Raw genomic sequence first — 115,343 nt, 5'->3', positions numbered from 1 at the left:
TCCGCCAGCGATGAAGCCGCCTTTGTTAAAGCAGGCTTCAACGGCTGGCTCCTGAAGCCTTTCCGGGAGAAGGACATTTATAAAGCGATCATGGAGCACCTACCTGTTTAACACCAGTACATCATCCACGCCTACTTCTGCTATGAAGCCGGCATCGTGGGAAATGACCAGCAGCGTGCCTTTGTACTCCCTGAAGATCTGCGTGAGTATATTGATATTCTGCAGGTCCAGGTTATTGGTAGGCTCATCCAGCAGTATCACATCGGGGGCTTTGTCCTGCAGGGTCATGCTGCAAAGCGCGAGCCGCAGCATTTCACCGCCGCTTAAAACGGCGCAGGACTTATCCCAGTTATCCGGGCCGAAAAGGAAATTCACCAGCACCGTTTTTACCATCGATATTTCCAGCCGGTTATTGTTATAAGACAATGCCTGCTGCAATACTGTTTTTTCGCGGTCGATCAACGTGTAGTCCTGGTCCAGCAACAGGCTGCGGCTGATGGCAGTATGCATCTCACCGGTGGCTGGCTGTAATTGACCAAGTATCAGTTGCAGCAGGGTAGACTTGCCGCTGCCGTTTGGGCCTGTAATGGCTATCCGTTGCCCGCTGCGGATGGTAAAGGTAAGTGGTGTTTGCCAGAGCATGTTCCCGGGAGATGTGAACTGTGCCGGTTCACCCGTTGCTGCGGGATCCGGCGCCGTTGCGTCAGGTGACTGTGTTGTCCACCCGAAATTTATGCCCGTGGCCTGTACCAGTACTTTTCCTGTATGCAGCGATGATTGTTCGAAGTATCCTTTCATCATGCGCTGGATCTGTGTCATAGCCGAAAGTTCCTGCCAGCCAGCACGGAGCTCCTCTACTTTTTCGTTGTGCACCTGTTTCAGTTTTGCGGTAGATACTTCTGCATTATTCTTTCTTCCGTTCAGCAGTATCTTGGGTATCCCTCCGTTCTTGGCGTTTTTCCTTGCCTGTGCATCGGCATGTTGCTTGCGCTCCATAGCCTCCTGCCGTTGTTTTTTAGCTTCTTTCAAAGCTTTCTCCTGGTGGGCAACACGCTGTTGCAGAGCATCTGTTTCTATGCTTTTTTGTTCGGCATAGAAATCATAATTGCCTCCATAGGTTTTAATGCCGTTGGCCTGCAATTCCCAGATGGGCTCGCAGAGGCGCAGCAGCTGCCGGTCGTGGCTTACGATCAGCAACGAGCAGGAAGTGCCGGCCATCCATTCGTATAATTGTTCCCGTGCGTGGTGGTCGAGATGATTGGTAGGCTCGTCCAGCAGCACGATGGATGGTTCGAAGATATCGGTGCCGGCAAGGAACAGCCGTGTTTTTTCGCCACCGCTGAGAGACGACAGTGGCTGATCCGGCTGTAATGCCCGCAGCCCCCATTTTTCAAATGCGGCTTCACTGCGAACGGCAATATCCCAATCGTCGCCAAGTATATCGTATAAATGCGGACGGGTATCGCCCTGCAGTATTAGTTCCAACGCATCCAGTTTCTGTGCAGTGCCTGCAGCCTGTGCTACCGTGAGCGTATTAAAATGGCCGAAATGCTGCGGCACATAGTAACAGGGCTCCGTTATCCGCACGGTGCCGGACGACGGCTTTTCCAGGCCGGCAATGATCTTCAGCAATGTAGATTTGCCTGCGCCGTTATGGCCTGCAATGGCGGCCTTGTATCCCTTATGAAGCGTGAAACTGATATCCCTGAATAAATCCTGGCCTGATGGAAGCTGGTAACTGAGCTGTTGTACGCTGATAAGCATGTGTAATCGTTTTGAAATGAACAATGGCGGCGAAAGGTATCGCCGGGTTAGCGGGACGGGAAACGAGGATACTCATTTTCATGGCAGTAAAATTTAATTGAATAGATCAGCGTATGCAGCGGCATCACTGTATGATTGTAAAAAAAAGTTATGGAAACGGGAGATAAAACACGCCGGAGCGGCATGTATAAGGGCTTCAGCCCGCTATTGTATGTAGGATATTGATCACATTGTGAGGCAAAGGTAAAAAAAAATCTTAAATTTTAGGTGATATCCAGTTGGTTTCTGACACTAGTATATAAAAACCAGGCTCATATGCGTACTCAGGAAGATCAATGGCTGGAGGAAATATACCGGAATACCCTGCCTCGTGTGGCAGCAGCCATATACCGGATGGGCGGCAACCTGGAGATGGCCAAAGATATATTCCAGGATGCTGTTATCATCTATCTCGAAAAAAAACAGCAAAACAAACTGCCTCCCGAAGTACCGGCAGCGGCTTATATCGGCGGTATTGCCAGGATACTGGGCATCCGCAAACTGAAACGATCAGGCCCTCATATTCCGCTGGACGACATGGACGGCGATATTGGGGTGCCGGCAGATTATTATGCGCCGCCACCGGTGGCCAAACCGGTGCTGGAGTATGTGAAGGCCGCCGGCAAACGGTGCTTGCAGCTGCTGCGCGCATTTTATTACGATCATCTTTCCATACAGGAAATAGCGGAAGACTTTAATTTCAAAACACAGCATTCTGCCAGTGTGCAGAAATATAAATGCCTGGAAAAAGTAAGGGAACAGATTAAACAGTCGGATTATGCGGAAACAGTTAGCTGAAGCGCAGCAAATAGAACAGTACCTGCTGCGGGAAATGCCCGCTGCCTCCCGGCTGGTATTCCAGGCCCGGATGCTGGCGGCGCCGGCATTGCGTGAAAAGGTACGCTACCAGCGGAAAACGTTACAGCTGGTACGCTGGCTTGCGCGGGAAGAAAAGCGCCGCGAACTGGACCAGCTTTTCCAGCGCCTTATGCAGGATACTTCTTTCAACAATTCCATCACTTCTATTTTTACATAACATGGCCTTTCTTGTTCCTACGGTTATCGACGGTGAAAGCCGCGGTGCGTTTGATATATACAGCCTGCTCCTGAAGGAGCGGATTATTTTTCTGGGCACAGCCATCGACGACCAGGTGGCTAATCTCATAGTGGCGCAGCTGCTGTACCTCGACAGCGAAAACCACCGGCCCATCAATATGTATATCAACAGCCCGGGTGGCGTGATTTACGCCGGCATGGCAATTTATGATACCATGAAAATGCTGAAGTCGCCCGTATCTACAACGGCTATGGGCTTCACCGGCAGCATGGGCACTGTTATCCTCACGGCCGGCGCCAGCGGGCAACGTTATGCGCTGCCTAACACCACTATTCACATGCATCCCGCCAGCGGCGGCGCCAAAGGTTATACAGAAGATGTGCGGATCGCTTTTAATGAACAGGGCCGGCTGCAGGACAAGCTTTCCCAGCTGATCGCCTTACAGTCTGGCCGTTCAGTAGAAGAAGTGGCGTATGCATTCAGGAACGATCATTTCATGGATGCAGCCGAAGCCCGCGATTTCGGGCTGGTAGACGAGGTGCTGAACAGCACGGCCACCATACCTGCCATCGCCTTCCGGCAGGAGTTACTGCCAGCCGCCGCCCAGCGCCCTGTATAGGAACACCACTGCCTGCAATTGCTGCAAGTGATCGTTGATCCTGCTCAGCTGCGCCGATAATAGGTTTTGCTGCGCATTCAATACCTCCGTATAGTTGGCAAATCCATATCTCACCAGTTCCTGTGTATATTCTACTGATAGTTGCAGGTTTTGCAGCTGTAAGCGCCGCGAGTTGCCTTTTTCCACTGCCGTCTGGTAAGAGTATAACGCGTTGGATACTTCCTGCCCGGCTGTTAATACCGAAGTGCGGAAATCCAGTGCGGCCTGTTCCTGTTGTTCCTTTGCTACTTTCAGGCGTGTTTTATTAATGCCCTGGTTAAAGATAGGCTGTGTTAAACCCGCCGTGAGATTGCTGATCCAGGAGCCTGGCCCGGTGAGAGACAGGTAACTGGCGTAACCTCCCGAGGCTGAAATAGTAAGCGCGGGATAAAAATAAGCGCGGGCTACATTTGTTAATTCGTAGTAATAGCGCAGGTTGTATTCAGCGGCCTGCACATCAGGGCGATTGGCCAGCAATTGCGCCGGCACGCCTGTTTTCAGCAGCATCAGCGGTTGCTGGTCGTCAAGCCCGCTGCGGGCAATAGGCCCGGGGGGCTGTCCCAGCAACAGGTTCAGCTGGTTCTCTGTTTCACGGATCGATTGTTTCAGATCAGGAATTGTTACTTCAGCGGCATACCTGCTGGCCTCACTTTGTACTACTGCTGCACCGGTTACCACATCGCCTTTTTTCAGTTCCTTCATTACCTCCACGGTAGCTTGCCAGTTCACCACGGTTTGCTGTGTAATTTTCAGTTGCTGATCCAGCGCCATAAGGTTGTAGTAGTTAGTGGCAATGCTGGCAATAAGCCCTGTTTGTACCGCCCGGGCATTGGCAGTAGCCTGCAGGAGAGCGGCCAGGCCTGCGCGTTTGTTGCTGCGCAGCCTGCCCCATATGTCTGCTTCCCAGGTAGCGGTCAGCCCGGCGTTGTATTGCTGGGGTATAACGGTTCTGCCTGTACGTTGTTGATTGGAGGCGCCTGCATAAGCAGCGCTTACGTTCCCGCTTACCGCAGGATACAGCGCCTGCCTGCTTTGGGCGTAACTGGCTTCCGCCTGCCGCATGCGTGACCATGCCACCTGCAGGTCCAAATTGTTACGGATACCGGTAGCGATCAGCTGTTGTAAAAGCGTATCCGTAAAAATTTCCTTCCAGTGAACCCTGGCAATACTGTTGGTGTCTGTTGTATTCACATCCCGGTACAGGTTATTCTCTGTGATGGCGGGAGGCTGGTAGGGCTTTGTGATACGGCAGGCAGTAATGCATCCTGCCAGGATGAAAGAAAGTAGAATATATATGCTGTTTCGACCGTTCATATTACCTGTTTTGATAACTGCCTGCGGCAGATTTTTTTTAAGATACCGGTGATAGATTTTCTTCCTCCTCTTCTTCCTGCTCCGGTGCGCGTTTAACCTTTTCCTGTAAGGTTTGGAAGATGATAAACAAGGTGGGCGTGATGAATACGCCGAATACGGTGCCCACAAGCATTCCTCCAACAGCGCCGGTACCTATGGAGCGGTTGCCGTTGGCTCCTGCGCCGGTGGCCAGCATCAGGGGGATCAGCCCGAGGATGAAGGCGAAGGAGGTCATCAGGATAGGCCGTAACCTGGCCTGCGCGCCGCTTACTGCGGCTTCCGCAATGCTCATCCCTGCCCGTCTTCTTTCTGCGGCGTATTCTACTATCAGGATCGCATTTTTAGCAAGCAATCCTATCAGCATGATCAGGGTGATCTGTACATAAATGTTGTTGCTGATACCAAAGATCTGTGCAAAGAGGAAGGCCCCGAAAATGCCCACTGGTATGGCCAGCAGGATAGCGAAAGGCAGCAGGTAACTTTCGTACTGGGCGCTGAGCAGCAGGTACACGAAAATGAGGCATAGCAGGAAAATGAAGATCGTTTGGCTGCCGCCTGCTAGCTCTTCACGGCTAAGCCCCGAAAACTCAAAGCCAAAGCCGGTGGGCAATGTTTCTGCGGCCGACTGCTGGATGGCTTTGATGGCTTCCCCTGAGCTGACACCGGCGTTTGGCGTACCGTTGATACTGATGGAGTTGAACAGGTTAAACCTTGTAATAGCCTGCGGGCCGTAGGTTTGCGACAGGCTTACAAACTCTGTGATGGGTACCATTACGCCCTCGGAAGTGCGCACAAACACGGCATTAAGGCTTTCCTGCGTTACCCTGAACTCAGGTGATGCCTGTACCATTACACGGTATTGCTGTCCAAACTGGTTGAAATTGGAGGCGTAGATGCCGCCAAAATATCCCTGCATGGCATTGGTGATATCTGTTACATTCAGCCCCGCATCCTTGATCTTCGGCACATTTACGTTCATCTGGTATTGGGGGAAGTTCGGGTTAAAAGAGGTGGTGGCAAACTGGATCTCCGGTCTTTCGCCCAGCACGGAGAGGAAGTCTTTGCTTACCTTAAAGAAGTGCGCAATATCGCCGCCGGTCTTATCCTGCAGCTGGAAGGCGAAGCCGTTGGAAGCGCCGAAACCCTGGATGGTACCTGGCGCAAAGAATTTAATCTCCGCTTCCGTCATATCCGCTGTTTTCTTATTCAGCTCCCTGATAATCTGCTGGATGTCGCGTTTGCGCTGGCTCCAGGGGATCAGCCGCATTACCACCATGGCATAGTTACTGCCGGTGCCGGATAATTGTCCGCGGCCGGTAACCGCCAGTACGTTGTTGATTTCGGGCACGGTAGCCGCGATCTTTTCAATTTTACGTGTCACTATATCAGTGCGTTCCAGGGAGGCATCCGGTGGTAAACTGATATTACAGTTAATGGTGCCGAGATCTTCTTCCGGCACGAAAGCGGTAGGCGTTGTTTTGGAGAGGATGAAAAGACCCACACAGAAAACGCCCAGTATGGTAAGCGGTATCCATTTCCGTTTGCTGAAGAACCGCAGGGAACTGGTATAACGCCTGGTCATTTTCTCAAAGGCCGCGTTGAATGCCTTATAAAAACGTTGCAGGAAGCCCATTTTCGTATGTTCCTTCCCGTGAGGCCGGAGGAAAATAGCACAAAGTGCAGGACTTAGTGTAAGTGCGTTGATAGCAGAAAGCACAATGGCAATGGCCAGTGTAAGGCCGAACTGCTTATAGAAAATACCGGAGGAGCCGCCTATAAAACTAACCGGGATAAACACTGCCGACATAACCAGGGTAATAGAAACAATAGCGCCGGATATTTCGTCCAGTGCATCAATACTTGCCTTGCGGGCCGATTTATAACCGGTATCCAAACGGGCATGTACAGCTTCCACAATTACAATAGCATCATCTACTACTATACCAATGGCCAGGATCAGGGCAAAAAGGGTAAGCAGGTTAATGGTAAAGCCAAACAGCTTAAGGAAGAAGAAAGTGCCTATAATAGCCACCGGAACGGATATGGCGGGTATCAGCGTGGAGCGGAAATCCTGCAGGAAAATAAATACCACCAAAAATACCAGTATAAATGCTTCTACCAGCGTATGCAATACTTTATCGATAGAGGCCGTGAGGAAGTCGTCTACATTTTGCAGTACCACGTATTTCACGCCTTTGGGAAAAGTTTTGGAAGCGTCTTCCATTACCTTCAGCGTTTGCGTGATCACATCGCGGGCGTTGGAACCTGCTACCTGTGCCACGCTCACCGAAACTGCGGGATAGCCGTTGGTACGGGTGCTGTTGAAATAGCTGAGGGCGCCCAGCTCTATGCGGGCCACATCCTTCAGGCGCAGCAGGCGGCTGCGCAGGTTGGAGCGCAGTACGATGTTACCAAACTGGGTGGTATCAATGAGGGTGCCGGGGTACCTGATCACATACTGAAAGGATTGCCCGCCGCTTTCCCCGAACTGGCCGGGTGCGGCCTGGATATTCTGTTCTGCCAGTGCGGCGGTAATATCGGCCGGCACCAGTCCGTATGAGGCCATCGCCTGGGTGTTGAGCCAGATCCGCATGGAATAGTCCATGTTACCTGAGGCGGAGGCATCGCCCACACCGGGGATACGCTTGATCACCGGTGTGATATTTATATCAGTATAATTTTGCAGGAAGGTTTGATCAAAAGAGGGGTTGGTACTGTAAATGGAAAAGATGAGCAGGTTACTGGTCTGTTTCTTTTGCACGGTAACGCCGGAGCGGGTTACTTCCTGCGGCAGCAGCGGCGTGGCGCGGGCTACGGCGTTTTGTACATTTACCGCGGCCATATTCGGATCGCTGCCTATTTTGAAACTAACGGTAATATTTGCTGATCCGTCGTTACCGGCGGTGGAGGTGATATAGTCCATGTTCTCTACGCCATTGATCTGCTGTTCCAGCGGTACTACCACGCTTTTCAGTACCACATCGGCATTGGCGCCGCTGTAGGAAGTTTGCACCTGTATGGTGGGAGGAGCTATATCAGGATACTGGGAAATGGGCAGTGATACCAGTCCCAATATACCCAGTGTAACAATAATTATCGACACTACTGTTGACAATACCGGCCGCTCTATAAATCTTTTTAGCATGATGTTGTTTTAAATGGATCAGAGACTGTTGTAAACACTGTCGGCGTTTACAGGGCGGGGGTTGATCACCTGGTCTTCCCGCAGGTTACTGATCCCGTCTACTACTATTTTATCGCCCTTTTTCACGCCATGCTGTACTACAAACGACTGCCCGGCGGCGCTGGCATTGGAGCCTATGTCTACTGATCTTACTTTATTATCTGCATCCACTACATACACAAACAGTTTACCCTGGATCTGGAAGGTTGCCTTTTGTGGCACCAGCAAGGCCGTATCTATCGGCTGGGGTATCCTTACAATAGCGCTGCTGCCGCTGCGTACCAGTCCATCCGGATTGGAGAAGGTGGCCCGCATATTAAGGGCGCCCGTGGAAGGGTTGATCAAACCACTGGCAGTTTCCACGCGGCCCTGCCTGGGCAATACAATGCCATTGGCCAGCACCAGTGTTACCGGTGGCAGCGTAGCCAGTTTTTCCTGCATGGTAGCTCCTTTGGAAGCCAGGAAGAAATCGAGCCCCTGTCTTTCGTTGATAGAAAAGTAGGCGTAGATCTGCGTAATATTGGAAACGGTGGTGAGTGGGTTAGTAGTAGTACTGTTCACCAGGCTGCCGATCTTGTATGGCAATATGCCTACTACGCCATCAGCAGGACTGTAAATAGTAGTATAGCTAAGATTGGTTTTGGCATTGTTAAGCGCAGCCTGTGCCTGGGCCAGCGCGGCCTGTTTGGATTGCAGGTTATATGCCGCGGCTTCCAGTTCGTAAGCGCTGATGATATCTTTTTCTACCAGCGGTTTTACTTTGTTCAGCTGCATCTGCGCTGCATTTACATCTGCCACGGCAATTTTGATATTGGCCTGTGCAGTGTTTACGTTTTGCTCATACTGGGGGGCGCTGATCCGGAACAGCAGCTGTCCTTTTTTTACGGTGGCGCCTTCATCAATGTAAATGGCGTCCACATATCCATCTATCTTGGGGCGGATCTCGATGTTCTGGATACCCTGGATAGTAGCGGGATAATCAGCGTTGATGATGGCATTTTTGGGTTGCAGTACAATAACAGGGTAGGGCTTTACGGTGTTTTTTGTACTGCCTTGCTTGTTGTTCCTGCAGGCACAGCATACCAGCAGCAAAAGTGCAATTGTAGATCGGCTCATAGCGTTTTTACGGTTCATTAAATAATACAGACAGCAATCAGGTACTATGAGTAACTATCCGTTTAATTGTATTGTTCAGAAACGGGCGATAATTATCCGGTAGCTGGCTACGGGTTATTGGACGGTAATAATGCTAATTAGTTTATTATGACAATGTTAACTACTGTTAAATCCCATGCAGGCCCGGCGGGCAGCAGAAAAAAAAAGCGGGATAACGCTAAGATCCGGGCGACTTTCTGCTTTATCTGTCATAAACCAACGTTATACAGTTAATTTATGAAGACAGGGATACTATTGGCAGCGCTTGTGTTGCCGGCTATGGCCTTTGCACAGCAGGCCTATACACTGAAAGGCAAGGTGGGGCAAACTGCTCCGGGTGCCAAAGCCTATCTGGACCGCCGGGTGAACGGGGAAACCTTCCTCGATTCTGCCGTCATTAAAGATGGCAGTTTCGAATTCAAAGGCACCTTGAAATCGCCATACCTGGTAATGCTTACGGTAGACCATAACGGCGCCGGGCTTGCCGGTCACGGGATGGATATGGACCGGCGCCTGTTGTACCTGGACAATGCCACGTTTACAGTAGCCAGCAATGGCAATATCAGTGATGCGGTGATCACCGGGTCGCCGGTAAACAAGGAATTTGACCGGTATAAACTGTTTATTTCAGCGTACGATTCAGCGATGGCGGGCATCAACAAAGACTATGGCGGCGCTACGGATGCGCAGCGGAGCGATACAGCCTTTACCAACCAGCTGAATACCCGTTTCCATGCAGCAATTGATGAAAAGAAAGCGCTGCAGCGCAGGTTTATCAGCGAAAACCCTAACTCTTTTTTCAGCATTGTAGCCCTGAAAGAGCTGGCAGTGATGAATAATATGAACCTGAAAGAGCTTACTCCAATGTATAACAGCCTTACGGCAGCATTGAAGAAAAGCCCTGCCGGACAAGAGTTTTACCAGTCGATGGAAACAGAAAAGGCATTAGGCATCGGGGCTCCTGCACCGGATTTTACACAAAACGATATCAACGATAAGCCGGTGAAATTGTCGGATTTCAGGGGCAAGTATGTATTGCTGGATTTCTGGGCTTCCTGGTGTGGTCCCTGCCGCGCTGAGAACCCCAATGTAGTGGCGGCTTACAAGAAATTTCATGATAAGAACTTCATGGTGTTAAGTGTATCGCTGGATCAGCCCGGGAAAAAAGCGGCCTGGCTGGGCGCTATTGAAAAAGACGGGTTACAGGATTTTGTGCATGTATCCGATCTTAAATACTGGGACAATGCCGTGGCGCGCAGGTATGGCGTTCGTGGGGTGCCTACCAATTACCTGATTTCGCCGGATGGAAAAATTATTGCCAAGAACCTGAGAGGGGAGCAACTGGATAAACAACTCACCACTTTAATAACCAATCCATAAAAGTGAATGCCGCCCCTTAACTGTCACACTAAATAAAACAGCCGGTTCAGTGGAGTGAACCGGCTGCCTGTTTCTTCAGGAGTTATCAGCTTTGCTGACCGTAGTCGTAGTTGATCAGCCAGGTTACGCCGTACTGATCGGTTAACATACCGAAGTAAGCATTCCAGGGCGCCTTGTTCATGGGCATGGTAGGCTGGCCGTCCTTTGAAAGACCATTGAACAGTTTATCGGCTTCGGCTTCACTTTCTGCAGCAATGGCAACACTGAAAAGATTGCCTGCTGTGCCGGGACCATAATAAGCCGGGCGGTCGCTGCCAAAAAGAAAAGAACCATTCGCCAGTGGTAAAGCCACATGCATCACTTTATTTTCTTCTCCTTCGGCGCAATGTTCCATATCGCCAAAACGCGAAAATGTCTGGAATTCTTTTCCAAAAACAGATTTGTAAAAGTTGAAGGCTTCTTCACAGTTGCCGTTGAAATTCAGGTAAGGATTCACTGCTGCCATGATGTAATTTTTTTATGTTTAGGAAGATGATGTAAAGTTAGGTTACTTCCCGGAGAGAAAAGGTGGCCGTATAAGACAACAAAAGGGGCAGGCGCGACAACCTGCTATTCCCATTTGAATGACCTGATGGATAGTGCTGCAATCAGCGCTCCCCATACAATCAGCCCTCCCGGTTGCCAGGGGATCTGCCAGATGTGTAAACCCTCGAAGGCAATTTTCCGTAGTCCATCTACAAAAAAAGTAAGCGGCAGCAGCTCGCAAAAACTGCGTAACCATACGGGGTAATTATCTATAGGAAAAAATAAACCGCAAAGCAATATCTGGGGCATAGTAAGCGTGTTGGTCACCGGTGCAATAGAGCTTTCATTGCGGATCATACCGCTGATGATAAAACCGATGCCCGTAAAAATAACCAGCCCGAATACAGACAGTAACAGCATTTTCATAAAAGTGAGCAGCCCGTTCACCAGTGTAAAACTGAAGGCAAAGTATCCAAGCGCGGTGATGATCATAAAGCAGATCACCTGGAATAATAACCGGCTGATCAGTTCGCCGGACAATATCGCCGCACGGCTCACCGGGGTTACGTATATGCGTTTGAGTACGAGGGTGTGCCGCAAATTAAAAAGGAGGAAGGTGGAGCTGAATACGCCTGCCATGAGCAGGGAAAATGCCAGCTGACCCGGTAAAATAAAATCTATCTGGCGGTATACCCTGCCGGGAATTGTTATTTCGCGGATCGCAGCAGGGGAGGGCTGGCCGGGCAGTATGCAGGGCGGTGCGGAAGTAGTAGCTGATACTTTGGAGGTGATAAAGCTGCTGCGTACCAGGATCAAAAGAGTGGAAAAATTGATGTTGGAACTGATTAATAGTGACCCACAAACAGAGCAATGCTTTAAACTCGTCCTTTCTGTGCCAGGACTTGGAATTATCACAGGAACATACCTGTTAGTAGTCACTGAATGCTTTACCTTATTCAGTAAAAGCCGTCAAATGGCTTGTTACAGTGGGGGCGCTCCCTTTGAGCATAGTAGTGGCAGCAGTATCAAAGGGGGAACCAGAGTATCGTCAAAGGCTGATAAAAAGCTTAAGTCTTTACTTAGTAGTGGTGTCAGTACCTTATTACTCCACCACCGCCATACCCAGCAATACTTCGAGCGTAAAACGGCTGCAGGAAAACATCCCAACCTGGCCAGAAACAATATTCGCAATAAAATACTGCACACCGTGTTTGCAGTAGTACGTCGTGCTACCCCTTATGATCCTGATTATGATACCCAACCCTTAAAAGTGCCTGCATAGACCCTGTCCTCAATATTAAATTTAGAAAAAGTACTGATTTCAAAGGGTAAAAAATAGTAGTGGTTGTATCATTTCATTGTAGCTGTATCACTATGAAGATGTTTGTTGTCGTCAACCAATATTAAGAAACCCTTAAAGTATATATGAAAAAACCAACACTACTGCCCCTCCTTCTGATTTCAGTAGGTATCTTGCTTTATGCCTGCAAAAAGGATTACCTGTTAGAGGAAATCAAAGAGCCAACTGCCAGCATCCAATCCAAAGACTCGCTTAAAACTACTGTTGAAATTATTACAATAACAGATGTAAAGGATGATCCGGCATTACTAAAATCTGTTAGCAAACAAAACCAACATCTCTTGTCCATTCAGACCAATACTGCTCCACAATGAACCAACGTCATTTCCGGATCCTCTGTTTGTTGAGCGTTATGTTGAATGCCTGTAACAAACAACCTCCAATACAGTTACCCAGCGATAAATTCAACATTGACTCCATTCGTCCTCTCTTTGTCAAGGAAGGACAATCCTTTACTGTTTACGGAAAAAATTTCAGTCCTGACCCGGAAAAAAATGTTATTACCATCAACGGTATCCCCGTTCAAGGAAACGTCATGGGAAACAGAATACAACTAAAATTGCCTACTGGGGTTTTTCCAGATTCGGATAAATTACTAGCACAGCTTGTACTTAAGAAAGAAGGGGGGCCATATGTAGACACCGCTTATTTCTATTCAAGCCTTACCCCCAGGATCTATTCAGTTGTACCAACTACCGTACGTATTGGAGATACCATCACTATCACAGGGGAGGGATTCGTCAAAGGCAGAGATGAAAAAAGAATTAGATTCTTTCCTCCGGAAAATGAATGGGATAGTCTTAGTAACGAAAAAATTTTACGTTGTGAGACATTCATTATATCCAATGAAATAATTAAGGTCATAATTCCTCCCAAAGCAAGAACTGGCATTATTGGACTATCAAGTACTCTGCCTTTGCTTATACCGAATAGCTTTCAAAACGAACAGGCGGTAACAATTTTACCATAGTACTATTTCCATAAATGAAATTTTTTATTCAAGAAAAACAAATATGAAAAATGTTTATATAAAAATATATAATATTATTACAATTAGCATTTCAATAAATGTTTTTATTGTGCCATACATTTACGGGTAGTCTGTTAAAGTAACTACAAATGGGGCGAACTTAGGTATTAAGGATTGCACGAAAAGGGAATTGATAACTTACGCTTCTGGTGGCTCAGGGGAATATGAATATCAGTATGGTACTATTACACCTGGCACAGTAATAAAATCAGAAAATAAACCGCGTATCACAATAGATCCTCAACCACAAATTGTTACAACATATAGGGTTACCGTTTTTGATAAAAACACAGGAGATTACATAGGATCACAGAAAATCATTGTTTCTCCTGTATTGGAGCAAAATTTGGATGACCTATTTATTCCCAACGCTTTTAGCCCGGAACCATAGAATGCAATAAGGCTTGTTTTTGCCATTACCAATGCTGCTTTGAACTGACTGTATTTTTTTGCCATATGCCGTAGGTTACCAGGTGAAAGGGAGTAATACTTTTCTGCTGGCCGGGTATTCCGCGAACTGTTGCTGGTACCAGCGGTGGTTAGCCATTGCACGGGGCACCAGGTTGGCGCAGGTCCAGATAAAGAAGGCCAGCGCCGGCAGGCTCCAGGTAAGCAATGCGTAACCGCCCCATTCCATTATCTCTCCTGTAAGGTTGGGAGAGGAGAGATATTTGAAAAGCCCTTTTTGTGGGATCTTATAACCGGTTTCATGTTTTTTTCTCAGTTGTATCAGGTGATAGTCTGATTGCAGGTTGATGTACATACCTGTTGCGAAAAGTAATAGTCCTGCTATAAACGCCGGCGAGAAGAACCAGCTATCCGGGTAATGTGCAAATGCAGCGAACCAGATGCCCAGCAACGAGCCATTCACGGAATTGAACAGCATCGCCGACAGCATGATCACTACCGGCATTTTTTTCCCTTTGGTACGTATCATGAACGGGTATACGAAACTGCGGTGTATATAGTGCAGGAGGAAAAAGCCAGCCATAACGCCGGAGGGGGAACGCCATTGAAAAGTGCGCAGCGGCAGCCATACCAGGAATGTGATGAGCACCGTGGTTTCCATCAGCAGCCAGCCGGTTTTGTTGGAGATCATGGGGCCCCAGTTGTTGCTGCTGTACCGCCCGTAAGGCGCTTCGCGGCGTAACAGATAGATACCGGCGCCAATCCCCGTGGCTATCCAGCAGCAGATAAAAACAACATAACCGCGTAGTGGTAAATAGTCAATCATTTGATAGTGCCTGTTTGTCTGAACCAATCAATAGTATCCCGTAGGGTTTCTGTAAAAGGCCGTGGCTGGAAACCCAGTTCCGTAGCCGCCTTTGAATGATCAATTTTTTTATTGCTGTAAACCAGGTTGTACACCGACTGCCGCGTGTAAAAAGGGGGGCCGCCGCTGATAACCGCCAGCATCCTTACCAATGGCAGCATACTGAATACAAGCCACAAAGGCAGCACCGGCAGGGTTTGCGGGCTTCCTTTTATCCGGCGGATTTCACGGTGCAGGGTTACCAGGGAGATCCATTCTCCGCTTAAAAGATAAGCTGTGCCCGGGGTTCCGTTGGTTAAAGCGCTGACGATGGCCCCGGCCAAATCCCTTACATCCGTAAAATCAACACCACCCGGAAAGAGGGCGGGTATTCTGCCTTTGTACATATTGATCACCGCTTTACCTATCAGCGACGGCTGCCGGTCGAACGGCCCCATGACCGCTGTGGGCGCCAGCACAATCACTTCCATACCGTTGCCATTACAGGATAATGCAATGGCCTGGGATACCGCTTTGGAGTAGTCGTAACCATATCGCGTGGTGGTTGCCGGGCCGCGGTTTTCATCCATCCGTTCATTGTAGGGCGCCTGGTTATAGGCGGTAACAGAACTGAGGTGGATAAGCCTTTTAACGCCGGCCTGTTGCGATGCCCCCACCAGGAGCCTGGTGCCGCCGGTATTGGTATCAAAAAGGGTTTTATCGGGCCGGTCATCTACCGAAATCACAGCTGCCAGGTGTATCACGGCATCAGCGCCGGCTACCAGCCTGTTGATGGATGCTTCATTCAGCAGGTGGCCCTGTACAAAAGTAATGCGCTCCGGAGCGGCTTCTGGCGGCGATTTACGGGTAAGCAAACGCAGGCTATGGCCTTCAGACAGCAACAGCGGAACCAGCACACCGCCTATGTAACCCGAAGCGCCCGTTATCGCAATTTTCATGTTTAAATATAAAATTACCCCGTAAAAGATAACGCTTCCCGGTAGCATTGGTTGACTTTTTTATTTATTACCTATCTTTGGCAGGAAGAAGGCAGTACTGAGCACCTATAGCCGGAATACATCCATGAAATCAGAAATTTATAAGCCGCATCCTGCGTTGCAGGATCTGGTGAACTGCATTAGTATTTATGAGGTTGACTTTACCAAAACCCAGGGATTGTCAAACATCTATCGTTTTGTGCCCGCCTATCAGCGATACATTATCTTTTACCTGGAAGATCCCATTAAAGTATTAAAGCCCGGTAACGGTGATTTTATTACCAAATCAGTTTGCGTAACCATTGGTCCGCAGGATCAGGCCGTGACCCTGGATATGGGCCGCCGGCACCTGGCGCTGTGCATCGCCTTTCAGCCCAGTGGCTTGCACCGGTTGCTGAAGATCCCTATGTCTGAAATATATGAGCAGGATTTTGATACCCGGTTATTGTTGGGGAATGAGATCGATGAAATTTCAGAGCGACTGAAAGGTGCAGATAACTGGGCGCACATGGTAAGTATTATTGAGTTTTACCTGCTGAAGAAAGTGTCGCTGCTGAAGCCGGTATTGCCGGTAGATAAGGCGATGGCGGCGCTGGTAAGCACCGGTGGCAATATTACCATGGAAGAACTGGCCTCCCTGGCCTGCCTGAGCCTGCGGCAGTTTGAACGCAAATGTACCGAACGGCTGGGAATGCCCCCCAAACAATATGCGCGGCTCATCCGCTTTTGTAAAGCTTACCAGCTGAAAGAACTGTTCCCCCGGAAAACCTGGACTGAGATTGCCTATAACAGCGGCTACTATGATCAGATGCATTTTATCCGCGACTTCAAGAAGTTTGCCGGGATAACCCCTTCCTTTATCCACGAAGATGAGCTCCGGAATACCATCCGCCTGCGTAAAATAATGGTATAAATACCAAAGATGTCGTTTTTGTACTATGATGAGGCTGTTAATCAGGATAATTTTGCCCTTGTGATTTCATCCATAACATATAACGTCCCAACAGATTAGGAACGCCATTCTAAAATCGGGGGAAATGTCATCCAGCGTTGGTTACCCCAAAAAATTTATATCATGTTTTAACCTGCAGGCTGGCTATTTATATAGCTGGCGCAATATAGCCGCCTGCTGCCTTTATTCCTCCTTATCATTCTTGTCAGCCATCTTCCGATATTTTTAGAAAAAATTCTCCGCAGGATTGATTACAATTGCAGAAACTGACGGAACAATATGCAATTGAAATTTTATTCCACGTTACTATTAGGCGCCTTAAGCACCGGCGTTACCGCACAGGATACCATTCCACCCACAGTGGCTGAAAATGCCCGTTTGGAGCTGGTTTCAAAACAATTTGATTTTACCGAGGGGCCAGCGGCCGATAAAAAAGGGAATATCTATTTTACAGATCAGCCCAATAATAAGATCTGGAAATATGATACAAAGGGGAAGCTGTCTGTTTTTTCAGATAAGGCTGGCCGGGCCAACGGGATGTATTTCGACAGTAAAGGCAACCTGGTAGTGTGCGCGGATGAGAAATACGAGTTGTGGTCTATCTCTCCCAAAGGAAAAATAAAAGTGCTCCTGAATAATTTCGGGGGGCATCAGTTCAACGGCCCCAATGATGTGTGGATAGCGCCCGGCGGTGGTATGTACTTCACTGATCCTTATTACCAGCGCGATTACTGGGAACGCAAACAACCCGATCTGAAAGAAGAAAATGTATACTACCTGGCGCCCGGCGCCAAAGAGGCAGTAGTGGCTGCAGCAGATATAAAAAAGCCTAATGGTATTATCGGCACCCGCGACGGGAAGCTGGTGTATGTAGCGGATATTGCCGCTGGTAAAATATACCGCTACAATGTGCATGCGAACGGCAGCCTGGGCGACCGTTATCTTATGACGGAAAAAACAACCGATGGTCTTGCGCTCGATGAGCAGGGTAATCTTTATCTCTGTGGAAATGGCATCACTGTTATTAATAAAGACGGCCGGAAGATAGGCCAGATCGCTGTTCCCGAAGGATGGACTGCCAATGCCTGCTTTGGCGGGAAAAACAATGATCTTCTTTTCATCACTGCGGGTAAGGGCATTTATACGTTGCAGATGAAGGTAAAAGGCGGTGAGTAAAAGATGACCGGAATAAAAAATGCCTCCACTGGTTTTTCCCGGTGGAGGCATATGGAAAATACAAGGTCCTGCATCTCACATGCATGATACGTTTTAAAGCATCAGTCGGCTGGCTGCTGCCGTTGATCGGCCGTTGTTGTTATGGGTTTACCGCTGATGCTTCTGTGATATAGAGGTCGTAATACCGTTTCACCAGCAGGTTGATAAATCTTTTAAGATAACTTTCATTTAAAAAAGAGTTAGACCAGTTATAGAAGCGGTCGCATTGAACACCCAGGTAAAAGAAATACATGCATACTCCCAGGGCAGGCAGCAATCTTTTCTCTTCTGCCGTGAGCGGCATTACGGAGTTATAGCCTTCCAGGAAGCGGTTTGTTTTCGCCTGGTATTCAGGCATATCACGGATAAGGCTGTGCAGCTGAAGAATATAGTAAGCTACATCCAGGCATTGCCAGCCATTACCGCAGAAATCGAAGTCAAAGAGTGTAATTTCCTGGTCGGCACGAATGTTCATGTTATCGAACCATATATCCATATGTACTACCCCTTGCGGGAGTGCAGTGAGATCAGCTTCCTGCAGGATTTGTAAAAGATGCGCCTGTACTGCTGTCATGAAAGCCATTTCCGGTGAATCTGCGGGCAGGAACTTTTTGATAGATATCAATGGATCTTCCAGTAGATTTTTGGCGGTATAGGTAACCCGGTTCAGGGGCATCGAGCGGGTGAGCTGGTGCATACGGGCCATGATCACACCGGCTTTTGCGTGCAGTTCTTCATCATAATGCAATAGCTTTTCCCCTTCCGCAAAAGTGAACAATACCCCATACCGTTCACCCTCCGGCGCGTTCAGGGTTTGTATAAAGTTGCCTTGTTTATCGGCCAGCGGCCATGACACCGGGATGTTGTTCTCTTTCAGTAACAACAGTAACCTGAGCTCTTCGGAAATTTCCGAAATGGCGCGTCAGTGCAGGCTATACACACGGAACATGTATTTCCCGGAGGAAGCATTCACCTGGTAGGTATCGTTGATGCCTGATTTGACCAGGTGGCAACCGGCGCCGTTTGCCTCATTATATTGTGATTGCAGGAACAGCGCCAGGTGCGGCGCGGAAAGGTGTGAACTGGATACCGGGAAATGATTCATAGCCGCGCTATTTAAAAAGGGGCGCTAAAGTAATGAAATAAATTTATTGCAGCTTATGCAACGGCAGGTTTAGCCGCATTACAAGATCTGTTTGCTTTTCACTGCCCAGCTGAAATGCGTGGGTGGCAAACTCCTCAAAACCATTCTTCCTGTAAAAGCCGATCGCTTTGGCGTTGTGTTCCCATACGCCCAGCCACAGGAAAGGTGCGCGGGCTTCCATAGCAAGGGTTACCGCATGATTGAACAGCTGCTGCCCGATTTTTTTACCCTGGTGTGATTGCAATACGTATATGCGTTCCAGTTCTATTGCCCGGCTGTTGTACATTTCTGTTTGCGCGCCCCGGTAATTTATTTTCATATAACCTAAGGGCTGATTCTTCTGCATGGCGAAATAGAACTCACAATCCTGGTCGCTCAGCTGGGCAGATAATCTGGCAATACTGAAATTCTCCTGCATGTATTGTTTCATATTTTCCGGGGTATTGACGGCTGCATAGCTTTCCTGGAAGGTTTCACGGGCTATTTGCTGCAACAGTTCCGCTTCAGCCGTTATGGCCGGCACGATAAGTATCTCGTTCATTTTTTATGGCTTATCTGATTATTGAATCTATCTTTAAATTAAATCCGGGTTTATGTCAGGTCTCAGAAAAATAATGCTAACAATACTAACGCTTCTTATGTTAACAGGCACCCTGCTGGCCGGGCGTTATATTTTCACGGGCAAACATCTTTCCAAAAAATCCATAGCAGCTGTTCCTGCTGTGCAGGAAGGCGATATTATATTCCAGGTATCCCAATCGGACCTGAGCACTGCTATCCAGCTGGCTACGCATTCCAAATATAGTCATTGTGGAATAATTTTTAAGAGAGATGATCAATGGTATGTGTATGAAGCTTTACAACCAGTAAGATATACCCCCCTGATGCAATGGATTAACAGGGGAAAGGAGCAGCATTTTGTAATAAAAAGGCTGAAAAATGCGGGAACGGTGTTAACGCCGGAGGTGATCAGTAAAATGAAAACGGCAGGGGAGCGGTTCAACGGCAGGGACTACGACTTTTATTTCGGCTGGTCTGATGAGCGGATCTATTGCTCTGAACTGGTATGGAAAATTTATAATGAGGTTACCGGTCTTGAAATAGGGAAGTTGCAGCAGCTGAAAGATTTTGACCTGGAAAGCCCTGCAGTAAAGCAGCAAATGAAGGAGATCTATGGTAACAGCATCCCGTTAACGGAGAAAATTATTTCACCGGTGAGCATGTTTGAATCGCCCTTGCTTGCTACGGTGGCGGAATAAGGCACATATGGCAGATGATAGTTCTGCCATGCGTTTTTACTTAACCGGATACCTTTTCTTTTGCCAGGAATCCCGGTAAAGAAGTACCGAGAATATAAGTCCATCCTTCGTTGAAGTTGCTGACATCGAAGGCAGGATCTTTTGCTTCCGCAAAGGTATGAATGCCGGTGTGCGTGAGCTTCAGTTTTGTTTTATCTCCTTCCGGAAACAGCTCCCAGGTTACTTCTGAGTCGCCCGGCTCGTTTTGATATTTCCAGGTATAGCTCAGCTTTTTGCCTGTTATTACCTCTGTGATTTTGCAGAGATGAATGTATTGTTTGTTATCCTTTTCTACCATAAAGCTGAACTCAAATCCTTTCTGCGGTTTAAATTCTTTAAGATCAAAATACCAGTGCTTCATTTTGTTTTTGTCTGTAATAGCTTCCCATACAGCACTTACCGGTGTATCCAGGGTGCGTTCAAATACCAGTGGCTTGTTACTCATGGTGATTTTTTTTATTGATGAACGATTAGCATGACTACTGTTTTTTCCTGCGGGGCTTTGGGGTTTTACCAAGATAGTTTTCCAGTGCGTCCAGTTTTTGTGTCCAGAACTGCTGGTACTGTATGGTCCAGTCGGCCACCGTTTTCAGCCTGCTGAGATCGGCGCTGCATACGCGCTCGCGGCCATCCTGCCGTATGGTGACCAGCCCGCATTCCGTAAGGATGCGGATATGTTTGGACACTGCCGGGCGGCTGATATCAAAATTGTCTGCAATAGCGTTGAGGTTCAGCGAGCTGCCGGCCAGTAACCCGATGATCTGTCGCCGGGTAGGATCCGCTATTGCCTGAAATACATCTCTTCTCACGGTAATTATTTTATATTATGAAACCTTTCGGTTACAAATATACGTAACCATTTGGTTACGTAAAATATTTTTTCCCCGGGGAAAGTGTTTTATGAAAAATGCCCTTTTATGCGGCGAAGATGTTATTTTACAAGTTTGAAAGTTTTCTATGATGATGAAGAAACTACCCATTGCCCTTTATTTCCTGCTGGCCGGCCTTTGTGCGGCAGCACAGCCAAAGAAACTGGATATTGTATTTATCGGTAACAGTATTACACAGGGTGGCGGCCTGCAGCACCCGTTACAGGAAGCGCCGCCTGTAAAAGCCTGGGAATGGCTGAAACGCGCTATGCCCGGCACTGATATACAATACAGCAACCAGGGCGTAAGCGGTTCTACCACAGTAGATTTCCTTCCTGCCACCAATAAATTGTTCAACAACGTGGTAAAGGCTGCAGATGCCTTTAAAGCCGATAAAGACGCCACGCTGGTGTTTTCCATGGTGCTTGGCACCAACGACAGCGCCATTGAAGGCCCTAACGGATCGCCGGTATCGCCGGAGCAGTACCGGTTAAATGTAAAAGCCATCCTGGATCGGCTGCTCAGCAGTTATCCCGGCTGCGTTATTATCCTGCATCATCCTACCTGGTATAGCCCCAATACGTATAACAGCTCCCGTTACCTTGCAGAAGGGCTGGCCCGCCTGCAAGCTTATTTCCCGGTGCTGGATGCTATTGTTGCCGGTTACCGCAGCACACATCCCGGACAGGTATACACGGGGTATACAGGTGGGTTCAGCTATTTTAAAAAGCATCCTGAACTGTTTATCCAGGAAAATGGGAGGGAAGGCGTTTTCCAGCTACATCCCAATGCAAAGGGAGCAGAAGAGCTGGGCACTTTCTGGGCGCAGGCCATTAAAAAAGTGGTGGGCCGTTTAAAATAAACACTTCATGAAAGCAGTGATCACACTCATATGCACCTTATTGCTGCCTGATTTCCCTTCGGCTTCAGCGGTGGAATTTCACGGGGACAGGCTATATCTTATTGGCGACGACGCTGCCTGTATCCAGGTGCTGGACAAGGATTACCATATTGTAAGAAATATCCGGATTTCCGGCGCCACAGAAAAAAGGATTGCCAAAGCGCTGAAAGCGGATTATGAGGCAGCTGTACTTATCAGGTTGCATGGCCGTACTTACCTGATGGCCTCAGGATCGCTGGCAACGGAAAAACGCCGGCAGCTGCTACTGCTGCCGCTGCCCGACGGAGACAGCGCCGATATACAGTTTATTCCATACCCGCCCGCTTTTACCGCGCAGTTACTGGCCAGCGGGATCAATGAGCTGAATATAGAAGGCGCTGCTGTAGTGAATAATACCTTACTGTTAAGCAACCGCGGAAATAATACCTGGCCACAGAACCAGCTGGTGCTTACGGCGCCAGGTTTCTGGGAGCAGGCGGCGCCGGCCCTTAGCGTAGTACCGTTAACGTTACTAACGCCAACGCCTGTATTTGCAGGAGTGTCTGAGCTTTGCTATGTGCCGGAAAAAGACCTGCTCCTGTGTACTTTCTCTTCCGAGGCCACAGCCAATGCGTATGACGACGGCGCTATCGGCGACAGCTATATAGGATGGATCAATAACATCTCCCTTAAATTATCACAAACTACCATTACACCGGATGGCATGCTCAATTTAACAAACGCACACCCTGCATTTAAAGGTGAAAAGATAGAAGGCATTTGCGTGGAAAGCATACAAGGCAATACCCTGACGCTTCACCTCGTATCTGATAATGATGCCGGAGCCAGTCGTTTATTTAAAGTAAGTTTTACCTTTAACGGGGAGTAAATCATCCAGAAATCAATACATTCGAAATATGGATATACAATTTGACGAACGCACGCTTTACGTGAAATATGATGAAGATATTGATAACACCATCTACTGGGAAGACGTAACGCATATTGCAGGTTATAAAGTGTATGCGTACCCGGGAGAAGCCACTTTCCTGGTATTCAAAACCATGGAGGGCGAAACGTTGGAGGTGTCTGACGAAATGAGCGGCTGGCTGGAGCTCCTGGGCGGATTGCATAATATCTTTAAACTGCCTGCAGGCTGGGAAGAACAGCTGGCAGACAGTGAACCGGATGCAGATGATATTGTTTTTTATACGAAGTAAATAGCCGGGAAGTAAAACGGCTGTTTTCTTTTATAACAGGAGGCGCAACATCCGACAGATGCTGCGCCTCTGTAGATTATTCTGCCTGCAGGCTGTTCACCGGGTTGGCCAGTGCTGCTTTCACTGCCTGGAAACTCACCGTGATCAGCGCTATCACCAATGCGCCTCCGCCTGCCAGGATAAATATCCAGCCGCTTATAGGCGCACGGTAGGCAAAGTTTTGTAACCAGTTGCTCATAGCCCACCACGCCAGCGGAAACGCAATAACGGCGGCAATTATCACCAGCATTACAAAATCTTTCGACAACAGTTTTATAATACCTGTAATACTGGCCCCCAGTACTTTCCTGATGCCGATTTCCTTGGTCCGCTGCGCAGCGGTGAAGGAGGCTAATCCAAACAAACCAAGACAGGCAATGGCAATCGCAAAAAGGGAGAAGATGAGGAAGAGAGAGCCGAGCCTTTGCTCTGCCAGGTACTGGCGGTTAAATGCCTCGTCCTGGAAAAAGTAATCAAACGAAGCAGAAGGCACTACCGACTGCCATACTTTTTCCAACCTGGCCACAGTGGCCGCAGCGTTACGGGTATTCATCTTTATGCTGATATAATTCAGCCAGTTGGGATTATAAAAAATAGCCAGTGGCGTTACCCCGCGTTGCAGGGAGGTGAAATGAAAATCCTTGTAAACCCCGCATACTGTGCCCCAGCCGAAATCAAATTCCTTTCCAAGCGCTTCTTCCGGCGTTTTCCAGCCAAAGAATGGAAGGGCAGCTTCATTGATCATGATATCACCGCTTTCCCGGCTGGTATCGGGTGTCATGTTCACCAACCGGCCTGCCAGCAGCTGTATGTTGTAGGTGCGGAAAAACTGGTCGTCGGCCGATAATAATCTGGCATCTGTTTGCTTTGTATGATCACCTTTCAGCTGGAGAAGATTATTGCCAAATTCCTGGCCCGGCACATAACTGGAAGCGCTTACGGAAATTACATCGGCCTGGCCGCGGAATTTTTCCAGCAGGGCTTTCTTCCTGTTGCCGGCCTCGGGCCCGTTAATGGGGATCACCAGCACCTGCGATTGATTGAGGCCCAGGTTAAAGCTTTTCATAAACTGGAGTTGCCGGTATACCACCATGGTAGCTACGATCAGCAGGATGGAAATGCAAAATTGTGTTACTACCAGCACATTACGGAGCGAATGTGTTTTCCTCTGCGCGCCGCGACGCTGTATAATACGCATGGGATTGAATCCTGAAAGAATGATAGCGGGGTAAATGCCTGCCAGCAGCCCGATGCCCATACTGATTCCCAGGCCCGCGGCAATAAAGCGAAGCTGGAATAGTTGCGCCATGGTAAAGCTTTTATCTGCAATGCTGTTAAAAACAGGCAGCAGGACCATGATTAACATTACCGTAGCAATAAAAGCAATAGCGCTCATCATGAGGGCTTCTATCATAAACTGCAATACCAGCTGGGAACGGTTGGCGCCTATCACTTTTCTGACGCCTACTTCCTTGGCTCGGCTGCCGGCAGTAGCGGTAGCCAGGTTGATGAAGTTAATGCCGGCAATGAGGAGGATGAACAAGGCTACAAACGACAATATCCTTACGTATAGGATATCGCTGTTTTTGCTTAGCTCATAGCGAAGATTTGAATGCAGGTGTATAGAAGTAAGCGGCTGGAGGAAATTCGTATAATCCTGGGAGTTAGCCTTTATTTCATCTCCCACAAACTGGTAGGCAATTTTACTGATCTTTCTTTCAAAAGCTTTCCAATCTGTTCCCGGCGCCAGTTTCAGAAAGGTTTGTGTCATGGTGCCATGCCAGTTTTCCATGTTACGCCTGAACCATCCCTCGTTCTTTACGCTTACCGTAGAAATAATAAAATCAGGGCGGAAATAGGTATTGGCAGGTACATTTTTCAATACCCCTGTTACCCGGTAATTTTTGTTATTGATCGTTAGTATTTTATTGAGATAGTTACTTGCATTATTCTCTCTTCCGAAATACTTTTCCGCTTTCTCCACTGTGAGCATAATGCCATCCGCGTTGTTCATGGCGGTGCGGGCATTGCCAGCCAGCAAAGGGTAGGGCAGTACCTCCAGCAAGGTGCTGTCGGCGAAGTAGATGCCTTTCTCATTGAATGTTCTGGCGTTATTACTGCCATTGCTGACAGCGGTATTTGTTCCATACTCAAATACCCTTACCGCCGATTGTACTTCAGGATATACCATTACTGCCTGCCGGAGAAACCCGGAGGTAGCGGCAAACGAAATCATATCATTCGTTTGGGTTTTTACGTCCAGTCCCGCCCTGTATACCTGTTCGTGCCCAGGTATCCAGCGGTCGTAGCTATATTCATCGTTTATGTACAGCGTAATAAAAAAACAACCCGTGAGCCCAAGTGTGAGCCCTGTAAGGTTTAAGAGGCTATGTGTAATGTGCTTGCGGAAATTCCGCCATGCGATTTTGAACTGGTTGCCTAACATATCATGATATTGTGGCTTTCCCGGAGCGAAGAAAGTGCCAATCCTCCGGTTATTGGTTATCAGTGAGTAATGTAATAAAAACTAACACAGGTTGTCCGCTTTCCCGGGCGGGGTGTTCATTTCCGGACAGTAGCTTCCGGGGAGGCAACTGTTTCATCAGGATAAATTTATCTACCGTAAAATATCTTCGTGTATGTTAGTCTATTGATTTGGTGGACTAGAAACTTGTTGTTACATTTAACGCTGTAAACTGAAAATCTATTATCGCGTCATCAGCCAATCAGTTGTAATTGTTTTATCACACGGCCCTGGAAACCGGCAGGCATATGCAGCCTGTGCTGTTGCAGGCATGGCAACAACCTGCAGAGGGCCCCAAAAAAGCACCTATGGACTCTTTTTACATCCGCTCTTTAAAAGAAAAATGGAGGAGCGCATTGTTACTTCTCCTGTTATTCAGCCCTTTTTACCTGCAGGCGCAGGAAAAGCGTACAGGCGTTACCGGTACCGTGCAAAATGAAAGGCACGAAGGATTACCGGGGGTATCTGTAACGGCGAAAAATGAAACCTCGGGCGCCACGGTATCTACACAAACAAACGCAGGTGGTACTTTCCATTTTCCCGGCCTGGTGCTGGGGGCTCCTTACAGTTTCCGGTTCACCTCTATCGGTTACGAGCCTGCGCAGCTGGAGGGTATTACTTTGCAGGAGCATCAGCCGGTGGCTGTTGTTTTGAAAGAATCCAGTTCTTCCCTCAACCAGGTAGTGGTAGTAGGTTATGGGGTGCAACGCCGCAGGGAGATCACCGGCGCCGTTGCTTCCGTACGGGCTGCCGATCTGAAAGACCAGCCGGTAAGCAGTTTTGAACAGGCCATTGCCGGTAAGGTGCCGGGTGTACAGGTGCTGCAGAACACCGGTGCGCCGGGGGGCAGTATCAGTGTACGTATCCGCGGTCTGAACTCTATTTCCGCAGGCATTGATCCGCTGTATGTGGTAGATGGAATTCCATTGTCGAACGACCTGAAGAATTTACAGGGAGCCACCGATATGGTCAACATCACCGGGCAGGCATCTTTCCAGAAATCCCCTGATCCGCTCAGCACTTTAAACAGCGATGATATTGCTTCCATAGACATCCTTAAAGATGCCTCATCTGCCGCTATTTACGGTTCACGCGCTTCCAACGGCGTGGTGCTGATCACTACTAAAAAAGGAAAAACCACCGGTCCGCCTTCCTTTGGATATAACATGTATGCAGGCTTTCAGCAGGTGAGCAAAAAAATAAAGCTGATGGACGCCTACCAGTGGTCCAAATTCAGCTTTGATGCTAAAAACAATGCTTACCTGGATTTCAATCCTTCCGGCAGCATTAACGACAATAACGCTACCAGGGGAAATTCCAATTTCCAGATAGCACCGGAAATATTGCCTTACCTGGCCGGGGATGCTGGTCTTACCAACACCGATTGGCAGGACGCCCTTTTCAGAACGGCGCCTATTCAAAATCATACATTGTCGGCCTCCGGTGGCAGCGACAAATTCCAGTACTATATTTCCGGCAACTACCTCGACCAGCAGGGCATCATTCTCGGCTCCGGCTATAAACGTTACGGGCTGAGGGCCAACTTCAATGCAGCGCTTACTTCCCGTTTAAAGATAGGCGTTACCGTTAACCCTACCTTTGATCATTACGACCTGATCAACAGTGAAGGGCCATGGACATTTGACGGGATACTCAGTAATGCGCTGAAGGCATCGCCCGTATTCCCGGTGTATAACCCGGACGGATCACTGGCCACCAACCGTCAAAACCTCTGGGCCTATGGTTACTCCGGCGGTGAAAACCCTGTAGCGCTGGCCACACAGATCAAGGATAAACTGGATCATGTGCGCAATCTCGGCAGCGCCTGGGCAGAGTATGAAATTATTAAAGGACTGAAGTTTAAAACCTTCTTTGGTACAGATATCAATCATTTCAGCAGGAATTATTTCCGTCCTTCTACACTGGGAAGTTATAAGCCCATCCAGCAGGGAGCGCCCACTATTCCAAAAGGATCGGCACAAACGGCGCTGTCTGTGAACTGGCTCTGGGAAAATACACTGAACTACCAGTTCAATATCAGCGATAAACATCACTTCGATGTACTGGCCGGGTATACTTCGCAGAAGAATACCACCAAGGCCAACGAAACCTATGGCACCGGCTTCCCTAATGATGCCGTACAAACGCTGAACGCGGCCACCATTACCAGCGGTACTTCCGCCGAATCGCAATGGTCGCTGCTTTCCTACCTGGGAAGGCTCAACTATAATTACGCTGATAAATACTTTGTGTCTGCCAGCATCCGCAGCGACGGCTCCTCCCGTTTCGGCGCCAATAACAAATGGGGTTATTTCCCCGCGGTATCAGGCGGCTGGCTCATCAGCAATGAATCGTTCTTTAAAGTAAGAGCTGTTTCTGAACTGAAAGCCAGGGTAAGCTACGGCACATCCGGTAATTTCCAGATCGCCAACTACGCGGCGTACGACCTGCTGGCTTCCAACGGTTATGTACTGGGCAACGGCAGCGGTACCGCCGTGAACGGAGTGGGGCTGGCACAGCCGGCCAACCCGGACCTTACCTGGGAGAAAACAGTGCAGCTCAATGCAGGGCTGGATATAGGATTGCTGGCCAACAGGATCTATCTCAGCGCCGACTACTACCGGGCCACCACTTCCAACCTGCTGCTGGAAGTACCGGTGCCGCTCAGTTCCGGCTTTGGCAAGGCATTGAAGAATATTGGCAAGGTGCGCAATTCCGGCGTGGAATTCGGTTTAACCTCCCGCAATTTCACCGGTCCTTTTACCTGGAACACCAGCTTTAATATTTCTTCCAACAAAAATGAAGTGCTGCAACTCGGCGCCAATAATGCGCCTGTCATTTCCGACGGGGGCAATGGCACCATCTCCCAGTTGTACATCACCAAAGTAGGCTCGCCCATTGGCAGCTATTATGGTTATGTAAATGGGGGTGTGTTTAAGAACCAGGCGGAGATTGACGCTTATCCTCATTATGCCAGCACCAGGCCCGGCGACCGCAGATTTGTTGATGTAACCGGGGATAAGAAAATAGACGCCGCCGACAGGACAGAGATTGGCAGTTATTTTCCCAAATTCATCTGGGGGCTTACCAATGAATTCCGCTACAAAGGATTTGACCTTACCGTATCGCTGCAGGCTGTGAATGGCAATAAGGTAATGAACCTGCAACGCCGTTTCCTGTATAACAGCGAAGGCAACGCCAACCAAATGATTGAAGAAACCGGCTACTGGAAATCGCCTGCAGATCCCGGCGATGGCAATACCATGCGCCCCAACAGGGTTACTACCGGTAACAGTACACAACCCAGTTCCTTTTTCGTGGAAGATGGTTCGTATGTACGTTTACGTAATTTAACTGTCGGTTATACATTTAACCCGCAACTGTTCAATAATAAGATCCAGGGCCTGCAGGTGTACCTGTCTGGCCAGAATATTTATACCTGGACCGATTACACCGGTTATAACCCCGAAGTGAATGCCCGGCCCGATGCGCCCTTGTCGCAGGGAGAGGACTATGGTACCTACCCGTTGCCAAGAACATTCACCGCAGGTATTAATCTTTCATTTTAAAAACAGGCACTTATGCAGCTGAATCATATAAAAGCAATAGCAGGTTTATGGCTGGTAACAGCAATGGCATCCTGCAGCAAGAATTTTATCAACCTTCCGCCGGTATCCAATCAAACAACGGCCACCTTCTTTAAAACCACCAGCGATTTCCAGCAGGGCGTAAATGCCATCTATGATGGTTTGCAGAACACCCGCAGTTATGGCAAATCGGCCTACTACCTGATGGAAGTAAGGAGTGATAATACCGATATCCTTGACCGTGGCGCGCTGGGCGGTGTGGCTTCGCAGATAGACCTGTTCACAGAAACCACTACCAACCCGTTCCTCACCGATGTATATGCAGGCGCCTATCTTACCATATCCCGCGCCAACGCGGTGCTGGACCAGATTGATGCTGCGGACATCCCGGATTCCTCCAAAAAGCAGTTCAGGGGAGAGGCTTTATTCCTGCGGGCATTCGTGTATTTTGACCTGGTACGGCTGTATGGAAAAGTGCCGTTGGTAACCAGGGTGGAAACCACCAGCGAATCGCTCAACGATAAACGGAATGATATCACCGAAGTATATGCGCAGATAGAAAAGGACCTGCAATCTGCCGCCACTTTGCTTCCCGCGGTGTATACCAACGTGAACGATTATGGACGGGTAACCGCCGGCAGCGCCAACGGCCTGCTGGGGAAAGTATATGTGACAGAGAAAAAATGGAGCGCTGCAGCCGCAGTACTGAAAAACGTGAACGGATATACGTTGCTGCCTGATTATGCTGCTTTGTATAACCCGGCAGCAGGGCTTAATGCAGAGGTGTTGTTTATTATCCGTTTTAAAAAGGGGCTGAATCCTTCTGAAGGCAATTACTATTTCACCGACATGGTGCCGTTCTCCTTTTATTATAACGGTGTGGCCTATGGGGGATCAAACAATAACCGGCCTACGCACGACCTGGTGGCTGCTTATGAAACCGGTGATAAGAGGCTGATCGCATCGCTGGACACCGTGTCTTACAAGAATGCCACTACTACACAGGCAGGGAATTATGTAAAGAAATACCTGGATCCTCCCGGCGCTACCGGCGATGGAGGCAGCAGTTTCCCGGTATTACGGTATGCAGATATCCTGTTGCTGCAGGCGGAAACGCTGAACGAGCAGGGATACAGCGCTGCCACCGGTGATAACACCGCCTTTGGCTTCCTCAACCAGGTAAGGCGACGTGCGGGATTGAAAGACAAAACACCGGCTGAGTTGCCTGACCAGGGTAGTTTCCGCGATGCTGTTTTTGCAGAGAGGAGAGTAGAGCTGGCCTTTGAAAATAATCGTTGGTTCGACCTGGTGCGTTATTCAAAAGGGCTGGCCATTATGCAGGCCCACCTGAAGAACGAATATAATCTTACCACACCTGCGCTTACGCCGGCACGGCTGTTATTTCCGATACCGCAGAGTGAAATAGATATTCATAATGACCCCGTCAACTTCCCGCAGAATCCTTGATGGCAGATGGTTTGCTGGTGAAGTGCTTCCTTCGGGGATTATTTGCCGGTGTTGAAATGATCAGATGCGGCGGAAGTAGATCTCCAGTTTCATCTGGCGTTTGGTTCTTTTAAAGATCTCCTCATCCTCCCGGAAGATGACCAGTTCTTCGGGGTTCATGGTCCTTATTTTAAAGGTGATGCCGTCGCCGTTGCCTTCCTGGAGGGTGAGTTCTTTTGTTTTCAGGTCAATGGTGTATGCTTCATAACGCTGGCCGCCGTCTTCCAGTGTACCGTTCTCTTTAAACACCATCAGATCCATTTCGGTGAAATTGGTATCTGTTTTTTCAAAGGTCTTTTTGCCGTCTTCGACACAACTGATGACTGTTTTAACAGGCAGCCAACGGCCGGTGATTTTGCTGTTTGTTTGATTGGGCTTTGCATTGCTGCAGGCCAGGTATAGAAAACAGCTCACTATAAGCGAGTATATACTATTCATATTCCTTATCTTTAAACATCAATAAATTGTTCATCCCTGCGTACAGGCAAAGCTGTGGCAGGGTACAGTTTACAATTACCAATGTGCTGACAGTTGTGGGAAAGGCGCTCTAATGAAGAGTAAATATGGTCAAAAAGTGGTGGAAGGCAGATCGGAGCTTCCTTATTGCATCGTTTTGAACGACAGAATTACCAGGCCCGGAATACAAAGTCCATACTTTTGCATCCCAAAGGTATGTCTAATATAAAATTGGCACAAGTTTTTTATCGCAATCTTTACAGAATATTTTACCAGAAAATTTCAGGTATGGGAGATAATATTGCAGCGCCTTTTATTCCGGCGCAGTATACGGGCGAAGCTACCACTACTTCAGAAACGAAAGCACTGGTACACGAGGCGGCGGCGCGCGACTTTTTCAGAACCGCTATGGCGCGCCTGCTGGATGTGAATCACTGGGCATCGCTCAGCGGCAGCATTTCGTCGGGCTTCCAGCTGACCGACCTGGCGGGGAAACCGGTGGAGGGCGAGGCGGAAACCGGTATGTATATAAGGATTGATATTCCAGGGCCGGGTAATAATGCCGGCAAGGGGTTCGACTGGGTAAAGATCGAGCAGAAGGAGCATGTGGCGCTCAATGAGCACCAGGAGGTGTTCTTTATCAGGGCCAGGCCATCGGAGCACCCGGTTCAGAAAAGCGCCGGTATTGCGCATTTCCTGCGTAAGGAAGCCAGCAGTTCCTTTGTGCTGGTACGCGATCATGCGGAAATAACTGCCACTGTTTACGGACGTAATGAGGTGCCAAATACACAGGCAACCGACCTGGGAGATAAGATCCGGAATGCCGTTGTGGGCTCTACCGGTGCGATCGGCATATCCAAACTGCAGTGGAAGGCGCTGGTAAATGGTTTGCTGGCTTAGCTATAGTTGTTGTGCCCTTTCAAAAAAACTAAAGGATTTCATTTGTTGCTCCACTTCTTCAATTGCCTTCATCAGGTTATTTTTTGTATCTGTTAGCGCCGTGAGGGCTATTATCATCTTATTCCAGACGGGTTGCATATCGTTGATCAGGGCTTTCCCTTTTTCAGTAAGCTGGATAAGCCTTTTCCTTTCATCGGTTTTGTCTTTTTTAGAGCGGATCAGCTTTTGCTTTTCCAGCTCTTTCAGCAGGCTGATAGTAGAGGGGTGGGAGTATCCTATTTCCCCGGCAATTTCCACCACGCTGAGCACCGGCTTCAGGTGCAGGGTATAAACCACCGGGAACCATTTCGGCTCAAACTCGATCCCATTGGCCTTATAGATCAGGAGACCGTCTTTCCGCAGCTGGTCGCTGAGCCGTTGCAGCCTCGTGGAAATAGCCAGTATCCCTGATTCATCGATCACGTTTGTCATACTTATCAATCATTAATGTGTAGATGATAAAAAACATTATCTGCATTCATCAGGGGAAAATACGACGGTAAATCCGTTTTTCTTATTTCTTTAAAATGATTGCGCTCATAGAAGCGGCGGGCAGCGGCAAGTTTATCGACCGTGCCGAGATACAGGTCTTTTATTCCTGCAGACCTGCAATAGGAGATCAGTTCTTCCAGCAGTTGCTGGCCAATACCGGTATCTTTTCCCCGGAATTCCTTTTTCACAAACATTTTCCGGATGGCGCCCGCATTGTGCCCTATGCTGATAAGCGCGATGGTGCCAGCCAGTTCCCCGTTTACAAAACCTCCCCAGAATCCGCCGCCGGTATTGTGGTAATTGGTTTCTATATCAAACAGGTCCGGTTGGTCTTCGATAGTAACCGGTACATTGAATTCCTTTTGCTGGATGGGCAGGATGATGTCAATTATTTGCTGACAATATTCATTGTGAATGGGTCTGATATCTTTTGTGATGCTCATTTTTACTTATTTACAGTACAAAACTACGTAGTTAATTACATAAATAAAAATATTTTTCCTTTTAACTGCGCAGGTGTATTGCGCAGGTGGGTATGCATCTTTGTAAAACAATGATCCTCTCGCTTAAAATGGATAAAGCTGCGGAAAAATTACGTCGCCGTGGAGTGTATGGATACATATCGTTGCGGATGCGCTCTGCAATGATCAGAATTTACAGTTGCACCGAAACCTGGGGTTAGTAGGGAAGCGTATTTACAGCCATACTGCCCCGGAAGGGGAATGCGGGTTCGAGTCCCGCGGGGATCACAAAAAGCGTGATATAATTCCCAAAAAATGTATCACGCTATTTTATTTGAATACCATTACCTGTCCAGTATTTCTTCTAATCAAGAAAAAGCAAAGGGGGTAAGATATAAATTGCCCACGGGAAGCTGTTTATTTATGTGAAAACTCTTCTTCTGATCAATGAAAAGTAGCTCCCGGAGAAAATAATTAAATCCTTGCGCAAGCTTATTCTGCAAGGTTTTTTGTTTTAGTAATATTACGTATATACAATGCGTATAGCAGGGCTACCTTCATTAATCATTACTATTTATTTGTTAACCTCAAAAATTAGAGAATGGTATTTACAACAATGGCCAGCATGAAAATTGCATCAGGCTCACAACCCCAGGAAGTCGTTACCCTACTTGGTTATTATGCACCGGGAGATGGCGGTGGTGGATCTTTTTACTGGGATACCAGCAGTGGATTATCTGGTAATGATGGTACCATTATACAGGCGCCAGGAGGATATTGGGTCCGGTTGGCAGATGAACCGGCATCCGTAAAATGGTTTGGCGTTAAAGAAGATGCTCAAGCGCCTAATCTCACAGACAATACACAGCGGCTGCAACGATGTCTTGATAGTTGTATGAGTATTTTGTTTGACACCGGTAGTTATTCGGTTAATGCAACACTTAATGTTAAAAGCTACAGGCATATTGACCTGAACGGAAGTACCCTGAAATTTGTAAATGCCACTGCCGGTGGCGCACTGTTAAGAATTCAGCAGCAGATCAAGATTACCATCATGAATGGTATGCTCATCGATAACACTGCCAACACGTCTACATGCATATTTATTATTGGGGATCCAAACGCTACCACCCAACTTCCTGCCAGTGCGTATGCTTCGGATATTGTCATTGACAGGATCAATATGTTGTATTTTGCTAAAAGTGTGGTGCAGGAAAATGCTACCAGGCGCATTAATATTTTGAACAGCAGCTTTTACTGTCAGAATGGAGTAGAATATCGGGGCAAAACAGTGGAGAATGTAATAGACAGTACAGTGATCTATTGCTCGGCCAGTGTAACCGGCTGCTTCGGTATTGGACTTTGGGGCAGACCAGAGGGAGCTATCCTTTATCCCGAAGGGCTGACAATCACCAACTGTACCATTGACGCCTTTTATAATACCTTTCATGTCGAAAATATTTATACGTTGCAGGTATGCAATAACTACCTCGGGGCCAACACCGTCAACGGGAATGCGACTTTCTATTTTACAAAAGGAGTGGCAAGCCATTGTCAGGATCTATTGATCGAAAACAATATGATCTATGCCAGGGGAATTATTTTTAATCCTAACACGTCTTCACCGCAGTTATATCATGCTAATATCGCCAATTGTATCTTCAGCGATCAGAAAGGAACCGGTATAACGCTAAATAACTTTGCGGGTAACGTTGCCATTCGGGGATGTCAGTTTAAGGCTGCCAATGCAACAACCACCAATGTAGCGATCGTTGCCAACAACAATAATCTTTACCTGGCCATTTCTGATATACAGATAGATAATACTTATGTGACACCGATCCAGATAAAAGGAACCGGCTCAAACAGTTCCTCTATTGCGAATGTCAGCTATAGGGGAAACGGAGATCTATTCTATCTGGAACAGCCGGTATTACTGAGTGATAACAGATACGGAACGGCATCTGATGTTGGCTATGTTTACAAGTATCAGCCGGTAACGGGCAACTATAATCCAGGACAAAAAATTACCGGCCTTACCAAGAAGTTTGCGAAAGGAGAACGCGGATTTATTATTCTCAATGGTTACTGTACCCTGGCCACAAATAAATCTATTCTGTATGTATCTGCACCAGCAGGAGTAACGCTTGCCTCTGGGCCAGGATGGGCATCTAACTTTGTTATGTTACACAGCAATCAACATGTTTCTTTCTGTATTCCTTATTTTGTATTAAGCGATGTCACAGGGGAAATTGAACTCACCAACTTTAATGAGAATACAGGCGCCGTTACATTTGATTATCATGCTTATTTCGGCGTGATGCAGGCTTAAATCAGGATCTCATTTGACTGCCGAGGGAGCTGTCTCAAAAGTAACTTTGAGGCAGCTCCTTTTATTTATTTTGAGAAAAGGAGTCCGGTTATCCAGGTAATCAGGTTGAAGGAAAGACTTTAAAGAGCAGCTTAGGAGGTTAAATTTGAGAACGACAAAAGGAAATAAAAGAGCATCTCAATTCTTTTTGAGACGCCCACTTTTTATATCAGAAATTCCCGTATTGCCGCGATGAGATCAGTTAATACAAAATAAATCAGCTTGTATTGGAATATTGGTGAATACATCAGTAGAAAGGTGAAATGCGCAGAGTGGGGCAATCAGTGGTTGATGAGCTGGCAGAGTACATACGATGTAATGAACCGGAACTTAAGGGATGCTCCAACAAGAATCTATGGCGTATGAAACAATTTTATGAGGCATATGAATCTTCACCGGAGCTTATGCCCCTGTTAAAAGAGGTCACCTGGACCAATAATCTGACTATTCAGCCGTACTAAATCACAAGATGAACGTGAATTTTATCTCAAGCTATGTATTCGGGAAAAATATAGTACAAGGGAGTTGGATAGACAGATTAATAGCAGCATTTTTGAACGCACAGTAATTGGTAATTCAAAACTCTCAGCAGTGCTGAGAGAAATTCATCCTAATATAACTAACATTTATCTATTGTTTTATCACAAGGAATTACAGTGTTTGGTCGCAATTGAGCTAAAAGCAGATAGATTTAAACCTGAGCATATGGGACAAATCAATTTGTACCTGGAAGCATTGGATAGAGATGTTAAAAACGATAATGAAAATCCAAGTATTGGCATCTTATTCTGTAAAGATAAAGACAAAGAAGTAGTCGAATATACACTAAGTCGGTGCATGTCGCCAACGCTTATCGCGGAATATCAAACCAAGCTTCCCGATAAAAAAATACTCCAGAAAAAGCTTCACGAAATTTTAGTGATAACAAAGAATTTGACAAATAGAAGCATGATATCGTAAGACGATGATTGCAGTGTATATAGATTTTTGTTCCTGCCAGAGGTTTTGAATTTTTATAAAGGCACCAGAACTCAGAGCGGCGCTTTCAGTCGATTCAATATATTTACCACACAGGCTGGAGCAAACCTGTGTGGACCCATTCTATTATAATTCGAACAAAATTCAATGCATCCGGCATCATAGCTTTGCTACACCAGGTAAAAATACTTAGAGAAGGGAACCCTTGCCCCATTCCCACTACCCACCGGGCTTACGCAGGTTCATACGTAAGCTCTACAACCCCCGATCTATAAACCTTGGTATTTATTAGTTTCAATCCAAGCCGCTCTTTCAAATCTTCAAATAAAGGCTTCCCGCTTCCTAAAGCTACAGGGTGCACAGATATTTTATACATATCAATCAGGCCTGAGTGAATGAATGTTTTTATAAGGTTGGCGCCGCCGTACAGCCAAATGTCTTTACCCGGCTGCTCTTTAATGGCTGTTACTTTTTCTGCAATATTGGAACTGATAAAGGTAGCTCTGTCGTCTTGCCTGTTCTGGCTTGAAAACACGAATTTATTTTTAGCATGTATGCCTTGCCACATCATTTTTTCTGCCGGGCTTGTATTTTCATCCGGTTGAAAATTTCCCCAGGCGTCATAACTTACCCTGCCGTAAAACATCGTATCTATACTTGATATGAAAGCATCAAAATTCATATCATCGTCCATGATGCACCAGTCAATTTCCCCGTTAGGGCCTTCTATAAATCCATCTAAGCTAACTGCTAAATTTAATATCACCTTTCTCATAAAAACTTATTTTTCAGCAAAGTTAAATGTCAGACGATGTTCCTGTTTTGGAAAAATGCGACAAAATTAAAGTTGAGAGGGTACAAGCCCGGTGTTTTTCTTTATTTCGCTGGTAAGATGTGAATGATCGTAAAATCCGCAATCAAAAGCAATGTCTGATAAACTGCGTTCCCCGGCAGATCCTTTAATTACCGACAACGCATGCTGGAAGCGGACAATATTTGAATATTCTTTGGGCGTAAGACCGATATGGATCCTGAAATTCCGCTCCAGCTGCCTTACCGTTGTATGGTTTCTTCTGGCAATTTCCTGAATGCTGAGTTGACCATTTGCGCGATGAATATCTTCTATAACAGGTTGAAGCGGCTTATTCTTATTCCCAATCCTGTCAATAAAAAACCGGTTGAGATAAATAAAGGGATCTTTGATTATCTTTTCAAAATCAAATGCATTTGTATTTTCAAATTCAATGGTACTGTTTATTATTTCAACCTGGGGCGCATAGCTATAGAGGTTTGAAAAAGCCGCCGGTTTTATACATACGCCCAATAAATGTGTATCTGCATTGATAAAGCTATCTTTAAAGGAAGTCATAGCGCCAACAACATAAGTTTTACGATGCTCCATGGTAAGACTACCGTTATCAGTTATACAGTTATCCCCTAAATTTATCACCAGCCCCGGGCATCCGTCGGGAAAGTTTCTTTCCCATTGACCGTCATTATCCCCGCCCTTTAACTCCCAAAAGGAATGAATAAACGGTACTAACTCCGGGCAGGGCTTTATGTCCTTATGCTTCATTATCTGTTGATGTTGGTTTACAATAGCGCTGCAACAGGCTTATATGTTTTTTAAAAAAAACAGAGGGTAAAAATACACGAAAAACTCCGTAATAAGATGTATGCAAAATACTTCAGATCATAAAAGACAGTCTCGCAAAAAATTAGAAGTAATTCCTGAAATTTGTATGCGAAGAGCAAATTCTGTTTACCTGGTATGCGGAAGATGCTAATTCACAAAAGGAAACCACTTTTTATTAAGTATAATCTGAAGCGATATATGAGTAATAAAACTGTACTGGAAAAAGCAAATGCGGCTGTGGCCGGAGGCGATAACGAAGGGTTCCTGTTTTTCTGCACGGAAGATACGGAATGGACTTTTGTAGGTGACAGAACACTGCGGGGAAAAGAAGCCGTCCGGCAATATATGGCAAACGCGTATGCAACGCCACCAAAATTCATAGTTGAAAACCTGATCGCGGAAGGTGAGTTTGTTACGGCGGTTGGCAAAATCAGCATGAAAGATGAAACCGGGAAAATGGTTGATTACTCTTACTGCGATGTATGGCGTTTTCGCGATGGTAAGATGGCTGAATTAAAGGCGTTTGTTATTGAGCACACATCAAGGTAAAAACCGTGGGCCTGGAAGCATTTATTTTCCCGTGTGTTCCGGGAATCTTTTAACGGCAGCGGCAAAACGCTCCGGCTGGTCCATATGAAGACTATGACCTGCACCCGGGATCTGTTCCACCTGTAAGCGGGGATTAAGGTGTTGCAGCTCTTCCGCAACAGTAGGTGTAACCACGCCTTTATCACCAAACAGGAGGAGGGTGGGAATATCAATCCCGCTCATCAACTGCCTATAATCAGGATTGGGTGGTGTGAGCACATCAAAAGCGCTCATGCTGGTCTGCAGCCTGGCACGGGCAAATAGCTCAAGGGTTCCCTGCCGGCGGTGAGGGTGCCGTCCCCTTGCTGCGGCCACTACTTCTTCCAGCGACAAACCAAGCATTTTCCGGTGCTGATCAGCAACATCACTGTCGCGCACTTCCCGCTGCACTTTGGGGCTAAGGAATGTGGGATCAGCCAGGATCAGGCCCCGGAAGAGGTTGGGCTTACGGCTTGCCACCACGGCGGCAGTCATTCCTCCCATTGAATGCCCCAGCAGGAAAGGAGGCGGAAGCTCCAGGGCATTGATCAAACCGGCTATATCATTGGCGTGGTCTTCGTACCGGTATCCATAATCAGGTACACCGGATCTGCCATGTCCCCTGGCATCAGGCATTATTATATCGTAATCTCTCTCCAGGGCATGCGCCAGATCTGTCCAGCACAGGCCGTTGGTCATTAGTCCATGCAGTAAAATTAAAGGAGGCTTGTTTCCCCCGGTTCTTGTATAGTGTATGCTGATATTATTTGCTTCGCAGATTGCGGTATTCCAATTGGTCATTTGTTATTTTCTCAGGTTGTAAAACTCATGGTAAAGTTAACCAGTTACGTGGATTTCTTTTGCAAATGAGAAGAGATAACGGGTAGGTATAAACGCAGCGGGCGTTCCGGTGAACGGAATGCGCCCGGCATGTATCTTTATCAGGGCTGTTTTACAATCACATCTACCTGGAAACAGGTATATTTGCTTCCCTGTATCCGAGTATACGCCGGATTTGCGGAATAGCCTACTTTTGTCATTGTTTGATAAACTATTAGAACCATGTTTTCTCAATTTCCTAAATTGATCCTGATCCCTTCTGCTTTGCTTCTCTTCACTGTTATTGGCGGCAGGAGCCAGGCCCAGGAAAAATTCGACAGCAAGCTGCTGAAGAATGGTAAATATACGCTTGGCTGTTACAGTGTAAACGGAAGCGACGAAACGGCGATCGGCACCTTTACCATTGGCATCAACACCACCAGTGATAAACTGGCATTAACTACCGTGACGGCGCTTACCGGGCTGGAAGAGTGGAAAGATACCTCCATATCCAACCTCAACGATTTTAAGCCTGTTTACCGTGCCTCGCACAGTACCTTGAAAGATATGGTACTGCACTTTGACAACAATGTTACCGGTTATTATGTAGATAAGAAAACAGGTGAGAAGACCCAGATCAGGGAAGCGGGCAACCAATACTTCATAGACAGCTATACCTATCCGTTCATCCTGTCGCTGCTGCCGCTGTCGTCCGGCTACAGCACTGATCTGCCTGTGTATGAATACAAGCCCACCAACACAGCGAACGTGAAAAGAGCCGTGGTGGAGGAAGTAAAGAACAGTACCTGGATCAGTAAATATACCGGTAAGCATGATGTATGGGAAGTGACGGTGGTAGAACCATCTACGGATGAAAGATCTGTTTCCTACATCGATAAGAAGACCCGCCGTTTATGGCAGATAGATATGTGGAGCAACGGGCAGCAGATCAGGATGGTGGATCTGGAAACAGATTTCAACTCCATCAAGGCGCCGTTCGATAAAGATGCCACTATGAAAATGGTGAAAGGTGGTAAGTCCATCATTTCCGGGCAGGTGTTTGCCCGCGATTTCAATGATAATGGTACCATCTTTGCCAAAATGCAGGTGATGAATATCCAGGCGAAACAGGTAGCGCCCCGCGGTACACAGGTGATCCTCATCCCTTACAACGACTATTTTAAGGAATGGATCAAGACCAACGAATCCCAACGTAAAAAAGGCCGGGAAGGTATTGCCTTGCTCGATGAAGCCGCCCAGTGTATCAAAACAACCAGAGTGTATGATGATGCAGGGCATTTCGAATTTGTAAACCTCATGCCAGGCGAGTACCTGTTATATACCGAGTTTAGTTACGACCATTCCTACACCCAGGCGGAAGTGGTAGGGTATACCGATCACTACATCAACGGCATGTTCCAGGGAACCAGTACCAATACGGTTAACAGGGATTACAGCACAGGCATGGGCGCCGTAGTGAAAAAGGTGGTAACAGTGAGTAAACCAGGTGAGAAGGTGGAGGTAAAACTCAAGAAAACACGTGCGTGAGTATATAATTTAATGAGGGCCGCATACATTCGTGTATGCGGCTCTTTTTTATGGTTTAACAGCCATCCCGTTTATTCCCCCCACTATATCTTTCAGATTTACCGGTTTACCATTTTTCCAATAGGTGGCTTTACCATCAAGATAACCGGCCAGGTAAACATCATTCCCTGCAATAGCAATGGTTTTGACCCCGGCGCCAGCTGTTTCCCCGCCACTGGTAAGGCGCGCAGCAACGCCATTTTTCCAGTGTACAACAATATTGGCGCCTGCCTCGTTCCTGTCAATGCCCGCCACATGTACCTCGTTGCCGGATATGGCAATCGCGTTTGCCCTGCAGCCTTCCTTAAGAATAACCGGTGTACCGTTTTTCCAATACATGGCTGTTTCTTTTCCCTCCGTATTCACTTCAAACCCCGCCACGTAAATATCATTTCCGGATATGGCAATAGAAGCAGCTTCTGCGCTTCTCTTACCATCAGTCAGTGCCTGGGGCACCCCATTCTTCCAACAGGTGGCTACATATTCCCCTTCCTCATTGGGCCGGTAACCGGCTATATAAACATCGTTTCCGCTGATGGAAATGGCGGATAATTTTGTGTCTTCCCCAAAAGAGGCAGCCTTTCCATTTTTCCAGTACATGGCCAGCTTCCCGTCGTTTCCAATCACATGTACATCCTGGCCGGATACACTTATGCCTACTGCCTTTGCATAGGTTTCCCCGTTGGTGAGGGTTATTGCCTGCCCGTTTTTCCAATAGGTGGCAACGGGCTCGCCCGCAGCGTTGTTTTGATACCCTGCCACATACTCGTCATTACCGGATATAGTAATAGCCGATGCCCCCGCATAGGTTTTACCATCTGTGAGCCGGAGCATTTCACCATTTCTGTAGTAGGTGAGGCCCGTTTCTGTACCAGAATAGTCGTCGTACACAAAGAGCAACGAGGGTGCAGACTGGGCCCGGAGCATGGAGGTGGCAGCCAGTAATAGTAACAACGGGCCCGTGAATCGTTTAATTTTCCTGATCATTCTTTAGTTTTTTGTTGATATGAGTTTTGGAGAATTGAGTCGCCCCGGGTTATAAGGACACTCAAAGATACGCGGCCGGCGTGGGGCTTCACATTTCCGGGTGACTACAGTGTTACTACAATTCGTGTTTGAGGCGACTACAAAATGTCTACTAAATGCGTTTTATGATAGAATGGCAGAAATACCCCCGGAGAATTTCGCGAATAGCCCCCTGTTTGACCGGCCTATGGACTATTTTTGAGTTGATTAAAAAAGAAGCCCCTAGTTTATGAAGACAAAAAAAATCCGGCCCCATTTCGGTATACGGGATCTGGAGAGAGGGATATAATGGTTTTGTATTTGCTGATCCTGATGGTCACAAGTTCAATGTATTTCAGATGTGGTGCCGGCACCGGCCATATAAAAGCAAACAATGAATAAAGAAAGTTTAGTGCAGTTTATTCAGCAGGTATTGCCAATGAGCCAGGCTAAAGCAGGGCAGGTGGTGGAAAAGTTCAAACCAATGCAGTTTGAAAGAAACGGTTATGTGCTGGAAGCGGGTAAAGTTTGCAATGCATCTCATTTTATTGAGAAAGGTATTATCAGGTCCTATACGTACGATGTTGATGGCAACGAAGTAACCACAGCATTTTACCCGGAAAACACTTTTACCAACGACCTGCTTTCCTTCTTCAAGAGAAGTCCTGCAAAAGAATATCTCCAGGCAGTTACCGGGTGTGAAACCTGGTATATTACCTATGAAGATATGCAGGCCAGTTTCCATGCCATTTCTGAGTTTCGTGAGTTTGGCCGGCTGAACATAGTGAACCAGTACAGCACGCTGAAAGAAAGGATGTTGTCGATGTTGCAGGAAACGGCAGAACAACGGTACAGCAACCTGATAAATTCAAGCCCGGGCATCTTTCAGAATGTACCTCTAAAGTACATCGCTTCCTTCCTGGGGATCACTGATACTTCGTTGAGCAGGATAAGAAAGGAGTTTGCCAGAAAAGCGGCCAGCTGCTGATTTCTTGCCATTTGCCAAGCCCAGGCTGGCACATTTAATTTTCCTTTGTCTTATTAAAACTACAGATCAAATGGGAAATCACGTATCAGGGATGCCTCTTTGGGCCATCGTATTATTTATTGTATGCTTTCTTTATTCCATCTTCTTTATTACCAAACCGGTAAAACAGGCAGCGCTCCGTGCTGGCATCTCCCCGGGGAAGTCACGGAATATCCGGGTTGGTATTTTTTGTTTTTATATTGTTTATCTTGTTTATGTTTCCGTGTTTTCCCTGAAAGGGGTATTTGAGGTAAATTCCATACCGCCGAAAGTAATGATCTGGGCTGGTATGCCGCTGCTTCTCATCCTGTTTGGATTTATCGGGAACACGAAATTATTTAAAACACTGTTACGCTCGGCCACGTTGGAATCATTAGTCGCCGTACATATATTCCGGGTTGTTGGCGTATTTTTCATCCTTCTTTATTTTTATCATCTTCTTCCTGCACGATTTGCTTTTGCGGCCGGCCTGGGAGATATTATTACCGCTATCCTGGCGCTGCCGGTGGCAAAGATGGTTGCAAGGAAAAGCCCGGGGCACATGACCGCTGTGTATGCATGGAATATCCTGGGCATTGCAGATATTATAGACCTGCTGACGATTGCAGTGATTACAGGCGCTAATGGCAATCTGAGGGAGATGACGGTATTTCCGTTTGTTTGGTTTCCCGCTTTTGCTCCTGCAACTATCTTATTTTTGCATACAGCGGTGTTCAGGAAATTATATCAATTGAAGAAAGCGGGAAATATTGATTAACATTGGAAAACCACGAATGAAATGAATTCACAGGAAAAAGTACTGAGCTGTTATAACCAGGTAGCCGGCGATTATGCCGCTGAGCGTTGGGATGAACTGTCTAAAAAACATTTTGACCGGTTGTTATTGAAGGAGTTTGCTTTTGTTAATAAAGATAAGGGGCTATGCGCCGACTTTGGCTGCGGACCTGGGCAAACCACCAGGTTCCTGTACGACCATGGCGTAAAAAACATTATTGGTGTTGACCTGTCGCCGGCAATGATTGAGGCAGCCGGGAAACTTTCCCCCCAGATCAAATTTGAGACCGGTGATTTGCTCCGTATCAGTTATCCATCCGGACATCTTGGGAGTGCAGTGGCTTTTTATGCGATAGTGCATTTTACGAAGGAGCAGGTCAGGAAATGTTTTGAGGAGATAAACAGGGTATTGAAAACAGGAGGAGGTTTTTTATTTTCCTTTCACGCGGGCGATGAGATCGTTCATTTTGATAAGGCCCGTGATAAAGAAGTGGATGTAGACCTGTTCTTCTTTAAAACGGAAGACATCATTGCGTTACTTGAAGAAGGCGGTTTTAATATTATTGACGCCATAGAGAGACGTCCGTATGAAGAGGTGGAATATCAAAGCAGGCGGGCTTATATCTGGGCGGAGAAAAAATGAAGGGAAAGAGGCTGTCTCATAAATAACTTTTACCCGATTTTACTCGGGTACCGGGTGGAGAAAATTTTCGTATATGCGATTCTCACACCCATTAAGTTATTTATGATACAGCCTCTTTTTTATATATATCTACCTGTTAAAGCTGTACTGTTCTTCTGTTACCTGCTCCAGCCAGTCCACCACTTCACCATCCAGGCTTTCCTGTATGGCAATATGGCTCATGCCCACGGTGGCGGAGGCGCCATGCCAGTGTTTCTCGTCAGCTTCAAACCACACTATATCCCCCGGGTGTACTTCTTCTACCGGGCCGCCTTCACGTTGTACCCAGCCAAGGCCCGATGTAATAATGATCGTTTGGCCAAGCGGATGGGTATGCCAGGCTGTTCTTGCCCCCGGTTCAAAAGTGACCGTTGCTGCTGCAGCGCGACGTGTATTATTGGGGTCGAACAGAGGATCGATGCGCACTGCACCGCTGAACCAGTCGGCCGGTCCTTTAACGGATGCTTTGATGCCTGTTCTTGTTATTTCCATCGCTCAGGAATTTTTTAAAGAATTCATGTCTATCACAAAGCGGTATTTTACATCGCCTTTCAGCAAACGTTCATAGGCTTCATTAATCTGCTGGATATTGATCATTTCAATATCGGCAGTGATATTATGTTGCCCGCAGAAATCCAGCATTTCCTGGGTTTCTGCAATGCCGCCGATCATTGATCCCGCAAGACTTTTACGTCCTACGATCACGCTGAATGCGGCTACCGGCAGCGGATGCTCGGGTGCGCCTACCAGGGCCAGGGACCCATCTACCCGGAGCAGGTTCAGATAAGCGTTGATATCATGTTCTGCAGATACGGCGTCGAGGATAAAATGGAGCTTGCCGCGGTAGGCGGCCATCTGTTTTTCATCTTTAGACAGTACCACTTCGTCTGCACCCAAACGTTTGGCTTCAGCAAATTTTGATGTGGAAGTGGTAAAGGCCACTACATGAGCGCCCATTGCCTTGGCTATTTTGATACCCATGTGGCCCAGACCGCCGATACCTACGATACCTACTTTTTTACCCGGGCCTACGTTCCAGTGGCGCAGGGGAGAGTAGGTGGTGATACCCGCACAGAGCAAAGGAGCAGCTGCTGCCGGATCAAGATTTTCCGGGATGTGCAATATAAAGTTCTCATCCACCACAACCCTTTCTGAATAACCGCCATAGGTTGGTGTGTTCAGGTGTTTATCCGGCGAATTATAGGTTTGTGTAGCACCGGGCTCACAGAACTGTTCCAGCCCTTCCTTGCAATACTGGCATTCGCGGCAGGAGTCTACCAGGCATCCTACACCCACTACATCTCCAACCTTGAATTTGGTAACATGATCGCCTGTGCTTACAACCCTGCCCACGATTTCATGACCGGGTACACAGGGGTACACGGTGAAATGCCATTCATTACGTGCAGTATGCAGATCGGAATGACAAACCCCGCAATACAGGATGTCAATTTCCACATCGTGCGGAGTTGTTTTTCTCCGTTTGATATTGAGCGTATTCAAAGGGGCATCGGCAGCAGTTGTGCCATAGGCTCTTACTTGTGTTGTACTCATATTTTTTTTGTTGAAGATGTTTATCAAAAAGGAATAGCTTCCTCCGGGAACCCAGGATATCCATGGGCACAAGTTTCCCGGGAATATTTTTCACAAGGCAAAGGTAGGGCGGTCTTATCTTCTCCCGGTTATGATTATCAAACGAATGATTAAGAATTTCAAACTTCCAGTGTGCGTAAGGAGGTGGGATTGGTGCCGGTGATCCGTTTAAAGTAATTATTAAAATAGCTGGGATATTCAAACCCAAGCGCATAGGCAATATCGGCTACATTCCAGTCGGTATGCTGTAACAGGGCTTTTGCCTCGCTGATGATACGCTCGGAAATATGCGTGGTGGTTGATTTGCCGGTTACTGTTTTCACCATGCGGTTGAGGTAATTGACATGCAGGGCCAGGTTTTGCGCATAGTCCTGTGCCGTTTTCAACTGCAGGGGTTTATCAGGGTTTTCGATCGGGAACTGTCTTTCCAGCAATTCAAGGAAAACGGCCGTGATCCGGTTGGCAGCGTTCTTATGCTGGTCAAAGTTCCCGGAGGGCTGTAATTTCATGGCCTCGTGCAGGATCAGGTTAATATAATTGCGGATCAGGTTATCCTTAAAGGTATAACCGCTTTGCTGTTCCTCGATCATTTTCTCGAAAATGGTGTTCAGGAAGATCCTCTGCTCATCGGTGATGGTTAATATGGGCGTTCCCCCGATTTTGAAGAAAGGGGATTGCTGCAGGATCTCCGTACGTTCAGAGGCATTCAGGAATTCCTCCGAAAAAAGACAGGTGTAGCCTGCATAAGTGGTGGAAATAGTTTCCCAGGAATAGGGAATATGAGGATTCCCGAAAAACAGGACCGTACCTTCCGCCTGGAAGCTCCTGTCGGCATAATGGATAATGCTCTTACCCGTGGTCAGGCAGATCTTATAAAAGTCCTTCCGGCTGTAAAAACGTGTAACGTTGCTGTCTTCTTCGATCTGGAAGGCATTAAAGCCTTTCAGCCGGAGCTCGTTATTGAATGCTGATACGGAACGTGCCTGACTTTTTTTCATCTTACAAAGTTAAGAAAATCAAACAAAGAGAATCATATCAGTTAAACGACTGCCGGAATTCCAGCGGGGATAGACGGGTTTTAATTTTAAATAATTTACTGAAAGACTGGGGGTGCTCAAAGCCCAGTTCGTATGCAATTTCACTGACGGTTAAACCGGTGGTCGACAGCTTCTCCTTGGCTTTCTCTATTAGTTTTTCATGGATGTGTTGCTGTGCATTCTGTCCTGTTAATGAGCGTAGCATATCGCTCAGGTAGCGGGGAGAAAGATGCAGTTGTGTGGCCAGGTATTCAACGGTGGGCAATCCTTTGTTCAGGGCATGTGCCGTTTCAAAATACCCGTTTAACAGCTCCTCCATTTTTGACAGGAGATCATTATTTACCGCCTTCCTGGTAAGGAACTGCCGTTTATAGAAGCGGTTACTGAAGTTGAGCAATACTTCAATATAAGAAATCATTACATCCTGGCTGAAATCATCTATGGGGTTGTTCAATTCCCTGTTGATATGGTCCAGCACTTCCATAATGGTTACTTTTTCCTTTTCAGAAAGATGCAGGGCTTCATTGGCTTCATAAGAAAAGAAGCCATAGTTTTTTATGTTTTTCCCCAGCGGATAATTGCGGATAAAGTCGGGATGGATCAGCAGCGTAGCGCCATAAAATTCCTGGTCGCCGATAATGGAAATGACCTGATGAGGAGCGGTAAATACCAGTCCGCCCTCATCATAATCATAATATCCCTGTCCGTACCCGATCCTTCCGGGCTGTAGTTTTTTATATGATATTTTGTAAAAGCTAAGCAGGAATGTTTCAGGTAACTGATCTGTTCCCACGGTAATTTTTGTGTTGTCGATCAGGCTTATCAACGGATGTTGTGGTCCTGGCAGCCCCAGCATGCGGTGCAACCCGGTGATAGAATCGATTTTAAATGGAACGGAAGGATGTTTTTTCATTTTGCTGAGTTACGCTGTTACAAACCTAATACATTTTTGCCCATCTCCATTCTGAAGGCTTCATTGCCTATTTCTTCGCGTCTTGCATATAAAGATTGTGCATCCTGCCCGGCTACATAGCGCACCTGGTTTTTGCCGTCTGTAGCGGCTTCATACACAACGGCGGCTATTTGTTCTGCCGTTGAGAAATTATCAGTGTTGAAGAGCGCCCAGAGCTTTTTAGTGGCATCATCATAAGCGGGATGTGTTGGGGCATCGATGGAGCGGCCGCCAAAGTCGGTGATAATACCGCCCGGGGCCACGGTTTTAACCCCTACATTGAACAGTGCCATTTCAAAGGAGAGGCTTTCGCTCCAGCCTTCCAGGGCAAATTTGGTAGCGTGATATACTGAGCTCAGGGGAAAGGCAAACAGGCCGCCCATGGAAGTGGTGGTAATAAACAGGCCGCTTTTTCTCTCCCGGAAATAGGGAATGAATGCGCGAGTTACTCTGAGCACGCCCAGCAGGTTAGTATTTAACTGTCTTACCACCTGTTCGTCGCTGAAGGCTTCCATGGGGCCTACCAAACCGTAGCCGGCATTGTTAAACACTACGTCTACCCCCAACTGTATGGCTTTTTGAACGGTACTGTTTACCTGTTCCGGGTTGGTGACATCCAGGGGTAACAGGGTTACATTTTCAAGTCCGGATAGCTCCGTTTCTTTTTCAGGTTGGCGCATAGTGGCTATTACTGCCCATCCTTTCTGCTGGAATAACTTCGCGGTGGCTTTACCTAAACCGGTAGAAGCGCCGGTAATAAAGATCGTTTTCATGTTGTTCTTTTTTATAACACAAAAGTCGATCGCCGGCAGTTTTGCTATGTTGCCATATTGAAGATGTTTGTAGCCAAAATGACGGATGGGAGGGTACAATAGAAGGTTTTGGGTCCTGTAAAAGGTTTACGTGGTTGGTTAATTCCCCAGCCCCTGCAGGAATCCGTTGAGATCATCATCTTTATCCAGTCCCAGCTTCTGTTTGATCCGATAACGGCTCATTCTCACACTTTTTGCTTCAATGTTCATCAGCTGGGCAATCTGGCGGGTATCCATCTTAAGATAAAGGTAGGCGCAGAGTTTCAGATCGAGTAAGGTGAGCTTTCTTTGGGCTTTGTTGTTGATAAGGTTAAAAAAATCGGGATGTACCTGCTGGATTTGCAGCTTTGCATGTTCAAAATCGCTGTCGATCACCATCTGTTCTTTCAGGATCTTTTGCATATTGATGGCGTCGCCTTCCGTGAGCTTGTTCCGTATGCTTTGCAGGGTTTGATTTTTATGTTCCAGTTGCAGCACATTGGCCATTACTTCTTTTTTCAGCTGTTGTTGTTGGGTGGCCAGCAGCTGCTGTTCTGCCCGGAGCCTGGCATGTTCTTCCTTTTCCAGCCGCACCTGCATTTCCGACTCGTGTTTTTCCAGTTGTAGCTGTTTTTCCCGCTGTAATGAAAGGCGCAACCTGAAGTGGTAGGAGCGGAACATGAATACCAGCCCGAGGAAAGAGGCTATGGCAATGCAGGCATACAGATAATTCTGCATGGTGCGGCTTTTTTCCTTTTCTTTCAGGATCTGCATTTCGTTGTTTTTCTTCTCTGTTTCGTATTGTATTTCCAGCTTCTGGGTATTGAGCGCCTGTTGCTGGTTAAAGATCTTGTTGTTGTAGAGGGTTGCTTCTTTCTGGTATTCCAGGGCTTTATGGTAGTTTCCCCTTTGCTCGTAGAAGGCTGACAGCGACTGCACCACGTTGATCAGCGTGTAATAGTATGCGGGATCGGCTGCTTTTATCACTTCATATGCTTCCTGCAGGTAGCTTTCTGCCTGGGCCGTATTGCCTTCCCGTTTGGCAAATTCGCTTAGTATACCCAGGCTGCTGGCAAATACATCTTCACTGTTACCGGCATTTTTCAGCACAGATCGTGCAGCACCGGCATAATGGATAGCCTGGGCTTTTGCTCCCGGGTCGTCGGAGGGGAAATATTTCAGGTAGGTGTTGGCAATATTTATACAGGCAATGGCGTAGGTGTTATTGGCCACCCTGCCAGGGTACTGATGGTACAATGCCACCGGTTTGTTCAGGTAAAACATCACGCTGTCCAGTTCCTGTTTGTTCCTGGTGGCATTGTATTTATACTCATGCGCTACCGACAAGGCCGTATAACAATTGCTCAGGAGGTTGTAATCATGGGTCTTCAGTGCATTTTCGGTGGCTGCCCTGGCATATACATCTACCTTTTCCTCGTTATTCCAGCCTGAATACACTACATAAAGCTGGTATAATATTTTAGCGGCGATGTAGGGATCGGGCTCCTTGTCCAGTTGCCGGAGGCCCAGCTGACAGTATTTCACCATATCGTCTGAATTATCCAGGGTTTTGTATAACAGTACTTTCGAATAACAGGCATAGGCCATGGCGATGGGGTCGGGTACTGTTTGCGCTATGGTAAAAACGGAATCCACTGCTTTTTTCAGATCAGCATACTGTTGCAGGTTGAATCTGATATTTGCCAGCATGGTATAAGCCTTGGTGGCTTCCCTGTAGTCCTGGTATTTTAAGGATATGGTGGCGCTTTGCCTGGCTGCCGCCCCGGCAAGGGGATAGTTTTTACCCGCCCGGTATATCTCGGCCAACTGGTTAAGGAGGGCTGGTTTCTCCTTCTCATTAAATGCCGGATCGGCTATTACGGATTGCAGGCTGTCGGCCAGCGAAATTTGTGCAGATGCCTTCGAGAACCATCCGCACATACAAACAAGTATACAAACAAATGGCAGATATGGTATTGATTTCATGCGGGCAAATTACTACAAATCGTTAAAAGTGAACCAGTAAAAGTTATTAAAGAGGTAATTATTGATATTTATAAGATACTAATAATAAGATGATTGAAAATGTTGTAGTCATATTGTAGACGCTATTTTTAACCCGGGTAGTCATTTTGTAGGATAGACGGATGCCGGATTGACAACTGTTCCTTCCAAATTTGCAGAGGCAATAACGCCAGACGAAAACCTCGAATCCATGAACAGCAAAACGTTATCTATTTTGTCTTATGTAACCCTTATCGGATGGTTGATCGCTTATTTCTCCGGAAAGGAGAAATCGGACAGCCTGCTCAGGTACCACCTGAAACAATCGCTGGGCCTTGCCATTGTAAGCATTGTGCTCAATATTGCCCTGAGCATTATAGCCCATATGGTACCGGCATTATCTTTCCTGGGCCTGGTAGGATATGTTATCCTCATTTTCTGGGTACTGGGCATCATTAACGCCGCTAACCAGGCAGAAAAACCAGTTCCGGTAATAGGCAAAGTGTTCGAAGATAAATTTGCCTTTATCAATTAACGGAAGGTTGACCGATTATATTTATATAACCATATTAGATTAGAATTACCGTATGCAGTCGCTTCGATATTTTACCCGGGAAGGGAATGTATATACAAAAAAAAATCAGACGGCCTTCTTTTGTTTGTTAGCCCTTCTTTTAGCCGGCCTGGTTGTGTTTATGTTATATAATAACCCTGCCCGAGGTGCAAAGGTGGGTAGTTTATTCATAGGGGTGCTGGGTATCGTTATCTTACTGAGGGCTACCGCCAGGCTCAGGATAGATGCGGATGCCCGCACCATTTCTGTGCAACCGGCGTTCTTTATGCCGGTGACCGTGTTCCGGTTTGAAGACTTTCAGCACTTCCTGGTTTCAAAACAGACCTTCATTATTACGGTGAATGCCACAGTGGCGATGATCATTCTTAAAAATGGCAGGGAAAGATCGGTGATGCTTCACCAGACCTTATTTCTAACAAAGCCCCTGCAGAAAATAACAGCGGAAATGGCTGCCATCATGGAGATAGAGGATTAACAGGTTGCTTAAAACTACGGGGATGTTATACAGCAGAAAAATTACTGAAGGGCAAGTGAGCTTTCAACCCAACAAAGTTTATAAAGCCAGGATTATTATTTGTTTAATACTGGCAGCAACAGCGTTTGTGGTACCGTCGCTATGGAAGCTGTCGTACGAGGTGTCCAGGCTGGTGATGTGCATAGGAGGTGTCTGTGCTTTTTACGCGGCGTACGACTTTTTGTTTAAATTGAATCTTACATTTGTCTTTAACCAGTTAACCCGGGAAGTGTACCAGCAGGTACCCGGTTTGTATTCAAGGAAACTCATGTCGTTTGAGGAGCTTTATTTTCTACAGGAAACCACCAATGGGGACCTCTGTTATGTTATCTCCAATAAAAAAAACAGGTTTGGAAAAAACTATATCATCAGCGATTATTTCCCGGATACAAAAAAAGGACGAAAACGGCAGGAGCAGTTTGAAACAGAGATACTGGAAATTTTAGAAGACATGATAGTTACGGCAAAAGTGCCCAATATTTAAATCTTGCAGCATGGGATTACCTTTTATAGAAATCATTGAGTCCGTAACCCCGGACCCTAATTCCCTGATGTGGAAGTTTTCGGACGCAGATAAAGAAATTAAGAATGGCGCGGTGCTAACCGTCAGGGAAAGCCAGCATGCGCTTTTCCTGAACGAAGGGCAGCTGGCCGATGTGTTCCCGGCCGGAAAGCACACGCTGAGCACCGAAAATATCCCTATCCTTACCAGGCTTAGAGGCTGGAAATATGGTTTTGAAAGCCCCATTAAAGCGGATATTTATTTTTTCAACACCCATCAGTTTGTTAATCTCAAATGGGGCACCCCGGCTCCGGTGTTAATGAAGGATCCGGGCTTTGGACAGGTGCGTGTAAGGGCTTTCGGTACCTATAATATCCGTATAGCGGATGTATCGCGGTTCTTCAGGGAATACGCGGGCACCTTTCCACGACTGGATATCATAGAACTGGAATTACAGCTGCGCGATTTTATTGCGCCAAAATTCGCAGAAGTGCTGGCACTTGCAAATATTTCCGTAGTAGATGCGGCCGGAAATATTTCCGCATTAAACGAAAAGATCCAGCCGATGATCCAGCCCTATTTTACTGATTTTGGCCTGGAGATTACCCGCTTTACCATTACCAGTATTACATTACCGGAAGATGTATTGAAACAATACGATAAGGTTACTGGTATGAACATGGTAACAGACATGAATAAATTTTCGCAGTACAGCATTGCGAATGCAATGGATAAAGAGCGTTCGGATATTGGCGAGGGTGCGCGGCAGGCGGTAACCATGGGCATGATCACGAATATGATGACCAACGGAACTATGCAACAACAACAGCCGGTTCCGGCTATAGATATTACAGAACGGCTTAAGCAGCTGAAGGCGCTTTTCGATGCACAGCTCATCACAGAGCAGGAGTATGCTGCTAAGAAAGAAGAACTGCTGAAATTACTTTAACCTTTAACCGGTTCGCATTATGGCAGAAGAAAAGAAACGGGTGCTGGGCTTCCTGGAGCAGCTGAAGAAAAAAGTAGAAACACGGGAGCATTATGGTGGTGAGATAAAGATTGAAGAGGCGAAAATGGATATCCGTGATTGCCCTGAATGCGGTGCAGGACGGGCCTACCGGAAGGGGCTTACTGCCTGTGCCTATTGCGGCTTTGTATTCATGGATACAACCCTCACGGATGGGGTGCATATCAAAAAGGAAAATAATTCATAAACATGTTTGGTTTATTTGGCAGGAAGTATGAAAACCCTGCATTAATTGCGGAGATCAGTTCAAGACAGGAGAGATGGTTTGCTTTCCTGGATAAACTGGAAGCCCGTATGCAGGAGATGACCGCCGCTGCAATACCTGAACTGCAAAGGGTTTTCCGGGAAGATACCGACCCTTATAAACGGGCGCATCACCAAATGGTGCAGGGGCTCATAGGGCAGGTTAACCAAATGAGGAACAAGGCGAATGAAATTAAGGATGAAAATATTATTTCCTTCGTGTATGAAGCGGAATCAACGATCCCGTCTATTACCAGCAGTGCGGGCCTTGCATATCACGGGAAGCTGCATACTTTCAGGATGGCCTGCCTGAACCGTCATTTTATTTTTGAAGAGAAGATCAACGAAGCTATTGAACTGTTGAAGAATGCGGCAGGGGAGCAGGATCTGGAAGGCGCTTACCGGGAAGAACTGGCGGCGTTTGAAAGGATAAGGGATAAGTTCAGCTGCAGGCAGTGTGGCGGCAATATCACCATTCCAAAGATGTTTTTTATTGACACCTACATCACCTGCCCCTTCTGCCAGTCGCAGAACACTTTCAGCCCTTCTACCGGGGCGCGTATGGTACTGCACCAGGCACGTAGCCTGGCAGAACAGCGCACTGCCCACTTACTCAGGAACTACGAGGAAAGCAGGCCTAAAAACCCCGCATTATACCGGCTTTACCTGCGCGCCATGTTTGATGAGTGGAACAGGATAGTACCCGATATGGCAGGCGAAAACGAGAAATTTTACGAACGATTATTAAGTGACTACTCCATTAATCATCTTTAAACAATAACGATATGTCTGGCAATCCATTATTAGAACCAATTCATGGTATTACATTAGAAGATTACAGTGCTGCCTGTGCAAAACTGGGTAGCGGTCTTAGTGAAGACGATGTAGCAAAAGCACTGGGGGTAGAGCTACCTGTTTGGCAGGAGGCTAACCTGCTTTGGCCTGAACGTATGAAGCAGGATCCTACTTTTCATATTGTGACGCTCTTTGGCCAGTATTTTGGCCAGGCGGATCAGCATCCGAAGTTCAGTGGTTTAAAAGCGGAAACATCTGCAGAAGGCGCGGGCAATATTGAAAAGATCAAGGCAGACAAGGATTTCTACCAGGAGCTGGAAGTAGCCAGGCAGGTGGCCTACGATTACGGCCTGGATGGTGCGCAATGGATCATGGATAAGTATGGGATTCCTCTTGGCGATTTCCAGGTGGCAGCTTCTATGTGGAATGACCAGATCCACCGGGATATCCAGGCTGATTACGCCGGGTACAATGCAAGGCAGGCAGCTTACCAGGCGAAGTATCAGCAACTGTTTGCCGAAAAGCAGGGAGGGAACGTAGCAGACGACATTGAATTTTAAATGCTTCCCTGGGTAGGGTTAGTAAAGGAAAGAAGGGACTGTATCAAAAGTGATTTTTACTCGATTTTATTCGGGTACCTGATGGAAAGAATTTTCGTTTACGCAATAATTCTCAGGACCTTCAGATTACTTTTGATACAGCCCCTTTCTCATTCTGGCACAGATCGGAGCATACAATAATGCAAGCTGCGCTGACTGGGTTAATAATTTAATGACAGTATTCTTTGTGCGAGGCTTTTTGCCGTGAGCTTACCGGTTTCACTATCGTATTCATAATGAATTCCACCGTATACCCTGGAAATAGAAGCTTCATTGATCATTTGTGAGAAGCTGCTGAAAGAACGTGGTGCAAAGCCTTCCGGTACCTTTTGTTTGTCTGTAAAAGAAAAGCCACTGCCAAAACGCGCTGCCAGGATGTTGCCTGTCGCACTGGTAAAGGAGGCATGCCCCGATGTATACGACGGGAAAGGAGGAGTACCTATAAGTGGCGCCCAGCTGCTGTCTATACGTGAACGGATATACGAAATAGGGCGCACCAGGTTGTACCGGTATTTATATTTCCAGCAAAGGATCCCCGCATCGTTCAGGCCTATCCCCACCTGTGCAAAGAGGTTGGCTGCCTGGCCCAGACTCAGCTGCTGCTCTGTTACCAGCTGTGTGGTGAGGGCTATCAGGTGCCCGGGAGGAGTGAAGGTGCCACCGCCATCTGCCCAGTATTGGGCAATCAGGGTTTCTTCCGGTGTAAGTGTTTGTCCTTTCCTGTAAACAAAATAGGCTGCTTTGTAAAATGCGCTGGCTGTATCTGTTGAGAAAGCGGGTGGCGGAATATTGGCTGAATCCGATGCCGTGAATTTAACGATGGGACGGTTCTTTCCCCAGTAAGGTAACATTGCCCGCTGGAAGAGCGGTGGTGTAGGCACCCAGTAGCCCGGACCAACAGGCGGAATATAATCTGTGGGGAAATTGTTCAGATACCCGTCTTTACCGCCATCTGAAGCGGACCATTGATAAATGGCATTGGCAATTGACTGGCCATAAAGAATGGAGCGGCTCACCACTTCCGGCGAACAACTGTCTGCATGCGCCTGCAGGTTATCACTTTCCAGTTGTGCCACCAGGCCAAGGTTTTCACTGCTTGCATTGGGGAACAGGTTCCTGATGATACGGGCCATAGCGCTGTTGCCGGCAATAACCCAGTTATATCTTTTTCCCCATTCCGGTGCGGGCAAACGACGGAGGCCATTCAGCTGACCCGCCAGGGAAGGCGCCCCGTTCATACCGCCCAGTACTGCCTCCCGGAGCGTGATACCGGTATAGGCAATAGCCCTGGCAGCAACCGGCGGACTAAACCCCGGTGTTTCCTTTATCAGCTTCAGTTCCAGTTGGTACCAGGAAACAGGAACGGCTACATCCCCACCGGCCAGCAGCGTACGAGCTGCTACTGCTGTGGGCGTGCCCGGGATACTTTGAACCAGGGCATCATTTTTTTTACAGGCTATCATACCAGCCACAAAAAAGAAAGCAACAGTACGGGCTAACAAACAATAGGTTTTCATTTTTTTACTTTTTACTTTTTAAGGTTATACATGTATGGTTACAAACAATACCACCAAATTACCCCCTCTTTACGCAGCCAATCCGCGTAGTGAATGCATTTTTCAAAGTATAAAAGTTTTAATTGTAAATTACCCGCAGTAATTTTGACAGGCCAGCATTGATGGCCTGTCAGCAGGAAGATGACCTAATATTCGCGTTACTGGTGCTGAGGCATCCGGCAACTCTTAAAACAATAAACTATGGATGCTGAATCGTGGATCAGCTATGGAGGGCTGTTCATTGTATGCCTATCTGTATTCGGACAAACAGGATTGTTTTTCTGCTTCTTCCTCCCAAGCGGAGGGTTTATGTTTACCGCCGGCGTACTGGCGGCATCAGGAAGCTTTGATAATAATGTGCTGGTGATTTGCGCATTGTGCGCCGTTGCTGCGATAGCAGGCAATGCCACCGGGTACTGGTTCGGACGGACCACCGGACACCTGCTTAAAAATAAAAAAGATTCGGGGATCTTTCGCCGGCAATACCTGGTATCTGCCGAAACCTTTTATAAAAAATATGGCACCACCGCGCTTACGGCAGGGGTTTTCCTTCCCCTTATCCGTACGTTTGCGCCAATTGTTGCAGGAATGATCAAACTGGATTTCCGCCGCTTCCTTTTATTTGTAACCATTGGCTCCATTGCCTATACTTTCAGCTTTACGCTGGTTGGCTACCTTATTGGAAGTATGCCGTTCCTGAAACCTTATCTCAAATATTTTATTGCGGTGATTATCGTTACAGTAACGGTTCCCGTAGTGATCCGCATTGTAAAGGAATTCCGGAAATCATCTTCCTAACTGTAAATCTTTGCGATCACATCTTTAAATTTCTCCGTCACCACCTTTCTTTTCAAACTGAGCTTGGGCGTCATTTCACCACCGGCAATACTCCATTCTTCCGTGAGCAGTTCAAACTTTTTGATTTGCTCTACATGGTTAAAATGCTGGTTGTAATTGTCCACTACCTGTTGGTACATCGCTAATACCTTCGGGTTTTCTACTGCCGCTTCATTGGTACTGAAAGGAATGTTCTGCTGGTTCATCCAGTATTTCAGGTAAGTAAAAGCAGGAACAATCAATGCGCCTGTAAACTTTTCCCCGGCGCCCACTACCATGATCTGTTCTATAAAAGGGCTTTCCTTGAATTTATTTTCAATTGGCTGTGGGGCCACGTATTTTCCACCGCTGGTTTTAAACAGTTCTTTCTTGCGGTCGGTGATCTTCAGGAATTTATTATCTACCCATAATCCGATATCACCGGTGTGCAACCAGCCATCAATCACGGTTTCAGCGGTAAGGTCGGGGCGTTTGTAATAGCCTTTCATAACGGAAGGCCCCTTCACACATATTTCTCCATCTTCGGCCAGCTTTACTTCAATACCATTGATAGGCGGTCCTACGGTACCAAACTTTGTATCGCCTGGTGTTTTACGGTTCACACAAATAACGGGGCTGTTTTCTGTAGGGCCGTAGCCTTCATACACGGGGATGCGTGCAGCGTTAAAAATGCGCAGCAGTTTTTCCTGGCAGGCAGCGCCACCGGTTACTATAAACCGGATGTTGTTGCCCAGTGCCTGCCGCCATTTGCTGAATATAAGTTTATTGGCAATGGCCAGCTGCAGGTTGTACCACGCCCCGCCGCTGATGTTATTATCGTATTTCCCTGCAAGGGATACCGCCCAGAAAAACAGTTTACGTTTAATGCCGGTTAACCCGCTGCCGGTAGCCATAATTTTTTCAAATACTTTTTCGAGGAGACGGGGAACGGTAGTAAATCCATCAGGCCCGATCTCTTTCAGGTTGGCGCTGAGCGTGTCCATACTTTCTGCATAATAAATGCTGATGCCGCTGAACAGGTAGATATAGGTCACGCACTTTTCAAAAATATGATTCAAAGGCAAAAAGCTCAGTACCTTACTGGGTTGCGGAGCATCTTCAAACGGAAAACTTTCTTTGGATAAAAAAGCATTCGACACAATATTACTGTGCGTAAGCATCACCCCTTTGGGGGTACCAGTGGTACCGGATGTATAAATAATGGTAGCCAGGTGGCCGGGATCAATACCTGCTTTTATTTGTTCCACCTGTTGCAGCAGCTCTGGGGTGGCCTGTGCCGGAATAACCGACCAGTGTGTGGCGCCGGGTATTTCATCGAATGTATAAACATGTTGTAAAGACGGAATCCCTTCCCGTATGCTGTTTACCTTATCCAGCAATTCCCTGCTGCTCACGAACATATATTTCACCGCGGCATCTTTCAGGATAAACTGCAATTCAGCGGGATTGGTTGTGGGATAGATAGGTACCAGTACGGCCCCTGTTTGCTGCACGGCCAGGTCCGTGAAAATCCATTCCGGGCGGTTGTTGCTGATGATAGCAATTTTATCGGCGCCTTCGGGGGTAAAGTCGTTGCCACCAATACCCAGCTGTAACAAACCCGCGCTGTACCGGTTTACGATTTCACTGACGGCGGCAGTGTCATAGGTTTTCCATTGTCCGTCAACTTTAGCCGCCAACATATCAGGTTTAGGGAATTTGGCCAACTGCCAGGCAACCGCATCAAAAAGCCTACTCTTGGAAACATTGTTCATACGTGAAAATTAAGGATGTTCTTTAAATATACTAAAAAACCGGTATGAAACTTCGCTTCGCCAAAGAAGTAAAAAAGCGGTGGATTGTTTTCTTTTCCAGGTGGGAAAACAGCTGCTTAAAGTATTTGAAGTAGCCAATACTTCGGTATATCCGTTTATAAAGAAGCAGTTATTACGGTTACGTCATAATTCTTTCCTGAAAACAGCTGATACAATAAGGCGCTATTTTTTTGGCGCCTTATTGTTTTCAGGTGTATATTGGACAATTAAAAACCGGGAGGGCAGGGGTGTTTTACTGGTATTTTTATGTATTTCCTTTATGGTATTTGAATGATTTTTGATTGATTGACAAAAAATATTTACATTTCGGGTACATCCAAAAATTTTAGCCAACCCAATTGATACCAGCATCAGTTTTGCCGTAAAAGATCCACGCATGCCTGCAAAGAAAGACGTTTGTTTTGAGGACGCTGCTTTATGGAAGCGATTTAAAGGTGGCGATAAAGCTGCTTTTACGCTGATTTACCGCGAATATACCAGGCACCTGTTCCAGTATGGATCCAGGTTTTGTGCCGACCAGGAAAAGCTGAAAGACATCATCCATGATCTTTTTATAGAGATATGGAACAGCAGGGACACTGTTAGTGAAGAAGTGGCCATCCGGTTTTACCTATGCCGCAGCCTGAGATATAAACTGATCCGGGCCAACTATCAATACCGCTCCGTTACCGATAAGCAGGATAAATTCCTTCACGAACATCTCCAGGTGGAATCTACCGTGGAAGAAAGGATCATTGACGCCGAAATCAGTGATTCCCGCAGTATACTGCTGGATAATGCCATTAAGAAATTATCGCGGCGGCAGCAGGAAATTATCACGCTGCGTTTTTATATGGGCTTTACCAATGCCCAGATCGCGGAACTGATGCACATGAAGTACCAGTCTGTAAGCAACCTCCTTTATAACGCCCTTGGCCGTATCAAAGAAACGCTGGAAACCACCCCGTTTGCCCGGCGCCTGCTGGAAACCTTCTATCTCTTTTTCTGATTCAATAAGAATAAAGTCCACTGCTAAATTACCACCCGGGCAATAGGCGGCAAAATCAATCCGCCGGTTTTACCGCTTATTGCCGGATCTCGTACCGGGAAATGGGGGCATCATTAATGCCTCGTCACAGTATGACGAGTGTATAAGGACTATATGATGAGTACTACACATAAACGACTCCTAAGTATCAGAGAGGTATCAGGGAAGTATCTGTACCAACAAAAACAACACTGTTAAAAAAACTTTATTTTTTTTGAGTATAAAATGAGCATCTCTGTCATTTACATTTAAAGGGCAACTGATTGCCGCTTAAAAAACAGCTGCATGAAGCATTTTGGAGAGGATACCTGGGAGTTCATCAGGGACGATAGTTTTGTTCAATGGGTATTGCGCCCGGACGATGCCAGCACTGCCCGCTGGGAGCAGTGGATGATGGCCCATCCGGAAAGGGTGAGGGATGTTGAAAAGGCCCGTGATATGGTAGCTGCATTGGCTAAAGTGCCACAACCTGCAGTAGATGAAGCTATGCTGGAAGAGCTGTATGCCAGTCTTGACAGGCATATGGAAGAAGAGCGCCCTGCAGTGGAAGAAACGCCTGCCCGTATAAGAGGCATGGGCCGTTACAGGTGGTTGGGCGCAGCGGCTGCAGCGCTGGCAGGAATAGCGCTGGTAGCCATCTACCTGAAAAAAGACAACCAAACACCGGTAGCTGCAACACTGAACAGCCATATGGAAAATGAGCAGCTTACCCGCATCAATACCAGCAATGCCAGCCAGGTAGCATGGCTTACAGATGGTTCTACCGTAGTGCTGAATGCCGGCGCCTCTATCCGGCACGATGCGTTTTTATTGCAAAACAAACGGGAAGTATTCCTGAAAGGAGAAGCTTTTTTTGATATCGCAAAAGATGCGGCAAGACCATTTATAGTATATACGCCAAAAGTTGGGATCAGGGTACTGGGAACAAGTTTCAGGGTGTCTGAAGAAAATGGAAGTCTGACGGTAACTGTAAAAACCGGCAAAATAGCCGTGTATAACCTGGCCGATAAAAAACAGCGCAGCTACGTGGTAACGCCTAACCATAAGATCCGCTTTAATACCCTCACCTCGGCCTTTGTTGCCGATTCACTTGATAACAGCGAGCTGGCGGAACTGCAGCCTGCTGTGCAACCAAAACCTTTCGTATTCGACAATACTGCTGTAACGGATATTTTCCACGCCATGGAAACTGCTTACAGTATAAAAATAAATGCAAGCGAGGAAGTGTTTGGAAAGTGCATGATCACCACTACCATCACGAATGAATCATTTGAAAATAAATTGAAAATAATCTGTGCGGCCATTAACGCCAGCTATAAGATCAGCGGTGGCCAGGTATACATTACCGGGAAGCCCTGCAGTTAATTAAAAGTATTGTTCACTTGTAATTCCGCTAAAATGTTCACTGTTATTAAGTTTACCTGAAATTATCAACCAAAAAAAGTGGCGATGCCCTAACACCGCCACCTGTAATTTTTTCCTGTAAAGTCTGGACAACTGCTACAGGAAAGGAATTGTCGCACTAACGTTTTCATTAATCACAACAAAACACTTGAAGTTATGCACAAAATTGCAAACTCCAACCGGACTGTCATATTTTTTATGAGGGTTACTTTGCTACAAATAGGTTTTCTGCTCTGCCTGATCACCTGCACTTTCGGCCGGAATGTGCATGCCCAGGAGGTACTGAGCAAAAAGGTGTCATTAAATATGCCGCCTACAGACCTGCGTAATATCCTCCGGGCCATCACGGAAAAAACCGCCGTGAACTTTACCTACAACAACAGCACATTGCCCACCAGGCAGCGTGTGGCGCTGAAAGCCAGCGATGAGCAACTGGGAGAGCTTTTACCACGTTTGCTCAATCCCCTGCACATCACGTTTGAAGTGATCAACGAACAGATAGTATTGAAGAAAGAGAAAAGCAACGAGGCCGGCATGAATATAGAAGGGTTGAATGTGCTTTTCCAGAAGATCAGCGGAACCGTGAAATCCAGCGATGGCGCTGCATTGCCGGGGGTGAATATCATGGTGGCCGGTACCAACAAAGGAACGGTAACGAACGTAGACGGGCATTTTGAACTGGAAGCAAAAGAAGGGGATGTACTGATCTTTTCATCTATTGGTTTTGCACAGCAACGCGTAACAGTAGGCGCCAATTCCGTGATCAATATAGTAATGGCTGCTTCGGCCACTTCGCTGGATGCAGTAGCCATCACGGCATTGGGCATCAAAAGAAATGTAAGAACACTGGGCTACTCCCAGGAAGAAGTGAAAGGAGGAGAAGTGGCCAGGTCTAATGCTCCCAACATTGTAAACGCGCTGGCAGGAAAGATGGCCGGTGTAAATGTTACCAGCCCCAATGGTGTGGATGGCGGTACCACCCGTATCGTAATTGGTGGAAACAACACCATCCAGGGCGATAACCAGCCCCTGATCATCGTAGATGGTATGCCTATGGCCAATGACCTTGCAAGGCCTTACGATGTGCGCAATGCGCCCACCGGTAGCGCCATGTATGCGGGTAACAACGCGGATGCTTCCAACACCAGCTCCCCAAAGGATTTTGGTAGCCCTATCAACATGATCAACCCAGAGGATATTGAAAGTATCAGTGTGCTGAAAGGCCCTACCGCCGCTGCTTTGTACGGTGGTAAAGGCGCCAATGGCGTAATCCTGATCACTACCAAAAAGGGAACCAAAAGCACCGGCCTGGGAGTGGATTATACATATGGGTACAAAAATATTGATCCCTACCGTTTCCTGGAATTACAGAACGAATACGGCGCAGGCGGTATGGTATCGTTAAATGCACCGGAATACCTTACCGATGCCAACGGCAACCCAAAGCTCACTGAAAACTGGAACGGTATGTATGTGGATCCTAAAACCGGTTCCGGCCCTTACGGGGTAAATACCTACAACCAGGTGGGATGGCCGGGTTCCGGCGTTTCCTGGGGCCCGAAAATGGATGGCAAAATGATCACCTGGTGGGATGGTACCCAGAAGGCAGATGTGCCCCAGCCCGACAATATCAAACTGCTGTTCCGCAACGGTACACAGTCAACACATAACGTATCCCTTTCCGGCGGTAACGAATGGGGCTCTATCCGGGCTTCCTTTTCCCGGCTCGACAATACCGCGGTATTACCCAACAGTGATTACTACCGCAATACCTTTAACCTCGGCGCCAATATGAAGCTGACGAAAAGGGTAAATGTGCAGCTCACTTCTTCCTATGTGGTTAATAACTATCACAATCCGCCGCAGCTGGGTAACGACGATGCCAATTCCTGGATGAAGCGCCTGGTATACAATGCAGGCAGGAACTATCGTGGCGAAGATATCGGCATCTACAAAAACCAGGACGGCTCACAAAATACCCTGTCCGGTTTCCCATGGGTAGGAAACGGCGGTTATACCGTATGGAACATCTTTGAGAATAATACAGACCAGAACAGGCGTAAATTACTGGCAGGCGTACAACTGAACTATGAAGCCACCGATTTCCTGGATTTTATTTTCCGGGGAGGCCTGGATAATAATACCAATGAGATGACCATCAAGAACAGGCCCACTGATGTGATAGGCATCACCAAAGGGTACTATGGTCATGGCACTGAGCGGGATAATGCTTCCAATATGGACTTCATCGGAACCCTGCATAAAGACAAACTGCTGAACGGCGTACTTAATGCAAAGTTCTCATTGGGTGGAACTATTTACCAGCGTGATATGTACGGCATGTTCAACTATAATGATAACTGGGCTATTCCAAACGTATACTCACTGAACTCCGGTACCTACCTCGGTAACCCGCATCCGGTAACGGAAAGCCAGCTGCGTAAAAAGATGAATTCCGTTTACAGCTTCATCAACCTTTCGTACAAGGATTTTCTTTACCTGGATGTAACGGGTCGTAACGACTGGTCATCTGCCCTGCCAAAAGGACAATGGTCTTATTTCTTCCCGTCTTTTGCCGGTAGCTTTGTGTTTTCAGACCTGCTGAAGACAGACCCGGCTATCCTCAGCTTTGGCAAAGTAAGGGTAGCTTGGGCACAGGCTGCAGTAGACCCTGCGCCTTACCAGATCAACTACAATTATTCCAGTATCACATTTGCAGGTCAGGCCGCTACTATGTTGCCCGGCTCCCTGCCTGCGCACGACTTTAAACCTGCTATTAATACCACCGCCGATTTCGGCCTGGTGCTCGGTTTTCTCAATAACCGCCTGAATGCTGATTTCAGGTATTACAAGGGAAAATCCAGGAACCAGATCCTCAGTTCTCCACTGCCTATGAGCTCCGGTGTGAGCAGCATTGTGGTAAATACCGGCGTGCTGGAAAATTCAGGGCTGGAACTGATCCTGCGTGCCAAGGTAATTGACCGGAAAGATTTTGGATGGGATGTAGCACTTAACCTGGCACACAGTAATAATAAACTGTTGTCATTGTCTGACGGTACCGACCGTGTAGATATGGCCAGCGCCTGGAATGATGGAGGCGCTCACGGCCCGGTGATTTCAGCAAGGGTGGGCGACCAGTTCGGCACCATTTACGGTCATGATTATATCTATGATCCAAAAACCGGCTTACCCCTGATGGTACAAAATCCTTATGGCAATGCAGCCATGAATGGAACCATGTACCAGGCAACAGATGGCCTGGTGCCACTGGGTAATGCCACGCCTAAATTAACCGGCGGTATCACCAATACCTTCAGGTTCAAAGGCGGTATTTCTGTAAGCACCCTCATTGATGCAAAGATCGGCGGCGACATCTGGTCCGGTACCTATGCCACTATCATGCAACAGGGCCAGGCGCCGGAAACACTGAAAGAAAGGAATGGCGGCGGCTTACCGTATACTACACCTGATGGTACAAAAACCAACTGGGGCGTAATATTGCCCGGTGTGTTCCCTGATGGAAAAGTAAATGATAATGTAGTGCATTACTATTATAAATACATGCCTTACGGTGTATGGAGCAGTACCGATCTTGGCGGGGGACTGAAAGGAAGCGACTGGATCAACAGAGGTGCAGTGCTTGAAAATACCTGGGTGAAGATGAGAGAGATCTCTGTGAACTACCAGGTACCGCAAAGCTTTATCAGGAAAACAAAAGTATTCCAGGCAGCTTCCCTCTCGCTGGTAGGAAGGGATCTCTTCTACCTTTACACTTCTTTGCCGGACCATATCAATCCTGAAGGTGTAAACGGTGCAGGCAACGCCCAGGGGCTGGAGTTTATGTCTATGCCGAGCTTCCGCTCCTTAGGTTTCCAGGTAAGGGTTTCTTTTTAAAGAAACAGATCATCTCACCGATTAAAACGTGCAAACATGAAGAACGCAAAGAAAATATTTCTCTATATAACCGGTATTTCCCTAACACTTGGCGCGTGTACCAAAGATTTCCAGGAGATCAATACCACGCCGGGATTACCTACCAGCACCTCCATACCGCCAATGGTAAACGGGGTGATCAGCACGCTGTTCCTGAAAGGGCAGGAGCAGGCCGCCATTCACAATGAATATTACTACCCGGTTACCCAGCTGGCCACTATCAGCGGCAGCTCCGGTTACCTGGTACAGAATGGTGCGCTGGACATCTGGAACGATTACTATGCCGCCCTGCAGAACCTGAACCAGATCCAGGACAAGATCAACGCCTATACCGGCGACAAAGCGGAAATGGATAATATACAGTCCATCACCTACATTTTACGCGCTTATAAAACGCTGCGTATTACCGACCAGTTCGGGGATATTCCCTATTCACAGGCAGGACTGGCCTATACTTATAACACTACCAATTACCGGCCGAAATACGATTCCCAGGAAAGCATTTACAAAAGTTTGCTGGAACAGCTGAAATGGGCATCACAGCATCTTACCACCGCAGCCACAACACCGGGCGGACAGCCGTATCAGTCGCTGGGCGCTTCCGAAACACTGTTTGCCAACAACATAGCCATGTGGCAGAAGTTTGGCAACTCGCTGCTGCTGCGTTATGCCATGCAGATAGTAGAGAAAGATGCGGCTACCGCCACGCCTTACCTGCAATACGCCCTGAGCGGTATTCCGCTGATAGGAGAAGGGGAAGATGCCGGTATGTGGCCTGGCAAACTGGGTGGCTATGTGCTTAACGACAGCCGCTTCTGGTCTTTCACCTCGCATAAATTTGTGCGCCTGAGCACTACCTGCTGGAACATGATGGCAGATGGCACCAGTACCGCGCAGATCTTTGATCCCCGGGCCGTACTGTTCTTTGAAACCAACCAGGCAGGCCAGTGGGCGCCATTACAGCCGGGCAGTACCGCAAGCGATAATACCAATCCTTACCAGGATAAAAGGGATGCGGATTTTGCCAATAAAGACAACTGCAAATTTTCCCCGTTCAATTATTACATCGTAAGGGATATTTATTACCAGCCTGAATTATTTATGACAGCTGCTGAAGTACATTTCCTGAAGGCAGAGGCATATGCCCGTGGTCTTGGCGTAGCTAAGAACATGGCTACAGCAGGTACAGAGTACACAGCGGGTATTACTTCCGCGGTAAACTTCTGGTATTTCATTGCGCACACTACCAATGTTACCAACGATGCATGGTCAACAGTAGCTCCTGCAAGCCCAACGCCTGCGCAGATGACGGCTTTCCTCGCCAACCCGAAAGTGGCCTTCACCGGTACGGATGAACAGAAGCTGGATAAGATCTATGCACAGGAGTGGTTATCATTTTTCCGTCAGCCCTGGCTGGCTTACAATTTATGGAGAAGAACCGGCCGCACGCCGCGCGATGGCAATCCCGCCACTTACGTGAACTTCAACAGGTTGCAGTACCCGGAACAGGAATCAGTGAATAACACTGTAAATTATAAGACCCAGTCCGACCAGATGGGTGGTAATTCCAACACCGTGAAGGTTTGGTGGATGAAATAATACTGTGAATTTAGATGAATAATAACAGCCCCGGGGATGTCATCTCCCCGGGGCTTCTTTATGGTACCGCCTGCAGGAAAATATCAATTCGCAATTAAATTTTGCTACATTAGCAGGGGGCCACTCTCTATGCATGCGCAGTTATATAACGATAAAGAACTATTCCGGCTGATTTCGGAAGGCGATGAAACCGCTTTCCGGATGCTTTTCCGCCGGTATGTTCCGCAACTGCGCCCACTTATACTACATCTTACCAAAACCACCGCTGTTACAGATGATATTATCCAGGAAACATTTCTCCGCCTGTGGATCAGCCGCGATAAGCTGCCTGAAATAGACGTGCCCCGTTCCTGGTTGCTGCGGATCGCTTTTCACCTTTCCTTTTCCTGGCTGCGCAAACAGGTGGTGCATCACAAAGCCATTGATGCCATTACTTCAGATTATACGTCTGAAGGGCCGGTCACCACTACCGAAGAAACGATGGTATACAATGCCATGATGAAACAGGTAGGCGCCGCGGTAGCCCAGTTGCCACCCCAGGCAAAGCGCATTTACCTGCTGAGCAGGGAGAAAGGCCTTAAGATACCGGAGATCGCAAGTGAGCTGTCTGTTTCTCCCAGCACGGTTAAAAACTCACTGGTAAGATCACTGCATTTTATCCGGAAGCAGCTGGAGCTGTCGGGCCACCTCTTTCCCGCCGTGCTGATGTGGGTACTGGTCAATATTGTGCTGAAATAAGTCAAGGAAATAAGGATAACATTGCCACCTGCCCGCTAACTTCGTTGCTCAAACCACGATTATGAAACGCTATCACCTGTTGTTATTGCTGTTGCTGTTTTCCTGTAAAGATGCGCCGCATCAGGGCAGCCGTTACGGAATGGTTACCGGCCTGCGGCCGGAGAAAATAGACGAGTATAAATCATTACATGCCAAAGTATGGCCGGGAGTCCTGAAAACGATTGAAGCCTGTAATATCCATAACTATTCCATCTACCTGAAAAAAATTGATGACCGCTGGTACCTGTTCAGTTATTTTGAATATACCGGGAAAGATTTTAAAAGGGATATGGAGAAGATGAAGAAAGACAGTATTACCCAACAATGGTGGAAAGTAACAGCGCCCTGCCAGCTGCCTTTGCCGGATGCTGCGGCCAAAGGGGATACCTGGTCGGGCATGGAAGAAGTTTTTCACGTGGAGTAAAACCCGTTTTTGCTGAACCACAAAATTAATACACCCCGTACCGGTTTTTGATTAAATTTATACCCTGTAATCAAAGCGGTACGTTTGTCATTCGTTCAGTTATACAATGAAAAAGAGCTCCTTGCCGGTGTTGCCGCGGGAGATGAAAAGGCATTTCATGCCCTCTATTATCATTATAGTCCGCGTATCTACAGCAATTTATTGAAACTGGTAAAGTCGGCCGACCTGGCGCAGGAACTGTTGCAACAGGTATTTGTAAACATCTGGCTCCGCCACAGCACCATTGACCCGGAAAAATCTTTCCGTTCCTACCTGTTTGCCACCGCCAATAACCTGGTGATCGACTTTTACCGGAAAGTGAAGCGGGATAAGCTGTTGATGGATAAGCTGCTCAGCGCAGCGCAGGAATACTACCTGCATACAGAAGAATGGCTGCACGAAAAAGAAACCAGGCATCTGATACAGGAAGCCATCGATGATCTTCCTCCCCAGCGTAAGATCATATTTACACTTTGCAAGCTGGAAAACCGCACCTATAAAGAAGTGAGCCAGCTGTTGGGCATTTCGCCCGCTACGGTCAACAGCCAGATCGTAAAAGCCACCAGCGCCATACAAAAGAAGCTGATGGCCAGCAGGGATGTTGCCGGTATCCTGCTGGCTTACCTGATCCTGCGTTAAGCATTCCCTTCTTTTTATGGCGGAAGCCGGTAAAAAAAATTTTCTTCCGGGTAAATGTACCCCTTCGTTCGTTCGTATTAGTTGTATGAACCAAGATCCCGATGCATCTTTTTTAAAAGAATTATTTGCCAGGTTCCTGGAGAACCGTTGCAGTGAAGAGGAGATCCGCCTGTTGATGGAGTATGCGGAAAAAGATGAATACCGGGAACTGTTTTCCGGGATAATAGGCCAGGCGGTAATGGAAGACCACCCGGAAGAGGAATCATTGTATGCCATGCACAGGGAGGTAATTGATGCGGTAAGCACACGGATCACACCACCGGTACCAGCTCCTGAAAAAGCGGTGCGCAGGTGGCTGCCTTACCGCGTGGCGGCAGCAGTGGCATTGCTGCTGCTGGCAGGAGGCGTTTGGCGCTGGTATTCCCATTCACATACCGCAATGCCGGTGGTTAACGTAGCCGCACATACGCCTGTGAATGATACCGCGGCAGGAGGGAATAAGGCCATCCTGATCCTGGCAAACGGCGCAGCTGTTACGTTGGATAGTACCGCCAACGGGTTGCTTGCCCAACAGGGACAAACACAGGTGATCAAATCAGCTGCGGGCAATCTTGTATATACCTCCACCGCAGGGACTTCTGCGGAACCATTGTATAATTCCATCATTACGCCCAAAGGCGTACAATACCAGGTAACATTGTCGGATGGTACAAAGGTATGGCTGAATGCCTCCTCTGCATTGCGTTTCCCGGCATCGTTCACGGGGGCCAGCAGGCAGGTGACATTAACCGGGGAGGCCTATTTTGAAACAACCATAAATGCAGAGAAACCTTTCGTGGTGGTGGTGGATAGCATGCGCGTTACCGTGCTTGGCACTCACTTCAATATCATGGCCTATAAAGAAGAAAGGACCATCAATACTACGTTGCTGGAAGGCGCTGTAAGCGTGGCCGGGGGCAATACCACCATGCTGCTGAAACCGGGGGAACAGGCACAGCTGGGGCAACAGGGAAATATCCGGTTGATAAAGAAAGCAGATATACCTGCAGTAATGGCCTGGAAAAACCGCCTCTTCTGGTTTGAGCAGGATGATATCCATACCGTAATGCGGCAATTGTCAAGAGAATACAATATAGAAGTGGAGATCCGGGGTGATATCCAACGTCATTTTACCGGCTCCATTCCACGTGATGTGAATGTATCAACCGTTCTTGAAGTATTACAGAAAACAGGCGGGGTGCACTTTACAATGAACAATGGAAAAATAATTGTCACACCTTAAAACATGTTAGTTATGAACACCTGACTGTAACAAGCGCCAAAAAAACCGGAAGCGGCCTAGTGCTCCCGGTCAGTAGGCAAAAGAAAACAATTCTTTCTGGTAACCGTAATCTTTTATCCCAAATCAAATGTATGTATTTGAATGCTTATTTCAAAGGCAGAGGAGTCCTGTGCCATCTCATTTCCACAACTGCAAAGGTTATGCAACTCACCGCTATAGTATTGCTCGCCGCATGTCTGCAGGTATGTGCCACAGCCCGTGCACAAAAGGTGACCATCTCCGGTAAAGAGGTATCATTAAAAGAGATCTTTACCGAGATCAGGAACCAGACCGGCTATAATTTTATTTACACCAACGAAGACCTGCAACACGTTGTACCTGTAACACTGGATGTAAAGAACGCAACGCTCCGTGATGTGCTGGACATCTGCTTCGCGCGCCAGCCGCTGGATTATTCCATCCTGGAAAAAATAATTATCGTAAAACCAAAGGCCCCCATATTGCCTGTTGCAGTCAGTGTAACCGGGACCGTTACAGACGCCGTTACAGGAAAGCCACTGCCTGGCGTAAGCATCCAGGTAAAAGGCACTTCCACCGGTATAGCAACGGATGAAAAAGGCCACTATAGCCTGAGCGTACCGGACAATGCCGTGCTGGTATTTTCTTACCTGGGTTATATAAAGAAAGAAATATCACTGGCGGGGCAAACAACGGTGAATGTGGCCCTTTCACCTTCCAATACCGGTTTGAATGAAGTGATAGTAGTAGGATATGGTACGCAACGCAAAGAGGATCTTTCGGGTTCAGTGTCTTCCATTAACTACGACCAGCAGATGCAGAACCGCGCCATTACCGATGTATCCCAGGCCTTGTCCGGCGCCGCATCGGGCATCTCTGTATCGCAGACCTCCGGACAACCGGGCCGAGATGGCGCAGTGCTGCGCATCCGTGGAGTAGGCACGCTCAACAATTCAGATCCGCTGGTGCTCATCGATGGTATCGTAGGATCATTGAATAACCTGAACCCAAACGATGTGGCCAGTATCTCCATCCTGAAAGATGCCGCTTCCGCAGCCATTTATGGCTCCCGCGCCGCCAACGGGGTTATTCTCGTTACCACTAAAAGAGGGAAGAAAGGAAAAACAGTGATCAATTACAACGGGTCTGCCGGCGTGCAAAGAGCCACACATCTCTTTGAACCGGTAACAGATTATGTTACTTATATGCAGCTGATGAACCGCATCCAGAAAGCGGATAACCCCGATAATACGGATCTCTTCAAACCAGCTACCATAGAAGCCTGGAAGAATGCCAAAGACCCGGTGCTATTTCCAAATACCAACTGGATGGACGTCATCTTCAAACAGGGGATCATCACCCGCCATAACCTTTCTGTTAGCGGGGGCAATGAAAAAACGGATTACTATCTCTCCATGGGATATCTCTATAACAAAGGTATCATGGAGTCTACAGACAATACCAAATATTCCCTGCGCTTAAATATGGATCATAAAATAAGCGATAAGGTAAAGATAGGCGCTATCCTCACTTCTTACTGGAACAAGGTGAACGAGCCTTTTGATGTAACCACCCTGTTGTATTACAGCGCCAACTCAGTGCCCGGTGTAACGCCTACTATGACCAAAGACGGTGTAACCCGCTACGGGGGCAGGAATACAGACGATGAAAGCCCCAACGCCATAAACCCGCAGCAATACATGGATACCTGGTTTTACCCGCAGGTAGGGCAGTACTCTTTCGCCAAGTTATATGGCGAATGGGAAATCATGAAAGACCTTAAATGGCAGGTAAACGGAAGTGCAGAGGTTTATAACAAGGAAGGCAAACAATACAAGTATTCCGGCGCTGTACAGAATCTCTGGAATTTCCAGAAAGATGAAGTAACGGTGAGCAATGCTTCGGTTCCTTCCACGCTTTACCAGAGAAATGATAACAGCCTGGGACTCACTTTCTACACCACCCTTAATTATGATAAAACTTTTGGGCAGGATCATCATATCACCGCGCTGGCAGGCGCCAGCAGGGAAATAAACAGGAATGCCTGGTTTGCCGGCAGCGTGCAGGGCTTCCCCTCCAATGATACCTGGGAACTGAGCGCCGGCCTTTCACAACCCATTGTAAGCGGTACCTCTTCTTCCTCCACGTTGTCGTCTTACTTCGGGCGCGTGAACTACAGCTACAAGGAAAAATACCTGCTGGAAGCCAACCTCCGTTACGACGGATCATCGCGCTTCGCCAGTGGTAACCGCTGGGGTGTGTTCCCTTCTTTTTCAGGCGCGTGGCGACTGAGCAAAGAGAACTTTTTCCGCAATGCAGATATTTCTTTTGTAGATGATATCAAGATCCGCGGATCATGGGGAAAACTGGGTAACCAGAATATTGGACTGTACCAGTATATGGGATTGTATGCAGCAGGACAGAACTATATTTTCGGTAATAGCCTGTCGGCCGGACTGGCGCCCAAAGCCCTGCCTAATCCTGATATCACCTGGGAAAGCACTGCCACTACAGATGTTGGCGCAGACATTACCCTGTTCAGGGAACATTTTGATGTTACGTTCGACTGGTACAACCGCCGTACCAGCAACATCCTGGTGCAGCTGCCATTATCGTCTTTATACGGCGCGCTTACACCGCCTTACCAGAATGTGGCAGTAGTACAGAACAGGGGATGGGAAGTGGCGCTCGGTTATAAGAACAGCGTGGGCAATTTCCAGTATTCCATCAGCGGTAACCTGAGCCATAATACCAATAACGTATTGCGCTACCAGGGCAATCCTGATGTAATACAAAGCATCGGCAATAATTCTATCATCAAACAGGGACTGCCCATTGGTGCATTGTATGGCTACCAGGCAGAAGGCACTTTCAAAAACCAGCACGATATTGATAACTGGGCCAAACAAAAACTGTCGGGTTCCAATAAGCCGGGCGATCTTAAATATGCAGATATAAAACAGGACGGCGTTATCAATGGAGGCGACCGTACCTACCTGGGCAGCGTAATACCTGAATACACCTACGGGCTTAGCCTGCAGGCCGGATACAAAGGCATTTCCCTGTCCGTTTTATTCCAGGGCATAGGCGGCGTAAAACGATATTACCAGAACCTCTGGTATACCAGCGCTGTACGCTATGGCAGGGAAATCAATTCTTATTTCCTCAACGCATGGTCCGCCGAAAATCCCAACAGCGATATACCACGGCTTACTACAGACAGTAACAGCGATAATACGCAGGCCTCCTCTTTCTGGGTACAGAACGGTTCTTTCCTGAGAGTAAAAAATATGCAGCTCTCTTACAGTTTCCCCGCAGGCTGGCTGAAGAAAACATTCATTTCAGGCATACAGGTGTATGCGGATGCACAGAACCCGTTCACCTGGACAAAGTACAACGGACTGGATCCCGAAACAGGGAATTACACCGATTACCAGATTGAAAATCCGAATGTGCGCACTTTCTCACTGGGAATAAATGCCTCATTCTAAACTTGTGTACCATGAAGAAAATAACGCTTGCACTATATATCATCCTGCTGGCAGGATGCACAAAAGACTTCCTGAATTCCAAGCCATCAGACCAGTTGTCCGATACCAACTTCTGGAAATCCGATGCAGACGCGCTTTCCGGCATCACCGCTATTTATGAGCAGATGCAGCATAACTACCAGATCTATGGCTATAACCCTATGACAGATGGTATGACGCCCAACGCCTGGATCTGGAGCGATTACCTGGAAGGTTACGGAGGTATTTCCAAAGGCAACCTGCTGCCTACACTTATCACTCCTGTAAATGATAAATGGGTGCAGCTGTATAACGGTATCTACAAAGCCAACCTGGCGCTGGAAAAAGTACCGGGCATAAAAATGGATGAAACCCTGAAGGCCCGGCTGCTGGCAGAGGCGCAGTTCTTACGCGCATTGTTTTATTACAACCTCGCCGATTATTACGGGGGCGTGCCGCTTATTGAACATACCCTGCAACTTGGCGCCGATCTTCCCGGCAGGAATACCCGTGATGAAGTGCTGGATTTTGTAGAAGCACAATGCGATGAAGCCGCCAAAGCCCTGCCAGCTGTATATGATAAAGCCAACACCGGAAGGGCTACACTTGGCGCTGCAATGATGCTCAAAGTCAAAGCGCTGCTGCTGGCAAAGCGGTACCAGCAGGTAGCGGCTGTAGCCAAACAGCTGATCGACAAGGGCCAGTACAAACTGTATGATAACTATGAAGCCATGTTCACCGATGTGGCTGCGGAAAATAATGCGGAAGTGATATTTGATGTGCAGTATGCCGGTCCGGGTTTGGGAGAAGGTAGTCCGCTCGATGGATTTATGGGCCCCCAAAGCTCTTTCGGGAAAGGCTGGGATCAGGCATACCCCACGCAGGATCTGGTGAACAGTTATGAGATGAAGAACGGGAAGATGATCACAGATCCCACTTCCGGTTATGATCCTGCCAACCCGTTTAAAGACAGGGACCCGCGGCTGGATTATACCATTATCCGCCCCGGTTCCGTATGGAAGGGAATTCCATACGATAATATCAAAGTAGGCGGCGCAAAATCTACCTTCATCGGTTACCTGCCAAGGAAACATGTGCTCACCGTAGACGGCTTTAACTGGGGCGATTCTCCGTTGAACTACATCGTATTCCGCTATGCCGACCTGTTGCTGCTGTATGCAGAAGCGGAGAACGAAACAAACGGCGCCACTGCAGCAGTGTATGACGCCATTAACCAGGTGAGGGCCAGGAAAGGTGTGGACATGCCGCCTGTACCTGCAGGTAAAACAAAAGAACAGATGCGGGATATTATCCGTCATGAAAGAAGGATAGAGCTGGCATTTGAAGGCATTTACTATTCGGATATCCGCCGCTGGGGCATTGCCAGGCAACTGATGGATGGAGCCGTGATCAGAACGATGACAGGCCAGCAGCTGGATGTGCGCCACTTTGTGGATGCGCTTTACCTGTGGCCTGTTCCACAGGGGGAAATAGATCTGAATCCAAAACTGGTACAAAATCCGGGGTATTGAGTGTCCTGAATGGATGCTGTTATCAAATTAGTTCTTTGATCATAGATATTCAATGCTGGGTAAATGATGATGGCAGGCCCATCGGGGGCGGTTTTCAGGAGCAGCCCTCAAACCACCTTCAGCTGCTGCAATTAAGAGTTGTGGTAGTGAGCATGAAAGGAAAAGGCATATTAAATATGTCAGGTGTGTGTTAAGAAGACGAACACTGTGAACTGTCGATAGAGGCGTCGAAAGGGTAAGAAGATGTCAAAACCAATGTCCAGTACCGTCATTGGGACAAGCAGCAAAGTTACCTGATTACTGTTGCTGTGGCATCCGGCGTATAGACAGCGTGATCTTAACACAGGCGTTTACCGGGAACAGGAGAACCTGTCGCCGGCATGTTAAGAGAAAATATCAAGCTGCAAGGACATTTACCAACTGGCTACCGGCAGTAAGCATTGGGTCGAATGCGCTCGATGAATGAGAAGATGGGTAAATGGGAAGTGCTGAAACGAACGACGAATACATTGCAGGAAGTAGCGGCAGAGATCAATCCGGTATTAACCGGCTGGATTAATTACTACAGTAAATTTTACAAAGCAACACTTGTGAATTATATGCACATAGTCAATGTAAAACTTGCGCGCCGGGCAAGACGAAAATACAAGCACCTGAGAGCCAGTGAAATGAAAGCGATACGGTGGTTGCACGGAATATCCGTCCGACAGCCCACGCTCTTTGCCCACTGGGCACTCTTAGGATCGAAACCAACGATTTGATAACCGGAGCCGTGTAACGGGAGACTGTTACGCACGGTTCTAACAGAATCTCGGGCTGAGATGCCCGGGTTTACTTACTGATTATGCATAGATATTTAAACGGGATATTCATTTTAACAGCCATGCTGTTGTTGGGGCAATACACGCAGGGAGCCGCTGCCTACGATACCGTATACGTAACCAGTTTCGGCGCCCGGGCGAACAGCCGCGCCGATGCGGTAAACGCCATGAAAGCGGCGCTGGAAGCCTGCCGTCAAAAGGAAAACCCCTTGTTGTTCTTCCCTGCAGGGCGGTACGACTTCTGGCCTCAACATGCAGTGGAGAAAGTGTATTATGAATCCAATACATCAGACATCAACCCGAAGTTCAACGCCATTATGATTGAAGGGTTTAAGAAGCTGGTGATAGAAGGCGCAGGGGCCGAGCTGGTGTATCATGGCCGTATACAGCCGTTTACGATTGAGCGCAGCAGTCATGTTACGCTTCGTAATTTTTCCATCGACTGGGATTACCCGCTTACGGCGCAGGCTTCGGTGCTGGATACCAACGCTTCGTATATAGATGTACGTATTGACACCGCACAATATCCCTGCACCATTGTAAACGGGCAGCTGCAGTTTGCTGCCGAAGGCTGGAGCGGGAAAATTACCGGGGTGATGGAATATGAGAAAGGCACCCGTCTTATCGCCTACAGAACAGGCGATGACCCCAGCGCCCTGGGACCGGGCTGGCGGGGCTATAAAGCTACTGTTATGGATAACGGCGTAGTACGCCTGCTATACCCGTTTAAAAGGAAGCCATCGCCCGGCAATATCCTGGTACTGCGTCATAACGCCAGGGACCATGCCATGATCTTTGTTACGCACAGCGATCATATCGACATGGAAAATGTGACAGGCTATCATTGCGCAGGGTTGGGGATATTATCGCAGTACACGGAGGAGCTGAGCTTTAAAAACATCTCCATAATTCCCAATACAAAAAAAGACAGGTATTTCAGCGGTCATGATGATGGTTTGCATTTTTCCAATTGCAGGGGGAACATCCGGATCGACAGCTGCCGTTTCGGAGGCCTTATGGACGATCCGATCAATGTGCATGGCACTTATGTGCGGATCATCGCCAAACCGGCTAAAAACAGGCTGCTATGCCGTTTTATGGAGCCTATGAGCGTTGGGATGGAATGGGCGGAAGCAGGAGATGATATCACGTTTATAGATCATCATTCACTGGCAACCACCGGTAAAGCAAAGGTGACTGCCTTCCGGAAGATCAATACCACGGATTTTGAGCTGACCTTTTCTGGGGAAATACCGGCACATGTAAACGAAAAGGATGGCCTGGAAAATATGAGCTGGACACCGGCTGTTACTGTCCGCCATTCGGTTTTTGAAAGCTGTCGCGCCAGGGGGCTGCTGGTCACCACACCTAAAAAAGTGATCATCGAAAACAACAGCTTCGCATCCAGCGGTTCTGCCATCCTGGTAGCGGGTGATGTGAATTCCTGGTATGAATCAGGCGCTGTTACTGATCTGCTGATAAAGGGAAATACCTTTCTTGCGCCGTGTAATACATCCGACTACCAGTTTACCGAAGCCGTGATCAGCATTTACCCGGAGATCCCTGTCATGAACGATCATACGCCGCTGTACCATAAAAATATACGGATAGAAGGAAACCGCTTCCACGTGTTCGACTATCCCATATTATTTGCACAATCGGTGAATGGGTTGCAGTTTACCGGCAATGATCTTATCAGGAGTTACGACTACAAACCCTATCATACCCGGAAGGCAGCCTTTTACCTGTCGGGATGCAGGAATGTACGTATTGAAAAGAACAAGGTAGCTGCCGACCTCCCCGGAAAGAATGTGGAATTTAAATTTATGGAGAAGAAAGAAATACAATGCCAGGAAGAATTGGTTTTTTAAGCATATTGATGCTGTGCTTTTCTTCCCCGGGGAGCCTGGCACAGTTGCATTCCGGTCACTTATCACTGCCGGCAGTGATAAGTGACCATATGGTATTGCAGCAACGCACAAAGGCCGTAATTTGGGGATGGGCGGAGAAAGGAGGCCAGGTAAATATTGCGCCGGGGTGGACAACGAAGAAGTATACAGTTGTTGCCGACAGCACCGGGAAATGGGAAGCTGCTATAGCTACACCATCTGCCGGAGGGCCTTATAACATTGAGTTTACAGGCAGTGAAACGCATCTGACGGTGAAAGATGTATTCATCGGAGAAGTGTGGGTATGCTCGGGGCAATCCAATATGGAGATGCCTTTGAAAGGATACAGGAAACAGCCGGTGCTAAATGCAGCGGCCATTATTGCAGCAGCGGCGCATCACCCGGAAATACATGTGTTCAGGGTACCTAAAGTGGTATCGCCGGCACCTTTAAGTGATTGCGGTGGTAGCTGGGAGGCAGCAGATACAGGTACTGCACCCGGTTTCAGCGCAGTGGCATACCAGTATGCAACCGCTTTGCAGGAGCAGCTAAAAGTGCCCGTAGGCATCATTGCTACTTATTGGGGTGGAACTGCAATACAATCGTGGATGAGTGAGGAAACGCTGTCACATTTCCCCGAAGTGTGGCTTACCAGCAGGCCGGATACGATTAAAGATCCCGAAAAGGATCCTGAGCATGCGCCATCCATTCTTTTTAATTCCATGATATTACCGGTATGTGATTATACGGTAAAAGGATTTGTATGGTACCAGGGAGAATCCAACAGGGAGCACCCGTTACTCTACCGCAGGCTGTTGCCCGCCATGGTAAAGGAATGGAGAGCACGGTGGGGTGGGGGAACACTTCCTTTCTACTATGTACAGATAGCGCCTTACGGATATGCAGATCCCTATCATAAACTGTTACCCGCTGTTTTAAGGGAATCGCAGCTGCTTGCCTTGCAGGATATTCCTAATGCCGGTATGGCCGTGATACTTGATGCAGGTGAAGAAAAGTATATTCATCCGCCGGATAAAACAGTAGTAAGCCAGCGGCTGGCGTATCTGGCGCTGGCAAAAACATACCATCAAAAAGGGGTTGACTGTAATTCGCCTGTTTTCAGGAAGATGAAGATCAAAGGACCGGCAGCCTATCTTTATTTTGATTTTGTGAAGCACGGGCTTACTTCCGGGAATAAAGCACTGTCGCAATTTGAGGTGGCCGGCGCTGATCATATTTTTCACCCGGCTACAGCAATTATTGTACACCGGAACCAGGTAAAGGTGCAGTGCGATACAGTAGCAGCGCCGGTAGCGGTAAGGTATGGATTTAAGAACTGGGTAAAGGGAGATCTGTATAATTCAGCAGGGTTGCCCGCTTCGTCTTTCCGGACAGATGATTGGTGATCATCCCACGGTTGAACCAGCTTCTGCACGGCACAGATATTGTTTGACTCATGATCAAACAACGCAAGCCATGAATGTAAAAAGACTCTTCGGAACTATCCTGACTATCCTGGGTATAGCAGGTCTCATTTATGCCGGCTATGGTTTTATCCAGCAGAATATGAACTGGCGGCAGTTGCTGGTAGCCGCCGTGATAGGCGTCATTTTCTTTATATCGGGTATTGGCCTCGTAAGGAACACAAAAGATGAGGCATAAACGCTATTTACAATATTTGTAATATCTTGTAGCCTGTCACCACAACAAACGTCATTTTAATATGGGATTTTTTTCAGGCCTTATTGGCAATGCAGCTACCGTTAGCCAGGAGCAGCTAACAAAGGATTATGGCAAGCTTTTGCTGGATACGGAACGGGTGGAGCTGGGATTTAAGCTGATCAGGGATACTTTTATCTTCACCAATAAACGGCTTATTCTTATTGATAAGCAGGGATTAACCGGTAGTAAAACAGAATACCGCAGTATTTCCTACAAAAGTATTTCAAGGTTCAGCGTGGAAACAGCCGGTACATTTGAACTGGATGCGGAGCTGAAGATCTGGATCTCAGGCGAGGAACAGCCCAGTATCAAGAAGCAGTTCAGCAAATCGGTAGATGTGTACGAAGTGCAGAAAGTGCTGGCGCATTATGTGCTGAACTAATTTTTTATTGATGTGTTAAGATATCAAAGCCACCACTGGTGGCTTTTTTGTTGCTGTATTAATTGTCCGGCGTCAGCCTTGCGGTTACGCCCCCAGCGGCGTAGGCAATCCATCCATGCTTACCCGGTTCTTTTCTGCCTTGTAGGCTTCCAATCCTTCCGGGCCTTTCTTTTCGGCCCATTTGGCGGCATGATCGCGTTCACCGGTGTATTCGTACAATGGAACACCGAAGCCGCAGGAGGTTTGCACTTTGTGAATATCAGCTACAATGATCTGCCGGGTGGCAGGCAGTAAGGTAAACAAGGCAGATAATTCCTTCCATTCAGGATCGCCCGGCAACACCGTATAGCCTTTACCGTATAAACGGAGAATATTCGGCGGCCCGTCGAAAGCACAGAACATAAATGTAATACGGCCATTTTCACGGAGATGCGCCGATGTTTCATTCCCGCTTCCAACAATATCGAGATAGGCTACCCGGTTGGAAGAAAGTACCCTGAAGCTGTCGAGCCCTTTCGGTGAAAGATTCACATGGCCCTCCTCATTTAGCGGGGCGGAAGCAACAAAAAATAGTTTCTGTGCAGCGATAAAGTCCTGGTGTGCGGGTTTAATATCGTCAAAAAATTTTCCCATATAAAGCGGCATTTAAGCGTGGTCCGTAGAGGAAGTTACGAATTTACGGCGTACAGGTGCTGCCGTGTAACACTACAACAGTTTCTTTGCTGCATCTTCCCAATCCATGATCCGTTCATAACCCTCTATATGTACATTATGATGCCCGTGATACAGCAAAGGCCGGCCTTTGAAATTGGTAAAGTTGCGGATGAGATCATCTATCATAATGTCTGTTTGTACAATAGATTTATCACCGCAGAGGCAGTATTGCCGCCAGTCGAGAAAAGGGAAATGCTCCTGCAGCCAGTCGTATTTATCTTTCAGTGAAGTAGGAAACTCCATGGCGGCGGAAACGATATACAATTTGTATTTCTTATTCAGTTCCTTTATTACTTCCACTGCGTTGGGAAATATTTCCAGGTCGCGGAAAAAGCCTGGTGTATTCAGGTATTCCTTGATCTTTGCTTTATGTTCTTCCGGCAGAATATCTGATAATGTTTTGCCGTGGAGCTCTTCTGTAGTGAATGTTTTGCCGAAGTCCCTGTAATACCATGCCCTGGCTTTTTTTATAGGGTCGGCAATGGTTTCGTCCATGTCTATGGCGAGCGATAGCTGCATTGTTTCCTGTTTTTTGGGGCTAAGATAATAAAAATCGGAGAGTGAGATAGGTGTTGTTATATAACATACTATTGCGGGGAGTAGCTATACAGAAAGGTGCCTGGTTTCCACGAAAAAAACGGCTGCAGTGATATACTGCAGCCGCCATCGGTATATACCAGGATCAAAGCCGTTTAAGCATAATATCACGGTATTCCACCTTCATAGGTGGGCCCACATGCACCTGTACGCCCAGCAAGCCTTTGGATTTCCCGTTCACAGTATCGTTATCGGTAACATCGCTCATCAGCACGCCGTTGATGTAATGCTGGAGATGATTACCTTTTACCACCAGCCGGCATTTGTTCCAGTCTTCGCTTTTAATAAGTGTTTTCAGCGAATCGGAGCTGCCGAGCGAGCCTGTAACCACAGCAGGAGCCCAGGCATTGTTTTTTACCCCATCTTTTAAGGAATCAGTTGCCTGTGGGATGGTGGTAATTTGTCCGCGGTAGGCGAGTGTGGTGCGTCCTCTTTCTTCATAGTTCTGACCGGTATAGCGGTTAGCGCCATCAATATCCGCCTGGTAGCCTTTCAGTGCATGCGGCACATTTTCCACCATAACGCTGCGATAGTTGATGCCGCTGTTTCCACCACTGGTGATTTTGAATTCGCAGGTCAGCTCAAAGTCTGCCGGCTGATCACCTTTCCAGATGAGGAAGGTATTGGTCTTCAGCAGCGTTTCCGGTGTTACTTCACCAACAATATGACCATTCTCTGCCCGCCAGTGAACAGAATCACCTTCCCAGCCGTTCAGCGTTTTACCGTCAAAGATCTGTTCAAAGCCTTTATTGGTACCGGTGCTGTCGGTGGCCGGGCTATTGCCTGCATGACTGCCGCCTGTCTGACAGCTGCCTGTTGTGAACAGCAGGCTGGCTGCGGCCAGCGGGAAAAGCAGTGCACTGGTTCTTTTCAGCATAATTGATATTTTAAAGTGTTTGATATTTTTTCGTATATCCCAGGGAGATAGAGTACTGCGTGTAAACGTTACCGGTAGTTATGCTGCATTCGTATCTTTCCAGGAACCGGAGGCAGCTGAATCGAGTACTGCCTGGCATACCTTCTGTGTTTCCAGTGCTTCCTTAAAAGTAGGGGAACAGGGTTTGCCCGTTTCCAGGCTTTCGAGGAAGTCGGCTGCCTGGTGTACAAATGAGTGCTCGTAGCCGATGCCCAGTCCGGGTACCCACCACTTATCCATATACGGCTGATCCCCATCGGTTACATGGATGGAGCGCCATCCCCGCACCGTAGAGGCGTCTGCGTTATCGAAGTATTCCAGCCGGTTCAGATCATGCAGGTCCCAGCGGATGGAGGCGTTCTCCCCATTAATTTCAAATGTATATAATGCTTTATGTCCGCGTGCATACCGGGTTGATTCAAAGAGGCCAAGAGAGCCGTTGCTGAAGCGGCACAGGAAGGAACAGGCATCATCGATGTTTACTTTTTCCACTTTGCCGGTGAGCTGATGCATACGTTCCTTTACAAAGGTTTCGGTCATCGCAGTTACATTGCTGATGCTGCCGTTCAGCCATAACGCGGTATCAATGCAGTGGGAGAGCAGGTCGCCTACTACACCGGAACCGGCCACATCTGCATCCATTCTCCACAGCCCTTCACCGCCTTGCGGCAGGTTGGCGTTAATGGTCCAGTCTTGCAGGAAGTTGGCGCGGTAATGAAAAATGCGTCCCAGTTTACCAGAGTCAATGATCTTTTTTGCAAGGGTAACAGCGGGCAGCCTGCGGTAGTTATACCATACGGTATTGGGCACGCCTGCGTTTTCAATGGCGGCCACCATGCCTTCAGATTCCCTGAGCGTACGGGCCAGCGGCTTTTCACAGAGGATCATTTTGCCTGCCGCAGCTACAGCAATGGCTATTTCGGCATGCATGTCGTTAGGTGTGCAGATGTCTACTGCATCAATATCATCACGTGCAATAAGGGCTTTCCAATCTGTTTCTACAGATTCATATCCCCATTGCGCTGCAAACGCGCGGGCTTTGCTTTCTGTGCGGGAGCATACGGCTTTCAGCACCGGCTGGTAAGCCAGGCCGGGGAAGAAATTTTTCACCCGCAGGTACCCGTTGGAATGGGTTCTGCCCATAAAGCCGCATCCTATTAATCCTATCCTCAGTTCTTTCTTTGTTGTCATAGTTTTCACTGGTTAATAATTAAATAACTATTCCTGCCAGCCGTGCTGCTGTCTTACCGCTACCATGGCAGCGAGTATATCGTTCCAGGTTTTCTGCTGGGTCATCACGGCATTGGGGAACATGCAACCATCCCAGCAGATATGCTTCACTGCTTTGGTAAGCGCACCGTTGTCGTCGCGCAGCCAGAACCCTGCGTCTTCCGCAATATTCAGTTTACCGTTGGGATCAGTGGCGAGGCAATGGCGGCCGGTCTTATCATGGGAGCCGCTGCCATGCACGGTACCATCGTTCTGCGCTACGTGGAAGTCGATCATCCACGGGCGGAGGGCATGTGTCAGTTTGCGCAGGCCCGCTTTCAGTGTTTCGCGGTCGCTCCACTCAAAATCGGCCGGCAGTATCCTGTCTTCCGGGCTGTTATACCCCAGCAGGTACAGGAAGGTATGCGACATATCCGCCTGGAACCCTATATTGGGGCGGTCTACCGCCTCCAGGGTATCCAGCATGGTTTTCCAGCTATGCATGCCACCCCAGCAGATCTCACCTTCTGCTGCCAGTTTCTCGCCATAGCCGGCGGCCACGTCGCAGGCTTCACGGAAGGTTTGCGCAATCAGTTTTGTATTACCGGCGGGATCTTTGGACCAATCTTCCGGACTGCAGGCGGAGTCGATGCGGACTACGCCGTTAGGCCGGATTCCCAGGTCGCGGAGCCGTTTGCCCACATGGCATGCTTTCCGCACCTGTTCTACAAACTTAGCCCTGTCTTCTTTGCTGCCCATAGCAGAGCCCCCGCTGGGAGGCCAGATCGGCGCAACAAGACTCCCTATTTCAAGATTGTAGGAAGATACTTTTTCTACCAGCCTTTTCAGATCATCGTCTGAACTGTCCGCAGGTACATGCGGGTCAAATAACCCGATGTCTATACCATCGAATTTAACGCCGTTCACTGCTGCGTTGGCAGTCATTTCCAGCAGCGTATCAAACGGGATGATGGGCTCAGAGCCATCTCCTTTGCCCACAATGCCCGGCCAGGTAGCATTGTGCAGTTTTGGATAGTTATTATCTTTCATAACGTTGCTTTTAAATAATTACAACACGAGGTCGGGATTACCCGGACCAAAATGTTTCAGCATTACAATGGGATCAGTGGAAGAGTGGTTTACAATTTTTACCCCGGCAGTTGCAGCGGCTTCACTGATAAAGAACTCATCGTTGGTTAACTGCCCGTAGCGGATCAGTGCAGGCGTATCAATATCCCATACGCCCATTTTGCCATGGCCCTGCATCAGGATGATGCCATAGGCGGCGCTGTCTTTGATCACTACCGTGGCGCCCGGGGCAATGGTCAGCTCTTTGGCACTGAATGCATCCGATTTATAACATACCCAGTTCTCCGTATAACCCTCTCCGTTAGCAGCCAGCTTTGGCGGCATAAAGCGGTTCTGGAACTGGTTGGGATCCACGTTCAGTTCCCAGTCGATCACATCCATCAACGCATCATAATCGCCAATGCTTTCTTTTGGCGTGCCGTTCCAGAGCAGCACTTCAGGCACAATAGCTTCGTTTACGAGCGACTGGTACATGGCAAATACATCGGAAGCTTTCTGCGGCTCATAGGTGCACAGGCTGCCCGGCGCATGCAGCAGTCCCGGCGGAACATCCCATCCGGTACCAGGTTCCAGGCGGTAAGCCTGTGAGTAGTTGGTGATCTTGTTATCTCCTTTGGTAAAGTTCATCAAACATTCCTTTATCTGTTCACAGGTGGTGCCGGGAGCAATACCCATGAACGTATAAGGAAAATCACCACCATGATTGTTCAGCTGCGGCGGAAAGTAATAGGCTTCCGGTTTTCCGGCCTGGCCAATCAGCGCCGCTTTTTCATCGTTATGGTGAATATGATGGGGGAGTGGTCCCATGTTATCAAAGAACTTGGAGTACATAGGCCAGGCGCCGTAAGTATCCCATAAACGGTTTCCTATCAGTTTATCTTTTAATTCGCTGATGGCATCTTTCAGTAAAAACTGCTGTGTGCCGCTGCCATCACTGACAACCACCATACTTAAACCTTCATTTTCGCCTGTTAAAGGGCCGTTCTTTGCCGGAGTGGTGGAAGATAGCCAGCGCTCGTCGATGCCGCCTCTTTCGCCTCCCAGTACGTAATAATCGTCCGGGTGTAATTTGATCCGCCGACCTGGCACGCAAAAAGATCTGGGCACCCAGTTTGGTGCCAGTCGGAGAATCCCTTGTCCCTGTTCGAGTGCTTTTTCTGCTAAGCTTGTTTTTTCCATGAGCTTTAAAATGATGATTATAAAAGATCAGTGAGAAATGATTTGATTGTTTCATTGGTATGCAGCAGGTTGATGTGCAGTTCATATTCCCGGCGCTCACCGGGTTCCATGAACAGCAGCGTGCCTTCCCGCCTGGCCTTTGCCTGCCCTGTGGGCGGATGCGTGCCGGGTTCCAGTCCCATCACATATTCGCCTTTGCCCCAGTGCTGCCAGTTGGTAAGCACCGGCAGCTGCGCTTTTTTAAACCGCAGTGAAAATGCCAGTTGCAGCGCCGCGTTGTGAACCCCGCAGGTGCACCATCCGCCGGCATCTTGCACGGGGTCTATAATGGCAGCTTCTTCACCGCCGCCGGCATGACTGTCCATTGGCGCCAGGCATTTTTTATAATTGTGGTTCGCATTAAAAATGTGATCCGGGTTGCCTTCCCTGGATACCCAGCTTCCTTTCCAGCAGATATCCGCGCCTTCATCAACCAGTGGCCACCCGAAATTGAAATGATACAGCAACATATGCGGCGCCGTGATATTGCCCCTGTTGATCACTTCGTCATGCACACGGATTTCTGCTTTGCCCAAAGTGCCGGAAATAGTACGTTTCAGTACCAGCTTAGGGCCCAGCGCGCTGGTTTGCAGCATGATGCCGGTGATGCTCATTTCCATCTGCCCGGCTGCGGGATCCGGTTGTATCACGGAAATAATTTCCGCCGGCGTATTACTGATGGGGCCATGCAAACCGCGCTCGCCATATTCATCGCTTTCAGGGCCGCCTACATGCATCAGTCCGCAGGTGGTGATCAATCCACCGCCAAAGGTTTGGAGCCAGTCCAAACCTTTGTTCACCGCGCGGGAAGGTGCAGTTATTCCGCCATGACTTAACCAGGCCAGGCTATGCTGATGAAAAAACGCATCCGCAATATCCATGGCCCGGTCGATGACCACTTTATATCGTAACCCGGTGCCGGTATTGATCCAGGCGATACGGGTGCCCCTGCCAGGGCCGTTGTCCAGTACCGCCGTTTCTATACCTCCCAGTTGAAAATGATTCGAGAGCTTATGTTGCCACGACTGATTATTTACCTCCATCCGCGCGTAATTTATCTTCCGCAAAAAATTATTTCTTACCCATCTGTTTTGTTGTAAGGAAAACAGAATCCTGTTTGTTGCCACCGGATTTCAGGTAAGCCATCAGGTCTCTCAGCTCATCTTCATTCAAACGGTTGATCAATCCGGGCAGCATCACAGATACCTTAGATGCTTTGATACTTTTTACATCTTTCTTCAGCAGTTCACGCTGTTCCTGTGTAGCAAAAGGATTTTGTGAGATAACATATTTATCCTTGTCCTGCGTTACCAGGCGGCCTACTACAGAGCTTCCGTCCTTTAACGAAAAAACAGTGGCTTCATACTGGTCGGAAATGGTTTTGCTCGGTTCAATAATCGCCTCCAGGATATCTTTGTTGGAAAAACGTGTACCCAGCTGCGTTAGATCCGGTCCGGCTGTACCGCCTTCGCCACGCATACCATGACAGGAGCTGCACAGTGAGGTTGCAAACATCGCACGTCCCCGTTCGAAATCACGGCCGGTAGTGGCGCTGTCTACTACTTTAAGCGCTTCTTCCAGATTCCAGTTTCTGCCGGGGCCCTTTGGCTGCTCGAAGCCTGCTGCCAGGTTGCCGCCGGTGTTTAACAGCGAATCGCCGGAAATTTTGTTGAAGTGTGCAAACTCATTTTTCGGCACATTAGCCAATGCATTTTTCCTTGCGTTGTTGATAAAGCCTATAAAGCTATGACCACCTTTATAGGAGAAAGCATTGTAGAACCATTTGAAATATTGTTCCTGTAATTCAGGTGTCCAGCCGGTTTTAGCCTGGCTTAATACCGTTGCATACCAGGTTTGCTGTAATGGCGGCATTTTGGATAACATCCCGGCAATATCCAGTCCGTAGCGGGGATTACGCATGATGAGGTCGGCCGATTTCATGGCCGTTTTGGCGGCCGCGGTATCATCCTTGGCGCTGGCCAGCAATGCCATTGTTTTTTCTACCGCTTTTGGTGCACTGATATATACCAGCAGTTTACTCAGCGACCTGTTCAGGTCATTGGTAGCAGCCGGGTATTGCGGATCAAGATATGCGGCCACCTGGGCAGACAGCTCTCCGTCGGGTTTGCCCATACGTACAAACACCAGTTCAAATGCACGCAGCAGGTCGATCTGCTGGGAGGGCGACAAAGACGCATAGTTGAGCGTCATCAGTTGAGGCAGCAGCAGTTTTTCTACATTCTCCTTGCCCTGTCGCGCCAGGGCTATTGTTCCCTGGATCAGTGTTTCAGGATCTTTCTCCTGTAATACTTTATTCTGCCACTGGCTTACCGGTTGATTTTCTATCGCTATCCTTGCTGCAAAACGGATAAAGCGATCGCTATGCTTCAGGTAAGGCCATGCGAAATCAACAGCGCCTTCTTTTGCACCGCCATGATAGGCTTCCAGTTGTTTGCGGATATTAGCTGCTTCCGTAGGAGGAGTGACTGCTAATGGTTCATTACTTTCCTTATTGTCTTTATAATACACACGATACAGATCAGACTCCAGTCTGCGACCGCCTGTCAGGAAGTAAAGCGCACCATCGGGACCGATCATACCATCGGTTAACGGCAGTGGTGAGCCCGACAGGAACTCTTCTGCGCCTGCCCTGTAGGAAGCGCCATCCGGCTGCAGGCTGATGGCATAGATAATACCAAAGCTCCAGTCGAACGCAAATAATGATTTGCGGTACTTCTCCGGGAACCTGGCATTGCCGCCATAGATCAGGTTGGTAGGGGAGCCCTGGCCAATGTTCAGTAACGGTGGTAAGTTATCCGGGTAGGTGGGCGACCATTTCTCTGTGCCCGGGCGCCATCCGTATTCGCTGCCGCTGGTTACCTGGCAGATGCGGGTAGGGCGGTACCAGGGAGTACCAAAGTCCCATTCCATATCTGAGTCGTAGGTGAACATATCACCGGCATCATTAAACGTAAGATCAAACGGGTTGCGGTAGCCGGAGCTGATCAGCTCCCAGTTGGAACCGGTAGAGTCGATATGCGCAATCCATCCGCCATGTGTATTTACCGTATTGTCGTGACCGTTAGGATCCTTGATAAACGGCAGCACGTTATCGATGTTCCAGGATGGAGGCACCTTGTAATTATTCATCTCCGGGATCTTTGTAAAATTACCGGCGATCACATAGATGGATTTTTTATCGGGAGATAATACGATGCTGTGAGGCCCGTGCTCTCCTTCGCCGTCCAGGGCTTTCAGCAGGGTGATCTTGTCGAACTGGTCGTCGCCGTTGGTATCCTGCAGGCGATACAGGCCACTGCCTTTATCGAAACGTTCATCACTGTTGTGATTCACCATTACATACAAGCTGTTGAAGGCATAGAGCAGTCCCTGTGCATATCCCATAGATACTTTCTGGGTAGAAGTATCGTTTCCGATGCGGAGCTGTTCAATTTTCAGTTTGGAGGAATCTTCACCTACTGCCGGCAGTTGCAACCGGTAAAGAAAACCATATTGATCGGACACGATCATGCGGCCTTTGGTATCGAAGGTCATTGACACCCAGGAGCCCTGGTTGTTATCGCCGGGGCTGTACAATCGTTCTGCCTTAAAGTTATCAGGTAATTTAAGGGCATCGATCTTTGGATTTCCTGTCGGCTTGTTCTCTGACGTTGAGTCGTTTCCGTTATTACAGGCCATACCGGTCATAAGAACGGTGGAAACCAGCAACAGCAGCGGAAAGGCTCTTTTACGTGACGTGGTCATAATATAATCTTGAATAGGTTCCTGAGTTGATACATTGTCCGGGAATGGACGTTCACTATAGCTCAAGTAATATAGTAAACGTTTTCCCGTTTTTCTAACTTTTTTTACCAGCCTGTATTTTGTGCAAAGCCATTCAGTCGCACTTCTCTTTCAGGAAGCGGGTATAACAACTGGTATGGTTGAATATTATAGGAAGCGGGGCTTAACCTCGACAACCTTTTCTTTTCTTCAATACCATGTGCGGTCATTACAGACATTGCCTTGCCGGTGCGGAGCAGCTGGTACCAGCGGTTGTCTTCAAAAGCAAGCTCCACGCGCTCTTCATTGAATACCGCATCGCGGAAAGCGGCCTGGCTCATGGCAGGCAGTTCTTTCAGGCCTGCGCGTTTACGCACGGGATTGATATACTGCAGCGGATCGCCGTTGCCTGTTTCGTTGATCGCTTCTGCCAGCATCAGCAATACCTGTGAATAGCGGTATACCGGCCAGTTTTCGTTGGCGCGGCCATCCAGCGCATATGGAGGGTGATAGAATTTTTTGATGAGCGGCAGCTTTCCCCCAAAGGCAATTGATTCAGCAAAAGCTGCGTTGGTGGGGCTATCGTACATAAAAATAGAAGCATCCTTTCTTTTATCGCCCGGTTCATATGCATTCACTATGCTGGGTGTAGGTATGTTGTTGCCGCCAAGGTTACCGTTGAAACCGGTAAGATCTTTTTTACCGTTGCGCGGGCCAAACACGAAAATATAATTGCTGCTTTCTGTTTCCATACCGGAGTTATACTGCACAGCGAAGATGGATTCTGAGTTATTCTTTTTAGCGGGGTCGAAGTTATCCGCATAATCAGGCACCAGTGAATAACCGAGCGTAGTAACTTCTTTCAGAGTAGTTACTGCTTTTGCAAAATCCTTTGTGGTCATATACACTTCACCCAGCAGCGTTAATGCAGCGCCTTTCGTAGCACGGCCGGTTTCGCTGGCAGGATAGGTGGCGGGCAGGTTAGCCGCAGCTTCCGTAGCATCTGCAATGATCTGGGCATATACTTCCTCTACGGATGCTTTGGTGGGGGTTAAAGCTCCCTCCGGGCCGGTTACTTCTTTCACCAGCAACGGCACACTGCCGAAAAGACGCACCAGGTGAAAATAGTAAAGCGCACGGAGGAACTTTGCTTCCCCGAGATACTGTTTTTTAGTTGCTTCGTTTGAAAACGTTACACCGTCGATACGGGTAATGACTACATTGGTTTGTTGAATGTTTCTATATAGTTGAGTCCATACGTTATTAACGTAGTTGTTAGTGGCCGTAATGAGGAATTCATCTATCTCTTCCCGCTGCTGCGCTCCGCGGTCACTTTCATCGTACTGGTAATTGGTATTGTCTGCCCTCATTTCCGACATGGCCCAGTAGTCGCTCACATACAGTTCCTGCAATACGCCATAGCAGCCGTTTACGGCGCGTAATATCTGCGCTTCGTCCTTGTAGTAGTTTGAACCGCTGGAGAAAGAGTTAGGTTTTACATCCAGCATGCTGGTGCAGCCATTCATAGCAATGGCAAGTATGGCGATATATGATAATTTTCTTTTCATGTTGCTGGTCTTTTTAATACTGAATTAAAAGGTGAGATTGGTGCCCAGGGTAAAGATCCTTGGCACGGGATAGTTGGAATAATCTATACCCGGTACCAGGGCTCCGCTTCCGCCTTTGCCTATGTAGTTGGTCACCTCGGGGTTGCCGCTGTATTTGGTGAAGAGCAACGCATTCTGCACGCTGGCATAGATCCTTGCGCTTTGTAAAAATCCTTTTCCTGCGGGGAAGCTGTATCCCAGTGCGATGTTTTTCACCCAGGCATAGTTGTTCTTTTCAATAGTGAGCGAGCTAACATCGCGGTACATTACCCTGCCACGGCCGGAACCATTGGTGGTAGGCACTTTCCCGTTGCCCGGATTTTGTTCTGATCTCCACCTGTTGGCTACATCTTTTCTTACGTTGAACACACCATCGATATTACCATTATAGTCGTTGGTGGCATGAAGCCTGTCGGCCCCGTTGGAACCAACGATCAGTATGCGCAGGTCAAATTTTTTGTAATTGAGTGTGTTTGTCATACCCCAGGTGAACTTGGGATAAGGATTACCGATGATGGCAAAATCTTCCCGTGGGTTGATCACACCATTGCCGTTGATATCCTTATAACGGATGTTACCGGGAATAGCGCCGGGGAATGCGGGGCCTTTATCTACTTCTGCCTGGTTCTGGTAAATACCGTCAAATACATATCCGTATAACATAGCCAGCGGTTTGCCTACCATGGTAACATTGGTAGGGTTGCCCTCGCTGCTGTTACCGGAATAGATAGGTGCGTTGTCGGTACCCAGTTTCAGCACTTTGTTCCTGTTGAAGGAGATATTAAAGTTGGTAGCCCAGGTAAATGATTTGGTTTCTATATTCCGGGTGGAAATACCGATTTCCAATCCTTTGTTTTCCATATCGCCTTTGTTTTCCGTAACGTTCCCAAATCCACTGGACTGTGGTATTTCCACGTTTAATAACAGGTCTTGTGTATTTCTTTTATAAGCGTCAATAGTGAGGTAGATGCGGTCTTTCAGCAATCCAACGTCAACGCCTATATTCAGTTCACGCATTTTTTCCCAGCCCAGGATCGGGTTGCCGAGGCTGTTCATGACGCGTCCACCGGTGAGGGAGCCGCCGAATACATAATCGGCTGTTCCGATGTTACTCATATAGGAGTAGTTGCCGATGTTGAAGTTACCGGTGAAGCCGTAGGAAGCTCTTAATTTAAGGTCGCTGAAAAGCCTGGAGCTTTTCATGAAATCTTCCTGTGAAATGCGCCAGCCCACTGCTACTGAAGGGAAGGTACCCCAGCGGTTATCGGGCCCGAACCTGGAAGAACCGTCGCTTCTTACGGTGGCGGTTACCAGGTATTTATCTTTGTATGCGTAATTGATCCTGGCCAGGTAAGAGAGCAGTGCCCATTCCATTTTATCGGTACCACCGGTAATAGTGGCTGCTGCATTGAGTGTTTTAATATCATCGTCCGGGTAGTTGGCTCCATTAAAGCCACTGTACTGTTCTTTCTGTGATTGTACCGTATAACCAAGTAAGCCGGTGAAGGCGTGGCCATTATCGGTAGTGTGCTGGTAAGTAAGTGTATTTTCATTCAGCCAGTTCAGGTATTCTCCCGTACCGAAGCTACCGGAAGGAATACTGGGAGGCGCCGCATTTTCGTTGGCAAGGGTAGAAGGCCGGAAATATTCGTTGCTGCCCTGTTGATAGTCGACGTTAAAAGTAGATTTGAATTTCAGTCCTTTCAGGATTTCGTATTCGCCGTAGGTGTTAAACAGGATACGGCTGCTTTTGGATTTGTTAGTGGTTTCATTCAGTACCATTACCGGGTTGGCAAGGCCAAATGTACCGGGGCTCTGAATGTAGGCATTATATGACCCGTCGGGGTTGTAAATAGGTTCAATAGGACTGGCGGTTCCCCATGTTTCAGCTCTTCCTTCTCCTACAGCGCCGCTTTTACGGGTGGTATAGGAAGGGGCAATGTTAAAGCCTACTTTAAACCGGTCGGTGAGGTTGGCGTCTACATTGGCACGTACGCTGAAGCGCTGGTAACCGGTGTTGATGATCACCCCGTCCTGGCTGAAGTAACCGGCAGAGATATAGGTCCTGATCTTATCTGTACCACCGCTTACGCTCAGGTTTATTTCCTTCATGGGAGCAGTTCGGGTGATGGCTTCAAACCAGTTGGTGCCTTCGCCGATCAGTTCAGGATGACGGTAAACTTCCGGGATATCAGCATCTGTTGGTTCCCGGTGTTCGGTAAAACGGATATTGTCTTCGATCGCTTCTTTTCTGAACTGCGCAAATTCCTGCCCGTTCATCAGGTTGGGACGTCCTTTCTGGGGAATGGCCTGGATGCCGTAATTGGCAGTGAGCTGTACGGTAGGGATACCGGAGCTGCCCCGTTTGGTGGTGATCAATACCACGCCGTTGGCGCCCCTGGAACCGTAGATAGCAGTAGCAGATGCATCTTTCAGTACAGCCATGGATTCAATGTCCTGCGGGTTGATCGCATTCATAGGATCAGATACCTGGTCGGATGTAGTAGACAGCGGGTAACCATCCACTACATACAGTGGCTGGCTGCCGGCGCCCACCGCGCCAATACCGCGCACCTGCACCTGGGGGCCGCCTCCGGGAATACCATTGGAGGTACTAACCTGGATACCGGCTATCTGACCGGCAAGGGCCTGGTCGGGCCCCGCAATGGGCATGTCTTTAATATTCTTCATGGAAACAATTCCCACAGATCCTGTTACATCTTTTTTCTGTTGGGTACCATAGCCAACTACCACTACCTGGTTAAGCACTTTATTGCTTGGCTCCAGTTGTACGCTGATGCGGGTACGTGTGCCTACATAATAGGTTTTGCTGCCATAGCCAATAATACTGAAAACAAGAGAGTCTGATGTACCAGCGGCAATGGTATACCTGCCATTGGCGTCGCTGAACGCGCCCTGGCTGGTACCTTTAACGCCAATGGTTACACTGGGAAGCGGAGAACCTGTTCCGGCATCGGTTACCTGTCCGCTGATGTTATTCTTTTGTGCATAGGAAAAAGTACTGATGAATAACAAGGCAGAACAAGTGGCGCCAAAACGTAGCAGGCAGGAGGATCCTTTCTGGTAAAGGATGGAAGTTCTGATCATAACGAGTGGAATTTGATTTGATGAAACGGCATTACATTACGGAAATAAATTTAGTAGAAGAATAATACATTCCTGTCCTGTTGCGTCCTGTACTGTCCTGTACTGTCCTGTATCGGAGCCGCTAACGTTAGCAAAGAGGCGTTTGTAAAAGCCGGGAAAATATTGTTACTTTCCGTTGCATTTATCAGAATGCAGACAGTTAAAAAACCTGATGTATGATCATGAACAGAAAAAGCCTGACACTGGCAGCGCTGTTTGCCGTATTGGGCAATGCGGCTTTTGCACAGAATACTACCGATGCCGATGCAGCGGCAAAAGAGAAGAAGCAACGGGAGGAACTGATGAAACAGGACTGGGCCTGTTTAAAATGTTTCCAGGAAGCAAATGCCGGGGTGGCTGCTCCGAAACCCGGTGAACACCGGGTGGTTTTCATGGGAAATTCCATTACCATCGGGTGGAGTAACCTGAACCCGGAATTTTTTGAAGGCAAGCCCTATATCAATCGTGGTATCAGCGGGCAAACCACTCCGCAGATGCTGATCCGTTTCCGGCCGGATGTAATTAACCTGAAGCCTGAAGTAGTAGTGATCCTTGCAGGTACCAACGATATTGCGGGGAACACCGGCTATACGCCCGTGGAAACAATTTTCGGCAACATTGTATCTATGACGGAACTGGCTAAGGCCAACGGGATCAAAGTGGTATTATCTTCTGTATTGCCGGCATTTGATTATCCCTGGCGTAAAGGACTGGGACCGGTGGAGAAGATCGCCGACCTGAACCAGCGCCTTAAAAACTACGCCGCTAAAAATAATTGTGTGTACCTGGATTATTACACGGCAATGGCAGATGAAAGAAAAGGACTGAAAGCCGAACTGACATCTGATGGCGTACACCCCAATAAAGCCGGCTACCAGGTAATGGGACCATTGGCAGAAAAAGCAATAGCCACCGCATTAAAGAAGAAATAAATTGAAGATACTTTCATCCGTTTTTACGGGCATCCTGGCGCTGGTAACCGGTACGCTGGCTGCACAGAAACCTCTTTCCACCAGGTTGGATTCACTGCTGGCCACCAAAGATCCACGTGAGTTTAACGGTGTGGTGCTGATTACGCAGGGTAATAAAACATTGTACGCGAAAAGCCATGGTTATGCCAACCGCGAAACCAAACAGGCACTGAGCATCGATGACCCGTTCATCATTATGTCTGTTACCAAGCAGATGACCGCCGTACTGGTTTTGCAGGAAGTGGAAAAAGGGCATATACAATTGCAGCAAACGCTGCATGCCTGTCTTCCTGACATTAAAGACCGCTGGGCCGACAGCATCACCATTCACCAGCTGCTGAACCATACTTCCGGTGTCCGGTGGTTTGATGAACCGCTGGCTTTTCCACCCGGCACCCAATATGCTTATTCCAATTTTGGCTATTCGCTGTTGAAATCAGTATTGGAACATGCTACCGGTAAAGCCTATACGGAACTGGCGGAAGCCCTTTTCAGGAAATGCGGCATGAAGCATTCCGGTATCACCGGCCATATTCATGCTGTGCAGGGCTACCATGAAACCTCTTCGGGCAGCCTGGAAGCCTGTACGGATACTATCCCCGACTGGCATTATGCCGGGGCCGGCGTAGTGTCTACTGCGCGCGACCTGGTAAGGTGGAATGAACTGTTGTATGGAGGAAAATTGCTAAAAGACAGCAGCTACCAGCTGATGACGCATGCCTGGCAGCACCGGCAACACACGGTATACGGTACCATGGGAACCGGTTATGGTATTGTGCTGAGCGACGATAAACAGGAGATGGGGCACACGGGATATATGCCGGAGCCTGGTTTTACACTGATCAACTTTTATTACCCTGCTACCCGTACCAGTTTGGTGGTAATGGAAAATGTAGGATATAAAGAAACCGATATACCAAGGGCTTATGCTTTTGAAAGGAGTATCCGGGAAATATTACTACCGTCTGTTATAAAGCAGCAATAACAAGCCTTTACATAATTCCACTGCGGCAATATGTTATTTTTTTGTTGTAGTGTTTTCTTATTCAGATATTTTGTTGTAGTTTCATTACTCACCAAAGAAAAGGAGGTATTCATGCTATCTACAGAATATTCATGGACACCTAAGGTTAATTTAGTTTAACCCGGGCGGCTCCATAAGAGAATCTGTTAACGCTTTGGCGTTAAAGGCATCCTGGCTTGGCCGGGATGCCTTTTTCTTTGGTAAATAATCTTTTCTATATTTTTGTGAGATATATAACGCATTGTTTAACCCAAAACATCAAATTAAAAAACATGGCATTTATTATGGTGGACGTTGAAACAGACGGTCCGATTCCCGGCGATTACTCTATGATTTCTTTTGGCGCTGTTCTGGTAAATGAGCCGCTCAACCAAACATTTTATGGTCAGCTGAAACCTGTTTCGGATAAATTTATTCCTGAAGCGCTGGCCGTATCCAACCATACCCGTGAGGAAACAATGGGTTTTAACGATCCCGCGCGGGTGATGCAGGAGTTTAAGCAGTGGATCAATTCCGTTAGTAAGGACAGACCCATTTTTATCAGTGATAATAACGGTTTCGACTGGATGTTCATCTGCTGGTATTTCCATCATTTCATAGGAGAAAATCCTTTTGGGTTCAGTTCACAGAACCTCGGCAGTTTATACAAGGGCATTATGAAAGATACATTCCAGACATTCAAGCAGCTGCGTAAAACAACACATACCCATCATCCTGTGGATGATGCTAAAGGCAATGCCGAAGCCCTGCTCACTATGAAACGGGAAATGGGATTAAAAATCAAACTATAATTATTTCAACAATTTCTTCCTTAGAGAATAAATATAAAAATCCTCCACCTTTTTTCGTGCCCATGGCGTTTTCCGGAGAAATTTCAAACTGCTCTGCACGGAAGGGTTGCTGATGAAACAGTTGATCCTTACCTGGTAACCCAGTTCTTCCCAGCCATAGCTTTCATACAGGTGTGTAACGATCTTCTCAAGTGTTAGTCCGTGCAGCGGATCGTTGGAATGGTCTTGTGCTTGCATGTTTGTCCCGTTTTAATGGCCCAAAGGTAGGTTAATTACAAAGATGCACGCATGGTTACATAGAACGGAACTTCTATCTGTGCCCGGGAATTATCCTGTATCAGTTGTGCCGCCATTTCTCCCATACATTTAAAATCGGTGGAAATGGTGGTGATGCCGTTGAGAATAAATTTTTTCAGTGGTGTTTCATTATAGGAAATGATACCTACGTCTTTTCCGATTTTCAGGTTTAAGGAGTTGATCCTTTCTATCAGCTGCACCAGGTCATTTTCCCGCAGGTTAATATATACATCTCCCGGCTGTATATCTTCCTCATCAATTTCACCTACCTTTTTACTGTTAAAAGCGTAGTTCTGGCAAAACTGCATAAATCCCTCGTAGATCTCTTCCGGGTAGTAGGTATTATCGGGGTAGATGATCTTGATGGTATGGTACTGCTGCAGCTTATCCCTGGCCTGTTCCAGCGCCCCGTAGATATCTTCCTGGAAGTTCTCGTATACGGCGCCATATTCGCCGGTTACTCCTTTCAGCTTCTTGTCCAGCAGGATGAGTTTCTCTTTCGGAATGGTATTGATCACCTCATCCACATGCTCCCATCGTTCCCGGAAATGGGGGAGTATTACAATATGCGTATATTCATTGATATTTTGTGACAGCAGTTTTTTAAAGAGGCTGAAATCGCTGTTATAAATATAGAAGTCGATACTGGCCTGTTCCCCCAGCTTATCGGCAAACGAGTCGTAAATGATTTTTTTATGCTCGCTCAGTTTGTTGAACAGTAACAGAATCTTATATTGCTGGTCAAGATTGGTTTGCGATACATAGTAGCCTTTACCGGGTACAGAGCCCAGGATACCCAGCCCCTTCAGGTATTTATATGCCTTTTCCGCCGTGTCCCTGGAAATTTCAAAGGCGTAACTCACTTCGTTGATAGAGGGCAGGATGTCATCCTGCTGCACTTTTTTATCAACAATGGCTTTGATAATAGAATTGGCCAGCTGATAATATTTAGGCGTAGCGGAAAAATCATCAATAAAAAGATGCTTAAAGATCGGATGCTGTTTCATGGTTCGTCAGGTATTGATCCGTGGAATTAGCTGTCAGGCTATAACATGGCTCTTTGCAGGACAATGATAGTGATTTAATTCTATAATTGCTACCTCCGGCCGGAAGCATGACAGTGCATGACAGTTTAAAAAAGTACATGCTTTAATTTTATGGAACTTTAATTTCCACGTTACAAATTACTACATAATTATGCAGGCTTTACTGGGAGTTTTATTTCACTTTATAGGTGGATTTGCATCTGGGAGTTTTTATATCCCTTACAAGAAGGTAAAAGGGTGGAGCTGGGAAAGTTACTGGATCGTAGGCGGGATCTTTTCCTGGCTGGTGGTGCCGCTGGTAGCTGCCTGGCTTACCGTTCCCGGTTTTATGGATATCATCCGCAACACGGAAGGTACGGTGTTGTTCTGGACTTATTTCCTGGGTGTATTATGGGGGATCGGCGGTTTAACCTTCGGGTTGTCCATGCGGTACCTGGGTATGTCGCTGGGAATGGCGGTTGCGCTGGGTTTCTGTTCTGCCTTCGGGGCGCTGATCCCTCCCGTTTACCGCGGCCTGTTTACAGATGATCCCAATAACATAGGCGCTATGCTGCACAGCAGCAGGGGATTGTATGTGTTATCCGGCGTAGTGGTGTGCCTGCTGGGTATTGCTATTTGCGGGAAAGCGGGTATGATGAAAGAAAAGGAGCTTACCGGGGAACAGAAAACAGAAAGCATACAGGAATTCAATCTCCGTAAGGGACTGGTTGTAGCTATCGTGTCCGGTATCCTGAGCGCCTGCATGAGCTTTGCCATTACCGCCGGCAACAGCATGGGCAAGGCAGCAGAGGCCAATAATACCAATCCCTTGTTCCGTAACAATGTTATTTTTGTAGTGATTATGCTGGGCGGGCTTACCACCAACTTTATCTGGTGTATGCTCCTCAACAGACGTAACCGCTCGTTTAATGATTATACGAACAAAAATACCCCGCTGGTAAGGAATTATTTATTTGCTGCAATTGCCGGCACTACCTGGTTCCTGCAATTCTTTTTTTATGGAATGGGAGAAAGTAAACTGGGCAATGACGCCAGCTCCTGGATCCTGCACATGGCTTTTATTATCCTGATTTCCGGTATGTGGGGTTTTGTGCTGAAGGAATGGAAGAACGCCAGCAAAAAAACATTCGCCACTATTTCACTGGGCATATTCACTATTATTCTTTCTGTAGTACTGGTCGGATATGGTAATTCACTCGAAAATTAACCCGCATTATTATCGCAATTAAAAACGTTAAAATTATAGAGTATGTCTTTAGATGGAACTACTACGCAATTCAGGCATGTCAGCTATTTATGGGATGAAGCAACAGCCGCCTCCATGGCTGGTGACGAAGTTGCCTTGCTGATTTATCGTTCCAATTTACTCGGCGCAGACCTCCGGCTTACCAACTATGGCGGCGGGAACACCTCCTGCAAAGCCATGGCAAAAGATCCGCTGACGGGAGAACCCGTTGAGGTAATGTGGGTAAAAGGCTCCGGCGGAGACCTGGGCACACTCAAAAAAAGCGGTCTGGCGGCCTTGTATGTTGACCGCCTTCGCAGCCTGAAAAATATATACAGGGGTATAGCGCATGAAGATGAAATGGTGGAGTTGTTTAACCACTGTATTTATGACCTCAGCTCAAAAGCTCCTTCCATTGATACCCCCCTGCATGGATTCCTGCCTTTTAAACATATTGACCATCTTCATCCGGATGCAGCCATAGCTATTGCCGCGGCAAAAGACGGCCGGAAAATCACCCAGGAGCTGTTTAATGGCACCATAGGCTGGGTACCCTGGCAAAAGCCCGGATTTGACCTCGGATTGCAGCTGAAGCAATGCCTGGATGAAAACCCCGGTATCCGCGGTATCATGCTGGGCTCTCATGGACTGTTCACCTGGGGCGATACCGCTTATGAAAGCTATATCAATACCCTGGAAGTGATAGAGCGCTGCGCGGAATACCTGGAAGAAAACACCGGCCGCAGTAAACCCGTTTTTGGCGGCGCCAGGATACAATCCCTTCCGGCCGACCGCCGCAAAGCCCAGGCAGCTGCGCTGGCGCCGGTGCTGCGGGGATACTGCTCTTCACAGCAAAAAATGGTGGGTCATTTTACAGACGACCAACGTGTGCTTGAATTTATCAACTCCAATGATCTCGACAGGCTCGCCCCGCTTGGCACCAGCTGCCCGGATCACTTCCTCCGTACAAAGATCAGCCCGCTGGTGCTTAACCTCCAGCCTGATGCTGACCTGAATGACGTGGCAACGGTGAAAGCATCGCTGGCCCCGTTGTTTACCGCTTACCGGGAAATGTACCAGGAGTACTACAATACCTGCAAACATCCCAACAGTCCCGCTATGCGTGATCCTAATCCTGTAGTGATCCTCTATCCGGGCATAGGCATGTTCACGTTTGCAAAAGATAAACAAACCGCCCGTGTAGCCGCCGAATTCTATATCAACGCCATCAATGTAATGAAAGGCGCAGAAGCCATTTCAGAATATACTTCCCTGCCACGGCAGGAAGCATTTAACATCGAATACTGGCTGCTGGAAGAAGCAAAGCTGCAACGTATGCCCAAGCCTAAAGCCCTTACCGGCAGGATAGCCCTGGTAACAGGCAGCGCCGGGGGCATCGGTAAAGCTATCGCCAAAAAATTTGCAGAAGAAGGTGCCGTAGTTGTGATCAATGATAATGATGCGCAGCGGCTTTCCTCTGCCACGGAAGAGTTTAATAAACTGTTCGGGAAAGACGGGTTCACTTCAGACCTTCTTGATGTTACAGACGCCGCATCTATCCGTAATACCTACAATACCGCCGTGCTGGCGTTCGGAGGAGTGGACATTATAGTGAACTGCGCCGGTTTATCTATCTCCAAACCGATCGAAGATCACACAGAAAAAGACTGGGACCTGCTGTATGATGTACTCGTAAAGGGACAGTTCCTGGTTACACAAACAGGCGTGGAAATAATGCGCAAACAGGATACCGGTGGAGATGTCCTGAACATTGTAAGCAAGAATGCGCTGGTATCCGGCCCCAACAATGCAGGCTATGGCTCGGCGAAAGCAGCGCAGCTGCACCTGAGCAGGCTCAATGCTGCAGAACTGGGAAAAGATCGTATACGCGTGAACGTAGTAAACCCGGATGCGGTGATCTCCGACAGTAAAATATGGGCCGGTGCATGGGCGGAAGGCCGCGCTAAAGCATATGGCGTAAAGGTGGAAGAGCTGCCGGCGTTTTATGCAAAGCGCACGCTGCTGAATGAAATCATTGTACCGGAAGATATTGCCAATGCCTGTTATGCCTTTGTAGGCGGATTACTGAACAAGGCAACCGGCAATGTACTGAACGTTGATGGCGGTGTAGCCATGGCTTTTGTGAGATAGAAATATTTTTTTATCTGCTGTTAAAAAGATCATCATGAGAATTGAAAAATACAGGATAGAAGAACATAACCAGGCGGGGATGGCAGCGCAGCAACGGGCGTTTGAGTATCTTTCAGGGGAAATAAAAAATGTGCCTGAAATATTGCAGCACCTGAAGGCCTTCCAGGTAGGTGTTCCCAGCTGGGCGCTTGGTACCGGTGGTACCCGTTTCGGCCGTTTCCCCGGTGGAGGTGAGCCCCGCAGTCTTGAAGAAAAGATCGAAGATATAGGCCTGCTGCACCAGCTGAACCAGTCCAGCGGCGCCATTTCCCTGCATATCCCCTGGGATATTCCATCCAACCCGGCGCACATCAAAGCAATGGCTACACAGCATGGCCTCCGCTTTGATGCCATGAACTCCAATACCTTCCAGGATCAGCCGGGGCAGGAGCGTAGCTATAAATTCGGCTCCCTGCAGAACGTTAATAAAGACATCCGCAAACAAGCGATAGAGCATAACATAGAAGTGATCCGTCATGGCATAGAACTGGGTTCCGATGCACTCACCGTATGGCTGGCCGACGGTTCCTGTTTCCCCGGTCAACTCAATTTCCGCCATGCTTTCCAGAATACCCTGGAAGGTTTGCAGGAAATTTACGCCGCCCTGCCGGACCACTGGAAAATGTTTGTGGAATATAAAGCTGCTGAACCTAATTTTTATTCCACTACAGTGGGCGACTGGGGCCAGTCGCTGCTATACGCAAATAAACTGGGCCCGAAAGCCTACACCCTCGTGGATCTGGGGCACCACCTGCCCAATGCGAACATTGAACAGATTGTAGCCTTGTTACTGATGGAAGGTAAGCTCGGAGGCTTTCATTTCAACGATTCCAAGTACGGCGATGATGATCTGACCGTTGGCAGCATTAAGCCTTACCAGCTGTTCCTTATCTTCAACGAACTGGTGGAAGGAATGGATGCCCGCGGCATGAACCATACTACCGATCTTGGCTGGATGATAGACGCTTCGCATAATGTGAAAGATCCGCTGGAAGACCTGTTACAGTCCGTGGAGGCTATCATGATCACTTACGCACAGGCATTGCTGGTAGACAGGAAACAATTACTGGCTGCACAGCAGAACAATGATGTGGTAACGGCCCAGGAAATACTGCAACAGGCGTTCCGTACAGATGTGCGGCCGCTGGTGGCCGAAGCCAGGATACAATCCGGCGGCGCATTGAACCCGCTGGCATTGTACCGTTCTGAAAAAGTGAGAGATCACCTGGTACGTGAAAGAGGGGCCAAAACAATGGCCACTGGTTTGTAATTTAAAAGTGTTTATGAGCGAGATTCCCGTTATTGCCATTTTTGATGTTGGAAAAACCAACAAGAAGCTGTTTCTCTTTGATGAACAGTACCGGATCATCTTTGAGCGCACTGCCCGTTTTACGGAAACCGTAGATGAAGATGGCGCGCCCTGTGAAAACCTGGAAAGCCTCCGGCTGTCTGTATTCGATTCGCTGAGGGAAGTATTCCGGAGAAAAGATGTAGCCATTAAGGCTATCAATTTTTCCACTTACGGCGCAAGCCTGGTATACATCGATGAAGAAGGGCGCCCATTAACACCATTGTACAATTACCTGAAAGAATATCCTGCTGCATTAAGCCAGCAGTTTTACAGCAAATATGGCGGAGAAACCAATTTTTCGGTGCAGGCAGCATCACCTGTGCTGGGAAGCCTTAACTCAGGTATGCAACTGTACCGGCTGAAATATGAACAACCGGAAGTTTTCAGTCGCATGAAATACGCGCTGCATTTGCCGCAATATATGAGCTACCTGCTGTCGGGCGTTGCCTGCTCAGATATTACCAGTATCGGTTGCCATACCAACCTGTGGGACTTTAAACAAAATGAATATCATTCGTGGTTAATAAAGGAAGGGGTGCTGGAAAAGCTGGCGCCTCTTTTTTCTTCCGGAGAAGTGATGCCCGCTGCTTTCCCCGGGAATAACTATGCCGTAGGCACAGGGCTGCACGACAGCTCTGCTGCGCTGATCCCTTACCTGGTTAATTTTCATGAGCCTTTTGTGCTGATTTCCACCGGTACCTGGTGCATCAGCCTGAATCCGTTTAACGATACACCACTTACACCGGAAGAACTGGAGGCCGACTGTTTATGCTATATGTCGTTCCAGGGCAAACCCGTGAAGGCCTCCCGGTTGTTTGCAGGTTATGAGCATGAGCAACAGGTAAAACGTATTGCCGCGCATTTTGATCAGCATGCCGGCCGTTACAGGTCGGTGGAGTATGATGCTAATATCATCCGTATGCTGAAGGAGCGGAATAAGCAGGATGCGCCGCAGCTGCAGGCCAACAAACAGCGGATGCAGGCGTCCATATTCGGGCAGCGGGACCTGGGCACATTTGCGTCTGATACCGAAGCCTATCATCAGCTGATGCTGGATATTGCCAACCAGCAATACATCGCCACCAGCAGGGTATTAAAAGGCGCCCGTGTAAAACGTATATTCGTTGACGGTGGATTCAGTAAGAACGTCATTTACATGAACCTGCTGGCCACCCTGTTCCCTGATCTTGAAATTTTTGCTGCTTCCATGGCGCAGGCTACCGCAATGGGCGCTGCCCTGGCCATTCATCCGCACTGGAACAGTAAGCCAATGCCCAACGACCTGATAGAACTGAAATATTATTCGGTGACACATGATGCAACTTTATGAAGTTTTGATTATCATTACCACCAATAAATAATACTATGCGTGCTTTCTTTATCCTGCTTTTTAGCTCCGTTGCCCTTGCCGCCAATGCACAAACCGTTATGCCTTTATATGATGGTGTTCCTCCCGGTGGAATTGCCTCTGCGGATGAAGAAGCAACCAATAAGGATAACAGCCGTGCGCATACCAGTGTGCCTACTTTAACGGTATTCCTGCCACCAAAAGAAAAAGCCACGGGGACCGCAGTACTGATTTGCCCCGGTGGAGGATATTCCTGGGTAGTATTGCAGAAAGAAGGGCTTGATATAGGAGCATATTTCCAAAAGCAGGGTATCGCCGCTTTTGTGCTCAAATACCGCTTGCCGGATGATAAGATCATGCAGGACAAAAGCAGTGGCCCCTTACAGGATGCACAGGAAGCTATAAAAATAATCCGGGCGCATGCCACGGAATGGAATATAGACAACAACCGCGTAGGTATTATGGGCTTCTCTGCCGGCGGCCACCTGGCTTCCACAACAGGCACGCATTTCAATAAGCCAGTGCTGGCGGCAAACGCTGGTATCAACCTGCGCCCCGATTTTATGATCCTGGTGTATCCGGTGATCAGCATGGAAAAGAACCTTACACATTCCGGCTCTCGTTTAAAATTACTGGGCAGCCAGCCTGGAGAAGAGGCCATAAAAAATTACTCCAACGACCGGCAGGTGACGCCGCAAACCCCTCCAACGATCCTGTTTCACACCGGCGACGATACCGTTGTGGATGTAGATAACACCCTGGCGTTTTACCAGGCCCTGCGCCATCAGCATGTACCCGCAGAGATGCATATTTATCCGGAAGGTAACCACGGTTTTGTATTGAAACTACCGGTAGAAGTGTGGATGCAGATCACGATGAAGTGGCTGGGCCGGATGGGGATGCTCAATCCTGGTAATCCTTTGCTGCAGGGAGGTACAGGACAGTTATACTAATAACCTTTTTTATTTTGGAAGATATTACAGGCGGTCTGCTGCGGATAAATACCGACAGCCCGGCTTACTGCTGCTATAACTCTTACGGTTAAACGAAGACACAAAGTATGCATAATACTATTATAAGAAAAGCCACCAGGTGCAGCGCAGTTGTACTGCTGTCGGCTGCATTAAGCGCCAACGGACAACAATCCCTGCTGCAACAGGGATTTACAACGCCGCCCGACAGTATTAAACCAAGTGTATATTGGTACTGGATGAGCGATAATATTTCGCAGGAGGGGGTTAAGAAAGATGTGGAAGCCATGGCGAAAGTAGGTATTGGCCGCGCTTTCATCGGTAACATAGGATATCCTAAAGAAGAGGTGCCATATGGAAAAGTAAAATTGTTTTCCGACGAATGGTGGCAAGTAACACGTACGGCTATACGTACCGCTTCAGAGAACGGCCTGGACATTGGTCTGTTCAATAGTCCCGGCTGGAGCCAGAGTGGTGGTCCGTGGATCAGACCTTCTCAATCGATGCGCTATCTCGCGGGCCAGGAGGTTACTATTCATGGCCCGCAACAGTATCAGCAGCAGCTGCCGGCAGCACCCGCCGATTTTCAGACAGTGGCGGTGCTGGCATTCCCCGTACCCGCTGAGGATGACGACGATATTGGTAAACATGCGCCACATATCACTTCCAACATCACATTCCGCAATATTGAAAAACTGGCAGACGGGAATATCACGGAAGAGGTAATTGTTGCCGCCCCTGCGGATAAGGCAATACCTGCCCACATTGACCTGGAAGTAACCAGCGATTTCACCGCGCGCAGCCTGATTATTTACCCGGCAGCAAAGCCTTTTAAAGCACAGTTCGAGCTGCAGGTAAAAGAAGGGGGCAACTGGCGTACCGTAAAGAAATTTGAATTTGATCGCAGCAACCCGCAAAATAATGTAGGCTTTAAACCTTATGCGCCGGTAGCGGTTTCTTTCAAAGCCGCCACCGGCAGACAGTTCCGGCTGCTCACCAGTGAGGGCCATCCAGCACTGGCGGAAATAAAATTGCTTGCAGCCCCACGCATTGAGCGCTTTGAAGAAAAACAACTGGCCAAGATGTTCCAGACGCCGTTGCCACTGTGGAATGAATACCAGTGGCCCCGGGAGCCGGACGTATCCGGCCAGGGCCTTACTATTGATCCTGCAAAAGTTGTTCATCTCACAAAAAACGTATCAGCCAACGGCACGCTTACCTGGAACGTGCCTGCCGGTAACTGGATAGTAGTACGATATGGCATGCTGCCTACCGGTGTTACCAATGGCCCTGCTTCACCGGAAGGAACAGGACTGGAAATAGACAAGATCAGCGATGAATGGTCGCAATACCACTATGATGCCTTTGTGGGTAAGATCCGTAAAAACATCCCTGCTGCAGAGCGCACCGCATTGAAATGGGTAGTGGCCGATAGTTATGAAACGGGTTCGCAAAACTGGACCGATGACATGGCGGAGGATTTCAAAAAACAATATGGCTACGATCCTTTACCCTGGTTGCCGGTGCTATCAGGCAGGGTAGTGGGTAGTTCTGATCAGTCCGACCGGTTCCTGTGGGATCTTCGCCGCCTGGTAGCTGATCGTGTTGCCTATAAATACGTGGCCGGGTTACGTAAGGCCAGTCATAAAGACGGTATGAAACTGTGGCTGGAAAACTATGGCCACTGGGGCTTCCCATCGGAGTTCCTTAAATATGGCGGGCAATCGGATGAAGTGGCAGGAGAGTTCTGGAATGAAGGAACCCTGGGAAATATCGAATGCCGCGCCGCTTCTTCTGCTGCGCATATTTATGGCAAAACAAGAGTAGCAGCAGAATCATTTACCGCCGGCGGTAATGCCTACGGCCGTTACCCGGCATTGCTGAAGCGCCGTGGCGACTGGTCCTTTACGGAAGGCATCAATCACAGTCTTTTGCATGTGTTTATCGAACAACCGTATGAAGACCGGGAACCCGGTGTGAACGCGGGTTTTGGCACGGAGTTCAACAGGAAGAACACCTGGTTTTACCAGGGCAAAGCTTTTATAGATTATATCAGGAGGTGTAACTTTCTTTTGCAGGAGGGTAAAGCAGTAAATGATGTCGCCTATTTCATTGGGGAAGATGCGCCGAAGATGACAGGAGTAAGAGATCCTGAATTACCCAAGGGATATTCCTATGACTACATCAATGCAGAAGTGATCCTGGAGCGGTTACAGGTGAAGAATGGCAGGCTGGTGTTGCCGGATGGCATGAGTTATCGTTTGCTGGTGCTGCCACAACTGGAAACCATGCGGCCTGAGCTGCTGGAGAAAATTGCACAGCTGGTAAAAGAAGGCGCTGTCATCCTGGGGCCTGCGCCCAGCCGATCGCCAAGCCTGCAACGGTATCCTGCTGCAGATGCAAGCGTGCAGCGGCTTGCTGCTGAGTTATGGGGCAATAACCAGGAACATCAGAGAAAGTATGGCAAAGGACAGGTGCTCAGCGGTATGGATATGCAGCAGGCATTGATTATATTGCAATTGCCCGCAGACGTGGCACAGCTGCCGGAGCAGGTATTGTATACACACCGCACAACCGGGGAAGGCGAAATATATTTCATCACCAACCAATCGGATCAAACGGTTACATTGTCGCCCGCTTTTCGTGTAACAGGCAAACAACCTGAATGGTGGGATGCCGTAACCGGGGAAACGCGGGAACTGAAACAGTTTAAACAGCAGGCAGCACACACCGTTGTGCCGTTAACGTTAGCCCCTTATCAAAGCGGTTTTGTACTGTTTCAAAAGAAGGCTGCTGCCAGCGCTGGTTCTGCCGTTAATTTCCCGCAGGCAGTTACGCTGACGCAGTTACAGGGACCGTGGAAGGTAAGCTTTGATACTGCAAAGCGCGGCCCCGCTCAACCAGTAGTGTTTGATCAGCTGATAAGCTGGAGCATGCATGCCAATGAACAGATCCGCGATTATTCCGGTACCGCTGTTTATGAAATTACTTTTAAGGCAGATGAACCACCGGCAGGATCCACTGTGTACCTGGATCTTGGCGCCGTGGGCGTAATGGCGGATGTGAGCCTGAATGGTGTAGCGCTGGGCAATGTATGGACAGCCCCTTATCGCGTAAATGTAAAAGATGCACTGAAGAAGGGGGATAACAAGTTAACGGTGACAGTAGTGAACACCTGGGTAAACCGCCTCATTGGCGATAGCAAATTGCCGGCCTCAGAAAGAAGAACATGGAGTAACGTAAACCCATATACGCCGGAAAGCAGTTACCAGTCCGCCGGCCTGATAGGCCCCGTAAAGCTCACTGCTGTACAGTATTAAATCTGATCACATGAAAATATATAACAACATTTTATACGCACTGATGTTATGCAGCATTTCAGCTGCTGCCCAGCTGCCACCTGTGTTCGATAGCAGCCGTATGGCCACGGTTCAGTCAACAGCTACGGTGCGGCGTTATTTATCTCCCGAAAAAATTATATGGCAAACACCTGCTACCGGCGAATATATCATCAATGCTCAACGCTTCCTGTTGCCGGGTAACGGGCAGGCCGACCTGGCCAATCAGAATATGTGTGTATTGAAAAGCACGGCTACGGTACATCCTGGCTTATTGTTCGACTTTGGGAAAGAACTGCATGGAGGCCTGCAACTGGTTACCGGTATGCATAAAAGCGGCAAACCGGTAAAACTGCGGGTACGTTTTGGAGAATCTGTAAGTGAGGCTATGAGTGATATTGAACCGGGAAAAAATGCCACCAACGATCACGCCATACGTGATATGATAGTAGAAGTACCCTGGTTGGGCAAACTGGAAATAGGTAATACCGGTTTCCGTTTTGTACGGATAGATCTGCCGGATGATAACACGGAACTGCAACTCAAGGAAGTAAGGGCCATCTTCGTATACCGCGACATTCCTTACCTCGGCTCTTTTAAGTGCAGCGATACCTTACTGAATAAGATCTGGCTCACCGGCGCATACACAGTTCATTTGAATATGCAGGATTATTTATGGGATGGTATAAAACGGGACCGCCTTGTATGGATCGGTGATATGCACCCCGAAACATCTACCATCAGTACCGTTTTCGGGTATAATGAAGTAGTGCCTCAAAGCCTGGATCTTTCCCGCGATATCACCCCGTTGCCACAGTATATGAATGGCATGGTGTCCTATTCCATGTGGTGGGTGCTTATACAGCGCGACTGGTACCAGCACACCGGTAACCTCGCTTACCTGAAACAACAGGCTGGTTACCTGAAAGGATTGCTGGATCATCTCACAAAAAAAATTGACGCCAACAACAGTGAAGACCTTAACGACGGCACCCGTTTCCTCGACTGGCCATCCAGTGAAAATAAAGCCGGTATTCATGCGGGTCTGCAGGCCATGATGATCATGACACTGGATGCTGGCGCAGCGTTAAGCAAAATATTGAACGATGAAGCTACCGTAAAAAAATGCAACACTGCGGTGGCAAGGCTGAAGCAGCATGTACCTGATGCCAGCGGTTCCAAACAGGCCGCTGCGCTGATGGCATTATCAGGCCTGGCCCCTGCGAAGAAAATGAATGATGAGATTATAAGCGCCGGCGGTGTAAAGGATTACTCCACTTTTTACGGCTACTATATGCTGCAGGCAAAAGCAAAAGCGGGCGACTACCAGGGAGGGCTAAACGATATCCGCACTTACTGGGGCGCTATGCTGAATTTGGGCGCTACTACATTCTGGGAGGATTTTAATATGGACTGGTTGCCCGGTGCTTCCCGCATTGATGAATTGGTGCCGCAGGGAAAAAAGGATATTCACGGCGACTATGGCGCTTACTGTTACAAAGGTTTCCGTCATAGCCTATGCCATGGATGGGCCTCCGGACCAACGCCATGGCTGACGGAGCATGTACTTGGTATTTCCGTGCTGGAACCGGGATGTAAAGTGATCAGGGTAGCGCCTCACCTGGGCGATCTGCAATATGCCGAAGGCACATTTCCCACACCTTATGGAGTGGTAACGGTGAAGCATACACGACTTTCTGATGGGAAAATTAAATCTGATATCAAAGCGCCTGCACAGGTGGAAGTGATCAGGAAGTAGGTTTAAAGAAAAAAGAACGGCATGTGATCAGCGCCGTTCTTTTTTATGTCTTTAAAATTAAACTACCGGGTGTATCCATGGCTCCCGGTACGGCCGTTGTAACAGCGCCGTGGCAGCGGGATCGCCGGTAATGATCCGTTTCTGCGGATCATATACCACAGGCCTTCCTGTTTGCATGGATATATTGGCGAGGATACAGCTGGCAGTTGAAATGTGTCCTTCCTCTATATCAGCAACAGGTCTGCCGCCATTTTTTATAGCACCGAGGAAATCCAGCATATGCAGGCGGGTAGCCGGTGCTGCATTCAGCTCAATAGCCGGTTCGGTAAGGTCTTCCGGGTATTTCTCCTTTTCATATACTACATCCTTGTGAATGGGAGTACCGTTGCCTTCAGGGATAAAGTCGTACGACATAGTACTGGCCGCCAGTGTGCCTTTTTCCCCGTATAGTTTAAATGACCACGGGTACTTTGGATCAGCAGGTGTGCCCCAGGTACGGTGCTGCCATACACAGTTGAGCTCATCGTATTCAAAAATGGCCGACTGTGTATCGGCGATATTCGATTTGCCTTCTTTCTGTACATAAATACCACCGGTGGAGCTGATACGTTTGGGCCATCCGAGGTGCAGCATCCAGCGTACGGTGTCGAACATATGCACGCACATATCGCCCATGATGCCGTTGCCATATTCCATAAAAGTACGCCACCAGCGCACGTGTGGCAGCCCGTCGTAAGGCCGCAGGGGAGCGGGGCCTGTCCACATTTCATAATCGAAATACGCTGGCACAGACTGTACCGGCGGGTTGCCGTTGTTGCGCATATGGTAATAACAGCACATTTCCACGTGTGATATTTTGCCAAGCAGGCCGGCGTCTACAATATTTTTCTTGGCATCTATCAAATGGGGCGTGCTTTTCCGCTGTGTGCCCACCTGCACCACACGGTTATACCTGCGGGCGGCGGCTACCATGGCTTCTCCTTCAATAACATCCACGCTGATAGGCTTTTGTACATATACGTTGGCGCCGGCTTTGAGGGCCTCTATAGTTTGAAGGGCATGCCAGTGATCCGGAGTACCTATCAATACAATGTCCAGTTCATTTTCAGACAACAGCTTACGGTAATCAGCATACAGGCGGGGCGTTTCACCGGAAGCCTGCCGTTTGCGCACCATTTCCGCTGCTGCCTGGAGCATATTTTTATCTGCATCACAAAGGGCTACTACTTTTACCGGCGCCACCTGGATAAGGCGGAACAAATCGCTTTTACCATACCATCCTGTGCCGATCAGGGCTACCCGCAAGGGTTTTGCGGGATTAATAAAATCCAGCGCACTGGCGCCGATAGCGGAAAGTGCCAGCGTAGCCGTGGCTCCCTTCAGGAAACGGCGACGGTTAATGTTGAAATTCTCCATAGCGTGGAACAATTAAATAAGGTTTACAGAACTATAGGAGAGAAAGATAATCATTCAGCCGAAGAAATTATAACCTGTACATAATAATATGAGTACCGGTTAATGCGTACCTTTGCGCCTCTTTAAAACCGACACCTAAATTTTTCTGATGAAGACTTTTACTGGTTTATTTGATTTCTCACAGCAACCGGATTACAGATCGGAGATACTGGCAGGGCTTACCGTGGCCATGACCATGATCCCGGAGTCTTTGTCCTTTGCCATACTGGCCGGCTTCCCGCCACTGGTGGGATTGTATGCTGCCTTTATAATGGGGTTGGTGACCGCTGTTTTCGGAGGAAGGCCCGGTATGGTATCCGGTGGCGCCGGAGCCACCGCTGTGGTGCTGATTGCACTGATGCAGTTGCACGGGCTGGAATATGTGTTTGCGGCGGTGCTGCTGGCCGGGGTGTTACAATTACTGGTAGGGGTGTTTAAGCTGGGTAAATTTATCAGGCTGGTGCCACAGCCGGTGATGTATGGATTTGTGAATGGGCTGGCGGTAATTATTTTTATGTCGCAGTTCCGGCAGTTTAAAACCATGCAAGGCAGCGAGCTGGTATGGATGAGCGGACATCCTCTTTGGACCATGATAGGACTGGTCGCATTGACTATTGCCATAGTTATCTTCTTTCCCAGAATAACAAAAAAGATACCCGCATCACTGGTGGCTATTATCGTGATATTTACAGTAGTGCTGGCCTTCGGGATCTCTACCCGCACGGTGAAGGATATTGCCGCCGTAAGCGGTGGCTTTCCGCCGTTTCACCTTCCGCAGGCACCTTTTACTTTTGAAACGTTACAGGTGGTTTTCCCTTATGCACTGATCATGGCAGGGGTAGGGCTTACCGAAAGCCTGCTGACACTAAACCTGGTGGATGAAATGACAGGCACCAGGGGAAACAGCAACAGGGAAGCAATTGCACAGGGTGGAGCGAATATGCTGAATGGCGTTTTCTATGGTATGGGTGGTTGTGCCATGATAGCCCAAACATTTGTAAATCTTTCTGCCGGTGCAAAATTGCGCCTATCCGGGATAATAGCATCGCTGACCATCCTCGCTGTAGTGCTTTTCGGAGCGCCGGTGATAGAACGCTTACCCATGGCGGCACTCACAGGCGTAATGCTGATGGTGGCGATCTCTACTTTTGAATGGGCCAGTTTTCGTATCATCAACAAAATGCCCCGGGCAGATATTTTTGTGGGGATACTGGTAGCAGTTATCACGGTGTGGCTGCATAACCTGGCGCTGGCAGTGCTTATTGGGGTCATTATTTCTGCGCTGGTGTTTGCATGGGAAAGCGCCAAAAGGATCCGTGCACGGAAATACACTAATGAAAAAGGCATTAAGCATTATGAGATATATGGCCCGTTGTTTTTTGGATCGGTGGCAGCATTTAGTGAGAAGTTTGATGTAGCCAATGATCCGGCAGAGGTGATCATTGATTTCAAAGATAGCCGCATTGCGGATATGAGCGGTATTGAGGCATTGAATAAATTAACGGGGCGTTACCGCCAGGCAGATAAAAAGCTGCATTTAAGACACCTGAGCGCCGACTGCCGGCAGCTGCTGAAAGATGCCGCAGGTGTAATAGAAGTAAATATTATAGAAGACCCGGAATATATGGTGGCTGTAAAATAGCTGCCTGTTATTCTTCTGCATGTCTTTGCAGGATAATATCGATCATTGGTTTCAGCGTATTGAATTCTTCAGCCGTAAATCCCATGCTGCAGCTGATCTTTTCGGGGACATCTGCAGCCTGTTGCTGCAGATGTTTTCCGGCTGCTGTCAGGTGGATGTTTACAATCCGTTCATCTTCCTTGCTGCGTACACGTTTGATCAGTTTTTTTGCTTCCAGTCTTTTTAGCAAAGGCGTTAACGTGCCTGAATCCAGCATAAGCAGCCGGCCCAGTGCTTTCACCGATAAAATATCATGCTCCCATAGCGCCAGCATAACAAGGTACTGCGGGTAGGTGAGGTCCAGGGCGCCAAGTAAAGGCTGGTAATGCGAAGTTACCAGCCTCGACAAAGCATAAAATGAGAAGCAAAGTTGATTTGATAATTTCAGTTGTTGTTTCAAGGCAGCATATTTAGCAACACAAAATTAAGCTAATGTTTCCATTAATATCTGTGCCACCGCCGCAGAGGATGCGGGGTTCTGACCGGTGATCAGCAACCCGTCTTTCAGCGCATAGGAATGCCAGTCCTTCCCCTTGCTGTAAATTCCGCCGAGTTGCTTCAATTCATCTTCTAACAGGAACGGCACTACGTTGGTTAATTGTACCGCTTCTTCTTCTCCATTACTGAACCCGGTTACTTCTTTTCCTTTTACCAGTGGCGCGCCATCCGCGTCTTTTACCCTGAGCAGTGCAGCAGGAGCATGGCATACAAATGCCACCGGTTTATGTTGCCTGTAAAAAGTTTCAATCAGCGACACAGAGGCGGGATCATTGGCGAGGTCCCACAGGGGGCCGTGCCCGCCGGGATAAAATACCGCGTCGTAGTCGGAGGCGTTTGCCTCGTTGAGCTTCATGGTGGCAGCAAGTTTTTGTTGCAGTGCTTCATCCTTTTTAAAGCGGGTAGTAGCTTCCGTCTGGAATTCAGGCAGCTCACTTTTCGGATCAATAGGTGGTTGCCCGCCTTTGGGAGAAGCCAGGGTGATCTCGGCTCCGGCATCT

103 protein-coding genes (2 of these 103 running past the window's edge) are annotated in these 115,343 nt (G+C 47.9%); 59 read left to right on the top strand and 44 right to left on the bottom strand.

All coding sequences use genetic code 11. The features are described from left to right. Positions 1 to 111, top strand: the final stretch of a protein-coding gene (locus FN124_RS23710; protein ID WP_142687247.1) for an ATP-binding protein. The gene continues 2,034 nt to the left of window position 1, outside the view; only the last 111 of its 2,145 coding nucleotides appear in the window; the start codon falls outside the window, past its left edge; its stop codon occupies positions 109 to 111. Here the strand turns inward: FN124_RS23710 and FN124_RS23705 are convergent. Further along, on the bottom strand, positions 100 to 1,764 hold the full coding sequence (locus tag FN124_RS23705; protein WP_142687246.1) for an ABC-F family ATP-binding cassette domain-containing protein: 1,665 nt from the start codon (positions 1,762 to 1,764) through the stop codon (positions 100 to 102). The two genes, FN124_RS23710 and FN124_RS23705, sit on opposite strands and share 12 nt — an antisense overlap. A gap of 315 nt (positions 1,765 to 2,079) precedes the next feature. Here FN124_RS23705 and FN124_RS23700 point away from each other — a divergent pair, with 315 nt between their 5' ends. The 3 genes from FN124_RS23700 to FN124_RS23690 are packed head-to-tail and all read left to right on the top strand — an operon-like array spanning position 2,080 to position 3,479. After that, the gene (locus FN124_RS23700; RefSeq protein ID WP_142687245.1) at positions 2,080 to 2,601 is read left to right on the top strand and encodes an RNA polymerase sigma factor; all 522 of its coding nucleotides are present in this window, start codon (positions 2,080 to 2,082) and stop codon (positions 2,599 to 2,601) included. Then, on the top strand, positions 2,582 to 2,839 hold the full coding sequence (locus FN124_RS23695) for a hypothetical protein (protein WP_142687244.1): 258 nt from the start codon (positions 2,582 to 2,584) through the stop codon (positions 2,837 to 2,839). The genes FN124_RS23700 and FN124_RS23695 overlap by 20 nt, the downstream gene beginning before the upstream one ends. A gap of 1 nt (position 2,840) precedes the next feature. After that, positions 2,841 to 3,479 (top strand): ClpP family protease, encoded by a 639-nt coding sequence (locus FN124_RS23690; RefSeq protein ID WP_142687243.1) that lies wholly within the window; start codon positions 2,841 to 2,843, stop codon positions 3,477 to 3,479. Here FN124_RS23690 and FN124_RS23685 read toward each other — a convergent pair. Genes FN124_RS23685 through FN124_RS23675 form a run of 3 tightly spaced genes read right to left on the bottom strand, consistent with a single transcriptional unit; the run spans position 3,447 to position 9,171 of the window. Continuing rightward, positions 3,447 to 4,832, bottom strand: a complete 1,386-nt coding sequence (locus tag FN124_RS23685; protein ID WP_142687242.1) for a TolC family protein — start codon at positions 4,830 to 4,832, stop codon at positions 3,447 to 3,449. The two genes, FN124_RS23690 and FN124_RS23685, sit on opposite strands and share 33 nt — an antisense overlap. Positions 4,833 to 4,869: 37 nt before the next feature. Further along, positions 4,870 to 8,016 carry an efflux RND transporter permease subunit gene (locus tag FN124_RS23680; RefSeq protein WP_142687241.1) on the bottom strand — a complete coding sequence of 1,049 codons (3,147 nt, stop codon included), beginning with the start codon at positions 8,014 to 8,016 and terminating at the stop codon, positions 4,870 to 4,872. Positions 8,017 to 8,034: 18 nt separating this feature from the next. Continuing rightward, the gene (locus FN124_RS23675) at positions 8,035 to 9,171 is read right to left on the bottom strand and encodes an efflux RND transporter periplasmic adaptor subunit (RefSeq protein WP_260607568.1); all 1,137 of its coding nucleotides are present in this window, start codon (positions 9,169 to 9,171) and stop codon (positions 8,035 to 8,037) included. Positions 9,172 to 9,447: 276 nt separating this feature from the next. On the opposite strand from FN124_RS23675, the gene FN124_RS23670 reads away from it, so the two are divergent. After that, positions 9,448 to 10,590, top strand: a complete 1,143-nt coding sequence (locus FN124_RS23670; protein ID WP_142687239.1) for a TlpA disulfide reductase family protein — start codon at positions 9,448 to 9,450, stop codon at positions 10,588 to 10,590. A gap of 85 nt (positions 10,591 to 10,675) precedes the next feature. On the opposite strand, the gene FN124_RS23665 is transcribed toward FN124_RS23670, so the two are convergent. Both FN124_RS23665 and FN124_RS23660 read right to left on the bottom strand, forming a co-directional pair. After that, on the bottom strand, positions 10,676 to 11,095 hold the full coding sequence (locus FN124_RS23665) for a VOC family protein (protein ID WP_142687238.1): 420 nt from the start codon (positions 11,093 to 11,095) through the stop codon (positions 10,676 to 10,678). A 104-nt stretch (positions 11,096 to 11,199) separates the two neighbouring features. After that, the gene (locus FN124_RS23660) at positions 11,200 to 11,931 is read right to left on the bottom strand and encodes an ABC transporter permease (protein WP_185937344.1); all 732 of its coding nucleotides are present in this window, start codon (positions 11,929 to 11,931) and stop codon (positions 11,200 to 11,202) included. Between FN124_RS23660 and FN124_RS23655 the strand changes: the two genes are divergently transcribed. From FN124_RS23655 to FN124_RS23645, 3 genes are all read left to right on the top strand, one after another. Beyond that, positions 11,864 to 12,397, top strand: coding sequence for a transposase (locus tag FN124_RS23655; protein ID WP_142687236.1), 534 nt, complete (start codon positions 11,864 to 11,866; stop codon positions 12,395 to 12,397). The two genes, FN124_RS23660 and FN124_RS23655, sit on opposite strands and share 68 nt — an antisense overlap. A 143-nt stretch (positions 12,398 to 12,540) precedes the next feature. Beyond that, the gene (locus FN124_RS23650; RefSeq protein WP_142683602.1) at positions 12,541 to 12,789 is read left to right on the top strand and encodes a hypothetical protein; all 249 of its coding nucleotides are present in this window, start codon (positions 12,541 to 12,543) and stop codon (positions 12,787 to 12,789) included. After that, complete coding sequence (locus FN124_RS23645; RefSeq protein ID WP_142687235.1) at positions 12,786 to 13,445, top strand: IPT/TIG domain-containing protein; 660 nt, start codon at positions 12,786 to 12,788, stop codon at positions 13,443 to 13,445. The genes FN124_RS23650 and FN124_RS23645 overlap by 4 nt, the downstream gene beginning before the upstream one ends. Positions 13,446 to 13,971: 526 nt before the next feature. Here the strand turns inward: FN124_RS23645 and FN124_RS23640 are convergent. Continuing rightward, complete coding sequence (locus FN124_RS23640; protein ID WP_142687234.1) at positions 13,972 to 14,739, bottom strand: DUF1295 domain-containing protein; 768 nt, start codon at positions 14,737 to 14,739, stop codon at positions 13,972 to 13,974. Beyond that, positions 14,736 to 15,716, bottom strand: coding sequence for an NAD-dependent epimerase/dehydratase family protein (locus FN124_RS23635; RefSeq protein ID WP_185937342.1), 981 nt, complete (start codon positions 15,714 to 15,716; stop codon positions 14,736 to 14,738). The genes FN124_RS23640 and FN124_RS23635 overlap by 4 nt, the downstream gene beginning before the upstream one ends. A 124-nt stretch (positions 15,717 to 15,840) precedes the next feature. Between FN124_RS23635 and FN124_RS23630 the strand changes: the two genes are divergently transcribed. Beyond that, positions 15,841 to 16,668 (top strand): helix-turn-helix domain-containing protein, encoded by an 828-nt coding sequence (locus FN124_RS23630; protein WP_142687232.1) that lies wholly within the window; start codon positions 15,841 to 15,843, stop codon positions 16,666 to 16,668. Between the two features lie 318 nt (positions 16,669 to 16,986). Beyond that, positions 16,987 to 17,883 (top strand): SMP-30/gluconolactonase/LRE family protein, encoded by an 897-nt coding sequence (locus tag FN124_RS23625; RefSeq protein WP_142687231.1) that lies wholly within the window; start codon positions 16,987 to 16,989, stop codon positions 17,881 to 17,883. Positions 17,884 to 18,022: 139 nt separating this feature from the next. Here FN124_RS23625 and FN124_RS23620 read toward each other — a convergent pair whose 3' ends face one another. From FN124_RS23620 to FN124_RS23615, 3 genes are read right to left on the bottom strand one after another with little or no spacing between them, the layout of a single operon-like run. Further along, positions 18,023 to 18,829 (bottom strand): phosphotransferase, encoded by an 807-nt coding sequence (locus FN124_RS23620; protein WP_260607577.1) that lies wholly within the window; start codon positions 18,827 to 18,829, stop codon positions 18,023 to 18,025. 15 nt (positions 18,830 to 18,844) lie between these two features. Next, positions 18,845 to 19,027 carry a hypothetical protein gene (locus FN124_RS31240; RefSeq protein ID WP_221887885.1) on the bottom strand — a complete coding sequence of 61 codons (183 nt, stop codon included), beginning with the start codon at positions 19,025 to 19,027 and terminating at the stop codon, positions 18,845 to 18,847. A gap of 43 nt (positions 19,028 to 19,070) precedes the next feature. Further along, entirely contained in the window at positions 19,071 to 19,607 is a 537-nt protein-coding gene (locus tag FN124_RS23615) for a GNAT family N-acetyltransferase (protein WP_142687230.1), read from the bottom strand. A gap of 52 nt (positions 19,608 to 19,659) precedes the next feature. Between FN124_RS23615 and FN124_RS23610 the strand changes: the two genes are divergently transcribed. Then, positions 19,660 to 20,325 (top strand): YiiX family permuted papain-like enzyme, encoded by a 666-nt coding sequence (locus FN124_RS23610; RefSeq protein ID WP_142687229.1) that lies wholly within the window; start codon positions 19,660 to 19,662, stop codon positions 20,323 to 20,325. A gap of 40 nt (positions 20,326 to 20,365) precedes the next feature. Here FN124_RS23610 and FN124_RS23605 read toward each other — a convergent pair whose 3' ends face one another. Next, on the bottom strand, positions 20,366 to 20,809 hold the full coding sequence (locus FN124_RS23605; protein ID WP_142687228.1) for an SRPBCC family protein: 444 nt from the start codon (positions 20,807 to 20,809) through the stop codon (positions 20,366 to 20,368). Positions 20,810 to 20,843: 34 nt separating this feature from the next. Beyond that, the gene (locus FN124_RS23600) at positions 20,844 to 21,173 is read right to left on the bottom strand and encodes an ArsR/SmtB family transcription factor (protein ID WP_142687227.1); all 330 of its coding nucleotides are present in this window, start codon (positions 21,171 to 21,173) and stop codon (positions 20,844 to 20,846) included. 151 nt (positions 21,174 to 21,324) lie between these two features. Between FN124_RS23600 and FN124_RS23595 the strand changes: the two genes are divergently transcribed. The 3 genes from FN124_RS23595 to FN124_RS23585 are packed head-to-tail and all read left to right on the top strand — an operon-like array spanning position 21,325 to position 23,333. After that, the gene (locus FN124_RS23595; protein WP_221887884.1) at positions 21,325 to 22,095 is read left to right on the top strand and encodes a GDSL-type esterase/lipase family protein; all 771 of its coding nucleotides are present in this window, start codon (positions 21,325 to 21,327) and stop codon (positions 22,093 to 22,095) included. Between the two features lie 7 nt (positions 22,096 to 22,102). Then, the gene (locus FN124_RS23590; protein ID WP_142687225.1) at positions 22,103 to 23,002 is read left to right on the top strand and encodes a DUF6929 family protein; all 900 of its coding nucleotides are present in this window, start codon (positions 22,103 to 22,105) and stop codon (positions 23,000 to 23,002) included. Positions 23,003 to 23,030: 28 nt separating this feature from the next. Continuing rightward, entirely contained in the window at positions 23,031 to 23,333 is a 303-nt protein-coding gene (locus FN124_RS23585; RefSeq protein WP_142687224.1) for a hypothetical protein, read from the top strand. A 76-nt stretch (positions 23,334 to 23,409) separates the two neighbouring features. On the opposite strand, the gene FN124_RS23580 is transcribed toward FN124_RS23585, so the two are convergent. Then, positions 23,410 to 25,818 (bottom strand): ABC transporter permease, encoded by a 2,409-nt coding sequence (locus FN124_RS23580; RefSeq protein WP_142687223.1) that lies wholly within the window; start codon positions 25,816 to 25,818, stop codon positions 23,410 to 23,412. A 290-nt stretch (positions 25,819 to 26,108) separates the two neighbouring features. On the opposite strand from FN124_RS23580, the gene FN124_RS23575 reads away from it, so the two are divergent. Both FN124_RS23575 and FN124_RS23570 read left to right on the top strand, forming a co-directional pair. Beyond that, on the top strand, positions 26,109 to 29,465 hold the full coding sequence (locus FN124_RS23575; protein WP_221887883.1) for a SusC/RagA family TonB-linked outer membrane protein: 3,357 nt from the start codon (positions 26,109 to 26,111) through the stop codon (positions 29,463 to 29,465). 12 nt (positions 29,466 to 29,477) lie between these two features. Beyond that, on the top strand, positions 29,478 to 30,950 hold the full coding sequence (locus FN124_RS23570) for a RagB/SusD family nutrient uptake outer membrane protein (RefSeq protein WP_142687222.1): 1,473 nt from the start codon (positions 29,478 to 29,480) through the stop codon (positions 30,948 to 30,950). A 60-nt stretch (positions 30,951 to 31,010) separates the two neighbouring features. On the opposite strand, the gene FN124_RS23565 is transcribed toward FN124_RS23570, so the two are convergent. Then, positions 31,011 to 31,427: a hypothetical protein gene (locus FN124_RS23565; protein ID WP_142687221.1), complete on the bottom strand. Its 417-nt coding sequence runs from the start codon at positions 31,425 to 31,427 to the stop codon at positions 31,011 to 31,013. 306 nt (positions 31,428 to 31,733) lie between these two features. On the opposite strand from FN124_RS23565, the gene FN124_RS23560 reads away from it, so the two are divergent. Beyond that, positions 31,734 to 32,345: a hypothetical protein gene (locus tag FN124_RS23560; RefSeq protein WP_142687220.1), complete on the top strand. Its 612-nt coding sequence runs from the start codon at positions 31,734 to 31,736 to the stop codon at positions 32,343 to 32,345. Here the strand turns inward: FN124_RS23560 and FN124_RS23555 are convergent, their stop codons facing one another. Further along, positions 32,346 to 32,816 (bottom strand): MarR family winged helix-turn-helix transcriptional regulator, encoded by a 471-nt coding sequence (locus tag FN124_RS23555; RefSeq protein WP_142687219.1) that lies wholly within the window; start codon positions 32,814 to 32,816, stop codon positions 32,346 to 32,348. 5 nt (positions 32,817 to 32,821) lie between these two features. Further along, entirely contained in the window at positions 32,822 to 33,319 is a 498-nt protein-coding gene (locus tag FN124_RS23550; RefSeq protein ID WP_185937341.1) for a GNAT family N-acetyltransferase, read from the bottom strand. Positions 33,320 to 33,938: 619 nt separating this feature from the next. Between FN124_RS23550 and FN124_RS23545 the strand changes: the two genes are divergently transcribed. The 3 genes from FN124_RS23545 to FN124_RS31230 all read left to right on the top strand — a co-directional run bounded on the left by FN124_RS23545 (position 33,939) and on the right by FN124_RS31230 (position 36,668). Continuing rightward, on the top strand, positions 33,939 to 35,669 hold the full coding sequence (locus FN124_RS23545; protein WP_142687218.1) for a putative phage tail protein: 1,731 nt from the start codon (positions 33,939 to 33,941) through the stop codon (positions 35,667 to 35,669). 302 nt (positions 35,670 to 35,971) lie between these two features. Beyond that, complete coding sequence (locus FN124_RS31235; RefSeq protein ID WP_221887882.1) at positions 35,972 to 36,169, top strand: DUF1016 N-terminal domain-containing protein; 198 nt, start codon at positions 35,972 to 35,974, stop codon at positions 36,167 to 36,169. Positions 36,170 to 36,233: 64 nt separating this feature from the next. Beyond that, the gene (locus tag FN124_RS31230) at positions 36,234 to 36,668 is read left to right on the top strand and encodes a PDDEXK nuclease domain-containing protein (protein ID WP_221887881.1); all 435 of its coding nucleotides are present in this window, start codon (positions 36,234 to 36,236) and stop codon (positions 36,666 to 36,668) included. Positions 36,669 to 36,918: 250 nt separating this feature from the next. Here the strand turns inward: FN124_RS31230 and FN124_RS23535 are convergent, their stop codons facing one another. Continuing rightward, on the bottom strand, positions 36,919 to 37,461 hold the full coding sequence (locus FN124_RS23535) for a dihydrofolate reductase family protein (protein ID WP_142687217.1): 543 nt from the start codon (positions 37,459 to 37,461) through the stop codon (positions 36,919 to 36,921). Between the two features lie 66 nt (positions 37,462 to 37,527). Further along, complete coding sequence (locus FN124_RS23530; RefSeq protein WP_142687216.1) at positions 37,528 to 38,262, bottom strand: helix-turn-helix domain-containing protein; 735 nt, start codon at positions 38,260 to 38,262, stop codon at positions 37,528 to 37,530. Positions 38,263 to 38,520: 258 nt separating this feature from the next. Here FN124_RS23530 and FN124_RS23525 point away from each other — a divergent pair, with 258 nt between their 5' ends. Next, positions 38,521 to 38,871, top strand: coding sequence for a nuclear transport factor 2 family protein (locus tag FN124_RS23525; RefSeq protein WP_142687215.1), 351 nt, complete (start codon positions 38,521 to 38,523; stop codon positions 38,869 to 38,871). 21 nt (positions 38,872 to 38,892) lie between these two features. Here FN124_RS23525 and FN124_RS23520 read toward each other — a convergent pair whose 3' ends face one another. Beyond that, positions 38,893 to 39,690 carry an alpha/beta fold hydrolase gene (locus FN124_RS23520; protein ID WP_142687214.1) on the bottom strand — a complete coding sequence of 266 codons (798 nt, stop codon included), beginning with the start codon at positions 39,688 to 39,690 and terminating at the stop codon, positions 38,893 to 38,895. Positions 39,691 to 39,951: 261 nt separating this feature from the next. Between FN124_RS23520 and FN124_RS23515 the strand changes: the two genes are divergently transcribed. Further along, entirely contained in the window at positions 39,952 to 41,256 is a 1,305-nt protein-coding gene (locus FN124_RS23515; protein WP_142687213.1) for a DUF3108 domain-containing protein, read from the top strand. A 48-nt stretch (positions 41,257 to 41,304) separates the two neighbouring features. Here the strand turns inward: FN124_RS23515 and FN124_RS23510 are convergent, their stop codons facing one another. Continuing rightward, the gene (locus tag FN124_RS23510) at positions 41,305 to 42,282 is read right to left on the bottom strand and encodes a hypothetical protein (RefSeq protein WP_142687212.1); all 978 of its coding nucleotides are present in this window, start codon (positions 42,280 to 42,282) and stop codon (positions 41,305 to 41,307) included. Positions 42,283 to 42,694: 412 nt separating this feature from the next. On the opposite strand from FN124_RS23510, the gene FN124_RS23505 reads away from it, so the two are divergent. The 3 genes from FN124_RS23505 to FN124_RS23495 all read left to right on the top strand — a co-directional run bounded on the left by FN124_RS23505 (position 42,695) and on the right by FN124_RS23495 (position 44,744). Beyond that, positions 42,695 to 43,288, top strand: coding sequence for a Crp/Fnr family transcriptional regulator (locus tag FN124_RS23505; RefSeq protein ID WP_142687211.1), 594 nt, complete (start codon positions 42,695 to 42,697; stop codon positions 43,286 to 43,288). Between the two features lie 70 nt (positions 43,289 to 43,358). Further along, positions 43,359 to 44,084 carry a DUF8737 domain-containing protein gene (locus FN124_RS23500; RefSeq protein ID WP_142687210.1) on the top strand — a complete coding sequence of 242 codons (726 nt, stop codon included), beginning with the start codon at positions 43,359 to 43,361 and terminating at the stop codon, positions 44,082 to 44,084. 21 nt (positions 44,085 to 44,105) lie between these two features. Beyond that, a complete protein-coding gene (locus FN124_RS23495) occupies positions 44,106 to 44,744 on the top strand; it encodes a class I SAM-dependent methyltransferase (protein ID WP_142687209.1) in 639 nt (212 codons plus the stop codon). Positions 44,745 to 44,873: 129 nt separating this feature from the next. Here FN124_RS23495 and FN124_RS23490 read toward each other — a convergent pair whose 3' ends face one another. The 6 genes from FN124_RS23490 to FN124_RS23465 form a co-directional block, all read right to left on the bottom strand. Then, the gene (locus tag FN124_RS23490; RefSeq protein ID WP_142687208.1) at positions 44,874 to 45,275 is read right to left on the bottom strand and encodes a (R)-mandelonitrile lyase; all 402 of its coding nucleotides are present in this window, start codon (positions 45,273 to 45,275) and stop codon (positions 44,874 to 44,876) included. Positions 45,276 to 45,278: 3 nt separating this feature from the next. Further along, positions 45,279 to 46,337, bottom strand: a complete 1,059-nt coding sequence (locus FN124_RS23485; protein ID WP_142687207.1) for an NAD(P)-dependent alcohol dehydrogenase — start codon at positions 46,335 to 46,337, stop codon at positions 45,279 to 45,281. 158 nt (positions 46,338 to 46,495) lie between these two features. Then, on the bottom strand, positions 46,496 to 47,374 hold the full coding sequence (locus FN124_RS23480; RefSeq protein ID WP_142687206.1) for a helix-turn-helix domain-containing protein: 879 nt from the start codon (positions 47,372 to 47,374) through the stop codon (positions 46,496 to 46,498). A 37-nt stretch (positions 47,375 to 47,411) separates the two neighbouring features. Further along, positions 47,412 to 48,326 carry a helix-turn-helix domain-containing protein gene (locus FN124_RS23475; protein ID WP_142687205.1) on the bottom strand — a complete coding sequence of 305 codons (915 nt, stop codon included), beginning with the start codon at positions 48,324 to 48,326 and terminating at the stop codon, positions 47,412 to 47,414. Between the two features lie 17 nt (positions 48,327 to 48,343). Continuing rightward, the gene (locus FN124_RS23470; RefSeq protein ID WP_142687204.1) at positions 48,344 to 49,138 is read right to left on the bottom strand and encodes an SDR family oxidoreductase; all 795 of its coding nucleotides are present in this window, start codon (positions 49,136 to 49,138) and stop codon (positions 48,344 to 48,346) included. Between the two features lie 138 nt (positions 49,139 to 49,276). Next, positions 49,277 to 51,142 (bottom strand): transcriptional regulator, encoded by a 1,866-nt coding sequence (locus FN124_RS23465; protein WP_142687203.1) that lies wholly within the window; start codon positions 51,140 to 51,142, stop codon positions 49,277 to 49,279. A gap of 229 nt (positions 51,143 to 51,371) precedes the next feature. On the opposite strand from FN124_RS23465, the gene FN124_RS23460 reads away from it, so the two are divergent. From FN124_RS23460 to FN124_RS23430, 7 genes are all read left to right on the top strand, one after another. Continuing rightward, the gene (locus FN124_RS23460; RefSeq protein WP_142687202.1) at positions 51,372 to 51,695 is read left to right on the top strand and encodes a DUF4870 domain-containing protein; all 324 of its coding nucleotides are present in this window, start codon (positions 51,372 to 51,374) and stop codon (positions 51,693 to 51,695) included. Positions 51,696 to 51,888: 193 nt separating this feature from the next. Then, positions 51,889 to 52,209: a hypothetical protein gene (locus FN124_RS23455; RefSeq protein WP_221887879.1), complete on the top strand. Its 321-nt coding sequence runs from the start codon at positions 51,889 to 51,891 to the stop codon at positions 52,207 to 52,209. Between the two features lie 22 nt (positions 52,210 to 52,231). Further along, positions 52,232 to 52,732 (top strand): hypothetical protein, encoded by a 501-nt coding sequence (locus FN124_RS23450; protein ID WP_142687200.1) that lies wholly within the window; start codon positions 52,232 to 52,234, stop codon positions 52,730 to 52,732. Between the two features lie 10 nt (positions 52,733 to 52,742). Continuing rightward, positions 52,743 to 53,699 carry an SPFH domain-containing protein gene (locus tag FN124_RS23445; protein WP_142687199.1) on the top strand — a complete coding sequence of 319 codons (957 nt, stop codon included), beginning with the start codon at positions 52,743 to 52,745 and terminating at the stop codon, positions 53,697 to 53,699. Positions 53,700 to 53,718: 19 nt separating this feature from the next. Beyond that, on the top strand, positions 53,719 to 53,964 hold the full coding sequence (locus FN124_RS23440; protein ID WP_142687198.1) for a hypothetical protein: 246 nt from the start codon (positions 53,719 to 53,721) through the stop codon (positions 53,962 to 53,964). Between the two features lie 2 nt (positions 53,965 to 53,966). Continuing rightward, complete coding sequence (locus FN124_RS23435; RefSeq protein ID WP_142687197.1) at positions 53,967 to 54,794, top strand: hypothetical protein; 828 nt, start codon at positions 53,967 to 53,969, stop codon at positions 54,792 to 54,794. Positions 54,795 to 54,805: 11 nt separating this feature from the next. Further along, positions 54,806 to 55,375 carry a DUF6620 family protein gene (locus FN124_RS23430; RefSeq protein ID WP_142687196.1) on the top strand — a complete coding sequence of 190 codons (570 nt, stop codon included), beginning with the start codon at positions 54,806 to 54,808 and terminating at the stop codon, positions 55,373 to 55,375. A gap of 200 nt (positions 55,376 to 55,575) precedes the next feature. On the opposite strand, the gene FN124_RS23425 is transcribed toward FN124_RS23430, so the two are convergent. After that, positions 55,576 to 56,931, bottom strand: coding sequence for a vanadium-dependent haloperoxidase (locus tag FN124_RS23425; RefSeq protein ID WP_260607567.1), 1,356 nt, complete (start codon positions 56,929 to 56,931; stop codon positions 55,576 to 55,578). Positions 56,932 to 57,171: 240 nt separating this feature from the next. On the opposite strand from FN124_RS23425, the gene FN124_RS23420 reads away from it, so the two are divergent. Next, on the top strand, positions 57,172 to 57,768 hold the full coding sequence (locus FN124_RS23420) for a VTT domain-containing protein (RefSeq protein WP_142687195.1): 597 nt from the start codon (positions 57,172 to 57,174) through the stop codon (positions 57,766 to 57,768). Here the strand turns inward: FN124_RS23420 and FN124_RS23415 are convergent. Further along, the gene (locus tag FN124_RS23415; protein ID WP_142687194.1) at positions 57,765 to 59,561 is read right to left on the bottom strand and encodes an AMP-dependent synthetase/ligase; all 1,797 of its coding nucleotides are present in this window, start codon (positions 59,559 to 59,561) and stop codon (positions 57,765 to 57,767) included. The two genes, FN124_RS23420 and FN124_RS23415, sit on opposite strands and share 4 nt — an antisense overlap. Before the next feature lie 436 nt (positions 59,562 to 59,997). Here FN124_RS23415 and FN124_RS23410 point away from each other — a divergent pair, with 436 nt between their 5' ends. From FN124_RS23410 to FN124_RS23340, 15 genes are all read left to right on the top strand, one after another. After that, on the top strand, positions 59,998 to 60,609 hold the full coding sequence (locus FN124_RS23410; protein WP_142687193.1) for an RNA polymerase sigma factor: 612 nt from the start codon (positions 59,998 to 60,000) through the stop codon (positions 60,607 to 60,609). Positions 60,610 to 60,933: 324 nt separating this feature from the next. After that, positions 60,934 to 62,013 (top strand): FecR family protein, encoded by a 1,080-nt coding sequence (locus FN124_RS23405; RefSeq protein WP_142687192.1) that lies wholly within the window; start codon positions 60,934 to 60,936, stop codon positions 62,011 to 62,013. 195 nt (positions 62,014 to 62,208) lie between these two features. After that, on the top strand, positions 62,209 to 65,946 hold the full coding sequence (locus FN124_RS23400; RefSeq protein ID WP_142687191.1) for a SusC/RagA family TonB-linked outer membrane protein: 3,738 nt from the start codon (positions 62,209 to 62,211) through the stop codon (positions 65,944 to 65,946). Between the two features lie 36 nt (positions 65,947 to 65,982). After that, positions 65,983 to 67,584, top strand: a complete 1,602-nt coding sequence (locus FN124_RS23395) for a SusD/RagB family nutrient-binding outer membrane lipoprotein (RefSeq protein WP_142687190.1) — start codon at positions 65,983 to 65,985, stop codon at positions 67,582 to 67,584. 129 nt (positions 67,585 to 67,713) lie between these two features. Then, entirely contained in the window at positions 67,714 to 68,322 is a 609-nt protein-coding gene (locus FN124_RS23390; RefSeq protein WP_185937339.1) for an RNA polymerase sigma factor, read from the top strand. 61 nt (positions 68,323 to 68,383) lie between these two features. Beyond that, positions 68,384 to 68,785 (top strand): L-rhamnose mutarotase, encoded by a 402-nt coding sequence (locus tag FN124_RS23385; RefSeq protein ID WP_142687188.1) that lies wholly within the window; start codon positions 68,384 to 68,386, stop codon positions 68,783 to 68,785. Positions 68,786 to 68,869: 84 nt separating this feature from the next. After that, positions 68,870 to 69,463: an RNA polymerase sigma factor gene (locus FN124_RS23380; protein WP_185937338.1), complete on the top strand. Its 594-nt coding sequence runs from the start codon at positions 68,870 to 68,872 to the stop codon at positions 69,461 to 69,463. A gap of 85 nt (positions 69,464 to 69,548) precedes the next feature. Continuing rightward, complete coding sequence (locus FN124_RS23375; protein WP_185937337.1) at positions 69,549 to 70,745, top strand: FecR family protein; 1,197 nt, start codon at positions 69,549 to 69,551, stop codon at positions 70,743 to 70,745. A gap of 200 nt (positions 70,746 to 70,945) precedes the next feature. Continuing rightward, a complete protein-coding gene (locus FN124_RS23370) occupies positions 70,946 to 74,254 on the top strand; it encodes a TonB-dependent receptor (protein WP_185937336.1) in 3,309 nt (1,102 codons plus the stop codon). 11 nt (positions 74,255 to 74,265) lie between these two features. Then, entirely contained in the window at positions 74,266 to 75,804 is a 1,539-nt protein-coding gene (locus tag FN124_RS23365; protein ID WP_142687184.1) for a RagB/SusD family nutrient uptake outer membrane protein, read from the top strand. 449 nt (positions 75,805 to 76,253) lie between these two features. Next, positions 76,254 to 76,565 carry a group II intron maturase-specific domain-containing protein gene (locus FN124_RS23360; RefSeq protein WP_142682845.1) on the top strand — a complete coding sequence of 104 codons (312 nt, stop codon included), beginning with the start codon at positions 76,254 to 76,256 and terminating at the stop codon, positions 76,563 to 76,565. A gap of 83 nt (positions 76,566 to 76,648) precedes the next feature. After that, positions 76,649 to 78,496: an alpha-1,3-galactosidase-related protein gene (locus FN124_RS23355; RefSeq protein ID WP_185937335.1), complete on the top strand. Its 1,848-nt coding sequence runs from the start codon at positions 76,649 to 76,651 to the stop codon at positions 78,494 to 78,496. Then, a complete protein-coding gene (locus tag FN124_RS23350; protein WP_221887878.1) occupies positions 78,472 to 79,920 on the top strand; it encodes a sialate O-acetylesterase in 1,449 nt (482 codons plus the stop codon). Before FN124_RS23355 ends, FN124_RS23350 begins: the two co-directional genes overlap by 25 nt. 70 nt (positions 79,921 to 79,990) lie before the next feature. Next, complete coding sequence (locus tag FN124_RS23345) at positions 79,991 to 80,176, top strand: hypothetical protein (protein ID WP_142687183.1); 186 nt, start codon at positions 79,991 to 79,993, stop codon at positions 80,174 to 80,176. A gap of 61 nt (positions 80,177 to 80,237) precedes the next feature. Next, entirely contained in the window at positions 80,238 to 80,618 is a 381-nt protein-coding gene (locus FN124_RS23340; protein WP_142687182.1) for a PH domain-containing protein, read from the top strand. 84 nt (positions 80,619 to 80,702) lie between these two features. Here the strand turns inward: FN124_RS23340 and FN124_RS23335 are convergent, their stop codons facing one another. The 10 genes from FN124_RS23335 to FN124_RS23290 all read right to left on the bottom strand — a co-directional run bounded on the left by FN124_RS23335 (position 80,703) and on the right by FN124_RS23290 (position 94,859). Further along, positions 80,703 to 81,251, bottom strand: a complete 549-nt coding sequence (locus tag FN124_RS23335; RefSeq protein WP_142687181.1) for a pyridoxamine 5'-phosphate oxidase family protein — start codon at positions 81,249 to 81,251, stop codon at positions 80,703 to 80,705. 72 nt (positions 81,252 to 81,323) lie between these two features. Further along, a complete protein-coding gene (locus FN124_RS23330; RefSeq protein ID WP_221887877.1) occupies positions 81,324 to 81,851 on the bottom strand; it encodes a 5' nucleotidase, NT5C type in 528 nt (175 codons plus the stop codon). Positions 81,852 to 82,014: 163 nt separating this feature from the next. Further along, on the bottom strand, positions 82,015 to 82,806 hold the full coding sequence (locus FN124_RS23325) for a 3-keto-disaccharide hydrolase (protein ID WP_142687180.1): 792 nt from the start codon (positions 82,804 to 82,806) through the stop codon (positions 82,015 to 82,017). A 78-nt stretch (positions 82,807 to 82,884) separates the two neighbouring features. Further along, on the bottom strand, positions 82,885 to 84,036 hold the full coding sequence (locus FN124_RS23320) for a Gfo/Idh/MocA family protein (protein ID WP_142687179.1): 1,152 nt from the start codon (positions 84,034 to 84,036) through the stop codon (positions 82,885 to 82,887). A gap of 27 nt (positions 84,037 to 84,063) precedes the next feature. Next, entirely contained in the window at positions 84,064 to 85,104 is a 1,041-nt protein-coding gene (locus tag FN124_RS23315) for a sugar phosphate isomerase/epimerase family protein (protein WP_142687178.1), read from the bottom strand. Positions 85,105 to 85,122: 18 nt separating this feature from the next. Then, positions 85,123 to 86,322: a cupin domain-containing protein gene (locus tag FN124_RS23310; RefSeq protein ID WP_142687177.1), complete on the bottom strand. Its 1,200-nt coding sequence runs from the start codon at positions 86,320 to 86,322 to the stop codon at positions 85,123 to 85,125. 17 nt (positions 86,323 to 86,339) lie between these two features. After that, the gene (locus tag FN124_RS23305; protein WP_142687176.1) at positions 86,340 to 87,404 is read right to left on the bottom strand and encodes an aldose 1-epimerase family protein; all 1,065 of its coding nucleotides are present in this window, start codon (positions 87,402 to 87,404) and stop codon (positions 86,340 to 86,342) included. A 28-nt stretch (positions 87,405 to 87,432) separates the two neighbouring features. Then, complete coding sequence (locus FN124_RS23300; RefSeq protein WP_142687175.1) at positions 87,433 to 90,126, bottom strand: c-type cytochrome; 2,694 nt, start codon at positions 90,124 to 90,126, stop codon at positions 87,433 to 87,435. Between the two features lie 104 nt (positions 90,127 to 90,230). Beyond that, complete coding sequence (locus FN124_RS23295) at positions 90,231 to 91,712, bottom strand: RagB/SusD family nutrient uptake outer membrane protein (RefSeq protein WP_142687174.1); 1,482 nt, start codon at positions 91,710 to 91,712, stop codon at positions 90,231 to 90,233. A gap of 24 nt (positions 91,713 to 91,736) precedes the next feature. Beyond that, positions 91,737 to 94,859, bottom strand: coding sequence for a SusC/RagA family TonB-linked outer membrane protein (locus FN124_RS23290; RefSeq protein WP_142687173.1), 3,123 nt, complete (start codon positions 94,857 to 94,859; stop codon positions 91,737 to 91,739). Positions 94,860 to 95,074: 215 nt separating this feature from the next. On the opposite strand from FN124_RS23290, the gene FN124_RS23285 reads away from it, so the two are divergent. The 3 genes from FN124_RS23285 to FN124_RS23275 all read left to right on the top strand — a co-directional run bounded on the left by FN124_RS23285 (position 95,075) and on the right by FN124_RS23275 (position 97,684). Then, positions 95,075 to 95,830, top strand: a complete 756-nt coding sequence (locus FN124_RS23285; RefSeq protein WP_142687172.1) for an SGNH/GDSL hydrolase family protein — start codon at positions 95,075 to 95,077, stop codon at positions 95,828 to 95,830. Between the two features lies 1 nt (position 95,831). Next, a complete protein-coding gene (locus tag FN124_RS23280; protein ID WP_142687171.1) occupies positions 95,832 to 96,854 on the top strand; it encodes a serine hydrolase domain-containing protein in 1,023 nt (340 codons plus the stop codon). Positions 96,855 to 97,165: 311 nt separating this feature from the next. Further along, complete coding sequence (locus tag FN124_RS23275; RefSeq protein ID WP_142687170.1) at positions 97,166 to 97,684, top strand: 3'-5' exoribonuclease domain-containing protein; 519 nt, start codon at positions 97,166 to 97,168, stop codon at positions 97,682 to 97,684. Here the strand turns inward: FN124_RS23275 and FN124_RS23270 are convergent, their stop codons facing one another. Further along, positions 97,685 to 97,921 carry a VF530 family protein gene (locus FN124_RS23270; protein ID WP_142687169.1) on the bottom strand — a complete coding sequence of 79 codons (237 nt, stop codon included), beginning with the start codon at positions 97,919 to 97,921 and terminating at the stop codon, positions 97,685 to 97,687. 35 nt (positions 97,922 to 97,956) lie between these two features. After that, positions 97,957 to 98,988 carry a GntR family transcriptional regulator gene (locus tag FN124_RS23265; RefSeq protein WP_142687168.1) on the bottom strand — a complete coding sequence of 344 codons (1,032 nt, stop codon included), beginning with the start codon at positions 98,986 to 98,988 and terminating at the stop codon, positions 97,957 to 97,959. A gap of 190 nt (positions 98,989 to 99,178) precedes the next feature. Between FN124_RS23265 and rhaT the strand changes: the two genes are divergently transcribed. The 7 genes from rhaT to FN124_RS23230 all read left to right on the top strand — a co-directional run bounded on the left by rhaT (position 99,179) and on the right by FN124_RS23230 (position 111,209). Continuing rightward, the gene (gene rhaT, locus FN124_RS23260) at positions 99,179 to 100,234 is read left to right on the top strand and encodes an L-rhamnose/proton symporter RhaT (RefSeq protein ID WP_142687167.1); all 1,056 of its coding nucleotides are present in this window, start codon (positions 99,179 to 99,181) and stop codon (positions 100,232 to 100,234) included. Between the two features lie 42 nt (positions 100,235 to 100,276). Beyond that, positions 100,277 to 102,403 carry a bifunctional aldolase/short-chain dehydrogenase gene (locus FN124_RS23255; RefSeq protein ID WP_142687166.1) on the top strand — a complete coding sequence of 709 codons (2,127 nt, stop codon included), beginning with the start codon at positions 100,277 to 100,279 and terminating at the stop codon, positions 102,401 to 102,403. A gap of 34 nt (positions 102,404 to 102,437) precedes the next feature. Further along, positions 102,438 to 103,712, top strand: a complete 1,275-nt coding sequence (locus FN124_RS23250) for a sugar isomerase (RefSeq protein WP_142687165.1) — start codon at positions 102,438 to 102,440, stop codon at positions 103,710 to 103,712. A gap of 13 nt (positions 103,713 to 103,725) precedes the next feature. Further along, positions 103,726 to 105,123, top strand: a complete 1,398-nt coding sequence (locus FN124_RS23245; protein ID WP_142687164.1) for an FGGY-family carbohydrate kinase — start codon at positions 103,726 to 103,728, stop codon at positions 105,121 to 105,123. 35 nt (positions 105,124 to 105,158) lie between these two features. After that, the gene (locus tag FN124_RS23240) at positions 105,159 to 106,094 is read left to right on the top strand and encodes an alpha/beta hydrolase (protein WP_142687163.1); all 936 of its coding nucleotides are present in this window, start codon (positions 105,159 to 105,161) and stop codon (positions 106,092 to 106,094) included. A gap of 107 nt (positions 106,095 to 106,201) precedes the next feature. Next, positions 106,202 to 109,432, top strand: coding sequence for a glycosyl hydrolase (locus FN124_RS23235; RefSeq protein WP_221887876.1), 3,231 nt, complete (start codon positions 106,202 to 106,204; stop codon positions 109,430 to 109,432). 10 nt (positions 109,433 to 109,442) lie between these two features. Next, on the top strand, positions 109,443 to 111,209 hold the full coding sequence (locus FN124_RS23230; protein ID WP_142687162.1) for an alpha-L-rhamnosidase-related protein: 1,767 nt from the start codon (positions 109,443 to 109,445) through the stop codon (positions 111,207 to 111,209). 57 nt (positions 111,210 to 111,266) lie between these two features. Here FN124_RS23230 and FN124_RS23225 read toward each other — a convergent pair whose 3' ends face one another. Then, a complete protein-coding gene (locus FN124_RS23225; protein ID WP_142687161.1) occupies positions 111,267 to 112,625 on the bottom strand; it encodes a Gfo/Idh/MocA family oxidoreductase in 1,359 nt (452 codons plus the stop codon). Between the two features lie 148 nt (positions 112,626 to 112,773). Here FN124_RS23225 and FN124_RS23220 point away from each other — a divergent pair, with 148 nt between their 5' ends. Beyond that, positions 112,774 to 114,306, top strand: a complete 1,533-nt coding sequence (locus FN124_RS23220) for a SulP family inorganic anion transporter (RefSeq protein ID WP_142687160.1) — start codon at positions 112,774 to 112,776, stop codon at positions 114,304 to 114,306. A 7-nt stretch (positions 114,307 to 114,313) separates the two neighbouring features. Here FN124_RS23220 and FN124_RS23215 read toward each other — a convergent pair whose 3' ends face one another. Beyond that, a complete protein-coding gene (locus FN124_RS23215) occupies positions 114,314 to 114,745 on the bottom strand; it encodes a MarR family winged helix-turn-helix transcriptional regulator (protein WP_142687159.1) in 432 nt (143 codons plus the stop codon). 24 nt (positions 114,746 to 114,769) lie between these two features. Continuing rightward, positions 114,770 to 115,343, bottom strand: the 3' portion of a protein-coding gene (locus FN124_RS23210) for a type 1 glutamine amidotransferase domain-containing protein (protein WP_142687158.1). Its footprint extends 104 nt past the window's final position; only the last 574 of its 678 coding nucleotides appear in the window; its start codon lies off the right edge, out of view; its stop codon occupies positions 114,770 to 114,772.

This window comes from Chitinophaga polysaccharea (assembly GCF_902150045.1).
In the GTDB taxonomy this organism is placed as follows: domain Bacteria; phylum Bacteroidota; class Bacteroidia; order Chitinophagales; family Chitinophagaceae; genus Chitinophaga; species Chitinophaga polysaccharea_A.
This window is presented reverse-complemented; position numbering and strand designations above follow the sequence as displayed.

Excerpts from the sequence above, each read along its gene's own strand:
- FN124_RS23545 (WP_142687218.1), top strand. The coding sequence starts at position 33,939 with ATGGTATTTACAACAATGGCCAGCATGAAAATTGCATCAGGCTCACAA.
- FN124_RS31235 (WP_221887882.1), top strand. The coding sequence starts at position 35,972 with ATGCGCAGAGTGGGGCAATCAGTGGTTGATGAGCTGGCAGAGTACATA.
- FN124_RS23460 (WP_142687202.1), top strand. The coding sequence starts at position 51,372 with ATGAACAGCAAAACGTTATCTATTTTGTCTTATGTAACCCTTATCGGA.
- FN124_RS23655 (WP_142687236.1), top strand. The coding sequence starts at position 11,864 with ATGCAGGGCGGTGCGGAAGTAGTAGCTGATACTTTGGAGGTGATAAAG.
- FN124_RS23360 (WP_142682845.1), top strand. The coding sequence starts at position 76,254 with ATGCGCTCGATGAATGAGAAGATGGGTAAATGGGAAGTGCTGAAACGA.
- rhaT (WP_142687167.1), top strand. The coding sequence starts at position 99,179 with ATGCAGGCTTTACTGGGAGTTTTATTTCACTTTATAGGTGGATTTGCA.
- FN124_RS23470 (WP_142687204.1), bottom strand. The coding sequence starts at position 49,138 with ATGAAAACGATCTTTATTACCGGCGCTTCTACCGGTTTAGGTAAAGCC.
- FN124_RS23245 (WP_142687164.1), top strand. The coding sequence starts at position 103,726 with ATGAGCGAGATTCCCGTTATTGCCATTTTTGATGTTGGAAAAACCAAC.
- FN124_RS23580 (WP_142687223.1), bottom strand. The coding sequence starts at position 25,818 with ATGTTAGGCAACCAGTTCAAAATCGCATGGCGGAATTTCCGCAAGCAC.
- FN124_RS23270 (WP_142687169.1), bottom strand. The coding sequence starts at position 97,921 with ATGCAAGCACAAGACCATTCCAACGATCCGCTGCACGGACTAACACTT.
- FN124_RS23530 (WP_142687216.1), bottom strand. The coding sequence starts at position 38,262 with ATGAAGCATAAGGACATAAAGCCCTGCCCGGAGTTAGTACCGTTTATT.
- FN124_RS23225 (WP_142687161.1), bottom strand. The coding sequence starts at position 112,625 with ATGGAGAATTTCAACATTAACCGTCGCCGTTTCCTGAAGGGAGCCACG.
- FN124_RS23365 (WP_142687184.1), top strand. The coding sequence starts at position 74,266 with ATGAAGAAAATAACGCTTGCACTATATATCATCCTGCTGGCAGGATGC.
- FN124_RS23490 (WP_142687208.1), bottom strand. The coding sequence starts at position 45,275 with ATGGAAATAACAAGAACAGGCATCAAAGCATCCGTTAAAGGACCGGCC.
- FN124_RS23640 (WP_142687234.1), bottom strand. The coding sequence starts at position 14,739 with ATGATTGACTATTTACCACTACGCGGTTATGTTGTTTTTATCTGCTGC.
- FN124_RS23240 (WP_142687163.1), top strand. The coding sequence starts at position 105,159 with ATGCGTGCTTTCTTTATCCTGCTTTTTAGCTCCGTTGCCCTTGCCGCC.
- FN124_RS23330 (WP_221887877.1), bottom strand. The coding sequence starts at position 81,851 with ATGCAGCTATCGCTCGCCATAGACATGGACGAAACCATTGCCGACCCT.
- FN124_RS23605 (WP_142687228.1), bottom strand. The coding sequence starts at position 20,809 with ATGAGTAACAAGCCACTGGTATTTGAACGCACCCTGGATACACCGGTA.
- FN124_RS23590 (WP_142687225.1), top strand. The coding sequence starts at position 22,103 with ATGAAAGCAGTGATCACACTCATATGCACCTTATTGCTGCCTGATTTC.
- FN124_RS23430 (WP_142687196.1), top strand. The coding sequence starts at position 54,806 with ATGTCTGGCAATCCATTATTAGAACCAATTCATGGTATTACATTAGAA.
- FN124_RS23630 (WP_142687232.1), top strand. The coding sequence starts at position 15,841 with ATGAAATCAGAAATTTATAAGCCGCATCCTGCGTTGCAGGATCTGGTG.
- FN124_RS31240 (WP_221887885.1), bottom strand. The coding sequence starts at position 19,027 with ATGAATCATTTCCCGGTATCCAGTTCACACCTTTCCGCGCCGCACCTG.
- FN124_RS23685 (WP_142687242.1), bottom strand. The coding sequence starts at position 4,832 with ATGAACGGTCGAAACAGCATATATATTCTACTTTCTTTCATCCTGGCA.
- FN124_RS23700 (WP_142687245.1), top strand. The coding sequence starts at position 2,080 with ATGCGTACTCAGGAAGATCAATGGCTGGAGGAAATATACCGGAATACC.
- FN124_RS23520 (WP_142687214.1), bottom strand. The coding sequence starts at position 39,690 with ATGACCAATTGGAATACCGCAATCTGCGAAGCAAATAATATCAGCATA.
- FN124_RS23510 (WP_142687212.1), bottom strand. The coding sequence starts at position 42,282 with ATGATCAGGAAAATTAAACGATTCACGGGCCCGTTGTTACTATTACTG.
- FN124_RS23500 (WP_142687210.1), top strand. The coding sequence starts at position 43,359 with ATGGGAAATCACGTATCAGGGATGCCTCTTTGGGCCATCGTATTATTT.
- FN124_RS23565 (WP_142687221.1), bottom strand. The coding sequence starts at position 31,427 with ATGAATAGTATATACTCGCTTATAGTGAGCTGTTTTCTATACCTGGCC.
- FN124_RS23285 (WP_142687172.1), top strand. The coding sequence starts at position 95,075 with ATGATCATGAACAGAAAAAGCCTGACACTGGCAGCGCTGTTTGCCGTA.
- FN124_RS23335 (WP_142687181.1), bottom strand. The coding sequence starts at position 81,251 with ATGGGAAAATTTTTTGACGATATTAAACCCGCACACCAGGACTTTATC.
- FN124_RS23650 (WP_142683602.1), top strand. The coding sequence starts at position 12,541 with ATGAAAAAACCAACACTACTGCCCCTCCTTCTGATTTCAGTAGGTATC.
- FN124_RS23295 (WP_142687174.1), bottom strand. The coding sequence starts at position 91,712 with ATGAAAAGAAAATTATCATATATCGCCATACTTGCCATTGCTATGAAT.
- FN124_RS23255 (WP_142687166.1), top strand. The coding sequence starts at position 100,277 with ATGTCTTTAGATGGAACTACTACGCAATTCAGGCATGTCAGCTATTTA.
- FN124_RS23355 (WP_185937335.1), top strand. The coding sequence starts at position 76,649 with ATGCATAGATATTTAAACGGGATATTCATTTTAACAGCCATGCTGTTG.
- FN124_RS23570 (WP_142687222.1), top strand. The coding sequence starts at position 29,478 with ATGCAGCTGAATCATATAAAAGCAATAGCAGGTTTATGGCTGGTAACA.
- FN124_RS23680 (WP_142687241.1), bottom strand. The coding sequence starts at position 8,016 with ATGCTAAAAAGATTTATAGAGCGGCCGGTATTGTCAACAGTAGTGTCG.
- FN124_RS23535 (WP_142687217.1), bottom strand. The coding sequence starts at position 37,461 with ATGAGAAAGGTGATATTAAATTTAGCAGTTAGCTTAGATGGATTTATA.
- FN124_RS23670 (WP_142687239.1), top strand. The coding sequence starts at position 9,448 with ATGAAGACAGGGATACTATTGGCAGCGCTTGTGTTGCCGGCTATGGCC.
- FN124_RS23230 (WP_142687162.1), top strand. The coding sequence starts at position 109,443 with ATGAAAATATATAACAACATTTTATACGCACTGATGTTATGCAGCATT.
- FN124_RS23305 (WP_142687176.1), bottom strand. The coding sequence starts at position 87,404 with ATGGAGGTAAATAATCAGTCGTGGCAACATAAGCTCTCGAATCATTTT.
- FN124_RS23435 (WP_142687197.1), top strand. The coding sequence starts at position 53,967 with ATGTTTGGTTTATTTGGCAGGAAGTATGAAAACCCTGCATTAATTGCG.
- FN124_RS23320 (WP_142687179.1), bottom strand. The coding sequence starts at position 84,036 with ATGACAACAAAGAAAGAACTGAGGATAGGATTAATAGGATGCGGCTTT.
- FN124_RS23465 (WP_142687203.1), bottom strand. The coding sequence starts at position 51,142 with ATGAAATCAATACCATATCTGCCATTTGTTTGTATACTTGTTTGTATG.
- FN124_RS23405 (WP_142687192.1), top strand. The coding sequence starts at position 60,934 with ATGAAGCATTTTGGAGAGGATACCTGGGAGTTCATCAGGGACGATAGT.
- FN124_RS23615 (WP_142687230.1), bottom strand. The coding sequence starts at position 19,607 with ATGAACGAGATACTTATCGTGCCGGCCATAACGGCTGAAGCGGAACTG.
- FN124_RS23675 (WP_260607568.1), bottom strand. The coding sequence starts at position 9,171 with ATGAGCCGATCTACAATTGCACTTTTGCTGCTGGTATGCTGTGCCTGC.
- FN124_RS23450 (WP_142687200.1), top strand. The coding sequence starts at position 52,232 with ATGTTATACAGCAGAAAAATTACTGAAGGGCAAGTGAGCTTTCAACCC.
- FN124_RS23345 (WP_142687183.1), top strand. The coding sequence starts at position 79,991 with ATGAATGTAAAAAGACTCTTCGGAACTATCCTGACTATCCTGGGTATA.
- FN124_RS23265 (WP_142687168.1), bottom strand. The coding sequence starts at position 98,988 with ATGAAACAGCATCCGATCTTTAAGCATCTTTTTATTGATGATTTTTCC.
- FN124_RS23420 (WP_142687195.1), top strand. The coding sequence starts at position 57,172 with ATGGATGCTGAATCGTGGATCAGCTATGGAGGGCTGTTCATTGTATGC.
- FN124_RS23390 (WP_185937339.1), top strand. The coding sequence starts at position 67,714 with ATGCATGCGCAGTTATATAACGATAAAGAACTATTCCGGCTGATTTCG.
- FN124_RS23440 (WP_142687198.1), top strand. The coding sequence starts at position 53,719 with ATGGCAGAAGAAAAGAAACGGGTGCTGGGCTTCCTGGAGCAGCTGAAG.
- FN124_RS23690 (WP_142687243.1), top strand. The coding sequence starts at position 2,841 with ATGGCCTTTCTTGTTCCTACGGTTATCGACGGTGAAAGCCGCGGTGCG.
- FN124_RS23375 (WP_185937337.1), top strand. The coding sequence starts at position 69,549 with ATGAACCAAGATCCCGATGCATCTTTTTTAAAAGAATTATTTGCCAGG.
- FN124_RS23410 (WP_142687193.1), top strand. The coding sequence starts at position 59,998 with ATGCCTGCAAAGAAAGACGTTTGTTTTGAGGACGCTGCTTTATGGAAG.
- FN124_RS23275 (WP_142687170.1), top strand. The coding sequence starts at position 97,166 with ATGGCATTTATTATGGTGGACGTTGAAACAGACGGTCCGATTCCCGGC.
- FN124_RS23300 (WP_142687175.1), bottom strand. The coding sequence starts at position 90,126 with ATGACCACGTCACGTAAAAGAGCCTTTCCGCTGCTGTTGCTGGTTTCC.
- FN124_RS23310 (WP_142687177.1), bottom strand. The coding sequence starts at position 86,322 with ATGGAAAAAACAAGCTTAGCAGAAAAAGCACTCGAACAGGGACAAGGG.
- FN124_RS23610 (WP_142687229.1), top strand. The coding sequence starts at position 19,660 with ATGTCAGGTCTCAGAAAAATAATGCTAACAATACTAACGCTTCTTATG.
- FN124_RS23370 (WP_185937336.1), top strand. The coding sequence starts at position 70,946 with ATGCAACTCACCGCTATAGTATTGCTCGCCGCATGTCTGCAGGTATGT.
- FN124_RS23445 (WP_142687199.1), top strand. The coding sequence starts at position 52,743 with ATGGGATTACCTTTTATAGAAATCATTGAGTCCGTAACCCCGGACCCT.
- FN124_RS23235 (WP_221887876.1), top strand. The coding sequence starts at position 106,202 with ATGCATAATACTATTATAAGAAAAGCCACCAGGTGCAGCGCAGTTGTA.
- FN124_RS23515 (WP_142687213.1), top strand. The coding sequence starts at position 39,952 with ATGTTTTCTCAATTTCCTAAATTGATCCTGATCCCTTCTGCTTTGCTT.
- FN124_RS23550 (WP_185937341.1), bottom strand. The coding sequence starts at position 33,319 with ATGAGCATCACAAAAGATATCAGACCCATTCACAATGAATATTGTCAG.
- FN124_RS23555 (WP_142687219.1), bottom strand. The coding sequence starts at position 32,816 with ATGACAAACGTGATCGATGAATCAGGGATACTGGCTATTTCCACGAGG.
- FN124_RS23585 (WP_142687224.1), top strand. The coding sequence starts at position 23,031 with ATGGATATACAATTTGACGAACGCACGCTTTACGTGAAATATGATGAA.
- FN124_RS23220 (WP_142687160.1), top strand. The coding sequence starts at position 112,774 with ATGAAGACTTTTACTGGTTTATTTGATTTCTCACAGCAACCGGATTAC.
- FN124_RS23350 (WP_221887878.1), top strand. The coding sequence starts at position 78,472 with ATGCCAGGAAGAATTGGTTTTTTAAGCATATTGATGCTGTGCTTTTCT.
- FN124_RS23485 (WP_142687207.1), bottom strand. The coding sequence starts at position 46,337 with ATGAGTACAACACAAGTAAGAGCCTATGGCACAACTGCTGCCGATGCC.
- FN124_RS23505 (WP_142687211.1), top strand. The coding sequence starts at position 42,695 with ATGAATAAAGAAAGTTTAGTGCAGTTTATTCAGCAGGTATTGCCAATG.
- FN124_RS23340 (WP_142687182.1), top strand. The coding sequence starts at position 80,238 with ATGGGATTTTTTTCAGGCCTTATTGGCAATGCAGCTACCGTTAGCCAG.
- FN124_RS23480 (WP_142687206.1), bottom strand. The coding sequence starts at position 47,374 with ATGAAAAAAAGTCAGGCACGTTCCGTATCAGCATTCAATAACGAGCTC.
- FN124_RS23290 (WP_142687173.1), bottom strand. The coding sequence starts at position 94,859 with ATGATCAGAACTTCCATCCTTTACCAGAAAGGATCCTCCTGCCTGCTA.
- FN124_RS23425 (WP_260607567.1), bottom strand. The coding sequence starts at position 56,931 with ATGAAAACCTATTGTTTGTTAGCCCGTACTGTTGCTTTCTTTTTTGTG.
- FN124_RS23325 (WP_142687180.1), bottom strand. The coding sequence starts at position 82,806 with ATGCTGAAAAGAACCAGTGCACTGCTTTTCCCGCTGGCCGCAGCCAGC.
- FN124_RS23665 (WP_142687238.1), bottom strand. The coding sequence starts at position 11,095 with ATGGCAGCAGTGAATCCTTACCTGAATTTCAACGGCAACTGTGAAGAA.
- FN124_RS23385 (WP_142687188.1), top strand. The coding sequence starts at position 68,384 with ATGAAACGCTATCACCTGTTGTTATTGCTGTTGCTGTTTTCCTGTAAA.
- FN124_RS23625 (WP_142687231.1), top strand. The coding sequence starts at position 16,987 with ATGCAATTGAAATTTTATTCCACGTTACTATTAGGCGCCTTAAGCACC.
- FN124_RS23525 (WP_142687215.1), top strand. The coding sequence starts at position 38,521 with ATGAGTAATAAAACTGTACTGGAAAAAGCAAATGCGGCTGTGGCCGGA.
- FN124_RS23250 (WP_142687165.1), top strand. The coding sequence starts at position 102,438 with ATGAGAATTGAAAAATACAGGATAGAAGAACATAACCAGGCGGGGATG.
- FN124_RS23495 (WP_142687209.1), top strand. The coding sequence starts at position 44,106 with ATGAATTCACAGGAAAAAGTACTGAGCTGTTATAACCAGGTAGCCGGC.
- FN124_RS23395 (WP_142687190.1), top strand. The coding sequence starts at position 65,983 with ATGAAGAACGCAAAGAAAATATTTCTCTATATAACCGGTATTTCCCTA.
- FN124_RS23595 (WP_221887884.1), top strand. The coding sequence starts at position 21,325 with ATGATGAAGAAACTACCCATTGCCCTTTATTTCCTGCTGGCCGGCCTT.
- FN124_RS23560 (WP_142687220.1), top strand. The coding sequence starts at position 31,734 with ATGGGAGATAATATTGCAGCGCCTTTTATTCCGGCGCAGTATACGGGC.
- FN124_RS23415 (WP_142687194.1), bottom strand. The coding sequence starts at position 59,561 with ATGAACAATGTTTCCAAGAGTAGGCTTTTTGATGCGGTTGCCTGGCAG.
- FN124_RS23475 (WP_142687205.1), bottom strand. The coding sequence starts at position 48,326 with ATGAAAAAACATCCTTCCGTTCCATTTAAAATCGATTCTATCACCGGG.
- FN124_RS23315 (WP_142687178.1), bottom strand. The coding sequence starts at position 85,104 with ATGAAAGATAATAACTATCCAAAACTGCACAATGCTACCTGGCCGGGC.
- FN124_RS23705 (WP_142687246.1), bottom strand. The coding sequence starts at position 1,764 with ATGCTTATCAGCGTACAACAGCTCAGTTACCAGCTTCCATCAGGCCAG.
- FN124_RS23635 (WP_185937342.1), bottom strand. The coding sequence starts at position 15,716 with ATGAAAATTGCGATAACGGGCGCTTCGGGTTACATAGGCGGTGTGCTG.
- FN124_RS23645 (WP_142687235.1), top strand. The coding sequence starts at position 12,786 with ATGAACCAACGTCATTTCCGGATCCTCTGTTTGTTGAGCGTTATGTTG.
- FN124_RS23400 (WP_142687191.1), top strand. The coding sequence starts at position 62,209 with ATGCACAAAATTGCAAACTCCAACCGGACTGTCATATTTTTTATGAGG.
- FN124_RS23695 (WP_142687244.1), top strand. The coding sequence starts at position 2,582 with ATGCGGAAACAGTTAGCTGAAGCGCAGCAAATAGAACAGTACCTGCTG.